We start from the raw sequence: 115,343 nt of genomic DNA, 5'->3' as shown, positions 1-115,343 counted from the left end.
AGCGAGCTCGGCCGCGGCCAGCAGCCCGGCGAGCTCCTCTGGCGCCGGGCCACCGCGCAGCAGGGCGTACAGCGCCAGCGGGCGTTGCCGAAGCTGCGCCAGCACGGCCTCGCGTTGCGACCCGCTTAGCTGCGGCAGCGTGCCTGTGACCGTGAACACGCCGGATGCGGCTGTTCCGGGCTGATCTGCATTAGCGAACTCGGGCAACGTCTCTCCCGAATTCGCCACTGTATTCACCTCTGCTGTCCACACCCCGGGGGACATATGCAGCTCGATGTTCCATTTTTCGCTCATCATCATCCCCCTCTCTTCATTAATCATCCAAGATCATCCAGACTAGGTTTACCAACATCAAGCTGATTTGGCCCTTCATGCCCAAGCATTCCAATGTAGTCAGAATCACCTTTCACTACATATTTCAGTGTTAACCTTACAGCCAGGTTTCCCCTTGAAGCGAGATCAAGCTGCGCAACTCATCATCCGACATCTCGGTTAACCAGTTCTCGCCTGAACCAACAACCTGCTCAGAAAGAGCTTTTTTACTCTCAATCAGTTCATCGATCCGTTCCTCTAATGTCCCCTGACAAATTAACTTGTGGACCTGAACGTTGCGATTTTGTCCGATACGGAATACCCGGTCTGTCGCCTGATTCTCCACCGCCGGATTCCACCAGCGATCATAGTGAATGACATGGCTTGCCCGTGTCAGATTCAGACCTACGCCGCCGGCACGAAGAGATAGAACAAACATGGACGGGCCTTCTCCCTTTTGGAACGTCTCCACCATTTCATCCCGCTGTGCCTTGGAAACACCGCCATGCAAGAAGTAAGGTTCTTCCTCATAACGCCGATTCAATCTGGAAACTAACAAGTCACCCATTGCAACGTACTGGGTAAAGATCAGAGCCGATTCTCCATTATCCCGAATAGCATCCAGCAGTTCCATTAGCCGTTCCATTTTGCCGGATGCTTCGGTCTTACCATGATCCTTCCGGCTACTGTCTGCCAGCACAGGATGATCACAGATCTGCTTCAGCTTGGTCAGAGACGACAATACAATGCCTTTGCGCGCAATGCCGTTACGTCCATCCAGCCCACCCATCAGGTCATCCACTACGCGTTGATACAGAATCGCCTGCTCGGGTGTCAGTGAACAATACGATTTCAGTTCCAGCTTCTCCGGCAGATCTTTGCGAATATCCGGATCACTTTTCAGCCTGCGTAGCATAAACGGTGACACCAAGCGATGCAACTCTCGCAGTGAGGCCGCATTCTCTTCCGAAGGTGCTAACCCTGTATATCGCTGGCGGAACGATGATGATGTACCGAGATATCCCGGATTGAGAAATTGGAAAATAGACCACAGCTCGCTTAGCCGGTTCTCCACCGGTGTTCCTGTCATGGCGATCCGGTGAGAAGTGGACAAACGCATGACACTCTGCGCCTGCTTCGTCCGATAGTTCTTAATATATTGTGCCTCATCCAGCACAACGGTAGACCAGTGCAGTGAAGCCAGATCCAGGCCATCTCTTCCAGCCAGATGATACGTTGTGAGCACAATATCATGCTTTTGCGCTTCCTGTTGAAAAGCCTCCCCATGCAGCCGCTGTCCGCCATGATGAATATAAAGGGACAGGTTTGGAGCAAAACGCTTCAACTCACGTTGCCAGTTGCCCAGCAGAGACGTTGGGCAGACAATAAGCGTAGGCCATTGATTTTCCGGCATATCTGCAGTTGGATCAACACCGGAATCCTGCGCTTCTTGCAGTGAAGCCTGCCGCTCCTCCTCTTTACGATCCAGCAGACAGGTGATAACCTGGACCGTTTTTCCAAGTCCCATATCATCCGCTAGACATACCCCAAAACCCAGCTCACCCATGGCAGATAACCATTGGAATCCTCGTTCCTGATACGGCCTTAGTTCCCCGTGCAGCTCCGATGGTACTGGACGAGGCTCAATGTTGCGAAGCACCTGCCCTTCAAGCAGGAAAGCGAGCATGCCTTCGGATTCAGCGCCGAAGACAGACATCCCTTTCCAAATGGAATCCTCCCCTTCATCTGCAGCGAGATGTAACCATTCGGAAAGCGGCATGTATTGCTCTTCTTCTTTTTTCATATAACGCAGCACTTGGCGAATCTCTTTGGTATCCACTTCGATCCATTCCCCGCGAAACATAACATAGGGAACGGTGGATTCCGCCAGTTCAGCAAGTTCCTCCGCTGTTATCGGCTTACCATCCAGCATCGGCTCTGCTGTAAAGGAAACCAGTTGCTCCATTCCCAGCGAAGATACAGCACCAGGCTGACGCTCCGGGGCTCCGTTCATCATTTGCAAGCGAAGGCCGGCGCGTCGTTTGCCCGCACGACTCCATCTCGAAGGCATCAACACCGTTACGCCTGCCTTCTGCAGCTTCGGAACGGCATGAGTAAGAAATTCAAAAAAACTCTGTTGCTCCAGTTGAACCCCCTCAGGACGTGCATGCAGCAAAGCAGTTTCCAGTTCCGGTGCAAGTTCAGACGCCTGACCGATGGCCATCAGTAACTGTTCTGACACGGATGTGTAGTAAACCTTTCCCCGATCCAGATCACGCTCAGGATGTGCCCAAATGCTTCGTGCAGGCAGCCTGAGGCCTGCTTCCTGGTCACTGTCTACCCAGAAACTGATGCCCCAAGTGGTGTCCTGTTCTCCCAGCGGCGGCTCCAAACGTAACACCAGCTTGAATTGACCCGCGGCAGGCGGCATTTCTTCGACACCAAATGCAGGCATCGTTGTACCACTAGCTTCGTCAATTGTCTCCACAAAAGCTGCCATATCATCTGTTGGCCCTTGTACGGTAACAGGTCGGAACATAGAGATCAGGCTATTCCACCAAAGCTCCGACACTGGTGAAGATCCGCGTCTAAACGCAGTCCGGTAACGGGACAGCTCACCATCCATACCTTCCAGTTCACTCGTTACAACAGCATGAATGATGCCGCTCATAAATGAAAATAACACCGTCCCTGCTGCTTCCTCACGCGTCTCTGGCTCCCTGGAGGCATATGCTCCAGGCGCTGACAGTGCAATCGGTGGCATCGACTCGGCAAGGCTTCTGAAACGCTCCTGATCTTCTTCCAGTTGTAGTCGCGGCCGCCACTCTCCTGTCAATGTTTCCTGTCCGGTTCGCCGCCTCGCGCCGGTCTTGGCCGCAAATGCAGCAGCCGGAGCAATCGCCCCGCGGAGCAACAGTTCCTGTGTGAACTGTGCCACCTTGACCCAGTAACGCATCTCTTCTCCAGCCTGAATTCCAGCTGCATGCAACATCTGGTCGTCCCACTGCAGCAATAGTCTGAAAGCGTCCTTCGGTGAAACTGCCAACCCTTCCAGCGTGCGACCAAGCAACTGCCGCCGTTTCACATTTTTGGCTTCTGCCGCATTACGAAGCGGATTCGGCCAGCGCAGTTCCGCTAGCCGCAGCGCGGCAGGCTGAAACAGACGACCCCCGTCGCCGAATTGCAGCCTTCTCACCACGTGGCTCCATGCATCCACACGCGGTTCCGATGTTTCACCGGAAAAACAAAAAAATACGTCTCCAAGCCATACTCCATACAGCGATTGCATCATTACAGTCTCCCGTCATCCCTTCGCATTGTTACTCTCCATCATATACGAAAATGAACGGATTTAAAAACCTTTACACATAAAAAGTGCTGATTATAATGTTTTCTTGCACAAAAAAATGTCCCTTCTCCAGAAAACGGATGAGGAACATTTTATTAGATCGTGCGACTGACCGAGATGATGTAAATCAGTCAGGCTATCACCTATTTGATCTGATCAAGACCTGACCAGACTGCCAAGCAGTACATCCAGATTCAAAATACCTGCGCGGTGATCTGCACAAAATCCGATTTTATCGAAAACACCAAGCATGAAACGACGGTGTTCTTCTGCCGGCTCTTCAAAACGATCATATGTCACAACAGAATCGACCATATCTACAATCAGAGGTACGAATCCGTTCTTATAAGGGACAACGATAATTCGTGTAGATGAGCTATCTTCCTGCTCCGGCATGCCGAGCAACACACGAAGACTTACGACCGAAACCACCTTACCGTACAATGAAGCGAATCCTCTAATCTCGGGACTTCCAAAAGGAACCGTTGTAACCTCTACCATTCTGATAATTTCATGAACCTGATCAATACGAAGCGCAAAAATCTGATCTCCGACCGAGAAATTAATATATTGCATTACTTCATCCATAATTGTCCCCATACCCTCTCATTCCGTAAAATCAGATCTTCAACACACTTTTGGCTGTAGAACTTTAGACGATGAGTCGTTACATGTTGTATCGGCAATTTTAACGTAAATGTTTAGGCTTTCAACAGAAGAATCACAGTCCACATCCCTTTACTTATCCTCTTTCCAAAAAAGATGCGTCCGCCCCCCATTTCTGTGGACAACTCATTAAAACGATCTTTATTTTTGCTTTTTGTGGTTGAAAATATAAAGTTATACCTCTTTTGTGGATAAGTTGTGCACATATTGCTCACAGTCTGTGGATATATACCTTTATCTATGTGGATATTTATGATTTTAATGTGGACATGTTGTGTATTTGTTTGTAAATCTAACGTAAACTTTGTCGTTTTATGGCTAGTCATTCTTTAATGTGGACACATTGTGGAAAGCCTTTCAATGACAGTATTGGATTTCATGCTTCCATCCTATCGTTATTCACATGGCTGTTTTCAGCCCAGGCCATGAGAATTTTCGCTGTCTGTTCAAACTGGAATACTGGAAAATAGTGACCATAAGGCAGGGTGATTTTGCGGTAACCAACATATAATCCAACAGGATAATGATATTCCTGATCCTTTTCAGCCCAGATAACCAACGGATCTTCAGCATTCTTTGTCTGTTCAAGGTTCCCGTATTGTTCCCAAAAGCTCAACTCCGGCTTGTGACCCAAATGAATCCACCGCAGCAGATCGACATGTGCACCTGCAATGCGAGGAGAACGGAAAGAGGCATATACTCTCTGAGCCAATGTATCCAAGCTGCTATCTTTAACCTCAAGGCCACTGCCTGTACTAAACATCCGTGCCCAACTCCGCTGAGACTTGTTTCGGAGCAGCGTTCTCACAACACGGCGAGGCAGCCGAAGCATCTGTTTCAAACGTCGATTATTCCCCTCATTCACATTGTCCGCAGCAGGCTGGAGCAAGGCCAAACGTATATCTTTACGTCCGCTTTGCTTCAATGCTGCCGCCGCAATGGAAGCACCTATTGAATGACCAATAAGTTTGAGTGGAAACTTCATTTCGGTCAATGCATCTACAAGGGCGTTAACCTGACCTTTGAATGCATCTCGTTCCTGGTGAACAGGTGAGCGGCCAAACCCTGCCAGATCAACGATCCAGACCGGATTCCCGGTAAGTCTCCATAGCTCTAGTCCCAGTGGGAGCAAGTCATCGGCACTTTGTAACAAACCATGCACGATCACCCAGGGCTCTCCCTTACCTTCCCAACCTAACATCACCAGATTTCCTCGCCGTACTCGAATACAATCGGTCGAAACATGTTCCGTTTTGGGCTTTGGCAGAAGGCGGTAGTCCAAATCAGCCGTAATGAAAGGAAGTTGCTCCCGAATATCCGGCCAGGTTTCGCCCATTCGTTTCAACAGCCCTTCGGTCTCCTCTACCTGAAATGTCCGGTCTGTAATAAAAGCAAGGGATTGAGCAGGTATACCGCTGATGCGGGTTCCTCCTATGTTCAAGAGCTTTTGAATCCAGGATAGCGGTAGTGCTCCTGCTGGCTTAGGTACATCCAGTTGCTTCGTAAGTATGTGCAACAATTCCTTCATATTCGGACTATTTTCCTTGCGTGCGAGCAGTGGATACGTCCCTCCGAGCGGAGTAGCGTCTTTTGTCAAAAACACAAGTGTCTCTGCGACCACATCATTCTCGACCAGTGGTAGCCAGTAAGACGAACCACCGGGCACCACAGGCATAAAGCCTTTCTGAACCGCACTAATAAGCAATCCAATGCCACCCGTCTGCTCCGTCTCACCCGTTGGACGAGGCCCGACGACTGTACTGGGATTTACGACAGATAGCGGATATCCGTACCGCTTCGCATGCTCACGAATATAACCATCCGCCTGGAATTTCATCTCTTCATACGCACTCTCTTGGCTGTCCGAATGGTTGATCTTGATCTGTTCCTCTTGCTCGCTCCCCTGTCCATAAGGACTCATAAAACCAACTACATGGATAAAATGACGTAGTCCTCCGTTACGTTGAATATCCTCTGCCAACTGCGCTATTTCTCTCGCCCCGCGCCTGAAGATTTTTTCTGCTATCTCTCGTTCCAGCGTAATGTCCATCGTGCCGCCTGCATGAAGAATGACGTTAGCTTCCCTGATCAGTTCGCGGTCTCCTGGTGTGAGTCCCAAACCTTGCAGAGATAAATCTCCTACAATAAACGTTATCCTTTCAAACCCCTTCACACCGTAACTCTCCAGTACTGTTCTGGCACGCTGCTCGGAGCGAACCAACAGAAGCATATGTATATCTGTTTTCTCCACCAGATGTTTGATCGTTTCCTTTCCTATGAAACCGGTACTACCTGTCATGAAAAGAATGGTTTTCCCAGCGTTTTTCTGATTCATCGAGATGCCTCCACACAATTTTTAGTTTAAGTTTTGTTTTAGTTATTTCCGTTTAATTTATCTTTTTGCCGTTCAGTATCACACCAGTTACTAGTACTATTTAGTACTAATTATTTTCAAAAAAAGAGCTTCGCTTAACGAAGCATCTGACAAAATGTTTGTGCTGACTGTTTAATAATACCCAGATCACGAGAAGTTCCGGCTAGGATCAGCGAACCTTCGAGTGCCGCAACAAATAAGGCAGCAGCTGCTCCTGGCTCAATCGTTTTGCGGAATTCTCCACGTTCTGCCCCTTGCTGGAGCAGCTTTTCCACCATAGGTACAAGCTCCCGGAAAAAGATCGAAATGCTTTCTTTCGCTTGGGAAGCACTTTCCGGTGCCTGCATATAAAGGGTCACAAATGGGCAAGTCCCTTCAAAGTTCCGACTCTCTATGCCTGTCGAGAGCAGGTCCATGAACGAGTTGATTCGTTCCTCCACGCTCCGTTCACGCTGGCTGAGCAGCAGGTACAGTTCTGACTCGTATTGAGCAATCCAGTACTGGACAACAGCCTGAAGCAATTCCTCCTTGTTCTTAAAATGATAATAGATGTTGGATTTGGATACGCCACTAACACGCACCACCTCATCCATGCTGACATAAGCATAACCTTGCCGTAGAAAAAGCTGGGCAGCCACTTCAACCGCTTTGGTACGGTTAACTGGACTAGAACTTCTGGGACTGGAGCTTCTAGGATTGGATCGTTTAGAAGATTCAGCAGTCCCTTGATGTAATGTATGGTTATCGTTATTCATAACTAGAACTATATAGTACTATTTTAACAAAAGCAAGCATGGCTGTTTATAAAAGTAGATCAGAAGATCATTTTTCTGAAAAGTTGTCCACATTTAGATCATATACACACAGGATATCCACATCTAGTATTAAGCCGATGTAAAAGTTGTACTTTAACATTTATAAACGAGCAAAGTTATCCACACTTCAAGGTAAATACTGTACTATAACAGGTAATGCAAAGAAGCCAGTTGCACAAGCTGCAACTGACTTCAAGTAAGCATACTTTACTTATTTTTTCAGACTATCCCAGTTCTGCTGCAATGCATCAAGCAATGCTTTTTTGTCCGATTTACCGGCTACATACGCCTGAATGGTGCTGCCAAACTCTTGTGGAACACCCTCAGGGAAACGGTTGAAGTTCCAGCTTAACGTTTTATTTTCCTGACTATATTTCATGATATCTGTTGCGAGGTCACCGAGTTCCTCCTCGGATGCCTGAATCGAACTGAAGGCCGGAATGAACTTGAACTCTTTAGTTAAATAGTTTTTGCCAATGTCGGAGGTGACGAGCCAATCCAGAAACTCTTTTGCTTCCGCCTTCACTTGAGAGTTTTTATTCACAACCCAGTAGTTAGGCACGCCTACAAACAGCTTATCATTCGGTTCATTCGTAATCGGCATAGGCAGAATACCCAGATTCAGATCCGGATTAATGCCGTCAATCTGTACTTGTGTCCAGTTCCCTTGTTGCATCATAGCCGCTTCGCCACTAGCAAACAGAGTTACCTGTGTGTTGTAGTCTGTAGTGAGCGGATTTTTGTTGCTGTATTTGAGCGTCAGATCAAGCAGGTTGATCCATTCCTCGAAGACTGGGTTACCCGGAATTTTCTCCGTACCCTCGTTCAGACCTTGAATGAATTTTACCGGATCGGCCTGATTCGCAAATGCTACATTGACATTATGATTGCCGAGCACCCACCACTCCTGATACCCGTTGGAGAACGGTGTAATACCTGCGTCCTGAAGTTTCTTTGCCGCTTGATCCAGTTGTTCCAATGTTGTTGGGATTTCAGTGATGCCTGCTTTGGCAAACAAATCTTTATTATAGATGAAACCGTACCCTTCCAGCGCGAGTGGCTGTCCATAAAGCTTGTCGTCCTTAGTCATCGGCTCTTTGGCCACTTCCAGTACATCCTTAGCCCACGGTTCACTAGATAGGTCTTCAAGATATTCGAGCCAGGTATCGAGCTCACGGTATCCACCGACGTTAAAAATGTCCGGTTGTTCACCTGCGGCAAACTTCGCTTTTAACGCAGCCCCGTAATCACTGCCACCGCCGACCGTCTGAATGTCCAGCTTCACGCCTGGATGGGAAGACTCATACTCCGCTTTAAGACGATTAAGTGCTTCGGCAATCTCAACTTTGTATTGGAAAATTTTAATCGTTTTGGTGCCTGCAGCTGCTTCACCACCACCCGTTTGAGCATCTGTATTCACGGGACTACCGCTTTTGTCCCCGTTTCCGCAACCTGCCAGCATGACTGAAAAAGCAATGAGCATCAGCAACGTTAACTTTGTCATTCTTTTCATAGATACACTCTCCCTGTAAGTAGTTTCACTTTTACCGCCTGCATCTCTTGCTTACCCTTTCCCTCTTACCCCGGCTGTACTTCGTTTGTTTAGAATGACCCTGTCCTTGCTTTTAATTCTTTCGCTTACTATATAGATGAACTAACGCAATTCCCACAAATGGTATGCGTAGTTGATCACGGATTAATGGTCAAGCAAGCTCTTGTCGCTATGCCTTTCCCTATCATTATCAGCCTTTTCTGCCTCTGATTCCTTCACGCTGTTTTTCCTAGTCTTTCCCCTATGTTTCCTTTATGTTTCGTTGTCTTTCCCCGCTCTGCTCTGGCGCATCTGCTCAAGCCCTGCGGGCAGATGGGCCTTTTGCCCACCTCTGTGCGAGGCAGGAGCGGAGGCATCATGATGCGCTGGAGGAGCGGAGCGCTCGCCTTTGATACTCGGGGGCTTCCTTAGCCATCATACATTCAGGCCCCCGAGGAGCAACAGCGACCGAAAGCGCACATGATGACGGAGCGGCCAGCCTTGTACTCGACTCTGTCTTTCCCTGTTCTGCTCTGGTCCCTCTGCCCAAGCCCTACGGCAGATGGGCCTTTTGCCCACCTCTGTGCGAGACAGGAGCGGAGGCATCATGATGCGCTGGAGGAGCGGAGCGTTCGCCTTTGATACTCGGGGGCTTCCTTAGCCATCATACATTCAGGCCCCCGAGGAGCAACAGCGACCGAAAGCGCACATGATGCCGGAGCGACCTACCGCGCACCTACCCCTTAACGGACCCGGTAGTAATCCCCTGAATGATATACTTCTGCATCAGCAGAAAGAAAATAATGATCGGCATGATCCCAAGTACCAGAGCAGGCAGCGCCAGATCCCACTGCTTCGTATATTGACCAAACAGCGCGAAGGTTGCAATCGGAATGGTACGCAGATTGGAGCTTTGCAGGATCAAGGATGGCAACAGGTAGTCATTCCAGATCCAGAGCGTATTCAGAATGATGACGGTGACATACATCGGTTTCATCAACGGGAAGACGATGCGGAAGAACACGCCGTAGGCTGAACTGCCGTCCACTCGAGCCGCTTCTTCAATCTCCAACGGAACCGATTTAACGAATCCGTGGAACAAGAAGATGGACATCGGTGCACCGAACCCGAGATAACAGATAATGAGTCCACCCAGACTATCGATCAGCCCCAGATTGCTGGTTACTGTAACAAGCGGGATCATGATAGACTGAAACGGAATCACCATTGCGGCAATAAACAGGCCGAACAATATGCGGTTGAACCGTGTATTGCTACGAACCATGCGGTACGCGGCCATGGAACTGATCAGCACAAGCAACAGATTACTGACAATAGTCACGATCAGCGAGTTCATGAGCGCGGATGGAAAACTAATTTTCTCCCAGGCATTGGCGTAGTTGCCCCACTGGAACACTTCCGGCCAGGCAGCCGAATTGGTAAGCAGGTCACCAAAGGTTTTAACCGAGTTCACAAACAGGAAGTAAAACGGAATCAGGAACAACAATCCGATTAGCACCATCACAATCTCGGTAATTACGGTACCGAAGCGATAATTTTTCGTTGTTTCCATCAGGCTTCAACCTCCTTGCTCTTCGTCAAGCGAACCTGAACCATGGTGATAATGGCAACGATCACGAAGAATATGAATGCTTTGGCGGTTCCAATCCCGTACCGGTTGTTCACGAAGGCCTCATTGTAGATATTGAGTGCAACCGACTCGGTTGAGCCAAACGGACCGCCCTTCGTGAGTGACAAGTTGAGATCAAACATTTTGAACGACCAGGAGATCGCCAGAAACAGACAGATGGTTACACCGGGCATAATGAGTGGTAAAATAATGCTCCGTAGCACTTGTCCGCGGCTGGCTCCGTCAATCTCGGCAGCTTCCAGCAGATCTGGCGATACATTTGTTAAGGAAGAGATATAGATGACCATCAGATATCCGGCGGTCTGCCATACAAACACGATGACGATTCCCCAGAAGGCCGTCGGCTCATCTCCCAGCCACGGGAGGTTGAAGAAGGACCAGCCCGTCACGTCACCTACTGCTGAAAACCCTTTCACAAATATGAATTGCCAGATAAACCCGAGCAGCAATCCACCGATTACGTTAGGCATAAAAAAGATCGTACGCAGAATATTTCTCGTCTTGAGCGGTTTGGTCAGGAAGTAGGCCAAGAAAAAACCGATGACATTGGTGAGGATCACCCCTACAACGGTGAAGCGTACTGTGAACCAGAATGCATTCTGGAACTTGGGATCGTTTGCAAAAATATGCACGAAGTTATCAAGCCCTACCCAGTTAATGCTGGCAGATACTCCGTTCCAATCCGTAAAAGAATACATCATGCCAAGCAGGAAAGGGACCACGATGATGAGAATAAAAAATACAACGGAGGGACCCACGAACACGAGCTGCTGTAACAGCTGTGAAGATTTGCGATGCTTCATATCGTTCTCCCCTTCTATAGATGGATGATATTGGTCTCTTTTTCTATTAAACTCCAAAATCGTGAAGGGAAACACCGACACTCGTGAACAGTTGGGTGTAAAATATTGTCCTCTCTTGACGAGTCACCAGAAGGGGTGTACTGATGTCCAAATACTATAGTATCCGCACCAAGCTCATCGCCTTTATGCTAATCGCAACGACGATTCCGCTACTGGCATCGATCAGCATGACCTTTATTCAGACCAAAACAGCCCTGCGCGAACAGGCGCTGGAAGAGAACAAACGCCTTATTTATCAGGCTTCAACCAATCTCAACAATTACGTCGACAACGTAGCAAGGGCCTCACTCGCCGTATACAATGATCCCAATTTCTTACGGAATCTGGCTAAATTGCCGGGGGATTATCGGGCTGTTGCTGAGGTGTATACAACGTTACAAACGATCAGAGCCGCTGTACCGGATGTATTTCAGCTCTATCTGCATTCTTTTGTATCCAACCAATCCACCTTGATTACGAACCCTTTCCCAAAACGGGAGGAACGCAAGCAAGCTTATTCCGATTCATTGCATGGTAAAACGGGAGACGTAGGATCAGATATCTGGGTTGAATCTGCACATATGAGTCATACCTATGGTTTTAAGGCGGCTTCACCTGACGATTCACCAAGAACCGTGATTACCTTGCATCGGATCATTCGGGATATTCCCTCCCCTGAACGGTTGGGCGTTCTAGCCATCGATCTCAACATGAACAGTATTGCTGCGATCTGTAGCAGGCTGTATGATCCAGCTAAAGAACAAATCTATGTGGTCGATGGACAAAACCGAATCGTTTACCAAGGACGTACCGAGGTACAAGCGGCTCATGAAACCGATCATCTGCAGCCAGTAGCAGGAAATGCAATACAAGACGGACGAAGCCTTGCCGGTACTGCACTTAACGCGGCTGGACATTTTGAACAAGATCACTCGATGTATGTGTATCAGCAGCTTGGGAGCAACTACGCGGACTGGACTATAGTAAAACAAATTCCGAATGAAACGTTATATGCAAGAGCTACTGAACTCACTTGGAATAATGCAATCATTGCCATCTCAGCGTTAATCCTCGTTATCTTAGCAACCTTGTTCATCTCTATACGCATTACAGGTCCGCTTAAGCAACTCATGCGATATATGAACCAAATTCAGGCAGGCCGCCTGCATGTGGATATCCGTCTGTCGAGCCGGGATGAATTCGGGGTGCTTGCGAGGCACTTCAGGGATATGATGGACACCGTGAATAACTTAATCCTTCGGGAGTATCAACTGGAGATTGCCAACAAGACAAATCAACTCAAAGCATTACAAGCTCAGATTCACCCGCATTTTCTATATAACACCCTGCAATCCATCGGTACGCTGGCACTACAACAGCAAGGAAAGCGAGCGTATACTTTACTTTCTTCCCTGTCCAAAATGCTGAGGTACAGCATGCGAGACCAGACTTGTGTAACCCTCCGTGAAGAAGCAGAACATGCTCGGTTATATCTGGAGTTGCAGCAGGAACGGTTTGGTGAACGCCTGGAGGTACATTTGAATTTTGCAGAAGATACACTCTCTATCCAGATGCCTCGCATGACATTGCAGCCTCTGATTGAGAATTATTTCAAACACGGAGCCGATGTACAGCCAGGAAAAGGATATATCTCTGTTACCAGTCGCCGGCTGGACGAACACTGGGTTGTGATTGAATTAATCAATAACGGACCTGTCATCCCTGAAGATAAACTGGTCGAGATTCGGGAATGGCTCCAGCCCCAAACCATAAATTCAGAGATGATATCTCAGGAGTCAGTCCTGTCCGAATCTATCGGCCTTCGCAATGTGGCTAGCAGACTTGCACTTAACTCTCATCCCGGCAAACCTGCCAGGATCGAAATAGACAATATAGAAGCAGGCGGTGTGAAGCTTCAAGTCAAACTATACGCGGGAGAGTGAACAACATGAAAGCACTGCTTGTTGATGATGAACAGCACGTCCGCCATGCCATCCAGCTTCTTGGTCTTTGGGATGATCTGGGGATTGATGTCTTGCTGGAAGCAGCTGACGGAAACGAAGCAATCGAAGCAATTACAGTGCATCAACCCGAGATCATACTGAGTGATATGCGCATGCCTGGCAAGGACGGGATGGCCCTGCTTGAGTGGATCTCGGCTCATGCTCCTCACAGTAAAGTCATTGTCATTAGTGGATATGACGACTTTGAATTGGTAAGGCACGCCATTCGGCATGGTGGCATGGACTACTTGCTAAAACCCGTCGAGGCAGACGAATTAAATACCTCCCTGGTCAAGGCAGTGAAGGCCTGGGAAGATGAGCATACCTTACGCACAGAGTCCACCAAACAATCCATCGTAGTGAATCTCATGCGCCCGCATTATCAGGATCGCCTGCTCACCGAGCTGGCCATTGGCAGAGGCAACACTTCCGCAAATATTCAGCGATTACAGGAAGAATTGGATCTACCCAGCCTCATTCCAATGTGCTGTGTTGCTGTCACCAGTCTGTCCCATCTGGATGCAGATTGTTTGGCTAAATATCGCAGTCAGCCGGATTTGCTTGTATTCTCGGTGCTTAACATATGTGCGGAGATGTTAAGCACGCCAGCCGAAGGTGTCACCTTCCGTCAGCTTAACCAACCGGATGAAATTGTACTGCTTCACTGGGGGTCACCGTCCTCACTGACACGCATCCTGGAAAGCATTAACGATGGGTTGGAGCAGACGATTCAGCGCAGACTTCATTTCGGGATATCTACCTGTGAAAACTATCCTGCTGGTATTTCGGCAGCCTATCTGGATGCCAGCTCCAAATTGTGGAGACGCAACACGATTTATACGCAGCAGCATATCCACTCCACTCTTGAATCTTCGATCCGGAGTAAGGGTAATCGGCTGACTGCTTTTGAAGAGCCTATGCGTATAGCAGCCATGAGTTGCCGTGCTTCGAGTGTATCGGGCACCGTCTCCGAGTGGCTTGAACCACTCACCAAGCTGGAGGTGATTGGCGCAGAGCAGTTGCAACAATGGATGCAAGAACTGGAATGGATGCTAAGCCGCTGGTTAGACGATGCCGAAGGCCCCCTTTCCCCGGAGGAGGACAATATAGAGGATCAGTTTCCCCCTTTTGCAGAGTTACCCTTTGACCACCAAGGTCTACTTTCGTTCCCGATCCTTCGTTCTCTGCTGGAGCAACGATTACTTGCGGCCGGAAAGGCACTCACAGCGCAGCATCACACCGATCCTGATCCAATGCGTGAAATCGCTCGCTACATGGAAGCCCATTATCAAGAGGACTTGTCATTACAACAGATGGCGGCACGCTTTTATCTGAGCAGGGAATACATCTCGCGTAAATTCAAACAGCAGTTCGGGCTGAACTGGTCAGAATATCTAGGCAAGCTACGGATTAACAATGCCAAGCTCCTGCTACAGAATCCATCCCTGCGTATTGCCAAAGTCTCGGAGATGGTCGGTTTCCAGGATGAGAAGTATTTCAGCAAAGTATTTAAAAAGATAGAAGGGTTAACCCCTGCCGAATATCGTAAAACCATCCCACAAACAGGTTCATAACAAATCTGTTTCGATTCCAGAAAAAGAGGACTTCACGACATTGAACTGTCGGAAGTCCTCTCTATGCCTTACGTATACATCAATACAAGTTTAGTCAGATGGCTTACTCGCTCTCTTTTTTCTAAAGTAATATATCATTCGAAAGACTGCTCCTATTACAAAAACGGCCATAAACACATAAGGGAGGTTATCCCCTGTTTTTTGAGCTATGATGGGGAAATAGATAATACTAAACAGCAATATGGCAATATCCAGATAGAACAGCACTTTCCAATACCTATTGATCGTCATACCTCCTTCGATTTACCAAATATGGTTGTATTGAAATTATTATATCATATCAATCCATATTGGACGGGAGCGATGGTTACCGATCTCTCATGATCACACCAGGCACAAGTCGGATATAGATCAACTCTCCTGCAAGCTCCACTATCGTCTGTGTGACGATAACTGCCGCAGCAATGGTTGCCCACTCTGGCGAGAGGGATAATGCCAAAGGTAGAACAACCAGTGAATTACGGGTTGCCGCACTAAAAATCAGCGCCCGGCCAGCACCTGTATCGAGTTGGAAAAGCTTTGCAATAAACCTGGATATGAAGGGCATAATGAGGAGGAATGCAGCATAGATCGGAATGACCTTCACAATACTGTTCAGATCATTGTAGACCTTACCCATCTGGGAAGCTACAACGACAACTAGGGCAAGTGCCATCATCGGAACCGGGAGCCATGCCGTCGCATGAAGCAACCGCTGCGCACCCACACCTTTTTTACACAATACTTGTGTCATCACTGCGAGCAATAGCGGAATAACAATCAGCAGCAAGAAAGCCTCGACAAACGGCCCTGCCTTCATTACTGCAGTTACGTCACTGCCCATGAACAACCACAGATACACGGGAAGTAACAACATTTGAACTACGAACAGCAGCGGAGTTGCTGCCAGCATCAACTTCTCGTTCCCCTTTCCCAGCTGTGTAAACACAATGACGTAATCAATACAAGGAGTTAACAAAACGAGATAGACTCCCATCAACACCCCCGGAGATTGTGGAAAAAGAAGCGCAAGCAGCCAAACCACAATAGGAACAGCGATAAAATTCGCCAAGAGCAGCGCAGCCATAAAACGCAGATTTGTCCAGGATGCCCGAAGCTCCATAAACGGAATTTGCACAAACATACTATAGAGCAGCACAGCGAGAACTGGAGACACTACATAGTGCAGTGCATTGCCCCAAGCCGGAGCAGCTAGCCCGATCCATCCACCTGCAATTAGAGCCATCACATAGAACCAAGTCTGCTGTCTCTCCATTATTTCTCTTGTTAACATCTCTCCCCCTATGTGCCAAACAAACCGATATGGACATATTCCTGTCTACTGCAGCGTACATTGGGACAGAGTACAATTCCATTCCGGTATAGCCAGGTTTTACGTGCAATTTCGGAAGACCAGTGTCTGTCTAATTTACGTATGGATTATTAAAACGAGTCGTTAGTGGGTATATTCATTGTAGACTGACCCGTGGTTCATTACATTGATTAAAAAACAAGGAGGAAACACCATGTCCCGTAACAATCCATATAAGTGGTTAAACGCCATCGGTTTTATTGCTGTGATTATTGTAAACTATCTCTCTAACGCGCTGCCGATTGGCGGCAAGACCAACAAGGAAGTTTCGGATATGTACCCGGTATTACTGACACCTTCGGGTTATGCCTTTGCGATATGGGGTCTGATCTACCTGCTTCTCGCAGGTTTTATCATCTATCAGTTCACCCCTGCCTCCTGGAAAAATAATTCGATTACCCGTCTAGGATACTGGTTTCTCGCCAGCTGCGCCTTCAATGTCGCATGGATTTTTGCTTTCCAAAATCTGAAAACAGGACTCGCCCTGCTGATTATTGTATTACTGCTGCTCACTCTGATTATGCTGTACGTCAAAACACGTGCGATCACCATGCCAACAACGGCTGAAATCTGGCTGGTCAAATTGCCATTTAGCATCTATCTCGGATGGGTCAGTGTTGCAACCATCGTTAACACAGCCGTTTATCTATACAAAATCGGATGGAATGGATTCGGCATCAGTGAAACGGCATGGACCATCATTATGCTGATCGTAGGTATGGTTCTGGCGGTGCTCGTCAGCTTCCGTTATCGCGACAGTGTGTATCCACTCGTATTCACTTGGGCTTATATCGCTATTGCACTCAAACAAAAGGATGTTACTTCTGTCTATTATACGGGAATCATCATTGCCATCGTTCTGGCGGTTTACGCCGTGTGGCTGTTCCTTGCACGCAATCAAGACCGCGATTGATTACCCTTTTCTATCAGTATAACTAAAGATGGTTTACACAGACACTTCGATGCCAGAATAACCTTCCAATCGCTGTTATCCCCAGATTTTTTTGATTCCCTTTTTTAAAGGGAAAATCCGGTGATAAAGGCGAACGCTTCGCTTTTCCAGGTTTTTTCTGTCCTCTCCGTTATCGTGTAAATGAATTGTTCAACTGAAATAGTAAAATATAAACCGAACGCAAAAAGCCGATTTCGGTCAAACTGATATGCTCCCATCATAGTAGACAGTAGAAAAAAACAAAACTTTCTACGTCTACTATGATGGGAGTTTTTTTAATGTCTAAACGAAGCCAGGTGTCCCTTGAAGCGAAACTACGTGCAGTGAAGCAGTGCCTTGGGTTGGGGTCTAGTCCAAACCAGGAAGCCAAGCAATTAGGATGTAGTGCGTATACGATCAGGCAATGGATATGGAAATATAAAGAAGAGGGCTTGTCCGGATTAGTGGAATCAAGAACAAAGCATGCGTACTCCAACGAGCTTAAACAAGCTGCCGTGCAGGATGTATTATCTGGACGTTCCTCCATAGAAAAGGCAATCCAAACCTATCATATTTCAAGCCGAAGCGTTTTATCGAGATGGATTTCCAAGTATACTGGGGAGATCGTATGGAAAAACACCCTTCAAGGTAAAGGACGATCTCACATGAAAAAAGGACGTAAAACCACATTCGAGGAACGAATTGAAATTGTAAAATATATCCTCTCACATGAACTGGACTATCAGAAAGCGGCTGAGAAGTATGACGTGTCTTATTCGCAAGTATATGCATGGGTTCGGAAATATCAAGCAGGTCAAGAAGAGGCTCTCCAAGATCGTCGGGGGCGTAAAAAGCCTGTAGAAGAACTGAGCGAGCAGGAACAACTTAAACTGCGGATCAAGGAACTGGAAGCCCGAAATGAATACCCGGAGATGGAGAATGCCTTCGCAAAAAAGTTGGCAGAGATCGGGCGACGAAAACCACGTTAACCCTGGTCAGGCATGTAGAACGGTATCAAGCGATACAAGAACTACACCGTGAAAAGGGATACGCTATTGCGGCATTATGTGTGTTAGCTGATGTAGCACGATCTTCCTATTACAAATGGTTAAAATGGATACCTTCTGCCAGAGAACGTGAAGTGCGTATGCTGGCTAAAGAAGTGAAGCGTCGTTATGACAAGCGAGATGGAATTTTGGGCTATCGTCAAATGCACACCCAATTAAATCGGAAGCTGAACCAGAAGTACAATAAAAAGCGCTATTACCGAATTATGCGTGCGCTGGAGCTAAAAGCAGTCATTCGTAAAAAACGGCCACATTACGTGAGTGCCACAGCGATCCATGTAGTTGAAAATAAAATGAATCGCAACTTTGATGCCCCTGCTCCAAATGTCAAATGGTCTACCGATGTGACAGAACTGAAGTATGGAAATGGGCGTAAAGCTTATTTAAGTGCCATTATTGATCTATACGATAACTCCATTGTTTCATGGGTACTGGGTTATTCCAACAACAATAAACTCGTGATGGATACGCTGGAAAAAGCATACGTCAAGCATCCAGGTGTGTCCCCTATGATCCAAAGCGACAGAGGCTTTCAGTACACGTCTCATGAGTATAAAAGGCTCCAGTTGAAGTACGGATTTACAAAGAGCATGTCTCGTGTAAGTCGCTGTTTGGATAACCAGCCCATTGAACGATTTTGGGGCACTTACAAGTCAGAAAGTTATTATCTTACGAAGGCTGACACCTATGAAGCTTTGTACTGCGCAGTTCGTCGTTATATGCGTTACTACAACAACTACCGTTACACAGAGTGTCTGGATGGTCTATCTCCGAACGAATACCGAAGAGCAGCATAACAAAGATACCTCAGCACGTCATCCGAGCTAAGGTATCCAAACGAATCATTTTTGTTTTTTTAAGTGTCTACTTGACGGGGAGCAGTTCAAAACGACCTTAATCGGCTTTTTGCTGTAATTGTATACAACACAGGATTCAATCGCTCATCCTGTGACAAGGCTGAAATATGATCCTATTTCAGCGCAATCACTTCAATCTCTACAAGTGCATCCTTTGGCAAACGCGCTACTTCCACAGCACTGCGTGCCGGATAAGGCTGCGTAAAGAAGCTGCTATATACTTCGTTTACAGGAACGAAGTCATTCATATCCTTCAGGAACACCGTTGTTTTCACGACTTTATCCATGCTTGTGCCTGCTGCTTCCAGAATCGCTTTGACATTGCTCAAAGACAGACGAGTCTGTTCCTGTACATCCGCACCAAATTCACCGGTTTGCGGATTAAGGCCGAGCTGACCAGACGTGTAGATGAAATCACCGGCATCTACGGCCTGACTGTATGGACCAATGGCGCCTGGCGCCTGTTCGGTCGAGATTGCTTTTTTCATTCGACAGGTACTCCTTTGTATTCGCTACCCTGCCACGACATGGAGACAAGGATGCTTTTATTTTTAACACCTATTATACCATGCACCTGTTCTGACAAGAAACGCTTATCCTCTATACATCCCGCCGCAAGTTTTAAGCATTCTGCACCCCAAGCGCATGAATCACTTCATTGGCATAAATATGATTGCCCTTTGTCTGAACCATGGCGACATTTATCATCGCTTGAGCAATCGTTGACGCATGAATAGCACGGTACTTGTCTAAACGGCCTTTCATCCAGCGATCCAGAAAAGTCATGACATGCGCAGCGAATTGCTCTCCCGCACGTTTCTCCCCGCGATCGCCCAGAATGAGTGATGGACGGAAAATATGCAAGGCACGGAACCCGATGTTCGAAAGTGCATCCTCCATCTCACCCTTGGTCCGACTATAAAACACACGCGAATCCGCATTCGCTCCCATCGAGGAAATCACTAGCATCTGCTCCACACCATGCTGCTTTGCCAGCGTCGCTGCGCGAACCGGATAGTCATAATCCACTTCACGGAAGCTCTCCTGACTGCCTGCTTTCTTGATCGTCGTACCCAGACAGCAGTACAGGTCATCGATTCCTTCAAACAAGTGTCCTTGATCTTCAAGCTGTTCCCAGTCTACAACGTATTGCTTCAGTTCAGGATGTTCCAGATCAAGTCTGCGTCTGACCAGAATGCGAACTTCGCTGTAAGCCGAGCGCTCCAGCAGGCTGCGAACGAGAAGTCCGCCCACCAGTCCGGTCGCCCCAATCACCATCGCTTTGCGTTCAGGATGATGCATTTCTCCAACCACCCCAATCTATTCATATATAGCTGAGTATCATGTTGTTGGCATCGTGATCAGCTTTTTTTGTTTCTATTTTAAAAGAACCCGACGTCCCAAAGTAAATGTAAGTATCAACATCACTGCACCAACCATCACTTGGAATCCATAGGTGGATATCCAAACCATCGCTTCCGAGAGAGTTTCCATCTTCTCGTACAGCCAGCCGCCAATCAGCGGGCCAATAAACGACGTTACACCCGTCAGAGCCGAATACACCGCTATAAACATCGGCCTTTCACTTTTCGGTGTATCGCCAATCGTGAAATTAAACGCGAGTTGGTTAAAGCCGCCAACGCCGATCCCGAGAAAAATGTGAGACAGGAACAACGCAACTAATACCGGGGCAAAGGACATCAACCCCCACGACAGGCAGGACAAGGCGATGATGGGTAGCGTCCAGAACAACAGCGTTTTGTTGCTGTATCTGGCATTCAGGTTGCCCCAAATATAGAAGCCTCCCATCATTACCAGCGTTTGCACAACTGTGATCAGAGAGACCATCTGGTAGCTGACGTTCAGCAGATCGAGCATCACGTAGGAATAAAGAGGAACAATCAATGTCTGAATCAGTAACCATACTGCCAGAAAAAGGGTCGCCTTCAGGAAAATTCGATCCTGAAACGGTTTGATGAACATCCGTGAGAACGCCTTTTCGGTGGAACGCTCAAACGGCAGATCCGGATAAAAGAAATAAATCACGGTATTGGCAATGGCACAGATCCATACGGGAATGAACAAAATCAGAAAACCGGTCTCTCCCGGATAACGATCCAGCAAAATACCGCCGCCAAATAAACAAACGCTTCCAAGTGCATTCAAAATCGTATTTCGTATCCCGAAATAACGCCCTCTTACCTTGGCAGGTACGATGTCCCCAATCAGGGATGTCCAGATCATACCGCCGATGGTATTACATATGAAAGCGATTGTATATAAGCCAATAAAAACACTGACCCACCATTCCTTAGGGAAAATGAACGGAATTAATCCCGTTGCACTCCACAAAATACGGTGCCCTCCGACGAACAGCAAAAGCGCGCGCTTACGGCTCCGAATGCGTTGCATCCAGTATGCCGCGCCGATCTGCGCGATATTTACAAACGTGGTAATCGCGAGCACAAAGCCGATATGCCTCGACCCGGCCCCAAGGTACAGCAAAAACCCGGTTAGAAATGGGCCACCCAGTAACGTTTGCAAAATAATTGCGGGTACGCCCTCCCATGTTGCAATTGATAAATTCGTGCGTTGTGTCGAACCCTTGCGCCGTGGCTTGCTTATGAACGAAGAGGGGTTCATCTTGACCATCTTCTGTATGGGGATACACTCCTTAGACCGGGTAAAGCTTTGCCGGCCGATGCTAGTTGTCACCCCAAATTCTACTCACGGCACAGAGGTTGTCAACTCATTTTTTCACGTTGAGCGGAAGCCACAGATGGAAGGTACTCCCCTCCCCCGCAGCACTCTCGAGTTTAATTGATCCACCCAGCAATCTTGCCAGATCTCTGCTGATCGAAAGACCAAGTCCGGTTCCTCCAAATTTCCGGCTGATCGAACCATCAGCCTGCTGAAATGCTTCAAATATGGAATGATGCTTGTCCTCCGGAATGCCGATCCCTGTATCCTGAACCGAAAAAACGAGCCAATGGCTTACATTGCCTGCCTGTTTGGTCTGTTTAGTGCTCACATTCAGGGTAACCTTCCCTTTTGAGGTGAATTTGATGGCATTGGACATCAAATTCCGCAAAATTTGTTGCACACGCTGCGGATCAGACCAGAGTGTATCTGGCAATCCATTTTGCTTTTGAAGAACAAGCTCAATTCCTTTCTTGTCTGCAACAAGCCCAAAATGATTCATGGCATCTTCGATCAGTTGGCTCAAGCTGATATCCTCAAGTACAATATCTAACCGGCCAGCTTCGACTTTAGACAAATCCAGAATGTCGTTAATCAGTCTCAGAAGCTCTTGTCCGGATTGATCAATCATGCCTGCAAAACGCACGATCTCCTCCTGATCCATGGTATCCGCATTCTCGCCAATCATCTGAGCAAAGTTAATTACACTGTTGAGCGGTGTACGCAACTCATGAGACATATTCGCCAAGAACTCGGACTTGTACTGTGAGGCAATCGTCAATTGTTTGGCTCGTTCCTCCAGTACAATCTGAGCTTTCTGCAACTCTTCCTTCTGCACGGATAGAAGTCGATTCGTGCTCTGTATTAAGAGAATCCGATTTTGTTCATTCTGAAAATCCCGTAAGATGAATGCAAATATAAGACTAAGTACGATTCCGGTAGGAAGCGTATAAGGCATAATGTGAGAGAAGAAATATGCGGTAGGAATGACGCCCACCAAGGCGATGTTTACACTGTTGGCAACATTAACAATCACTGTAACGATGATGCCTTTGACAATCAGCCTGTAGTTGCTGCGCCGCATCCAGATATTCAAACCCGCGCAGAGCAATCCAAGAAGAGACATATTAATAACCGCGGCGACGGTTGCATCGGTAATACCGAACGTCAGCCTGGACAAGCCAATTCCCACACCTATAATGATGACGCTATAGGGCTGCCTGTACGACAAAACCGCAACAATTAGAGGTACATAACGAAGATCAAACACAACTTCATCATTCAACTGAAATCCAAACACCGTACTGATCCAGCCTGCAAATATAAGCACTAGCACGGAACAGACCTGTTTCACTCGGGAAGAGGTGCGTATAACGATATATTTATAGAAGACACTGGCAAGATAAGCAATCGTAATAAGCATCCCCATATTAAGTACGAACATCTTCGAAAATTGCATGTATTCACTCCTGTTGTTCGACGTTATAACCCAAGTGCTTATATCGGTCGTATTTTTACATCATATCATGCTAGACCCACCTCCGTATGGAAACATCGTCAAAAAGAAACAAAAAAATACACAAAATCAAGATTCAATTTGTGTGTAAGACATAGTAAAATATATTGTTGTTTCATTTTTTATATTTATCGCTAAAATCATGTTTCCTTGAGACATGATGAAAGGAGATTTACAGCTGTGCACTTGTTAAAAGATAAATCCTACTGGCTGTCGCTTAGTCTGATGTTATCCTTGGCTGTCATGGGACTTTTCTATGATATTCTGAACAGTCCGGATCGGGGATATGTTATCCTAAACTCTCCAATTGACCGGATGCTTCCTTTTATACCCGCGATGTCGATTCCCTATCTGGGATGGTACCCGTTTGTATTCGGCGTGCTAGCCTACCTGTGTGCCAAGGATCGACTTATGTATTATCGGGTCTTGTTATCCATGAACATCTGTGTCTGGGTCTGTTACCTGATCTACTTCAACTTCCAAACCATGGTTCCACGGCCGGAATTAACTGGCTCTGGCTTGGGTACAGTCGTCATCGGGTGGCTTTACAGCCAAGATCGTCCTTATAACTGTTTTCCCAGTATTCACGCCCTGCATTCTTATCTGGTGATGCGTGCTGTTCTATCCGTCTCAACCATTCGTAAATCTATCAAGGTGGCGGTAATTACCGGCGCATCCCTGATTATTATATCTACACTGCTCATCAAGCAACATGTCATTTACGACGCACTGAGTGCAATTATTCTTGGTGAGTGTATCTTCACGATCATTACTGGACTATCCCTTTATCGACGTCGCAGAAAAGAGTCCAAATGGACGGAGGGGATCAACTAACCCCCTCTTCAGGCTTTTTACCCAACTGCTTCTGCCGTCGCCATTCATCAATGAACAAACCTGCATAATAGGGGTCCCACTGGGTCCCCTTTCCTTCTTCCAGAATCATAAGCGCTTTCTCATCGCTCATTCCATTCCGGTACGGCCTGTCTGACGTCATGGCATCAAAGGCATCCGCTACCGCAATAATACGTCCGAACAGCGGGATCTCTTCGCCTGCCATGCCATCCGGATAACCTTTGCCATCATACCTCTCATGATGCGATCGCACCCCCGGTAGAAAGTCAGCCATGGCATCCACAGGTTCAATTTGAAGTAAAATACTCTCTCCCAACACGGGATGCGTACGGATGATTGCAAATTCCTCATCACTTAGCTTGCCATCTTTGAGTAATACTTCGTCAGGTATGCCGATTTTCCCAATATCATGGAGCAAAGCTGATTTGTACAACAAGTCGGCCTGTTCGTCATTCATGCCGCTAAGCCTGCCGATCAGAATGGAATATTCCGCGACACGCATAGAATGTCCCGCCGTATATTTATCCCGGGCATCCAGTGCAGCGGCAAGCAGAGAGAAGTAACTTTGCAGCAGTTGCCGATTGCGCTCCTGTCTCATTTCCATCCGACTAATCATCATATTGAATCCCGAGATCAATTGCGAAAATTCATCTGAATACAAATCCGGCGTTCTTCTGCCGAACTCGCCGCCCTGAATCCGGTTCATCTCTTGTGTCAACTCAGACACCGGATCACGGACATCCCGAATTAACAGCCAACTGCCCACCATGGAGAATCCTGCACCCAAGATGACGATGAGTACACCCCATAACGTGTATTCTTTTGCAAACACCGGGTCTATATACTGGAGCCGAATATAGGTAGCCAGAAAAAATAAACATAACGGAAATAAACCGATAAGGGCAGTGCTGGTCTGGAACTTCCGCTGTATCGAGATCAGAATACGTCCGCCAAGCGAAGGTTCCATGCTGTACAGCATCTTGCCTCTACGGCGAACTTCGAGTAGCAGCGGCCTCACCGCCCTCACCGTAAGGTAATATTCAACCAGGGCATGCATAATGGCAATCAGAAATGCACACACCGCCGCAATGATGACATATCCATACGGGATTTCAAGCCAGCCTGTGGAGATCATCCATAATGTAAGTCCAGCCGCGGGTAGAGAGAACCCTAGCATATGTGGTCCAATAATGCGATATATGGTCTGGCCTGGAAAGCGGTGAATTCGTTCATACATCCGATTTAGTTCAGCCATTTCGTGATGCTCGGCAGCGAAAAACTGCCCTATTGGACCCAATTGAGCCCACAATGTGATCAACTCCGCAACCAGCATAAACAGAATCGATATGAGTACAATGATAATCAATCGAACATACTGAATATTGGGTATCTGCAAGGTGGATATCATGACCACGGAACCCACAACGAAGACAGCCGATAATGAACCAATTAGATAATTGCGTAGCAGACGGAAGATAAAGGCACGATATACTTCCAATCCAATCCCTCGCTCTCTATGTCTAACCCGTTCCGCCCTGATAAAAAGGGAGAATAAGGATGTTTTCTCCTATATATTTATCGGTTATTGCCCCTAAAAAAATTAATAAAACCCTGTGAAAAATGCTGTGCCTTCTTCCAGTGCTCACCCTATCTAAACCTGATTCCTTCGGGTTCACATGATAAAAGGCTGCTCCCTTGGGGAACAGCCTTTTATCATTGTTTAGATTTCGGTTATTTCATCGGAACGTTACCCGGCCATTTGGCGTTTAACCCGTTTTGATTTTTGCTGCCAGAATCATCGTGCCGCGAGGTTGATCCCCCAGAGCATCCGGTTCAAGCGTAATCGCAACGGTGTCATAATCGTTCGCGGAATCCAGCGTATAATAGACTGCTCCTGTACCGTCCCTGCTTAGGAACGTCCCCGCGTTCTTAGGGGTGTCTCCCTTAATCAACCATACCTGAAATGCCTGATTGCCTTCCAGCGCAGGCAATTTCTCTGCCTGTACCACGAGATGTGTACCTTTGCTGTCGATCACGATGGTTGCAAGACCCTGTGCGACAATATTCTGCGTGGCCGGGCTCAGCTTGACGGCCTCGCCTGTTTTCATGCCCTGCGCCGGTGCCATAGCTGAGGCGAGCTGCTCTTGCAGCTGTGCATTCTGCGCTTGCGCCAGAGCCAGCTGCTCCTGCGCAGCCGACGTACCATCGACTTGCTGTGTCAGCGAGTCGATGCGGCTCTGCAGCTGCGCCGTGTACACGCCGAGCACCAGCGCAGCTGCCGCGAGGCCCGCACTGGCTGCGCGCCAAGCGCGGCCACCGCGCGCACGCGCGCGCTCTTGTGGCTGCCCCAGCGTTGCCTGGGCAGCCTCTTTGGCCCGGGCCGCAGGCACCGCCGCTGGCGGCAGGCCAGGCCCGGGCTGCGCCGCACGCTCATGCTGCGGCGCAAGGTCTTCCTGAAGCACCGCGGATGCGGGTGCTTCAGGCTGCTGCGCAGGAGCAGCGGCCGGCGCCGCGCCGGTGCTCTCCTGCGCCTGGCCGAGCACGTTGCCCAGCACACGTGCTCGCATGCCTGGCGGCGGTGCCACAGGGTCCGCCGCAAGTGGCAGGAAGCCAGTCACTTCCTGCAATTCCCTTACCTCCTGACGACACGCTTCGCAATTTGACATATGTGCTTCGAATGCCGCCACTTCCTCTGCTTCCAGTCCGCCCAGCACATACATCGGTGCCAGATCAGACCACTCCTCATGTCGTTCTATCATGGATGTATGCCCCCCCTTCCCGCGTCCGGATGCAATTCAGCATCAGCGAGCAGCTTCTGGAGCTGCCGCATGGCAAGCCTGACACGGCTCTTCACCGTACCCAGCGGAATCCCGAATCGGCTGGATACCTCTTGTTGCGTTAAACCTGCATAATATATCGATTCAATCACTTGCTTCTGGTCCTCATTCAATTGGGTCAACGCCTCCTTAATGCGTGTGCCTTCCCATTTGCGCTGGACCTCTTCTTCAGTATTTGTATATTCGTCAGCGTACGCCGCCAGTGTCTCATGCTCAACTGATGTCGTCGCTGCTCCTTTCGATCTCCGCCTCAGCATGTCCACCCCGATGTTGCGCGTAATTGCAAACATCCACGTGGTCAGCTTCCCCTGTGAGGTATCAAATCGTTCCGCATTGTTCCAAATGCGCAGAAAAAGTTCCTGCACGGTCTCCTCTGCCGTCATCGGATCACCGACAATTCGGTAGGCAAAAGAATAAACGGCCCGTTCGTAACGGTCATATAGCAGTTCAAGTGCAGAAGCATCACGTTCTGCAATCCGCTGCATTAACCTGCTGTCCTCTATCGATTCAGTCATCCGAGGGCCCCTTTCTGTATCTTCCCTCATATTATAACCTACGCAGAAACGTTTGAAGAGGATTACCCTTAATAACATTTTTTTTGAGATATTTCTTCTACATAAGATTTCGAGATAACTATTCCAAACATTTCTTCATGTATTTCTTCTGAGCATTTTTTTATGTTATTTCTTCAGAATATACTTTTCCAGTGGTTCCTTCTGATTTTTCTGAAAACATTTCATTTTTCTCTCATAATATAACATGCATCAAAATATCTTAGCCTTACTCGCAATCATCTGCTGAGCAGGAAATCAGGAATCAAATGAAGGCTTAAACCTGCGCTTCAAGGGTTATCCTTCCTTTTTATTGCAATAAATTACAGAGTGTGGTATGCTATAAAAGTTGTATTAACAACCTCATATGATTTTCCGTCTTCTATTTAACCCCGGAATATTTTCTTCATGCTGCGACCGCAGCGAATAAGCTAAACGAACCTATGGAGATTGACGAACCTGAATCAGAATAACCCGGTAGACAGGGTTTACAAGATGTTCCCATTCACACTGGCGCGGTCATCGGAGCCGCAAGGACAAAAGAGAGGTAGGGCTTTTGTTGTTTTGGATATCACTTATTCTTGAGAAGATTGAAAACATACATCAAGCACCCGGAATTGGGTTCCGGGTGCTTTTCTATATCCAATTTTTCTTATCCCTTTCCCTGATCCGTTTCGTTTCTTTGTCTCTTTTCTACTCAACTCCCTTTGTCTCCGGGATTCATCCTTTGTACTCACGACATCCCTTGTCCCTCTCTCCTTCCAAACGAGCAATTCCACATCATACTCGCCAAGCAATCTTTCTCAAAACTTCTCCAAAAATCTAACGATCTCCAGAGAGCTTATTTCGCCGATTATTGCACTTTACAAATTCTAACGATCACCAGAAACCTTATTTATCGATTTCACACCATAATCATCTGTTTTTTCAGAGAAAAATGAGTAATAACGTCCGTACAGATCGTTAGAATTATCAAACCTTTAAAAACCATTAAATAAGGCTTCTCAGGATCGTTACACATGCGTGTGTGTTGCGTGTGAGCTGGCCGTGAATTTTCTATTCTAAATATCGCAGACCATGATTCAGCTATGGTGACCTCCAGTGATTAATGTCTTTTCGGGTATTATTTTGCAAGCCATTGGTGGGTTGAGAGTGTCCTCCTTTTCTAAACTAAACGCTAACCATCGCCCTTTTTATGTAAATCTACAGTGATAAGTTTCATTTGATTTGCTATGTTGCACACCTTTGTTACCGTTAGTTACCCTAACCCCTTGGCGGTTATTGTTCATTGGCTTATGTATGTTGTTTCGCAGAAGGTACCCGTTATATCCGGATTCGGTTTTATACACCAGCTTAATCAATTAGCGAAGTTTAACCAAGTCAAGGTCGGCTCTTGACGTTACTTTCTTTTTTATATTGATACATCATCTCTCAGCCTTCAGCTCGCTTGTATACGAGATAGTGTTCCTATAATCCTATAACATGTGTTCGTTTAGTTGCAGTCCTCATGTGTTCGTTTGTTGCAGTCCTCTAGTTCTTTCAATCCATGTGCCCCGCTCCGCAATAAAACATACCTAAAAAAAGATAACCCCGGCTCTTGGCCGGAGTTAACCTATATAAACAATTTCCTGTTTTCTTCTTTCCAGAGAACAACTCTCATCTGAGAAACGGATCTGTAATCACATGAATCCAGTCAGGCTTTCCGATTGGCCCGATGTTGCAGTCCACGTTTGGACCGCGGCCTCTCAACAGAGGAATTAAATGAACATGGTTTTGGAGATGATCACCAGCAAAATGAATAAAACAAGAATAGTTCCCATGGAGCTCCAGACGCCTCCACCACAGGCAGGTGCACAACCATGTTGGTATCCCTGCACCATCGGTGCTTGATTCGGTTGGTAGCCATAAGGCATTGTTCCGTAATTGTACATGTCTTGACCTGGATATTGGTATCCGTACATATGTTCATGCCCTCCTTGTTGTCCGTAAACTTGACCCTGTCCGTTCGGTGAGTTCGGTTTAACTTCGCTCATCGTCATGCCTCCTTAACATTTGCCTACACCTTAAGCTATGTATTTGCCCTATACGGTGACCGGGCTATGGCCCTCCTGATCTCAAAATAGGCGTTTTAGCCTGACCATTATCTTTATGTACATTTTTCATCATTCCTGATTCCACATCTTCTTGATCTTCTCTATCCCTCATTTTCCTTTTCAGTTCATCACCCTATTTCGACTTTGTTGCTTTCTCACAACTCCCCCCCACTTCATTTCAAATACTATTCTTCTCACCTCTCCTTCTACCGAGCCCCAAAAATAAACTACTCCCTTGCTCCGTTACAACGATTAGGTACTGCACTCTCTTCCATTCCTCAGCGTAGCTTGTCCACTATCATAAAACCCTGCCGGTTACCCGGCAGAGCACGACACATTATACCCAGAAAGACTTCGTGATGATTACGAGCAGAATGAACAACACCAGGATTGCTCCAGTGGAAGTCCAGCCGCCGTATCCCATTCCTCCTACTTCACCCATCTTAAACCCTCCCCTACGTGTGAATTTTTCTAAAACCTTTTATTAGATCAGGAATGCTTTAGAGATGATCACCAGCAAGATAAAGAGAACCAGAATCGCGCCAGTCGATGTCCATGCACCGCCGTATCCACCAACTACTCCACTCATGTAAAACCCTCCTTTGATTTGAGGTACAGTTCACTATATGCATCAGATGCACAACCGACAGGGCGCAGATATAAAATGGGCTAATTTCCAGTTTAGACTAGTTCCTTCACCAAGAAGAATTGTATGGCTAAAACGTATAAATACATCCTATTTTGTCTTTCGCTTACCTTAATTACTACTTAGTGCTATAATTTATTAGATTTGCAGCCTTTATGTTCCTAATATTGGGGTATTTTCTATCCCTTTATTCAGAAGGTTCGCTATTCAAATATCGATTCAGAAGGTTCGCTATTCAAATTCGATATGGAAAGGAGTTATGAAAGGGAGTATTACTACTTGTCTTAAGCAATGTATTCATGTATCACGAAGGTGCATTAGTTTTAGATTGAACCATTCAATATCAATCATTACATGTCTGATTAGATTGAGTAAGTAACCTACAAATGACCAACCTTTATCTTAAAGAATAAAAAAGTGCAAATTTTAGAGTTTGGCATTTCACCTGATGACCGGAGTAAAAAAACCCAACCGATGGGAAGCATACTAGGGGATTAGAAAAATGAAAAAACGGGCTATGATTCTTGCTTTAACTGTATTGCTCAGCGCTTGTGGTAATTCGGAGACAACTAAAACAGCTGACAACAAGCCCTCGGAAACAACGAATGCTACTGAAACGGTCAAAGCTGAGGCTAAAGAAACAAAATATACTACATATAATGGTGAAGGGTTTTCGTTCTCATATCCGGAGTCTTGGAAAAGTGTAGATACAAGTCAAATGCACGCAGCAGTGAAGGGCGCGTTCTCAGACCAATCAGGAACAAAGAAGTTTGCAGATAACATTAATCTAACGATCGAAGCCAACACATCAGGTTCAATCAACCCTGAGGAATTTGCTAATAACACAGCTGATTATTATGTAAAGAATGGCGCATCTATTGGTATATCCGATTATAAGAAGACCAACTTCAGTATTAAGCCTTATAAAGACATAAATGCTGGTGTACTTGAAGGAAGTTACACTAATTCCACAGGTACTGATGTAGTTCTAGTTCAGTATATGATTCCAACAAATACAGACCTGTATACCTTGACGCTAACTTATGGAAAAGATTCGTATCATTCAGATGAAGTCAGTGACATTCTTAATTCCTTGGACATTACTTCTCCTGTGGCGCAAACAGCTGTACCTACATCTGCTGGAGATTCATCGTCCGCAGCAACTGCAGCTGATTTCTTTAACGATCTTACATCATCCGTCTCATCTGAGACAGCCGTAATGGAGCAAGTATCTTATAATTATCTCGCAAAACATACCGACCTGTTCCCGGCAGATACTGCTGAGCTTCGCAAAAAGGTAAAGGGACTTGTTAAAACCGATGTGACCACCCGACATCTCAATAAAAATGTAGCCAACTACTATGAGAATTTTGTACAAATAAGCGGACAGGTTATTCAGGTGGAAGAAGACAATTCACTCGGATCACCCATTTCGATCTTGCTGCTAGAGGACGATTACGCAAATTATATTACAGCCATTTATCCTGCCTCGACCGGAGACTTGCTTGATGGGGACTATGCCACTGTTATTGGTGTGCCTATTGCTTACTACTCCTTCGACAATGTTAGTGGCGGATACACCAATTCGACTATAGTAGGTGCATCTTTAATCGTTGCTGAATAACTAAGACCAGAATAGATACAAACAGGCCGGCTTAATTAAGTTTAAGCTGGCCTTTTGTATTACAATTTTGAGCATGCTACGTTTTCAAAATAACTTGAGCATGCTCTCTCCTATTTTTGATCCCCCGAACGGTCCCGGTAAATGGAGAGACGGTAATGGATGGAAAGAAATTTGAGTTCCGGCAGGCACACCCGTAATGCTCACAGGCTCACTCCAAAGTAGCCCGTCGGGTGACTGACACATAAACACATCCGTATACCCTTTCCGTGCCTCATTTTTTTGTAGTGTTCTTTGGTCATCAGTCTGATCTAGAGCAAATACCACGTACTTTGAGTCATTTGTCAAAAATGCAAAAACGGCAGGCCCCTATTGGGACTTGCCGCGTAAAATGGTTTTTATGCCGTATTTTCAGAAAACCTCGGCCTGTGAGTAGAATGGATCTGCCATAAGTTGCCCACAGTCTATCTTCTTTCCACTTCATCGCCGTTTCTTAATTTGGCCTGTTGTGCAGCGAGATCAACTTATCCTGCACCGACTGCAGCTTCTGCACGCTGGAAGCATCCGGTTTGTCACGCCGATCATCGATTTTCACGGATGTGGAGACACGCTGGGCTCCTGACAGAAACGGAGCTTCATGCAAAGCCGCAATGGCGGTGAAAACTTCGTTCAGCGGACCTTCAATAATGGTGCTCATCGAAGTCAGCTGATATGTAATGCCACGCTGCCTCTCCAATATCTTTTGCATGTCCGCAACATAACTGCTCAGACTGGTGGTTCCTGTTCCAATCGGAATGACGGTCACTTCTGCAATTGCCACTTCGCTCTGCCTCCTCTGGGCACCGTTCGAACCGTTGCCGCTCAAGTTTTAGTCGAGTTTTGACTGATTTTATTTTACCAGTTTAAAGTGCTCCAATTCAAACTGACGTGATGACGTCATTCTAAATCTTTCAAAATTTTTTTCGCAGAATCTTCAAATCTTCCAGTCCTTTTCCTTTGCGGATTCCTAGCTTAGATGGTATACTCGGAATTACGTTTTATGGTTTCCACCCTGTTTACAAACACTATATGTTGGGGTACATTAGTATGACAGCAACAAAATATAGTGAAACGGGCTACCCCACTTCTTATATCCAGCATCTGGAATCTATCGAAAAACAAGATGAAATCACCTCCAAAGTCACGTCCCTGTAGGTGTAAATCGCTTTCTCGAAGACAGGGCTGACATAGAGGTTAACGGGGCTGTTTGGACTGCGTCCGTTACCTTCATTCACAGGTATGAAATGATCAGACAATAGCTTACATACAGCAACTTGTTCTGTCGAAGACATGCATAGATAAGACAGTCAAAAGCCAGAACATGAATGGGCATTTTCAGCCGCAAGGCAAGGGGAATGCTTTTTGTATGAGCAGGTTCTGTCCACTCCTTGTCGCATGATTTCATCCCAAACGTATCTGGTTACCGCCACTGTAGTCCGCACAATCCGTATTTACTCACCGTTGTAGACCTCCAATTCTTATTTTCAAAGAATTGTTTATTTTATTTTTTTAATTTTTTTATCATGTGAAAGCGAGGAATATTCATGCCACAAGTTGTGACCAAGCCGAACAATCGCCAGCTTGCCTTTGACGAGATGCGCATCTCGGTATATGCCGACCGTATCCTGGAAGGACTGGACATGCTCGACAAGGAACGTCTGGTTCGCGGAGTAACGAGCAAACTTCGTCGTGACGAAGTTACCGGAGATGAGATCAGCAATGCTTTTATGATGAGCGCTCTGGAACTGGTAACGAAAGAAGAGCCGAACTGGAAATTTGCAGCAGCGAGATCCCTGCTTACTTCCCTTTACAAAAAAGCAGCAACGAACCGTAGATACAAGTCATACCCAGACGAGCCTTACGGCGCATTCCACCCACTGATTGTTGACCTTGTCAAAAAAGGCATCTATCGCGAAGAACTGCTGGAGTGTTACACCAAGGAACAGATTGACGAGCTTGCGGAGTGCATTGACTATCGCAACGATCTGCTCTTCGATTACATCGGTTTGCTCACACTGGCTGAGCGTTACCTCGCCAACGATTTTGATGGCAAAGTCATGGAATTGCCGCAGGAGCGTTACATGGTTATCGCCATGTACCTGATGCACCAAGAACCTGCCGAGAAGCGTATGGATCTGGTGAAAGAAGCATACTGGGCGATGAGCAACATGTATATGACGGCAGCTACACCGACGATGTCCAATGCAGGTAAAAAGGTAGCCGGACAGCTCTCCAGCTGTTTCATCGACACAGTAGATGACTCGCTCGAAGGGATCTTTGACTCCAATACAGACGTAGCTCGTTTGAGCAAAATGGGCGGCGGCATCGGCGTATACCTCGGCAAAGTCAGAGCACGCGGTTCAGACATCCGCGGTCACAAAAATACGAGTTCAGGCGTTATTCCTTGGATTCGCCAGTTGAACAACACAGCAGTAAGCGTAGACCAGCTTGGCACACGTAAAGGTGCGATTGCGGTTTACCTGGATGTTTTCCATAAAGATATCCTGGCATTCCTCGACCTGAAGCTGAACAACGGCGACGAGCGGATGCGTGCGCATGACGTTTTCCACGGTATCTGTCTGCCTGACCTGTTCATGGAGCGTGTCGAAAGCCGTGGCGAATGGAGCTTGTTCTGCCCGCACGAGACGAAAAAAGTGATGGGCTGGAAAGATGAGAACGGCCGTGCACTGGGTCTGGAAGACTTTTACGATGAAACTAAGGGTCAAGGTGCATTCCGCGAGAAGTATGAAGAAGCCGTGAATCATCCGCTGTTGTCCCGTATTACGGTACAAGCGATCGACATCATGAAACGTGTGATGAAATCACAGCTTGAAACAGGTACACCGTACATGTTCTACCGTGACACGGTGAACCGTTCGAACCCGAACCGGGCACATGGCATGGTATACTCGTCCAACCTGTGTACCGAAATTATGCAGAACCAATCCGCTACCGTAGTGGAAAAAGAAGAACTGGTGACGAAGGATGGTCAGACACGCATCGTGATCTCCAAAGTACCTGGTGACTTCGTGGTCTGCAACCTGAACTCGATCCACTTGGCTCGCGCCGTACCTCATAACGTACTGGAGCGCCTGATTCCGATTCAGGTCCGTATGTTGGACAACGTCATTGACATCAACAATATTGAGGTGCTTCAAGCCCAATACACGAACAGTCAGTATCGCGCTGTTGGTCTGGGAACATTCGGACTGCATCACCTGCTTGCCCTTGAAGGCATTCGTTGGGAATCCGAAGAAGCTGTCACCTATAACGATAATCTGTATGAAAAAATTAACTACTTGCTCGTTCAAGCCAGCATGGAACTGTCCAAAGAAAAAGGACATTATCCGAAGTTCAAAGGCTCCGACTGGGAAAGTGGCCATTACTTCGACCAACGCGAGTATACAACGGGTGAGCGCGTAGGCGAATTCGTAACTACAGATCAATGGAAAGAACTGCAGGCGCAAGTGAAACAAAACGGCGTACGTAACGCTTGGATGTTTGCTATCGCACCAAACGGTTCCACCTCCATCATCGCGGGTTCAACAGCAAGTATTGATCCACTGTATGAGCTGTTGTCCTATGAAGAGAAAACAACATACAAAATTGCCAACCCGGCTCCGGATCTGTCCGAAAAAACGATCTGGTACTACAAAACGGCATTTATGGTGGATCAACATGCTTCCATCAATATGGCCGCTGCCCGTCAGCGTCACGTTGACCAAGGTCAAAGCTTCAACCTGTATGTTCGTCCGGATATCAAGGCGACAGAGTTCCTGGAATTGCATCTTCACGCTTGGAGAGCCGGCATGAAATCGACCTATTATGTTCGTAGCCGTGCATTAACAATCGAAGAATGTGATTCCTGCGCAAGCTGATTCGAATGTTCGAATAGGAGGCAAGGATATGTTCAAAAACTTAATCTATTATAATTCTAAAAAAATAGAAGAATTCACTGCAGTTTTACAGGGCCAAAGGGCTATCAATGTAAAAAGTGTAAAGGTTGCTTCCAACAAGTCGTTAGAAGGTAGCTTCAGTGGAATAAAAGGTTCATATGGAAATAACAATGAATTCACTGGTGAATTAAAAGTAAATGACATTTTAAATTGCAATCTATTCGAATCATTACTGGAAAAAGAGCATAGTGAGTTTTTCTTTGATCTATCCAATAATGATTTTGACCCAGAAACTGTCCCTATCCAGTCAATTATAAAATTATCAGGTAAGCTCAGTATCCCAGAAGAGTTTGATATGATGGAAATAATCAACGATTTCAAACCTATGATGAGTGAGGCTTTAAATATCTCATCTGAAGACAAGGAATTATTCAACAGTATATTCGGCAAAGAGAGCACAAAAATTCCGTGCTATATCTATTCAGATGAGATCACACCCAGAATAGGATTTACAAAGTTGAATACCAAGAATCTTACCATTGAAATGGAAGATTTCGAGGACTATCAAGAAGAGAGTATAACTATACTAGCAAAAATCACTTCTCGTAAAAATTCTTATCCTGGAAAACCATTAATATTATTTGATATTATGAAAGACCTATTCTCAATGAGACGTGGTATGCGAAGAAACATTGGGGATACTAACACAGAAGAAATAAAGAATATTGTTTCAGAAGATAATGTTTTAGTTCTTGAAGTGCTGGCTATTTATCAGTAGAAATACAGAGATTATGTATTATTATATTAGTAGAATTTTAATTTACTAAACTATGCTAAGGAGCTCGTTCTCTTTGTACTAATGCAAAGAAGCACGAGCCCCATTTTATTTATTCTTTTACATCCTAGAAAAATATTTTGGCATTTAAATATGCGCAAAATATTTTTAGTTCAATCTATATAAATTGCAAGGAGTGAACGGATTATGCAAGTACAGAAAATTTTCAATACCGAAGCGCCTAACCAATCGACACGTATTATTGAAGGTGAGTGCTCGGGTATCCTGAACTGGAACGACATTCGTATGCCTCATATGTACAAATTGTACAAAGTATTGTTGCTTAACCACTGGATCGCTGACGAGATTCCAATGTCCAAGGATGCTTCCCAGTTTGCACAATTGGATGAAGAAGAGAAACGTACGTTCAAAATTAACATCTCCCTGCTGGCTGTACTGGATTCCATGCAAACGATGTTTGTTGGTGACGTGAAACGTTATTTTACCGACTCTTCCCTTGAAGCAATCTCGGCCATTATTGGACAGCAGGAAGTCGTGCATAACCAATCCTACTCCTACGTTCTGTCTTCCATCGTTTCCGATCAGGAGCAGAAAGAAATTTTCGAATATTGGAAACATGATCCAGTGTTACTGGACCGCAACCGTTTCATCGCCGATATCTATCAAAGCTTCCGGGACAACCCGTCTCCACAGACGTTCTTCCAAGCGATGGTTGCTGACTTGATTCTCGAAGGTATTTTCTTCTATAGTACGTTTGCGTTCTTCTACAACCTGGCTCGTGACCAGAAAATGATGGCAACCAGCCAAATGATCTCGTACATCCAGCGGGACGAAAACCAGCACTGCTACTTCTTCGCGGAAGTATTCAAACAGTTGCTCGTGGACTTCCCTGAACTGAACACACCAGAAAACATGGACTACGTGTACAAAACGATTGACCGCGCAGTGGAGCTGGAAACGAACTGGGCACATTATACACTCAGCAACGTTCGCGGCATCGACCTGAACGAGCTGGAAGACTACATTAAATACACAGCAAACAAACGCTTGCGTCTAATGGGTATGGAAAAAGCTTATGAAGGCGTTGATGTGAACTGCATGCCTTGGATCAAACCTTTCTCCGACGAAGCGCTGAACGCAACAAAAACGGACTTCTTCGAAGCCAAATCCCGTAACTACGGCAAAGTCGGCGACGACAACGGCTTTGACGATTTGTAAGAACATCGATTCAGACACAGCTCTATATCGGATAGGAAACGACTAATCCAACACCCTATTGGACGCCTCGACGTGTCCTGAAAATCTCGATGATAACGTCTAACACTGTACACTCTCTCATGCCGGGAAGCTTTACGACTACCCGCATGAGAGAGTGTTTTTTTGTCTCTAAACCTTGTAAAATAGTGGGTAGAGTTTCCTATTCTTTCACGATGAAATGAGGTCTAATCATGGATAGAGAGTTGCTGGAACAGATTAATGTTTGGCACGAACAGGAAGACTATGCGCTCATCGTAAAACGTATTGAGGCATTACCCGAATCCGAGCAGGATGCCGAAACAATCGGACAGCTTGCAAGAGCATATAACAATTTGGAAGAGTATCGCACAGCCATTAAACTATTACAAGGCGTTAAGGAACAGGGCCAACTAGACCCGTTATGGCACTTCCGGTTAGGTTATGCCTACTGTTACGTCGCTGAATATAAGCTGGCACAGGCAGCTTTTGAAGAAGCTAATCGACTTGAGCCCAATGATGAGTCTACCCTGGAATATCTGGACTGGATTCGCCCCAAAGCAGCTAAAATGGATCGGGATCGCATCCGCTGGGAGACGGAACAGGCAGAGTGGGAGCAAAGCGGAATACTAAACCAGCTTCAGGTTGCCTCAGGCGCATACGATCCTGCAACGTTCTGGCGGTATAGCGATTATGCGCAAGATAACCATGTGTCAGCTCCTTTTGACGAGGAACTAATCCAATCCATTGAACAGGAACTCGGCTACAAGCTGCCTGCTTCCTATATTCAGCTAATGCAAACGCAAAATGGCGGTTTTCCTGCGCGCACAACGTTCCCGACCCAAGAGGGTACAAGTTGGGCAGAGAATCATATCGCTATTACAAGCATCTTGGGTATTGGACGGGTTAAGATGTATTCCCTTGGTGGAGAGTTCGGCAGTCGCTTTATGATCGAAGACTGGGGATACCCTGACCTCGGGGTTGTCATCTGTGATTGCCCGTCTGCCGGTCATGATGTCGTCATGCTGGACTATCGCTTCTGCGGCCCTCAAGGCGAACCTTGTGTCGTTCATGTGGATCAGGAGAGCGATTATGAAATCACCTATCTGGCACCGAATTTCGAAGTTTTCATTCGGGGTTTGCTGGACGAAGAGGAGTTTAATTTGCTTGACGAGGATGGCTCTGACTCTCTTGATGAAGAACAAGCAATGACTGCCGTGTTCACTGAGAACAAAAGCGTGTCAACATTCACTAAAGAAGCTATCGCCCCTTTTAGGTTCATTGATGCAGGAACCAATTCCTATTCCGTGATTCTGAATGCAGGTACATATCTTCAAGACGTCTTTGACTCACGTGCAGATGAAGGTTTCGAAGGTGGCGGGTACGATTGGGCCTCCCTTGCTTCTGTCTTTCTTGAAGAAAAGATGCCTCATCTGACTTCGGTTATTCGCTTCGATCCGGAAGCAGATATGTTCTGTGCTTATACCGATGACAAAGAAGCTCTCATATCCTTTATTCTGGGATTCAAGCAGGCATGTGAGCAACGTGATCTTATTCTCGACCTGTTTTCAAGAGCGGAGCTGGACTAAACAGAAGATAAGGAGCCCTTTTATGACGACTCGCATTTACTTTGCTTCCAATAGTCTCGGTCATGTCACGGAACACAGTCTGCAGAAGGCACTGGATCACTTCAATCTCGGAGTGTTAGTCCAGTTCCAACGGACAGCTGAAGGCGTGATGGGGCAAACCTTGTATATTCAAACTACGCAAGGTGAGTTTATTCTGAAGGGCAATCCGTTGTACAACGGACAGTTTCAAGAAGAGCAATTTTTCGTGGATCAACTGGCGGAGCGCACTACTATCCCCGTTCCTGTTCCCTATCAGATTCAGGAGGACACGCAGCTACTGGGCTGGAGTTACGTAATCATGCCCAAGTTGCCTGGAAACCATCTATATGATCCTGTTTTTCAAACGACTCTAACTTCACAAGATCATAAAGACATTACAGATGTACTGGCTGAAACGTTAGCCGAGTTGCATCACTGGAAAGTTCCGGATGCCGGAGAATACGATCCTGTGGCAGACAAAATCATGCCTTTTGCCGGCTCGTATCTGGACTGGCTGTACGGAAGCATCCGCCACTGGTTACATGATGCGGAGAAGTACTCTGTGATTACTGACGATGATGTATGCTGGGTGGATGAGCAATTGAGACAGTCCGAGTCTGCTTTTTTAGTCTCGACGGTTCATGAATTTGTCATGGGAGATTTCAAAGTTGAGAACTTTCTTATCCAAAAAACAGATCCGCCTGCATCCTCTTGGAAAATCAGTGGATTATTTGATTTTACGACTGCTTATTTCGGCGATGGCACAGCCGATCTGACGAAAATGACTGCAAGATACCTCCGGGAAGACCGGCCTGATCTGGCTGCGAGATTTCTTCATTCTTATCGGGAAAAGGTCTGTGCAGACGATGTGGAAAAATGTAAACATTTTCGTTCGCGCCTTCTGATTCACCTATTGTATCAACGTATTCTATGGTGGGGTGAGGCGAAGGCGACCGGACAAGTGACCTGGGAAGCTGATCTACCTTTTGCTCCTTGGGCAGAGAAGTATATCGAGAAGGTACTCTCTTTGCTGGACTGAAGCTCTGATCGTAAGACAAGCTTGCGGCTTGCAGGCGCTAAAGTAATCCGTGACTACCAGAAGATTTTATAAATATCGGTTATCACTTCATGTAATTGACTTAAAACGAAAATAACCAATGATCCTTGTGATCACTGGTTATTTTTTGTTGCCCTATAGTAGTCTCCATATCTGTATAAGCTACCTCTGGTCACCCTCATACGAATGATCCACTGAGTGATATAGAAATCCCATTATTCGAATTAAACCTGTGCAACAGGGGTCTCCTGATGTTTTTGCAAAAACTCTACCATTTTGCGATAAACCAAAATTTCATTCGTTTTTCTGGAGAAACCATGGCCCTCATCATCCAATACGATGTACTCGACATCTACGCCTCTCTCCTGAAGTGCAGCTACAATCTGATCCGATTCAGCCTTGACCACCCTTGGATCGTTGGCCCCTTGGATGACCAGCATCGGATTCACCATCTGATCCAGATACGTAATGGGCGAATCTTTGGTCAAGCGTTCACGGTCACGCACCGGATCACCCAGCCATTTATCCATCATCGGCTTCCAGTCCTCCGGTACGGAGTCCAGGAAGGTGAACAGATTACTTGGGCCAAAGATGTCGACTGCTGCACGGAACAGCTCGGGATGACGACCAGCAAGCAATAGAGTCATATAACCTCCGTAACTGCCGCCTACCACAAATAAGCGTTCCGGTGAGCTGATACCTTGATCGAACAACCACTGGATACCTTCAACACAGTCCAGTCTCGGGCCTTCGCCCCAGTCCCGCTCAACCATCTTCACGAATTCAGCACCATATCCCGTGCTCCCCCGGAAATTCGGAGCAAAGATATTATACCCTTGCGCAAGCAACAGCTGGAACATCGGACGGAAAAACTTAGCTTCCGATGCCTGCGGCCCGCCATGTGGCCAAAATACGCTGTATCCGTTCGCCTGCTCTGGCTTGGCTCTGAACAAAAGCGCTTCGATCTCCAGTCCGTCAAAGGAATTGTACCTTACCACATCAGGATATACGAGATCATCCGGGCTTAGACCTGTGACACGGTTGGCTGTTAACGGCTCCCATGACTCAGCGCCTGCGACAAGACGATAAATATTATGCGGTTGCACAGCACCGCGTCCAAGAATGTACACGTTACCGGATTTAGTCACGTTTATCTGTTCAATCGTATCGAGCGGCATGTCCATGCGGCGAGGTTTTTCAGCATCTTTTTCCAGGACATACATGTGATACTCCGGCCCGGTCAGTGTCCATATATATAACGTTTCAGATGCCTCATGCCAGCGAATTTCATCTACATCTTCACCCTCAATGTGGCACAACGCACGGAACTCCCCCGTATCCATTATATATTCAGCTACATAGGCATATGCCGAATTATCGTTGGTAATCAGCAACAAACGGTCATTACCTGCAAACAGAACATACGGAATCTGACTCTGACGCTCGGTAACCGGTACAATAGAATGAGTCTCTCCGTTCCGGTGCAGATGGGCAGTCTGATACGTATTGGAGTACATTTTCAAAATAACGTAGGCTTCTTCATTCGGGCTCACGGCAATCAGGCTGCTGGTTACCTCTTCCCCCTGATACAAAAGCTTATCTTCTCCGGTCTCCAGGTCACGAAGGCGTGCATTCATATAATTCGGATTGCCTGAACTGGTGTTATAATACAACCGTTTCCCATCCTCCGATAAGTGAGCATAATAACAGCGGTCATTCGGCTCTGCTGGTACAACAGGAAGCGGAACCCCACCTTCCGGCGGAAGCGCATAGAGGTGATAGTTCTCATTACCATCGTGATCAAAAGCGGTTAGCAGATGACGCCCCTGCGGATCGGCTTTGATAAATTGACTGCTTTGATTCAAATACGTCAGTGGGTACGGATAACCACCAGGCAAGTCCATCGCCCAAATATTCGGCTGACCATTCAGATTGCTGTCCATATACAGCTTCTTCTCGTCCGCTGATACGGTAAAATGTGAAATACGATAGGTCTGGAAATACTGCTCTACATCCGGTTTCGGAAACTGAATCATCACAAACCTCCTTAAGATTAAACCATGAATTTAACATTGGTAAATTAAGGTGCTATTTGTCCAGTTTATCGTTTATTCCATTGTTTTCACAATAGATATGTGAGATTTAATTCCATTTTTTTTAACGACGACTGTTATACAACGAAAAAGGCGGCATCTTGGTCGATGCCGCCCTTAAGTTCAAGTTTACTATACATGGTAAGTAGCTCATCTTGCAGAGCCTGAATACATCATACTCAGGTAGCTAAAATAAATCACCTTGTGCATTCATGATCTCATGACAATTACCCTTAGTTGCTGATCCATTGCTCAGCTCCGCTGGATAATACATTGTAGCGATGAGAACGTGAGGCCTCCTCAACATCAGCAAAAGCCCAGTGAGTTGAAGAAACATCCTTCCATGTCGGAGTTGTCACACCCGTTAACGGCCCTCTCTTAAGCAGACGGTTCATCATCGTCACGAGTTCTGCTCGGGTAACGCCATCATTGGGACGGAATGTTCCATCCGTGTACCCTTTAACAATCCCTTTTTGCACCAAAACGGCTATGCTCGGCGCTGCCCAATGATTCGTGATATCTGTGAACGAAGTTTCTCCCGAACCATCTGTCGTCAGTTGCTGCCAGCGTACAGCCAGCACAGCGAACTCTGCACGGGTTAGTGCACGATTGGGTGCAAACTGATCTGTCGTGATCCCCAGCAAGATCTGCTTGGAATGTAACTGACGAATGGCCTCGTACGCCCAGTGCGTATGAGGAACATCCGCATAACTTGCCGATACAGATGTATCTGGCTGAACGCCGTTTGCAAGCATAATACCCCACAACATCGATGCAATCTCGGCACGGGTCGTCGTTTGTGAAGGGCGGAATGTACCGTCCGGATAACCTTGAATATAGGCCTCATGCTCACCTGAAACTCCTGACTGCGCTGAATCAGGCTTTTCTCCCGGTGTTGAAGGTTTAGTCTCTGGTGTTGGGGAAGGCGCCGGGGAAGTACCTCCTCCTCCTCCGGTATTTCCAGTCCCACCCGTTCCATTTCCACCAGAAGATGAGTTTGCTGGTTGAACATGCAGAATCGTAAATGTACTGAACTTGTTGATCGTTGTAGCAATCCCTTCGATTTGCCCATTTGCATCATATTGAACGGTTCCACGTTGTAACGCAATCTGTCCGTCACTGTGCTGGATATAAACGTACAACGCAGCAGCATAAGCAGCTTGCTGCGATACACTGCCTGCTGGTAAATTCAGTTTGGATGCCGGGAACAGCACGGTAGTATTGTAGGACTTGTAGTTGGTTTCAATCGTCATCGGTGTACCAATCTGGGATACTGTACCCGTACCTGCAGCCTGTTTTACAAGCGGATCAGCAAGTGCCTTCTCCTTCACTTGTGTCACTTGGCCTGTTTGTCGGATCGGTACAAATCGGAAATTGAGACTTTGACCTGCGTTATTCAATTGTGACAATGTAGACTTGTCCAGCATGATGTGAGCATAATCGGTCTCTAACGTCAGATCAACCACACCAGCCAGCGGATCGTAGGAAGCGGCCGGTACATCGATGGTCATTTCATTAGCCGGATCGGTTGGTATATCCGTAGCTACGACTCGTACATTGCTTTCATTATTCGTAACTGCTGATTGCAATGCGTTAGATAACTGAGATGTTGTAGCGATAACTTTATCAATCTTGCTGCCATCCGACAGCACCTTACGTGTAATCGGTGTCTGCTCGACATCGGTGCTGCTGTCGCCAATCCGAATAGGTACGTTTCGTGTGAACCCTGAGCTGGCGACACTTAACCCCACTGGCTTAACCACAATCAGGAAAGTTCGGCTCATTGATACACCTGCATGTTGAATGCTAGCCGTTAGAATAACAACTGACTCTCTAGTAAGCGGACGCTCCACTTTACCATTACTTTCTACAATATCGGATTTGTTGCTGCTCCATACAACGGGTAACCCCTCTTGAGTCGCCGCTAGCAATAAGTCCCTTGTGACAAACTCCCAAGTATCATCACCTGTGTAACCGATAGTCAGGTTGTTCAGGGCACTCCTTACTTCTTCTTGTACAGAAGCACGAATGACCTCGATGATATAGTTTGCTTCTGTTATGCCATCCTGGGCAGTAACGTTCAGTTGAATTGTATTCGTTCCAACCTGAAGGTTAGTCACATAAGCGTTGGTATTACTATCGTAAACTGCGCCTGTGACCGTCAAGTTCGATAGTTCATTTTCTAATTCTGCCTGTACTTCATACTGTTCCACATGGTTTGCTACATGAACAGTGTACTTGGTAACAGCTGAATCAAATGCAGGCGTCAATGCTTTTGGTAAACCAGATAAAGTCTTCAGACGTGCATCTTTGTTTGGTTCGCGGGTAACAACAACAGTATATGTTTGATGCGTCTTACCATCTGCTGCAAGCACTTCAATCATAATTGTATTATTTCCTGTCACCAGATCAATTGGAGCGGAAGCTAGCCCGCTTTGAACCGCAGTTCCATTGATTCGAATGGTTGCATTGCTATCTGCGGCAGTCGGTGTGAATGCAATTTGGTGTACCTCATCTGGAACAGTAGCAAAATAACTCATATGCAATTGTGAAAACTTAGGAATAAGTTCACCTGCCGATATATCCAACGCACTTAGATAAGCATTGGCAGACAAGAAATTGACGTTCGCAGTCTGACTGAGTGTTACATTCCCATTAACTACATTTGCGGTATACACTACATTTTCAGTCTTCATATTAGTTACAGTGAAGCTGGCTACCCCATCTACATTCGTTGTAGCTTGAGCAGGAGTGATGAGCGAGCCGCCACTTCCTTGTTGTAATGTCACGTTATGGCCAGAGAGCACATTGCCATACATATCTTTCACTGTAACGCTAATGCTGGCAGAATCCGAACCATTTGCTGAAACACTCGCTTTAGATGAAGTGATCTGAGAAATGGTTGCACTCGCAGCACCTGGCGTAAAAGTAACCGGTACGGGATGCAGCGTTAAGGTCAAATTACCAGCAATAGCGGTATATGTTATACTTTCTGCCTTCGTGCTCTTCACAGTGAATGTAGCTACACCGCTTGCATCACTTGTTCCCTGTGTAGCTGTGATCGTAGAGCTGCCACTTCCCTGTGACAGGGTTACTATTTTACCGCTAATTGCGTTGTTTTGATTATCACGTAGGGTAACGGTAATCGTGGCACTGTCGGTATTGTTCGCGGCAACCGTCGTTTTGGATATCGTTACGTTCGATAGCGCCCCGTCTACTGCACCCGGTTCGAACATTACCGTTTTTATTGTAGTGAGTGTTATGTTATCCGCTACCACTTCTGCAGCATAGGTAACCGTCTCGGATTTCATATTGGTTACCGTAAATGAAGACTGACCATTCGCATTGGTCACTACACCGGTAGATGGCGATATGACCGAACTGCCGCTTCCTTGCGACAAGGTTACACTTTTACCACTGATCGGATTATTGTTAGCATCCATCAGCGTCACAGTTACCGTGCTGCTATCCGCTCCGTCTGCCGATACATTGGCTTTGGATACTTGAACCGTGGAGGTAAAATCACTAACGACTCCAGGCTCGAACGTTACACTGGCTGTGTTGGCGATCGTCACACCGCCTGCTGTCGCCGTATAGGTGACCGTCTCTGCTTTAGAGCTTTTCGTCGTAAAGGTGGCGATACCACTTGCATTGGTTGAGCTTGGATTCGTTGTAATCGTCGAGCTTCCTGATTGACTGATCGTCACAGGTCTACTACTAATCGCATTGCCGTTGGCATCTTTCAATGTTACCGTGATGGTGGCGCTATCGGAATTGTCTGCATTTGCAGTTACTTTGGATACACTAATTGATGAGGCTGCTGCATGTACAGCGCCCGCAGTGAAAGTAACTGCGCCCGTTTGTGTAATAGTAATACTGTCATCTGTATCGGTGGCTGTATAGGTTACTGTCTCTGTCTTGGTATTCGTTACTGTAAAGACAGCTTGCCCGCTTCCATTTGTAGTCACTCCGGTGGATGGCGTGATTGTCGAAATTCCACTTCCTTGCGATAGAGTTACATTTTTACCACTAATCGGATTATTGTTATTATCTTTCAGCGTGACGGTCAAGGTACTACTATCCGTTCCATCTGCAAATACGCTATTTTTAGATACACTAACCGTAGATTGAGAAGCGCTGACAGCTCCCGGCTGGAACGTCACGCTTGCCGTTTGAGCGAGAGTCACACTGTCTGATGTTACGGATGCAGTGTAGGTTACACTTTCCGCCTTTGTGCTTTTCACAGTAAATGTAGCTATACCGCTCGCATTCGTTGTACTTGGAGTCGTTGTAATCGTCGAGCTTCCACTTCCCTGCGACAAGGTCACACTTTTATTGCTAGCCGCATTATTGTTGATATCTTTCAAGGTAACCGTGATCATGGCACTGTCGGTATTGTTCGCTATCACATTTGCTTTGGATGCTGTGATCGTTGATAGTCCTGCATTGGTCGTTCCAGCCTGAAAGGTTACGACCGGTTGCTGTGTGATCGTAACGCCACTTGCCGTCGCTGTATAGGTTACGGCTTCTGCCTTGGTACTACTGACCGTAAAAGTAGCTACACCGCTCGCATCGGTCGTTCCCTGCGTGGCCGTGATGGTCGAGCTTCCACTTCCTTGACTTAACGTTACCGCTTGATTGCTAATGACATTATTCTGTGCATCCTTGAGTGTAACTGTAATGGTGGAACTCGCGGCACCATTAGCAGCTAACGTTGTTGGCGTTGCTGTCACTGTAGATTGTCCGGCATTAATCGCGCCTGCTTGGAAAGTTACATTTGCCGTTTGGCTGATCGTTACACTATCCGCTGCGATAGATGCGGTATAGGTTGCAGTCTCCGCTTTGGTGTTGGTGACTGTAAACGTAGCCACACCGCTTGCATTGGTAGCTTGTAAAGCTGGGGAAATGACCGAGTTACTTGATCCTTTGGAGAGCGTCACGGTCTTGCCGCTAAGTAGATTGTTACTTGCGTCTCTGACGGTAACCGTTACTGTAGAGCTGGATGTCCCATTAGCCGTAACCGTTGTTGGAGAAGCAGATACCGTTGATGTGCTCGCGCTAGCTGGAGCGCTTCCGACGATTTCAACTAATTGAGGAGCTTCTGTTACCTCTATTCGATTATCAGTAGAAGGCGTGCTTGAGCTGGCTGGACCTGTAAGCAAAAATTGGACGTTACTTCCTGCTTTTGCTTTCACAGCAGCATCTACGTCAAACTGCAATGTAGCCCCTACTTGTATACTACTTGAATTTATAGTATCCAATAATACATAATTCGGATTACTGGATAATGAAGACATGCTCGAAGGCCAATCATTGCCATAAGGATTAAATGGTGTAGAGCCTACATATTGCCACACTTTTAAAATCGGCGGATAGGTCGCATCATTTGTATTTGTCATACTACTCACTGTCAAGGATAAAACTGCCTTGTTGCCGCTAGCAGGGAATCCACTGGCCGGTATATTATATTTCGCAAAAACATGCATGATCCCAACACCAGTTGAGCTACTTCCACCTATATAAAGCGGTAGTTCTGAAGCAAATGGATAATACGTACCTGATGATGGTCCAAAAAAATCATGCGAACCCAATTCTGTGGCACTAATTGACCCCGCAGCATACGAAGTGTTCACCCCGATGGGGAATGAACTTATGATAAGCAGCGCACACAGTGCTCGTATTATATAACCCTTTAGCCTTTTGTTCATGTCATTACTCCTTTAAATGGATGGTTGCTGTTCATTCCTTGAATCAACAGTAGGTATGGCTAAGAGCGTTTTCAATATATATCTTTGATAACCTATCTATATAGGCTAATCTTTACAGGTCAATCCCTCCTACGGTTTAATCCTTTACTAAGTTAAATTATCGGTTTTTTCGGCATAGTTGTATAGAACTTTAAAGAATTCTTTAGAATTAAAAATAGAAGTTCAAAAGTTTTACTCCAGCCACATCGATCCTACTCTTTTGCGCAACACAAATAGACGGCCATCTTATAGACAACCGCCTCTCCAAAGCCTTGATGTATAGTTAAGTTATTCCGAATAAAAAGTCATATGCGGTTTAGCCTCACGATAATAGTCCAACCTCTGCTTCAAGCTACCTGTGTGTAGTTCAAATAAATGTCCGTCCGGGTCAGTAAAATAAACCGATTTTCCATCCCGCTCATCTCTCGCTCTTCCAGGAATAATATCGGCTCCTGAAGCTCGCAGTTGCTCCACGGATGCGTCAAACTCTTCTTCTTTTACCGTAAACGCGATATGGGTATAGGTTCGTTCCGTATAATTCCGAAGCACATCCTCCTGGTTCAAAGCAATCCAAAGACCAGCTAGTTCGAAGTAGGCCAGCTTGCGTCCTTTCACCTGAATTCGGGCACCAAGAGCCTGTTCAAAGAACGTAATGGATCGCTCCAGACTCGATACGGAAAAGCACAAATGATTAATCCCCTGAATGTTCATAGGGCTCCTGACACCTCCATCAAATTTAAAGAGCTACATCCTTATTATGGTATATATGCCGTGTGAAAAACAAGCATTCTGCTTCGTCTCACTGCACCTTCTTCTGGGCGAACGCATAGGGTAGATTTATCAAGAAACGTTCGAGGAGGATGACAAAACCATGAATCCTGTCTATCCATTTTACGGTGAAAAGACGGTATGCAAACCACAGAAGTTAGCTTTTCCGCCCCAGCATCAGGATCAGCAGCCCGGTCTGGAATCGCTGATGGTGCCCGAACCGATCAGTGAAGATCCTGCTTATATTGGCAGTTGCAAACTTCAAGGTAAAGTTGCGATTATCACAGGCGGCGATAGTGGTATCGGTCGGGCGGCGGCGATTGCTTTTGCCAAAGAAGGTGCAGACGTTGTGATCGCTTATTTATATGAACGAACCGATGCGGAATGGACACGAGATCGGATCAAGGAACTGGGTCAGCGCTGTCTGCTCATCGAGACGGATCTACGGCTAAAACCAAACTGTGAAGCTGTCATTCGCAAAACAATGGAAATGTTCGGGAAGATCGATGTACTGGTCAACAACCACGCCGTGCAGTATGTACAACAGAGCATTGTCGACATCACCGAGGAGCAGCTCTATCATACGTTTCAAACGAATGTGTTCTCGTATTTCTTCCTGATCCAGTCTGCCCTTCCCCATCTGTGCCAAGGGGCATCTATCATCAACACCGCCTCGATTACAGCTTACAAAGGTGATGTGAGACTCATTGATTATTCATCGACCAAAGGGGCTGTCGTCTCCCTCACCCGTGTACTCTCCCAATCGCTGGCTGACAAAGGCATTCGTGTAAACGCCGTGGCTCCGGGGCCCATCTGGACTCCGCTTATTCCAGCCAGTTTCTCGGCTGAAGATGTGCAGGTATTTGGTACCGATACACCTATGGGCCGAGCAGGTCAACCTTATGAGCTAGCTGCAGCCTATGTCTATCTGGCGTCACGCGATTCCTCCTATGTCACGGGCGAATGTATCCATGTCAATGGCGGCGATATGGTGACAACGTAAGGGATACTGGCCTGAGTATGTGTACATTATATTTTATGATCTTGCTCCTTGATGTCAGATTGGATTTGGATGGTTTGGCAGGAGATTGGTTGTCCGGTTGCGAAGAGGGTTAGAAGCTATACTCCAGTTAAAACGAAATCTGACATCTCGCGACAAGGAGCTGACTGACAAATGAACTTCGATCCTCTCTACCAACCTTATCCCTCGTACCGTGTGCCGGTATACGCCAAGCAAGGCATGGTTGCTACGTCGCAGCCACTTGCTGCGCAGGCTGGTCTGGATGTGTTGAAACAAGGCGGCAATGCGATTGATGCCGCCATCGCCACGGCAGCAGCACTCACCGTGCTGGAGCCGACCTCCAATGGCATTGGTGGCGATGCCTTTGCCCTCGTCTGGACGGAGGGCAAGCTGCATGGCCTGAATGCCAGTGGCCCCGCGCCTCAGAGCATTTCGATTGAGGCGCTACAGGCGGCAGGCTATACGGAGATGCCGAAGCTGGGGGTTGTGCCGGTGACGGTGCCTGGCGCACCGGCGGGTTGGGCAGAGCTGAGCCGTCGATTCGGACGGCTCACGCTGGCGCAAGTGCTGGAACCGGCCATCCGCTATGCGGAGGAAGGGTATCCGATTGCGCCGGGGCTGGCCCGCCACTGGGCACGGGCAGCCGAGGTCTATGCACGCCAGGGAGATGCGGAAGCAGGGCGTGCATGGTTTGAGACGTTTGCCCCTGGCGGGCGTGCACCCGCGGCGGGGGAACTATGGCGCTCGCCGGGCCATGCGGCCACGTTGCGCCGGATTGGCGAGAGCGAAGCACGAGACTTTTACGAAGGAGAACTGGCGGAACGCATTCATGCTTTTATGGCCGAGCACGGCGGTTACCTGACACGAGATGACCTGAAGGCTTTTCAGCCGGAATGGGTTGATCCGATCTCTGTTTCCTACCGGGGTTATGATGTATGGGAGATTCCGCCGAACGGGCAAGGACTCATCGCCCTCTCCGCGCTCAATCTGCTGAAGGGCTTCGACTTCGCCGAGAAGGAATCCGTTCTGGGTTATCACCGGCAGCTGGAAACGATGAAGCTGGCTTTTGCCGATGGAGAAAAATACATTACGGAAGAACGAAAAATGGGCGTATCCGTGGAAGAATTACTGTCTGAAGCCTACGCCGCAGAACGGCGCAAGCTGATTGGGGATACCGCACGTGCACCCGAGGCAGGTGATCCACGCGGAAGCGGAACCGTTTATCTGGCTGCGGCAGACGGTGAAGGCAATATGATTTCTTTTATTCAGAGTAACTATATGGGCTTTGGTTCAGGGCTGGTTGTGCCAGGTACAGGCATCGCACTTCAGAACCGCGGACATAACTTCTCGCTTGACCCGCAACATGCCAACGCACTGGAGCCGGGCAAACGCACCTATCATACGATTATCCCCGGATTCCTTACACAAGGTGATGAAGCAGTTGGACCATTCGGGGTTATGGGCGGTTTCATGCAACCTCAGGGTCACGTACAGGTCATTATGAATACGATTGATCATCATCTGAATCCGCAGGCTGCACTCGATTCACCGCGCTGGCAGTGGATTAAAGACAAAACGATACTGGTCGAGCAAGGCTTTCCTCCCCACATTGCACAAGCCCTGGCTCGCAAAGGTCATGACATCCAAACCGAGCTTGATTCGTCCCAATTCGGACGTGGGCAGATCATTTGGCGTAACGCCGATACAGGTGTGTTATGCGGAGGGACGGAAAGCCGAACGGACGGCTCAATTGCGGCGTGGTAGATGAAAAGACTTAAAAAAAAGAAACCTAAACACTATTAGTAGTTCTAAAGTGTTTAGGTTTCTTTTTAAGGGATGAGGTATTACTGTATAGAATTCATGTATTATCTGTCTCATTTGTTCTTTATTTTTTTCACAATCTTCAAGATTAGCACTAATCCCCAGTCGATAATATGATAAAAAACCGCTATGGAAAGTGCAGACCAGTAATCAGATATATATATACCATTAAAACTAGAAGCTAAACTGTAAATAATTATGCTATCTATGACAAGTGTAATCGCATTACGAGTATATATAGAAACCTGTGTCTTGAATCCATAATTTAAGATAGTCATAATTACTGGATGAACCAAAGTCTCGAAAAGAAGAAATCCAATCATAATAAGCACTGAAAAAACAATAATATCTCCAACTTGATCAAAATGAATAAAATGACTAACCTTTTCGAAGCTATAAAAAAATATGCTGTACAATGTTATAAAAATTATCATAGGCAAGATGATCAAAGAAGCTAGTACAGGAATAAGCCAGATCTTAACCTTAAGAGAAGGCAGGGGTTCCTTCTCTTTAACACTCATGTAATTGATTATCCAGTTTAGAGCAAGTAACAGAATTAAAAGTATTATGATGATGATGAGCCAGTGTGTTAAATTCATAATTTCTCCAATTATAAATCCATTTTTTGAATTAAATACCTTATTCAAATAAAAACTACTTTCTCGGCTATTCGCGAGAGTGTGGAGCGCATCAGTTCAGGAATTCAGCAGCTTGCTGAAGACATGACAAAATCGAGCAAACTTAGCTCACAGGTGCAGTAGGCGATTGAGAATATCAGCGCGATTTCCGAGCAGTCGGCCGCTAGCAGTGAAGAGATCACCGCTTCCACCGCGGAACAACAACGCTCTTTCTCCCAGGCGAGTATTAAGGTCAAGTCACTTCGTGATATTAGTGCCGAGATGCATCAGGAACTCCAGCGTTTCCGTCTGTAAGAGCAGCACACGAGATATGCGACCAATACAGTAGAGCGGATATGTGATAGTTAGGCTAAATTAAGGGGCTCTCTCCCCCTGCTCTCCTTCTGTAATTGCCAAGTGTGGTGGATTAACGTCTAACTCAGCGTTACGATCAGCTAGACAGGCTTTTCGAGGGGACTAGCAGATATTCATTCATGGCCATGGCGGAGTGTGCGCGTGAATTTTAGCGTAATATAATCGTAATTGAACGTAAATTTGATCGTAACGATCTCAGATGACCCTATTTGAATGATTTTGAGTCGTTTGAAATTCTAACGATCCCCATGGACCTATGTCAAGAAAGTAGACACTCACGCGACGGATTTGTCCGTAAATTTCTTCGCAAAACGAGCAGGGGAAAGATAACCTAGCGCACCATGCATTCGCTTGCGGTTGTAATAGAACTCAATGTACTGGTAAATGGCGTTATAAGCCTCTTCTGGATTCTTAAAACGAGGGTTACAGTAAATGAGTTCCTTCTTCAAAATACTGTGCCAAGACTCGATACATGCGTTATCGTAACAGTTTCCTCGGCGGCTCATACTGAGTTCCATACCATACGATTTCAGTTGCTCTACGTATTCTTTTGACGTGTACTGCGAGCCACGGTCCGAGTGATGGAGCAGTCCTGGAGCGGGGCGTTTGGCCCGGTAAGCATCATTCAATGCATCTAACACCAGACTCGTTTCCATATGGTTGTACAGACGCCAGCCTACAATTTCACGCGTACACAAGTCCAAAACACTGGCGAGATATAACCGGCCTCCTCGGCAGGGAATGTAGGTGATATCGGTGACCCATGCGGTGTTCGGTTTGGACGTTTGAAATTGCTGGTTCAGCGTATTTGCTGCAATGGGATGATGATGGTTAGAATTCGTTGTTTGGACACGATACCGTGGACTGTGCACGGAACGAAGATTCATTTGACGCATGTATATACTGACGGTACGGGAAGAGATTTTGTATCCTTCCAGATGGAGCGCATACGTAATTTTCGGACTTCCACACCGCTTCTGGTGGTCGTAGAAATGAAACCGAATACGTTTCATGATCTCAGCTCTCCGGTGCTGCTGCTTACTTGTTCGATCCATCCGCCATTTGTAATATCCGCTCCGTGACACATGTAACAGGGTGCACATCTTCTCCAAAGAAAACAGGGAGCGATGGTTTTCCACAAACTGAAACCTTAGCTCTTTGGTTTGCTGAAGATGTGCACTGCTTTTTTTACAATAGCCAGTTCCTCTTGCGTGTCCGCAAGCGTATGCTCTTTCTCTTGAAGCAAAAGGCGCATTTCTTTAAGCTCTGCTTCCAGTTCTTTCACTCGATCTACACTAGCTACGGGCTCATGTTTAAGTTCGCGATACTTGCCCATCCACTGGTGTAATGTACTTTTTGGAATGTTGAGTTCTTCTGCCAAGTCTCCAAGTGTCTTGGTCTGTTCTTGAATAAATTTTACCGTTTGCTTCTTGAATTCTTCATTGTATCGTTGCCGTTGTTCTCCCATATAGACACACCTCCGTTAGCCTTATTATCCTTCTGTCCGTTAACGGGTGTCCACTTTTTATTCTAGTTCCACCAGAGAGCTTATTTGGGTCAAAATCGAGGAAAATGGCCGCTTTTCATAGTAAATGATTGAAATAAGGTTCCCTGAGATCGTTAGAAAATAAAATGGGTGAATAAGTGCCAAATAAGGTTTCTCATGATCGTTAGAAATTTTCCACTCTGAACAACTGGGGATTAACGCTGAATAACGCTGCTTCGTCAAAACCGGAGTAGATCGTCGATTGGTTTGGTGGAATTGTGCAATGGTTGCGGGGATGAGATCGACTGATGGCTTGTACGACGGTTGTGTTGATGAGTTCGGTTGATCACTTGTGCGATGTTCGCGGCGATGAGTTGAGTTGGTCGAATTGTTCAACAGTGGCGGGGATGAGTTAGACTGATGACTTGTGCGATGGACGCATCGATGAGTCAAGCTGGTGGAATTGTTCAACGGTGGTGGGATGAGTTAGACTGATGGCTTGTACGACGGTTGTGTTGATGAGTTCGGTTGATCGCTTGTGAGATGGTCGCGGCGATAAGTTGAGTTGACTGAATTGTGCAATGGTTACGGGGATGAGATCGTCTGATGGCTTGTGCGACGGTTGTGTTGATGACTATGGTTAATACTGCTGTGACGTTTCCAGGTTGGTGCTGTGTACCAAAGATGTAACGATGTTTCTAGTAATATTAAGTTAGCTTCATATCAAAAAAAGGAGCCTACCATGATCTGGATAGGGCTCCTTTTTGATATGTTTATACTTGAACATGATACGTATTAAAACGTTAATGCCTTCGTATGATCATATACGCTGGTTAACGTGTTTACATCTATCTCACAGTGCATCGATGATATCTCCAGCGAGCAGAGAAGATGGATTGCCTCGCCGCAATGCTGCCCGTTCGGCGGCCTGCCCATGCAGGTATACACCGAACGCGGCAGCTTGCTCCGCGCTGAGGCCTTGGGCGAGCAGACCGGCGATGATACCGGTCAACACGTCCCCAGCGCCGCCCGTTGCCATGCCGGCGTGGCCGGTGGTGTTGATGTACGCCTCGCCGGAAGGCGTTGCGATGACCGTTCGTGCCCCTTTGAGCACAAGGGTCACGCCCTGCTCGCGGGCGTAACGTGCAGCGTGTCCAATTCGGTCACGCTGCACTTCGGGGGTGGACATGCGCAGCAGTCGGCCCATCTCGCCAGGGTGCGGCGTCAGTATGGTCGCCGCACTGCGCTGGCCCCAGGTGCGTGGCCCATCTGGGCCTGCATCTGCCAGCATGTTGAGGGCGTCCGCGTCGATGACGAGCGGACGATCCGCCTGTTGCCACAGACGGCGCAGCCAGTCGGTGTCGCCCTTGAAGCGACCGAGGCCCGGGCCGGTCGCAAGCACGTCGCGGCTCTCCGCAAGGCGCAGCACCGCTGCGGCGGAAGCCGCGTTCCATTCGCCGCTGTCGCCATCGGCTGCAGCAGCAAGCATGAGCTCGGGCACGGTGCCGATGACATGCGGCAGCAGTGCAGCGGGCAACGCCCATGTGGCGAGCCCGCAACCTGCGCGCAGCGCGGCTTTGGCCGAGAGCAAGCCTGCGCCGCTCATCGGCATGCTTCCTGCGGCCAGCAATACATGGCCGTAGGTGCCCTTGTGGCCGTCCGGTGCCCGGCGACGGCCTGTGTCCACGCGCAGCGCACCCCGCAGCACCTCGTCCGTCAGCAGACGGACCGAGGGGCCATGCTCGGGCGCAAACCGCGCGGGAATGCCGATGGCGCGCACCACGATGCGCCCAGCGGCAGATGCGCCCGGGTACTGCACCAGCCCGCGCTTAAGCAGCGCAAGGCATACGGTTACCCGGGCTTCAATGCACGGCTCGTGCACCTCCCCGGTGTCGGCGTTCAGCCCGCTGGGCACATCGGCGGACACGATCGGCTTGCCGCTGCCGTTCGCCTCCCGAATCAGCGCCGCGTACGCTCCGCGCGGCGCACCCCGCGAGCCGGTGCCCAACAGCGCATCTACGATGCCTGAGCACCGGCTAAAGTCCACGGCTTCGCGCCCGTGGACAACGGCCGGGATGCCGAGCTTCGCAGCGGCATCCCGTTGCACCGCGGCTTCCCCCCGCAGTGCCTCCGGGGCATCGGCGTAGACTAACGTCACGCCCAGCCCCGCTTCAAGCAAATGGCGCGCCGCAACCAGCCCGTCGCCGCCATTATTGCCCTTGCCGATCAGCATGTACCAATGCTGATCACCGGGATGCGCCATCACCAGCGCCGGATCGGCGATGATGTCGCCCCCGTAACCTAAGCGATCGCCGGGCCCGGTATGTGCCCGCCACGCTTCTAGCGGCTGGCCGCGGTCAGGCCAGCCATAAGCCCCATCACCGCCCTCAACCTGACCATTTCTACGCTGAGCTTTATCAACTTCTCCGCAATTGCCTCCACCACGATCATGATCAAGCATTCCTTCCCGGCACAGCTTGATGACTTCCTCGGCAATGGCTCTGCCTGCATTCTCCATCAGACTGACCGCAGGAATACCAAGCTGCTGAATCGTATACTCGTCCACAGCTCGCATCTGATCAGCGGTTACGATAAACAACACTCATCCCTCCCCGGTTGCATTATGCATAGCACTGCTTACAGCATCACACTCATGGGTCTTCCATTCTGATAAGTTTTCCATTGCCACTAATTTCCCAATCTATCTTGTGTTACACGTTTTCCAACCATTCGTGCCTTGTGAGTTTTCAACCCATTCATGTCTCATTGGTTCTCCGCTCGCTCATGGTTTGTCCATTCCAGTGTCCTGCCTTTAGCAAGGCACCATCATACTCACTTTGCGCCAAGAGCTTATCTGTTACATCTATAATTGTCCCATTTACCTATCTATCCTCAGTTAGTACCCTACCGTAAACCGCGCTTGAATAAACTGCGGATCATCCAATTCATCCACCAATGCTGCGGCAAAATCACCTACAGAAATGCTGCTTTCGCCCAGATCATCTGTAATGACACGAGTCATGCCAATCCGAAATTGACCTGTTCTCCGCCCTGTCGTAATCGTTGCTGCAGGACTCATATACGTCCAGTGAATGTTCGATTCTTCAAGAAGCCCATAAGCATCCGCATGAGCCTGTGCAAGAGGTTTGATTTCCTCAGGGAAACCAGGTGTATTCATCAGCATCTCGCCTGAATCGGTCATCAGACTGCCTGCTCCGCCAACAACAACCAGACGTCCGGCATTCGCACGGCGTACTCCCTCAATCAGTGAACGTGTTACTTCAAGCAATTCTTCTTCCTCGCCAAACTTCGGCCCGTAAGCACTTACGACCGCTTCTTGTCCCGCTGCAAAATCAGCAACCTGATCCGGGTTAAGCACATCTCCCTGCTCCACACGCAAGCGCTCGTGCACCATCTCCACCTTGGACGGTTCACGTACGACCGCTGTCACTTCATGCCCACGATCCATCAATTCCCACAAAATCGTCTTGCCAATCGCTCCGGTCGCTCCAAAAATCGCTACTTTCATATCTGAATCCCTCTTTTCTATCGATGTCATCTAATCAGCTATACCGTTATTTTAATACTTAATCCTGTTGTTATATACCTTAAACGGCTCACGCCATCTTAAACCGGATAGACATACTTGTAAACTCGAATCTCCATTAAAGCTACCAACACCTAGCCGAGAACGCTACCAACACCTCAGCCGAGCATTCCTATTTCGTCCACACATGGTTAATTTATAATTTTTTTCTTCCACCTCCCTAACCCTCTCTATCTCAGATCTCTTCCTGACCCCTTCTCCACCTGCTCTCCATCATCCCTCTACGCCCCTCTTCTCTCATTTAAATAATTCCATGTACGCAAAAAAAGCCGCACGAGCGGCTTCCACAATTCAAATTGTTTATCTGATCGACGCTTCTTCATCTGGGCTTAGTTGCTTATCTTATCCTGTCGCTTGTCCTATCCTGCTTGTTTACTCATATTCATCTTAACTTCGTTGCTTCCCCTGGCTCGATTGTTATCCTGGCTGAGTTACACCGTTGCGGGTTAAAAAACGAACCGCCTTCTCCGCCCAGATTCGCTCCGCATACACCTCATGCTGAAGATCATCTATGATATGCATCTCAAGTTGCCTATCGGCCGCCTCTACAGGCTCTTTCCGCTTCAATATCTCCCGATATAAGCACTCCGTCTGCTCTACCGGGCAGAGCTGATCATTCCGGCCGTGCACAAGCTGTAGATCTACTTCACACAACCTAGACGCATAGGTTAAAGGACTTCTATCCCTCAGTATGGATTCATTCTGTAACAATGCTCCAATTTCCGTTTGCAAAAATGATCTTAGCTTCGCACCACCACCCGCATATAAGCTGCTTAAGTCCGTGAACGGTGCACAAGCCACAACGGCGCTCCACAGCTCTGGGTTTCTGCCTGCAGCTAACAGCGCTAGGTAAGCCCCATAACTGACGCCGTACAGCGAGACTGCCGAATAGGAGCCTAGAACCTGCTCCCGAATCAACCGAATAACATCCGCATCCACACCGCCCCAATCATCCTGAATACGATGCTTGTAATCAGAACCAAATCCTGAACTACCGGGATAATTCAGCCCAATGACCCTTACTCCAACCTCACATAAACGCGCAATAACCGGGCTGTAACTGTCCAAAAGACAATTATGTGGCCCGCCGTGCAGGTAGATGACGGCCTGATCTCCACCTTCTGAATGGATATCCATATAAGGAATGAACTCATCCCCGTAACGCAAGTGTTTGTACTGAATCTCTGGCCGCTTTACAAAATTACTCACTGACACATCTCCATGCCTTACCGCAAGTAGAGTGATATCCCCAAACGACTCAAATATCCTACACCTGGCGGGCACCGGGGCAGTCGTAATGGACTCGAATTTCCCAATGAGGCTACGCTTGTCCCTGCTGTGAACCGCTTGTGTTAACGTTCCCGGATAATCACACAATTCAAATGTTTTTTCTCCATCCAGCGTGTACTGGACATATTGCCACTTCCCACGCAATATTCCCTCGCATAAGATATGCTGTTGATCGACATCCAGCTGGATACGAATCAGCTCAGAGAACGGCTCACAGTGCTCCAGACTGCCATGAACCACACGATCATGAACACTCATCCAACCAGGACAAAAGCCATCTTCCACCGGGAGGCAGACAGCAATCCGATCACCCTGCTTGTCCATCACCGGATAAGCATACTCCTGATAAGGAATTTTCCGAGATGATCCAGTATCTTTCCCGTAAAAATAAATTCTGCCGACTCCGCCCACATTAACACCGATCTCTCGCTCGGACTTGGCCCAGAACACAAATTGCGGGTTATCCAGCTCGGGAGTAACCCACTCGGCTTTTTCTTTTACCGGATCATACAGCCCGATCTGCACAGCCCCTGAACGATGCCTAACCGCAAAAAGCAGCTGGAGTTGTCCATCTTGCCAAGCAACCTGTATCACCGGAAACGGTAACTTTAGAGAGAGCGTTTGAATCAGTCTTATGTGCTCCCGCTCTTTTTGGAATACAACAATCCATCTCTCCGTCTTCTCCTGGGTGATTACTGCCGCTCGGCCTATTCCCATGAATTGAACATGTTGCACAATCTGGCCCCGGTCAGTCCAATGGTCGGAAAGACGATGCATAGCTCGGACATGGCCGGCATCGTCAAGCTCATACCATTCACATGTTTGGTCGTCATCACACAAGATCATGCTTGTGCGCTCGCGGTTCACACTCATTCGGTTCAGGAATGGATTGCCCAACCAGATTCCCTCCCCTCATGCCAATGCTTGAATTGCTCCCAGGAATCGAGCTGTAGTTCCAGCTTGAGCGTAACCTGCTTCTGTGTCGCCGCTGTTGCAGGACTCTCTGTTCCCAAACCACTTAACGCTTGCCGGATCATACGAATTTGCTGCAGATTAGATGCTGGCAATCCCGCGATCAGAAGACGATACACCTCTGCTGCACGTTCCTCTTCTCCTTGCTGGATCAGCACTCCAGCCAGTTCAATTGAACGTTGCAGCAATTTGGAAGGAATTGAACCCGTCTTCATCCTCAGCACCTGAATTAACATCTTGTATTCTAACTTCTGCTCGCCGAGCTGCTGATATACCGACATTTTTAATTGAAGTATATGCCCCAGCCAACCCGAGTACACACCTGTACATAGCTTCTCTGCAGCTATTAATGTCGTTTCCGCATCCATGAGAAGCCCTGCCCGAATCTGTAACCCTGCAATGTTTAGAGCCGTTTGAATCTGAAACACATGCCGATCCGGCCCTGGAGGAAGCTCCCGAATACGCATCCCGGCTCGCTTCTCCAGTTCAATTGCACGTGAGATATGGCCTTCCTGCATCTCAATTAATGCTTCACCGTTGTCTAGCGCAGCTTCTTTTCCAATGCGATAGACTTCATTTAATTCCTCATGCTCCAGAACGGCGCGAGCGTGGGCATAACATTCTCTTGCCGCGGCATAATCATCCCCGGTTTTGGTTAATAGCTGACCCAGTTCAAACCATAGAATAGCCTGCTGCGCTGCCGATAACTGTTGGAATATGGAGTTTTGACTAAAAAACCGAAAACAAGCTCTGTACCGCAAGCGATTATCTGACTTGCACAACAAAACCCAGGCCAGCCTGTTATAGAGAGCCAGTGCTTTACGCTGAACTTTACGTTGAAATTTGGCTTCGCTTTTATTGTGGAGTGTAGCCTCCGTCTGCGCTTTCCCCTGGCTGTTCTCTTCTTCCGCCTCATCGTGTCTACCAGCGATTCGCAACTGTTCATTTAACAAACGCCGGGTCTGTTCCGGAGTATCTCTCACCAGAGAAATAGCCAGCCTCGGAGCATGTCGGGGAAGGTTAACTCTCACGGGATATTGATGAAAAAATAATAAAACACTTACGTCCTTTAGTTTCTGACGATAGAGCAGATAATGAATGGCTCCAAGATCTGCCGGGTGCAGACCGGAGACCACCTCAACCAAGATCCATTTCCGTGGCCCCGGTGCCCAGCCAGCTCGATGGAATCGGAGCAATACATTTTTGCACGCCACCAAATCATCTATCGGGTGAACCGGGTTCAACTGAAATATGAGTGGCAATGTATGATACGCATCATCAAGCACAAGGCGAATCGCCTGATCCTGCCAATGCATACTTAACTTTTGCAACTCATGTTGTACGATATCCGAACGCCCTTCAACCACAAATAAACCTGGCTCGTGGCTTGCACGAAACCATGTACTTCTCAGGTCATGATAGTCCGTACTTTCCAGCAAAACAGGTTTCATGATTACTCCCTCTCTTTCCTGATCCGGCATACGTGTATAAGTTCAGGCACCTGCTGTAATGGCAGTGTACTCATCAAACGATAGCTCCCTTGATTGTTTGCATCGAGAGAAGCTTTGATCTGCTGTTCCGGGTCGGAACCGCACTGATGGAGAGCATAGGCAACCAGCCACCTGGCCCAGCCCTTGCGTTTTGCAGCGGGTACCGTGAAAATATGTGAGAGGAGTATACTGCCAAACTCATCGCTTAACAGACAGCCTCCGATCTTCGTTCTTTCTAGCGCCACAATTCCCGATCCTTCCAGTAAACGTCCATACACCCCCTCATAGATATCTTCCACTGCCTTGCGAGCAGCTTGGATTCCAGGGCACGTCGGATCACTGCTATCAAGCAAATGAGCCATAGCTTCGGCTTGACCTTCAGCGGGTTGCCACATCCCAGCCTGATCCGGCATTACCGGAACAGAAATATGCTTCCGTTTACCGTAAAACCGGTATCGTTGAGCCAGCACATCAGCCTTATACCCCAGCCTTTCCCATGGAAACGAGGCAGGCGCAGAACCATATATTGAGGTGTAGGATAAATTGTCCAATAAGGATGTGATCTGTCCTTCCCAATATGCATGAGATGAAGCTTCACTCCACAGATCCATCATATATTGACCTTCCCCTTGATCTATCAACAGCATGGAAGAGATCGTTTCTCTTTTCCCAGGCTCACTTGCATAGTATCGTCCCCCGACCTTTCCGGGTTCATACTGACATTGCGGCAGGATATCAGATATGGATGTTTGCATCATATACCTGTACCTCCCTGATCTGTTCGAAGCCTGAATATACCATGGGTTCATAAGAGACCTCAGGATAAAATCGACGAAGCAGAAAAGAGTAAATTCCCATGTATCCTGTCATATAATCCGGGGAGAATGATTCCATATCTTCCAGTGGCCACATCCACAGGTCTTCCTGTTCATCTTTACGAAGCACGTATAGATTCTGTGTATACTCTTTTAATTTGGCTTCATATCTGGCAGGAAAAATCCGATTCGCCATGATCAAAAAGTCCCCGTTACCCGCGATGCCATGACACTGGCCGAAAGAAGCAAAAATGGTTGATCGGGCTACCGCATCTGCGGCCTGCTGACCAAGTCTGTAACATACCGGATCTTGCAGAACCTCGGCCGCAGTGAGTAAAAATCGTCCTATACCCGCTGAACCATTACACCAATGAACCCAGAGAGCGTCCGGCTTTTCGGGAGAAGCGGGCCATAACCTCACCCCATTCTTTCCTTCGTAACTCACACGTTCCAGCGTATCCACAATGCGCTTCACCGCCGAATAATACTCGCCCTTCCCCGTCTGCTTCGCTAAGGCAAGCAAGAAATAACCGATCCCTGCAATGCCATGCGAAAACCCATACGAGTGATGGCTTTTTTTATCCGACTTGTCCTTCACTTCCCACATGCTCAGTCCGTTTTCTGTCCGCTTTTCCTGCTGTAAGATCATTTCACCGAGTTCGTCAGCTCTTGTTACAAGCTCGGCACACCCTCCAAGATGGTGTACCTCCATTAGCATTAATCCTAAACCTGCCGCTCCATGACTGATATTGGTTTGTACCGGGTCATGTCTCGTCATCTCCAAGGCCAGATTTTCAGCAACGCGAAGTAACGGTTTATCATCCAGCGCATCCGCTGTCTGTGCCAGTGCCCAAGGAACAGCCCCATAACCGAAATACAGGCTTTCTGGCGTTTCTCCGGGAACATAAGGCGTATGATTCACTATCCACTCCAATACTTCACGTGCATACTGATGATACTTTCTGTTCTGCGTAATCTTCCCAAGCTGATGAAAACCATAGGCCATGCCCGTCCATCCAAAGTTGAAATTAGCCGGGTGAAACATCTTGCTCATCCTATTTTCGGGATACAACTGATGAGGATGATTAAAATCAAGAGATTGAACCAACTTCGCAGCCATAAGCTCGGCTTGATGGAGCACTTCTTCTGCCTTCATGCCAGCTTCATTGGTGCCCAAAAATCGCTCGTTCCCCGTTAAATCAGCCTTCTCTTGTTCATGCATACGCATTAGCTGTTCACGTATTGCGGTTAAATCGTTATATCGTCCAGACATAATCTCGATCCCCAGACTTCCCAGCCCCAGAAGCTGGCTATCATTGAGATTGTCCAAATAGGCTTGTCCAGCAGACAGATGAGACTGTCTGTATTTCAGATAAGGGTCCATGGAGGTTGCCATGTAATAATAAACGGCTCCCAGCGCGTAGAGATCATCGGAGTATTCCGAGCGCTGACTATGCTCTCTTCCTCGAAGCACATAACCAGGCGTGTGCCCTGTTAACGGTTTTACCTGATTATTGCTATGTTTCACATAGGCTAACTCCAGATCGATTAATCGTACACTTCCGTCAAGCAATACCACAATATTGTTGGGCGTGAGATCATTGATGACAATTCCTCTATCGTGAAACTCTTTCACGATATCCAGAATATCTAAGCCGATACGGTAAAATTCTATCTGATGAATGCCATCGGCAGCTACATGTCTGCGGTGGACATGCTCGCGCAAGCTGATGCTCTCGAAGTATTCCAGAATCAGATATCGATTCCGTTCAGCACTGAATAGATCGAATGGTCGCGGAGTATACCCCGTATCCTTCATCAGATCAAGCACATGATACTCGTTATCCAGATAATCATGGGCAGAACGTCCGGCGCCATCCACGCGCATGAGATGAACCGCTTCTTTCATCACTGCTTGCTCATTCCGGGACGTGGAGACAAGAAATACGCCTCCTTTACCTGACTTTTTGAGCGCCCGTCTCACACGAATTTCCCGTGTCCCAAACTCATTGTTACTGGAATCAGATGCATTACTCATTGCTAAATTTTCATTCTTCCATCCGGTCTGTATGTGCACCAGTTCTTCCGGCTCATCTACCCAGTCAGGTTTGTATCTGCCAGGTGTCCTTCGATCTTCCTCCAGTTTACCTTCCGGGTTCTGGATGGCATACACTTTTGCACCAGAGAAACGGTCATAATAGAATCTGTCTACAAAGGCTCCATAGCGATAAAATACACATGAACTTCCCCTGTAAGCCCGATCTGTAGGGATCGCGGGTCCTTTCAGATCCCCCGTACATGTATACATCTCCTCAAGCAATTGTATAAATTGTTCATCACTGCGTGCATAGATCGTCACACACTTCCCTGTCTGGGGCAGCGGTGTAGAACCATTGGATGTTTCAATTAACTTCATCCCACTATTTACGACTTTCCACATCACACCATACGTTGTCAGAATCGGTGTAATCCTTCGTAGCAGCTCCGCTCCCTCTACAGGCACAATCGATAAATGAATCTTCCATCCCTGCCGGGGAAGTGTTAATCGGTCCGGCTTAAAACAAATCCAATGGCCGTCATTCGACCATTGGATGGATTCGGGTAGATCCCGGATTATATGTTGCAAAGCGTTCTCATAGGAGTCCTTCTTTTCAGTCAGGCTTGCTGATTTCAATGAGAATCACTCCTTTTTAGAAGTAGAGTAAGAGGGGGAGGTACAATTATTTTAGTTTAGTAATACGAAATCAAAGACTTATCTTACGAATCATTCAGTGGTTCGAGACGATGAAGAGTTCTAAGACTCTACAACGATCGTTTGTGAGCTTGTCCAGCTGCACACTGTACACAAGCTAGTTTCCTCGAACATGTTGTTATCCTCTTCAACCTCCAGAGCCATCAAATCCTGTACAGATAAAATTTCCTTGTTTTCCATGATAAATTACCTCCCATTTGTCTCCCCCTCTTATAAACCAAATTCTACATAAAATTTTAAATTCCTTCTTTTTAATTGAATTTTTTTACATAAATTATTTATTAAATCCATATATAGTTGTAATACCTGTCATAACCTTTGCTTTTTCCTCAAAAAAAGGAGTAATCTAACATCAAACACCAGCCGAAACGGACGATTTCCTGTGTGAGGTGTGTCCTGCTCGATCTTCTCGAAAAGGTCTGACAAACAGGCTCGCCGTGCCCATAAAAATAACAAATATGCCGATTCCCATGTACACCCAGGATGGACTGTAGGCTTCAATTAACCATCCTCCGAGTAACAAACCGAGCGGATTGCTCACCCCGCTCATAAGCACTCCCATACTATTCATAACACGTCCTCTTTTTTCTTCCGGTGTGGATAGCAGAATGGAAGTGACTAACGGTACATTTACAAGAGCAAGCCCTAGCATTAACAAGAAAGAACAGGCAATGGCAAAGTACAAGTTAGGATACATCGGCATCAACAGCAAGCTTGCGCCCGAGATCAGATAACTGATTAGGAACCAATGGGCCAGCGACAGACGTTTGGCATATTTTCCACTGAGCAAAGAACCAACGATACTGCCAGCGGCAAAAGCAGATTGAAGCAACCCGTATCCTTGTGGTCCGGCTTCAAGCACCATATTGGCAAAAATCGGGGTGAAGATATGTAGCGGGGCTCCTGCAAAATTGATAATGGCACCAAAGATAATACAGCAAGCCAAAACTTTGTTTGAAAATAAAAAGGTGATGCCTTGCATGCTATCTCTGACAAAACCTGAAAATCCTTTTTGTTTGACCACTTTGGTCACAGGGATACGAATAAAGGCAATCGCAAGTGCGGATAACAGAAAAGTGATCGCATAGATGAACAGGATGGACTGTACGGAGATGAAGGCAATTAAAATTCCCCCTAAGGCATAACCGAGCAGTTCTATCGTTTTGGAGGAAGAGTTTAATAGGGCATTGGCAGGAGCGAGTTGCTCTGCCGGTTTGGGCAGAATTGCCGGAATGACCGTCTGAGTGGCAGGGTTGAACATGAAACCGAGAATCGCAATGAGCAGATTGGCCGCATAGATATGCCACGGAAGCATGCTATCCGTCAAAAATAACATCGCCAGGATACAAGCAATAACTGCTCTCCATATATCGGTCCAGATCAGTAACTTTTTCTTCGGCAGGCGGTCACTAATCGTGGCAAGTGGAATACCCAGGAAAGCATAGATCAAATAGGGAAGCATCGGAATTAATGCCGCAGCAAGTGCGGATTCAGTTAGCTGCAAGATATACCACATCGTGGCCATGGAAAATAAAATCTGACCTGCACCTGAGACAAGCCTGCCTACCAGTAACACTGTAAAGGAAGGTATTCGTAACACGGCAAGGTAGCCGGCTTCGCCAGTCTTATTCGTTGTTTTCTGGTTCATTCCCATCGCCTCCAATCGGAATTTCTTCATGCTCATCCGCTTGTTTTAATTGAGCAACCAGACCCGAATCTTGTATTCTGCGCTGCATTTTGGCTTTGACTTGTTCCAGTTCTGCGGTGTATTCCTGCAACTCGTGAAACAGCGTCTGGTGCGTGCGAATTCCTTCCCGAATCAGCATTGCAGTCGCATCCGAGCGATTTTTGGCGAGTTCCAGAAATACCATTTGGTCGATTACATCAATCTCATCCTGACTTAATCGAACGGAAACTACCCCCTTGGTACCGGAAAGATTTTTAGCAGCCTGTTCCATCGATCGCTCAACCATTTGATTGAACTGTATTTTTTGATTTTTGTTCAACATTTTCCCTCCATATTTTATAATCTGTAATTTGTAAATCGTAAATTGTATTTATTTTACATTATCATGTAAAAATATGGTTGTAAAGCAAAAAACCTTTGGTTTCCCAAAGGTTTGCGGTAACTATTTTTGTTGAACCTGCTGTATTGGCGGTTTCCGGTTTATACTTTATTCCCCCTGCCTCCACCACATGCCTTCCGATTTCGGGCTTGTATATTCAAAGCCAAATTGAGCATACAGGCGATCCGCAGGAACATCAGCCAGTAGACTGACCAACCCCCGCGCAGGCACAGCTTCACGCAAATAGTTCATAATTTCGATCATGATCAGTTTTCCATACCCCTTCCCCTGAAGATCAGGATGCACTGCAATATCGACCACTTGAAAAAAACAACCACCATCCCCAATGACACGTCCCATCCCGATGAGAACATCGGCTTCTCGCAAACACACCGCAAATAAACTGCGAGGCAGCCCTATCTCAGCCCCCTCCCGGCTCATCGGACTCAGCCCCGCAATCTGCCGCAGTGCCAAATATTCAACTGCAGCCGGCGGTGCATGTTCAATGTTCACCTCGTTCATCTGTTACTCCCCTCTCCTGTTAGAAACTCTATAACCAGAATAAACTCTACATCTTAGCTTTTAATTCCTCCATAACCTATGACATTTTTTCTGATGACTTGGCCTCATGCCAGGATTCCAATAACAAGACTGGTGGAATATACATTGGCATCATCCATTGATAAGACAAATCTTTCAGCAACTCACCCAGCCAAAATTGCCCTTGATCATCCAACTTCATTTTCCATCGCCCGCTAATCATCGTTTTCCCCTGATCTACAAGTTCACGGGCATCCTCATAGGCAAACTCTTTTCCTTTGTTTTGTTCGATCGATTCGAGTGTTTGCTCATACAATCGTTGTTGCTCCGCTTCCATTTCCTCTGTAAAGTCAGAGTCATACACTTGAGAAAAGTTAAGCCCTTTGAATTTATGTTCCTCAACCCATTGTTTAAACTTTTCAGTAACAAAAACCTGTACACCTGGAGTTTCTTTAATCTTAAACATACACGTTCCATGGGGTATTTTTGAAGGATCAAATACAAGCTTGTTAAAACGGGCCCATGATCCGTCTTTAAATCTCCCAATCTCAGAACGGTTATAATCAACACAATCCAAAACATTAACGACATTGAGCATAAACAATTCTTCATTATCATTTGTTAAAGGTAGAAACTCCACTTCACCTTCTAATAATCGATCTTTGTCCATCGCCTCTTTCACTCTTTTTGAGATTACAGGCTTACCAATAACATAATCAGGAAAATCAATATACGTTCTTTTGTAGAGAGTTTCTAAATTTATACTGGTCCATTCCGTTAACTTAGATTCACCATGAAAATCACTATTAATTGGGTGATCATCATTATCCACTGCTGCTAATAATTTCGATTTTGGATTATTTTTAAATGCATAAACTTTTATATTGTCCACCTCGCTAATAAATTACCTAAGCCCCAATTCTAATCTTCCTTCTAGTAACCCTTACGCACACACTCAATTCTATAGGGCAGGAGCATAGAAGTAGGTTAATTTCACATGTTCATTGTTCCAGAAGATCAGACTCATGCCAGGATTCCAATAACAAGACTGGTGGAATATACATTGGCATCATCCATTGATAGGACAAATCTTTCAGCAACTCACCCAGCCATAACCTCCCCTGATCATCCAACTTCATTTTCCATCGCCCGCTGATCATCGTTTTCCCCTGATCCACAAGTTCACGGGCATCTTCATAGGTATACTCTTTTCCTTTGTTTTGTTCGATCGATTCAAGTGTTTGCTCATACAATCGTTGTTGCTCCGCTTCCTTCTCTTGAGTAAATTCGGAGTCAAACACCAGCGTAAAATCAAGCCCTTTAAACTTGTGCTGCTCCACTACCTCTTTAAATTCTTCTGTTACATAGATTTGGTGAGATGCTGTCTCCTTCACCTTAAAAATCACCGTCCCAGGTGGTATTTTAGATACGTCGAAGAATATTGTATTGAATCTGGAGAAACGCCCCTTAAAACTATACATCACATCTGAACGTTTCCAATCCACACAATCAAGGATAGTGACCACATTAACAGCGTATAGATCCAAGCTGTCATGTAGCAATTCAAGAAACTCTACATGTGACTGTAACAAAGAAACCAATGCATCTCTTACTTCACCTGTCACAATGAGTTTTCCTAGCGTAAAATCCGGGAAGTCATGATAAACTCTTTTTTTTAACGTGACTACCTTAACTGGCTCCCAAAGCTCTTTTAACGGGCTACCATTAAAATCAGAATTAAGCAGGTGCTCTGAATTTTCTAAATTTATATCCATACTATTCTGATGGCCACTCAGTTTGTAGACTTTCAGTATCCTCATCTTCTTTCTAACATTTCTATAGGGTAGGGGCATAGTAATAGGTTAATTTCACGTGCTTATTGTTCCAGAAGATTGGCCTCATGCCAGGATTCCAATAACAAGACTGGTGGAATATACATTGGCATTATCCACTGATAAGACAAATCTTTCAGCAACTCACCCAGCCATAATTGCCTTTGATCATCCAGCTTCATTTTCCATCGCCCGCTGATCATCGTTTTTCCCTGATCCACAAGTTCACGGGCATCCTCATAGGCATACTCTTTTCCTTTGTTTTGTTCGATCAATTCAAGTGCAGCATCATACAATCGCTGCTGCTCCGCTTCCTTCTCTTGGGTAAATTTGGAGTCATATACTACGTTGAAATTCAAACCTTTGAATTTATGTTCTTCCACCACTTGTTTGAATAGATCGGTAACGAACACTTCTACGGTGGCGGTCTCTTTTATTTTAAACATATATGTATCCACCGGAATTTTAGAAAAATCAAACACCAGTTTGTTAAAGTCAGCCCAAGAACCATCACTATATGTCCTGATATCTGAGCGATTCCAATCTACACAATCCAGTACATTAATAACATTTACTACGTATAGCTTTAGTTCTTCATGCATTAAAGGGAGAAATTCTGCCTGACGGAAAATACGAGGTTCGAGTACCGTTCTAACGTTTTCTTTCATAATGGGTACCCCTGGTAACAATCTAGGAAAGTCACTATATCTTTTTTTACACGATGTTTTCACTACAGTTGGAGTCCAGATCCCACCTTTTATAACCCCTTTAAAATCTGAACCCAGTTCATGTTGCCGATCAATATAATTTATTTCCATACAACTATCTTTATGTCTTAGTGCGTATACCCTCAAAAAATCCCCTCCTTATTTCTTCTTGATCTAATGATTCAACTGCTTGAATTCATCTACTTCCTGTGTAATAGTGAGAGAAGGCTTGCGTAAAAGCGTGTTTAGATACGTCAAGTTGGCTGTAAAGGAGGAACTATTGTGTTTCAACGTTGGTTGGATAACCTGTCATCACATCCCGATGCTGCGTTCATACTACTGGGTGTGATTGCCTTGCTTCTGGCCGTTTATCTGTGGTCCGCCACAGAAATTCGTCGCAGCCATGAAAGGCGTATGCAAAAGATACGAGATACACTATACATAAGTACGAGACTTTTGGGACAACTCAGCACCGAGGAACAACGAAAATATGCAACAAATGAACACGAACATCACGAACTGTTAAAAGCAATGCACACCTGCAAAGCGGCCTCATGTCTCTCCCCGCAGCTTCAGGATCAGATTCGTGACTGTGTTAAAAATGAGGATTCAGCCAGACTCGCCCTGATGCATAAAGCACTCGAAAGGGAATGCACCGCACTATCGGACGAACTCAGTCATAATACGCATTCCGTACACTGGGGCCGTGCCATCTGGACAATTATTCGACCCGCTGCTGAACCTGTTGCACTCGCAGCCACCGCCATTTTGATCGGAAATCTGTTCTACACTCAGCGGATCGCAGGTACATCTATAAATACCTGGAACAGCCTGTTGCCTTGGATTCAGGCCATTTCCCTTATGCTTACGATACTTTATGGTTATTTGCTATGGGCCAGTCCAAAGCGTGGCACTTCAGGAACGTTGGTCAAATGGCTTGCACTCCTGATTGCACTGTGCTCTCTGCTTCACCTGATCGGGCTGGCAGCAGCTCCATATGCGCTTGCCTTGCAACTCATCCTGTTTGCTTCAGGCTTCAGAATCACCGGATCACGTTCCCGAAGCGAACGTCCCTACGCCGGGCACACTGAAGTGGATAAGGACGCCAGCAATATGGCTATGCCGGTAAATGAGCCTAGTGAAGAGGATATCCCTTCCCCTGTTACACCCCGCAGATCGGGTTCGGCATCTGATAAATAACAAGTTTAAAGGCAATTGCCAAAATTTCCACACTTCAGAGTTACAACATTTTTTCTGCTAATACCCGGACGCATACAAAAACGGCTGTCCCTAAGTCATCATGACGAAAGGGACAGCCTGTTTATTTTTAGAAGTAGCCATATAAGACAGAGATAAAACTGAACTATCCCTTGGCACTCGCGTTTGATCCACGAACGGAACGGGCAGAGCTGCTTCTAGCGGTATTGCCGGATTTGGAGGCACTGCCTGAGGGGGTATTTTCAAAACGTTTGCGCTCGGTTCGCTCCATCTGTACAATCTGTCCCTCATGCACCACGATATGCAATGAACCAAACTCCATGTCATCCAGCTGCCCGGCAATTCGGTTTAACCATACCTCATCCACTTTTAACGGCTTAGCCACTTGAGCCGCCTCCTCTTCTCGGGTTACCACCCGTTATAATCCTGTGCGAAGCTGTATTTCATCCTTTTAATTATAATTCATTCTTATCCAACCTATATACTTGGTTTATACAATATCAGGGCTTCCAGCAGCTGTCAATTGATATTTTAGTCCCCAACAGCGGGTTTCTTCTGGAGTTTGTTTTCTTATGCTTTCGATTCACGCTATGCCTTTTCCAAAACAGCTTTATGCCCAAGCCAGCTCTTGATTAGCAACGTAGCCAAGGCCAGAATCAGTAGTAGTGAAGCCACCGCAAAAGAAGCCGAAAACTGATATTCGTTATACAAAATCTCGACGTGCAGTGGCAGGGTATTCGTTTCTCCGCGAATGTGCCCTGACACCACAGACACTGCTCCGAACTCACCCATAGCACGTGCATTACAGAGAATGATACCGTACAAGAGGCCCCATTTAATATTAGGCAATGTTACACTCCAGAAGATACGCCAACCGGAGGCCCCAAGCGTTACAGCCGCTTCTTCTTCCCGGGTGCCTTGATCTTCCATCAGCGGAATCAGTTCTCTCGCCACAAAAGGAAAGGTAATAAATAACGTCGCTATCACAATTCCCGGCAGTGCAAAAATGATTTTGATATCATGCTCGGCCAGCCACGGGCCAAACCATCCGTTTGAGCCAAACACCAAAACAAAGATCAAACCGCCAACGACAGGCGAGATGGAAAAGGGAAGATCAATCAGTGTGATGAGCAGTCCTTTACCTTTGAATTGGAACTTAGTGATGACCCAAGCCGCCGCCACGCCAAAGATCGTATTTAGCGGAACGGTTATTGCGGCAACCAGCAGTGTCAGCTTCAGTGCAGACCAGGCATCCGGTTCCGTCAGCGCAGCGATGTAGACCCCCCAGCCTTGCTTCAACGCTTCCATCAGCACGATGGCCAGCGGCAGGATCAGCAGCCAGATCAGGACGAGACTCGCAAGTCCGATCAGTAGCCATTTTACCCAAGGGGCTTCTGTTGTGGCACGATTCGTACTGCGGCCGGTTTTTACAGGTGGAACAGAACTAAGGGGGACAGAACCCGCCATAGATACACCTCCTTCGGTTTGGGTGAGTGTGCCACAGAGTGGCTGTGTATTCCGCCCGGGCCACCACGAATGGGCAAGCCGCACAGACAGAATGTGAAGTTAAAATGAGTAGTTAGCGACTGATCTTGTGGCATTACATGCCGCTGAATCACACCCTTCCTGCCTTACGACTCCAGCGTTGCAGGGAATTAATGATCAGCAGCAGGACAAACGAGATCAATAAGAGCAGCAAGGCTACGGCTGTAGCTCCTGCATAATCAAACTGTTCCAGCTTCGCCATTATGAGCAGCGGCGCGATTTCTGTTTTCATCGGCATATTGCCCGAAATAAATACAACCGAACCATACTCACCAATACCTCTCGCAAAAGCTAACGCGAAACCCGTCAGCAGCGGTGGAATTAGATCCGGCAGCAAAATGGTACGGAATATCCGCCATCGCCCTGCACCCAGCGTCGCTGCTGCTTCTTCCACCTCAGCCTCCAGCTCCTCCAGCACCGGCTGTACGGTACGTACGACAAAAGGGATGCCGATAAACATAAGTGCAAGTGTAATCCCGACCTGAGAATATGCCAGCTTGATGCCGAGCGGCTCTACAAATTGTCCGATCCATCCATTCCCGGCATAGATCGCTGTCAGAGCCACCCCGGCTACGGCTGTGGGCAGCGCAAAAGGAAGATCAATGACGGCGTCGAACAATCGTTTGCCGGGAAATTCATACCGGACCAGCACCCAGGCCAAAAGCAGGCCCAGGAACAGATCGATCAAAGCCGCTGCACCTGCTGTAAGGAAACTGACCCGGAACGAAGCCAGCACCCTTGGATTGGTAGCCACCTCGACCATCGTTGCCCAGGTCAATCCCGTGGAGTTGAATAACAGTGCCGTCAGCGGAATCAGCACTACCAGACTCAGATATAACACGCTGTAACCCATCGTTAACCCGAATCCCGGCAATGTTCGCCTTGCCCGGATCGCGATTCCCTTACTCATGCCTATTCATCCTCTCCGCCGTCAGCCGGTCAGGCTGGTTGGCCGCGTACAGCCCGATATGTTTACTTTGGTTTTTTGCTTTGATTGATTGGTTTGCCTTGATTGGTTTCTTTTGCTCGCTTTTGATGCTATCATCCTTTTATTCTCAGTTGCCCGGCACGTAGATCTGGTCGAAAATGCCGCCATCTTTGAAATGTTTGGCCTGGGTATCCCGCCAAGTACCAAAGACATCTTTTAACGTGAACAGCTCAAGCTTCGGAAACTGATCCTTGAATTTCTCCTTTACGCTATCCAGCGTAGGTCGGTAGTAGTTTTCGGCAGCAATCGTCTGGCCTTCTTCGCTATAAAGATATTTGAGATACGCATCTGCCACGTCGCGAGTGCCTTTTTTATCCGCATTTTTATCCACGATCGCTACAGGAGGTTCAGCCAAAATGCTGATAGAAGGCACGACGATGTCAAATTTGTCTGGCCCTAACTCTTTGACGGAAAGGAATGCCTCATTCTCCCAAGCCAGCAATACATCGCCAATGCCGCGTTCCACAAATGTCGTTGTCGCTCCACGAGCACCCGAGTCAAGTACAGGGGCATGTTTGAACAACTCTGCTACGAACTGCTTTGCCTTCTCTTCGTCGTTGTTGTTATGCTTCAGCGCGTAACCCCAGGCCGCTAAATAGTTCCACCGTGCTCCCCCTGAAGTTTTCGGATTCGGAGTAATAACCTGTGTATCTCCCTTGATCAGATCATCCCAGTCCTTGATGCCTTTCGGATTGCCTTTGCGCACCAGAAATACAATCGTGGACGTGTACGGAGAACTGTTGTGCTCGTATTTTTCCTGCCAGCCTGCGTTAATCAGACCTTTATCTTCAATCGCATCGATATCATAGCCCAGTGCCAACGTCACCACATCTGCATCCAGTCCGTCAATGACAGAACGGCTCTGTTTACCCGAACCTCCATGAGATTGTTTGATAGTCACTTCCTGGCCTTTCTCTTTCAGCCAATGGGCGGCGAATGCTTTGTTATATTCCTCATAAAGTTCCCTTGTCGGGTCATAGGAGACATTGAGCAGTTCAACTGATTTGCTGCTTTCCTTATTCCCGTCTGTCCCCGTTCCTGTTGCTGCGCCCGCTGCACTTGACCCGTCGTTATTTGATCCGCAAGCTGCCAGCACCCCCGTTAACACCAATGCCAGCCCAATCAGAATTCCTTTGTGAACTCTCTTTTTCATCATCTTACACTCCCCCCGATATAAACTTGCATGATCAACTCCAGGTCGGCAGAACAGCGATACGCATCCGAAAAGAACAAAAAGACGGAGGAACCCCCTGTGCACTCTTCCCTTCATCAAGTCATACCGACCCCTAAAGTCGTGTATGCTTCATCGGTAAAATGCACTGCGGTGTTCCTCCGTCTATACGGTGAGAACGTTATGCTGTTCACGTGATTGCATTCATGTGTCTGTCATGACCAATTCCGCAAAACAATCAGTCATTTTTATTATTCCTACCTGTTTAGTGAGTTATATACGTATAATAAAGGCAGTCTATAGGACTGTCAAACGTTTTTTCCGTTTTTTACCGAAAATCTGCAACTTTTACTCCTCTTGCTGCTCTCACCATAATTATGAACGATGAGACCCATACACAGAGCACCCCAGTTACGTAATCAGATAGATTCCGGCAGCAAAATTAATCATGTTACCTGAATCTCTGCTACTGGAAGCCTCGGCTTCTCCGGTTACATGGAGATTAATGATATGTTGAAGCAACCTTTTGGACAAAAGGGTCGTCTATAGGGGCAAATCACTTTAAAACAAAGGGATATGAACTCCCCGGAAAAGCGAGGCGACACCGAAATGAAGAAAAATATGATTGCTGCTCTCACCGCAGGAGCTCTGCTTACACTCTCATTAAGTGCAGGCCCACTCCATGCTGCACCGTCTAAATTTATGGATATTCAAGGCGTTCCAGGCGCGGACAAAATTGAATCTCTGCATCAAGAGGGATTGATCAAGGGGGTTAGTGACAACTTGTTCAAACCAGAAGAACAGCTGAATACAGCACAGGGTGTTCAACTGATTGTGGACGGACTGGATTTAAACCTGAACGCCATTCGTTTTATCAAAATGCCTGTGCCGAGTGATTATTTCTCTGCTGTAAAAGATGGCGTCTGGTACAGCGATGCTTTCATCCGTGCGCAGTACAACAGCATCAAGTTGCCACAAAATATCGATCCGTCCAAACCGCTTACCCGTGAACAGTACACCCTGTTCCTGATGCAAGCTATCGAGGCAAAAGGTGGTCTGCCTATGATCAAAATCCAGCCGGTAGACATCGCGGACGAGAATGAACTTACACCAGAGTACCAAGGTGCGGTACAGCGTTCCTTGGTGCTGAAAATCAGCACATTGGATGCGAATGGACAGTTTAATCCGAAACAAGCAGTAACTCGCGCTGAGGCTGCTGTGATGATGTACAATGCCCTGGAGCACATGGAATCCTTCTTTACACCGCAAATCCCGGAGACACCGGAGAAGTAGAGCTGTTCTTTGGGCAAAAGTGTAACATCGCGAAAACCCGCACCTTTCTTCCCTAGGGAGGGTGCGGGTTTTTAATATTCAGTCTTGATGTGGCTTGGGTCAGTTGGCAATGGGGTATTGTAAACCTTTTATCGGCCCATGATAACGCAGCCTGAATTATTAAATAGCAAAAAAGCGAGCAAGACCCCTCCATAAAAGGGTCGTACTCGCTTAGAATATCACTGCTTATAATCCATGTTTTGATGGCTTAGAAAGAACCTTTTACAACCACTTCGGACAATGGGAAGCGACCTGATGGACGAGCTGGCTCAGCAGCTTTACCTACAGTGATCAGCAATGTTGGTACAAAGCGTGCAGGAATGTTAAACGCTTCGATCAATTGTTGCGGGTTGTATCCGCCCATTGGGCAAGTGTCGTAACCCAGGGAACGTGCTGCCAGCATAATGTTTTGGGAAGCAAAGGAAGCATTGCGGATCGCTTCATCACGAGCGATTTGCGGGCTTTGGTAAGCACCGTTAATCTGACCCACCAACGCGTCACGAACTTCAGCAGGCAGTGCGCCAGCTTCAACCGCTTGATCGTAGATGAATGTATTGCGGTTCGCTTCCAGATCACCAAGAACGGCAATTGTAACGGAGCTGTCCACTACTTGTGTTTGTCCGTAGGCGATAGGCAACAATTTTGCTTTGTCTGCTTCGGATTCAATCACGAGGAATCTCCAGTGTTGAAGGTTCCAGGAAGACGGCGCTTCGGAAGCTGCAGTCAAGATTGCGTTCAGGTCTGCCTCTGGCAATACAAAACCTTTTTCATACTTTTTAACCGCGTGGCGTTCGCTGATGACGCTCAGTGTTTCATTTTTTTCAGTAACGGACATGTGTTCCACTCCTTAGTTCTGTTTGGAATATTATATTTTTACGTTCGCAAAGCACGCCTTGAAAGCCATTCCGCCCCAAGCACAGGCCTTCCGAAAATAACATCAGCGCAGACGAACGCTCCCCATCTGTGTTCACGTTATGCCCGGAATTACCTCAACTTTCAAACCACTTCACACCGGAGCATACGCCTGTTTACACTTCTCCCCCACGCCTGGCTAAGCCAGATCATGTTGCACTTCGTGCATAACATTCACAATACCAATCAGGACTTCTCTTTGGCAGATAAACCTTCTATCGGAAACGGGCCTTCTCCACGCTCAATGCTTTGCTGCACATCATGAATGGATATGCGATCGAAATAAGCACTTAGCGCCTCTTCTCCTCCATCGTATATAGCTCCCATCACACCCTGCATATTAGAGGAAACTTTACACGGTGAACCCGATTCACCTGAACACCAGCTTGGCCCCAGTGAACCTCCAGCGACAAGCCTGTATACTTCTCCCAGCTTAATCTCTTCACTCGGACGGCTAAGCAAGTAACCGCCATGAGCACCTTCCTTCGTCGTCAGGTAACCATGTTTACGCAGAACACTCAGAACCTTGCGGACTCTGGCCGGGTGTGTACCCACACTTTGGGACAGGTCTTCACTGTTGGCCATACACTCGTTTCTCATGGATAGAAAAACAAGACAATGCACCGCAATGGTAAATTCGCTGTTCATAACTTACTCCCTTCCCGGCATATAGCACCGATGAACTTCAATCCAAGGTAAGTATAACTGTCATTATATGAATAACAGTTATGTTTGTCAACTTTTGCTTTGATCGTAATCAAAGAGCCGATTTCCTTGTTATATCAATACTTACACTCTCTCGATGTTCCGCTGAAAGCTGAATCAAAATCTGATATTTGAATATGTTCTATGCATAAAAAAGTGAGCCTTTCGCTTCGCGAAGGGCTCCAATAAGATAGACATATGAAAGGGCTTACGTGATTATTATAATCGGTAATCCCCATTTTGAAAACGCTTTTTTTGTAAAGTTTTATTTTATTCCGAATAGGGAGTCATCAGGTTATTTTTACAAAGACTATTGCTAAAACTAATCTCATTAGTTATATTACTAACATCATTAGTTTTTGGAGGTTTTCCGATGCGTATTGTCCGTGAATTCGATGTTCACCAAGTCTCATTTCTTCCCCGTCTCTTTCCTGTAAATGTCTATCTTGTTGAAGAGGAACAAGGCTTGACTCTGATTGATGCAGGCATGCCATTTAGTCTCAAAGGTATTCTGGAGACAGCCGCTTCCTTGGGGAAACCCATCACCACCATCATCCTGACCCATGCCCATGCGGATCACGTTGGGGCGCTTGATGGTCTCAAGGATGCGCTCCCCGATGCCGAGGTATGCATCTCTAGCCGAGATGCCAAGCTGTTAACCGGGGACACAACGCTGTTGCCGCACGAGCCGCAGACCCCGGTACGCGGCAGTGTGCCCAAAGGCGTCCGTACGCAGCCGGATCGCCTGCTCGAAGATGGCGACCAGATCGGTTCGCTGGTCGCCATTGCTTCTCCAGGCCATACGCCTGGGCATATGGCCTTCATGGATAAACGCAGCCGAGTATTGATCGTCGGCGATGCGTATCAGGTGCGCGGAGGCCTCGCCGTGTCCGGCCGCGTTCGCCCGCTCTTCCCGTTCCCTGCGCTGGCCACGTGGAGTCGCGAAGCGGCACTAGCCAGCGCGAAGCGCCTGGCGGAGCTGGAACCGTCCGTGCTGGCCGTTGGCCACGGACGGATGCTTCGCCAGCCCGCGGCGGCCATGCGCGCGGCAGTCGCTGATGCTCAGCAGCGACTGCAACCAGCCGGGGTGCAGCAATGAGCCCCCGGCAAGGTCTGGATCGTGGCGCGCTGCTAGGCGCCGCGGCCCAGATCGTGGACAGCGACGGCTTTGAGGCGCTGACCCTTGCCGCTCTAGCGAAGCGGCTGGATGTGCGCTCGCCGTCGCTCTATAACCACATCAGCGGGCTTCCCGGGCTTCGCCAGGAATTAGCGCTGATGTCAGTGCAACAGCTTGCCCTCGCCGTAAACGCGGCTACGGCGGACCGCACAGGCGACGAGGCCATTCAGGCCATCGCCGCTGCTTATATAGGCTTCGTTCGCCAGCATCCCGGGCTCTACGAAGCCTCATACCATGCACCCGACCTGAATGAACCACAGCTCGTGGCATGCAAAACAGATCTGCTGAACATGCTGCTGCATACCTTCCAGCCATATCCCCTCACCGAAGCACAAGCATTGCATGCTGTTCGGGGGTTGCGCAGCCTCTGCCATGGTTTTGCCTCCATTGAGGCACAAGGCGGCTTCGGCATCGATTTCAGTCCGGACGATAGCCTGCGTCTGACCGTGTCCGCCTTTCTCCACGGGCTGCGCCACCTGTCCGAAGACGTATAAACAAGGGCAAAGCTCACTCTGTCGGGGCATACTCCCGCATGTTTAGATTATCGTTCCTATGCACAGGAGGTAAACGTTTCTGGAGAACACTAACGCTAGGTAATCAAACAAGAGAAAACAACCGCTACACTCGAAAGCAACCGAAAAAAGGCAGATACTCTCGGGAACTGAGCTATACCAAGTAACCAAACGAAGGAAAACACTCTCAGGAACTGAGCTATACCAAGTAACCGAAGTCTGTGTACCAAACGAACGAAGTTTCCGCACCGCTTGTAGCTCCTAGCACAAGCGGTGCCACACTTTATGGCAAGAGTGAACTCAGCGTGATCAGTCTTATGTACATGCGGTGAGGGAACACGCCGAGACCAGCCTAAGTATCCAAGCAAAAAAGAACAGTTGGGACACGAGCAAGTAACCAAACAAGGACAGAGGATCCGAAACCTGCTACACCCAATAACCGAAGCCCGTCCAATCAAACGAACAAGCTTTTCGTAACGTTAAAATTTCCCGCACCGCTTGTAGCTCCTAGCACAAGCGGTGCCACACTTCATGGCAACCATGCCTACAACTAAGCTAACCTCTGCCGCCTGATCCGTTGAATCTGACCATTCTACTATAATCCCCCTCGACAAAGTTGAGGCTTCATACGTTCAATTATAATTCTAACGATCACCACAGACCTTATATGCTCGATAAACAGCCTTTTAAAATTCTAACGATCACCAGAGACGCTATTCTCTCAAAATCGGGCTAGAAATCGTGATAAAGACCGAAAATTCACAAAATAAGGTTTCTCCTGATCGTTAGATTTAAAATGAGCCGAAAATGCGGCAAATAAGCTTCCTGGTGATCGTTAGCCTATAGAGCTTGTGCGCAGGAACACGAGCAGGAGGTTAATGAGTTTAGATACACCACCCCACGCCTGTACATCTGTTCCAGTAATGCCTTCTTAATGCGGCCGTTAGTACATCTACATCTGTTAGTACAGCCGGTCCATTTCCTCTTATTCGAATAAACGATAACTCAGCGGGAACAATACTAGAGCGTGTCTTGAAACCTACTGAAGTGCACATTCCCCTTTTCGCCCCCTGCTAAGTCACTTTCCCTTGACGTGACCCGGCACGCCTGCGGGAAACTCCCTTGCACGAAACGAAAATTCGGCAAAATCTGCTTTCTTCAGATTTTCCAGACACTCCCTACATATTTTCCAAATGTAAACGATCATCATCGACTTCGGTTTTAAAATATATGCCTTCTATCGAACCGCTGCGTTTGTGCTATAATAGGAACTGAAAAATCAGGTCAATTTGTATCTTATCCGATTTAGCGGATTACATATCATTGTAGAAAGAGGGCGTTTACGTGGCTCAAATCTCTCCGTACTATCTTCAAATCGGGGCGACTGTTGGCATGCTTGTCATGGCCTTACTTGCCATCTTCATTCGTATGAAAGCCAGCCACCGGCCGGTCACCATCCGTAAAATTATTATTCCGCCGCTCGGCATGAGTACAGGCTTTTTTATGTTTGTTGTTCCGGAGACCCATGTTCCATGGTTGTGGGCATTCATCGCTCTGCTGGTCGGCTGGTTTATTTTCTCGTATCCTCTCATTCGCAGCACCAAGTTTGAACGCGTAGGAGAAGAGATTTTTGCCACACGTTCCCGCAGCTTTGCCTTCATTTTACTAGGACTTCTGGCTGTACGCCTGATTCTGCATGAAGTTATCCAGCGATATGTCAGCATTCCGCAAACAGGCGGCCTGTTCTTCCTACTGGCGTTCGGTATGATTGTGCGTTGGCGTGTATATATGTACAAACACTACAAGGAAGTGCTCGCTGTTCAGAACTAAACGGTAGCTAAAATCCCCCGGCACTACCCTGATTTTTTTAGGTCTAAAGCAATTAGAATTTAACAATTTAACAATCAAGGCATTGAGCATCTATCAATCATCTCGATCACATCAACATCATTTTAAAAAGACACGTTCAACACACCATTAAAAGGTGCCAAGAACGTGTCTTTTGCTTTTGCTCTACTTTTTCTCTACAATTGTTCTGCTTTTGCTCTACTTTTGCTTTTGCTCTACTATTGTTATAGTTTGTTCCAGCCTTTGTTTAGCGCCTTTGGTTTCACTTTTGCTTTTGTTCCAGCCTTTGCTCTTATAACCCTATTCATGCTTTTGTCTTTCGACATCAGAATAGGAGAATCGCAGGCTGCAACGACTTGATCAGAACTGTCATGCGGAAATCGTTTTTGATCGTTGGAATGGAGGGATTAATTCATCCTTCAACTCAAATGATCTAACTCCACTCCATCTATTCAGGGTCGGCAACCTTCACCAGCTGTTTGCCCAGATTATCTCCCGAGAAAAGACCCATAAACGCTTCCGGCGTCCGTTCGAAACCTTCCACAATATTCTCTTCATATTGCAGCTTGCCTTCCTTGATCCATTTTGCCAACTTGGCACGGCCTTCCTTGAAAGACTTCGTGTAGTCGCCCAGCAGGAAACCCTTCATCAGCGCCGTGTTCGTTAACAACAACGTCTGTGGGCGCATACCGATGTCCGGCTTCTCCAGATTATAAGACGAGATCTGCCCGCACAGCGGAATACGTGCATTCCGGTTGATATGACGCAGCACCGCATCCGAAATGTCGCCGCCGACATTGTCGAAATATACGTCGACCCCGTTTGGACAAGCCTTTTCAATCGCTGCCGACATATCTTGCTCTGTCTTGTAGTTGAGTACGACGTCGAAGCCAAGCTTTTCTTTCAGATAAGCGCATTTATCTTCTGAACCTGCGATCCCTACCACACGAGCCCCTACAATTTTACCGATCTGGCCTGCAATCATACCTACAGCCCCTGCCGCTCCAGAGACCACAACGGTCTCTCCATCTTTGGGTTTGCCGATATCCTCCATGCCGAAATACGCGGTCAAACCTGTCAGGCCCAAAGCACCGAGATAAGCTGTAATTGGAGCCTCGTCCGAATCAATCAGCGAAAGATCTGTCGTATTGACCGCAGCATATTGCTGCCATCCCCACATCCCCGTAACCAGATCACCTTTGCGCAAATTCGGCTCGGATGATTCCACGACCTGCCCAATTGCGCCCCCCTTAATAACTTCGTTCAAGGCGTACGGCGCTGCATATGATTTCGTATCTTTCATTCGCCCCCGCATGTACGGGTCAACCGACAAATATAATGTACGAACCAGCACTTGCCCAGCCTCCGGTTCAGGTAACGGTGCCTCAACAAATTCAAAATTCTCTTTGGAAGGAGCCCCTTCAGGACGGGACGCCAGTACGATCTGTTTGTTTACACTCATCAAAATAACCTCCTGATTCCCAGTGGCTTCAAGGTCAGCCCTTGTCATCTGCAGTAACGCAGGTTACCACTGGCTCTATGTTGATCTTTCATAATAGTTTAAACCGAAACAGGCGGATCACAAACGTGGGCCGCCCGGAAATATATTAATATCTTCACATGATTGCTCTAAACCATGCGTAGTATCGTTTTTTCAAACATCCTTATTAGGAATCTCAGTCACCCAGCCTTATAGCTTTTCTGAACTAACTTTACCTAGCAACCACCTTATTGTTCAGTCAAAATGACCGGGCCATCGGCTGTAATCGCAATCGTATGTTCATACTGGGCGGACAGGCTTCCATCCAATGTACGTGCAGTCCAACCATCTGAATCCAGCTTACTGCGGAATGTTCCGATATTCAACATCGGTTCGATGGTGATCACCATGCCTTCCTTGAGACGTGGGCCACGATGCGGTGGGCCATAGTGAGGCACCTGAGGTTCTTCGTGCATCTTTTCCCCAATGCCGTGCCCAATAAATTCACGAACGACAGCAAGACCTTCTCCTTCAGCATACTGCTGAATCGCATTGGAGATGTCTCCGATCCGGTTGCCAACAACCGCGAGCTCAATGCCTTTGTACAGGGAATTTTTCGTCACGTCCAGCAGATGCTGCGCCTTCGGACTTACATTCCCCACTGCATAAGACCAGGCCGAGTCCGCCAGCCAGCCATCCAAATTCACGACCATGTCGATGGTAACGATATCGCCGTCTTTCAGCGCATATTTTCCCGGAAAGCCGTGACAGATCACGTCATTAACCGACGCGCATGTCGCATAAGGATACCCGTTGTATCCTTTTTGCTCCGGTACAGCGCCATTTTTCTTCATAAACGCCTCTGCAAACTGGTCAATTTCCTGTGTAGTGATTCCCGGACGAATCAGTTTTGCGATCTCTCTATGGCACGCCGCCAGGATTTCGCCCGCTTTTTTCATATATTCAATCTGTTCTTTGGTCTTTATCGTGATCATGCCAACTACTCCTTGTCCGTTATGATCTTATCCTGTCTTCTATTGTAACGCGAAACGCTCAAAATAAAAAACTCCCTTAACTTAACCAACATCCTATTATACGCCAAGCTATGAATGGAGGAGTACCTTTTTTCGCAAAAACACGAAACCCGTCTTGGATAAGCCACGTATTAGCATAAAATAACTGAAAACGAAAGGATGAACGACTCATGTTTAAGAAGCTCATAGGCAAACTTATCGACTCCAAGTCCTCATCTCACCACAAACGTTACAGTTCCTCCAATAGACGATCCTATAAAAAATACAGCAGTTCCTCCGGCAAACGCGGCTACAAGCGCTATTCCTCATCCGACATGAAGTACAGGGATCAGCGCCAGGGATCAGGTTATTACAAAAACAGAAAACACAGCTCCAGCTAAACGTAACAATGGATCTTGCCGGAACGGAACACCTTGGCTTGATTTTGACTTGACCTAGCTTGAGCCTGACTCTCAGACTCCAACTATAATAAAGGGATGTTCGCCGATACCGTACTCACGGTCAGCAGAACACCCCTGTTTTTTTATAAATACGCGCTAAGCCTCGTCCGCTTGCACACTTAGATCTTAAAGCAATAATAGCTTCAAAGATTGCATCTCTCGCTGAAGCTCTCCTGCCCCGCCCTCATAACCCGGACGAAGCCCGAGGAGCCGCTCCAGCATCTCATGCAGTTCAGGCGTAAGCTTAAGCTCTTCCTGCCAGCTGGCAGGCATGCTGCCTTTCTCCGGCTTGTAGGCGGAGTACAACATGAAAAGTAGAAAATGACCGATATCCTGCAGATCCTGATCCGGAATAGCCGGTTCATCTTCAGGCTCAGGCACATCTTTCATTCGGCGTTTTAACTCTGGCAACAACGGCTCCCCCAAGCGCCTTGCCAGGCCAAAATCAATCAAATGTACGCGTCCCTCTCGTACAATGACGTTAGGTATTCGCACGTCGCCATGAATGAATCCCTGCTGATGTACATGAGCTACCGGAGCCAGTAGCTGACAAGCGAGCTCCACGCATTCACGCTCTGTATATTGCTGACCTTCTTCGAAGATCAATTGTTCCAGCGTCTGTCCCCGGACATACTCTGTCACCATATAATTCCGTCTTCGCACGTTAAAGGTATCCAGAAGCTTAGGAATCGCCGGATGAAGCAAATGCTGTAACACATCCGCTTCCCTGCTCAGAAGCCTCGCAGCAAGCCTGCCCTTACTCGGCTTCGATTCCTTTAACGCGACTTCCCCTCCCGTCTGCTGATCCACGCACAGATAGGTCAATCCGTAACTCCCCATACCTAGAAGCTCCCGTATCACATAACGATCCCCTATGATCGTCCCTTGCCGCCCAGGGCGGTCTGTAAATAATCCGAGCAATCTTTGCCAGCTACGCTCCAGCTCCACGTTGCCTCCCACGCCAGCTTTCTGGTGTCTGATCAAGTTTCTCTACCCTGTCATGAGAAACGCCTGATCAGCGGCTGGACTTCATGTTGTATTGGAGCTAATTATAGCAGGCTGTATATGTGAAATCACAGTCATCCATAATGCAGAATCATTTAAGCCTCTTTATGTTTCTTCGGCATCAGGCCAAACAACATGCGAAGCGAAGTGATTTTGGACTTCCGTTTGCGGCCCTGATAACTGCGCAGATTAGTCACGAGTTCGCGATCTCGTTCTTCCTCCAGTTTTTCGTTCATCCACTGACGTTGCTTCTCCATCTGTTCCTGGAGCGCAAGATGAGTCTCCGCCAGGTGCTGGAGTGTCAGTTCCAGTTCATCCACCCGGTGCTGTAACACCTGCACGCGATCGTCCTCTTCCGGCTTAGGTTCAACCGCACCGTAAGTGACCTCACTTACAAGCTGGCCGAGTCCTTCATAGGACCTCAATTGCCCGTACTGATCCACTTCCAGCGGCGGTAATGGATTATTAGATCCAGATAAGACGGTACTGGCTGCAGCACACTCTTGCTCTGTTTGCTCACGAATGGCTTGGATAGACTGCTGCTCTGTTTTCCCTTCTGCTGGGGATAGCACCGTAACCACTGCATCAGCCAGCGGCAGGTTATGCTCTCTAAGCTCAGTCATTAGACGTTCAATGCACTCGATATCATCGGATTTGAACAATCTGGATTTATTCGCAGAACGTTCGAAACGATATCCCTGCTCCTCAAGTGCTGCCGCATATTTACGAAGAGTACTGGCACCTATCCCCAGGCTCTTGGCCGTTTCCGTCGTTGCTCCTACTTCTTCAATCATCATGAATTCCCTCCCGGTATGAAGTCTTTTGGGCTTGCAAAATAACGACTTTAGGCGCTCCTGCAACGAACTGTCATCGGATCGGGTGACCTATCTCTTGGCACAACATTGGACTGTGAACATGAAACTTAAACAACTCCCAAACAACCTTCCTCAAGGTAACCCATCCAGTTTCTCTTGCATGTCGGTAAGTATTCGTCAGTTTACTCGCAGAACCCTTTGACGGTTTAGTTCTGTTTCTGAGGATTCATAAGAAGTTTTGTCAGGTACATATTTCGTATAAAATCCTCGTCATCCGACAAGTTACAGGAATGCTGTCGTGTCGAAAACCGGTTATGCAAATGCCGTCTAAATTTCGTGGTGAAACGAATTGATGTCAATTTTGTTAACTCCATTACTCCAATACGCTCCCGCGACAGAGAGAATCATTGCTGTATAGCTTTTCCATGTGTTATCTTATGTAACGTAGAATTGAATGCCAGCATAAAATAAAGCACTATACTTAACATAACAATAATCAAGTAACGGATAAATCCAATGTAAACGGAGGCTGAAGGCAGTGTTAGGCAAATCAGGGAAAGTGGCGGTCATCGGGGCGGGTCTTGTAGGTTCAAGTTGTGCATATTCGATGATCAATCAATCGATATGCAGGGAGATTATGATGGTCGATCGGACGTATGACCGTGCGGTAGCACAGGCACTCGATTTTTCCCATTGCATGGATTTTACACACAACCGAACGAAAGTATACGCAGGAACGTATGCCGATTGCGGCAGTATGGATGTCATCATTTTGACCGCAGGAGCCAATCCGAAGCCTGGGCAGACCAGACTGGATGTTCTGGAAGAAGCAGAATCCATTGCCAAAGATATCGTGGTTCCGATCATGAACAGTGGTTTTAACGGCATCTTTGTTGTCGCTGCCAACCCCGTGGACATTGTTACGTATATGATATGGAAATTGTCCGGTTTGCCGCGTGAGCGTGTCATCGGGACGGGAACTTCGATCGACTCTTCACGGCTCAAAACACTGCTCTCCGAGGTATTCTCCATCGACCCGCGCAGCGTACACGGCTATGCACTCGGTGAGCACGGCGAGTCCCAATTTGTGGCTTGGTCCCATGTTACCATTGGCGGCAAGCCTATTCTGCACATTTTGGATCAACACAAGGAACGGTTCAAACATCTGGATCTGGACGATATCGCCAAAAAAACGAAGGATGCGGGCTGGGAAATTTTCACTCGCAAGGGGTCGACCCAGTTTGGCATCGGGAATGCACTTGCCCATATTACTCGCTCCATCCTGAATGACGAGCATAAAATCATTGCCGTATCCGCGATTCTTGATGGCGAATATGGACAGCAAAATGTTTGTGTAGGAGTCCCTGCAATCATTGGGGAGGGCGGTATTCAAGAGATTATCGAATTAAATCTCGATCAAGCGGAGGTTGAGAAATTCGAGCGTTCCTGTGAAATTTTGTCCGGTAATATTAACCGCCTGACCATCGCCTAAGCCTCTGTAAATTCTGAGTAGCAATAGGTCTACACTCCGAGCTTCTTGCAAAATAGAATACAAAAAACAACCTTCATCTCACCGTATCGTGGAAATGAAGGTTGTTCTGCTACACCTATCTTTTTTAATCCGTTGGACTCAATCCAATTATTTATACAAGCATCTGGTATTAGTTAGATCCAATTCGTGGCTCATCAGCAGGCCCCCATTGCTGGAGGACACGCTTCAGCTCGCTTAGCATAACGGGTTTGCTGATGAAATCCCTCATGCCGATCTCCAGACAAGCCTCTTTGTCTTCCCGCTTAGAATTGCCTGTTACGGCAATAATCGGAGGAATCCGATCCTCAGGAATCAGCCGGTGTAACAGATTTGTGGCTTTGAGCCCGTCCATCACAGGCATGTGAATATCCATAAGCACAATATCATAGGCATTCTGCGAGATGGCGTCAATTGCCTCGACACCGTTGGTACACACATCTGCCTGATAACCCAGTTTCTCCAAATATTCCTGCAAAATCTTCCGGTTAACCGGATGATCTTCCGCCACAAGAATCCGCATGGCCACCTTGTCACTTTGACGTGTACGGTCGTGCTGGAACTCACTTGCCGACTTTTCCCCTGATGCTTCAACACGGGTCGTCGGAATCGCAAACCGGAAAATGGAACCTTTCCCTTCAGTACTTTCCACACTGATACTGCCGCCCATAATCTCAACAAGTCTCTTGGAGATCACAAGCCCAAGTCCTGTTCCGCCATATTTGCGGTTGATTACCGGGTGCAGCTGGGAAAACGACTGGAACAGTTGATCCAGCTTGTCGGCAGGAATCCCTATCCCTGTATCCTCCACGGCAAAATCCAGCACACTGTCCTCAGGTCTGCTTCCCTTGATAATATCGACGGTAACATCAATGCTTCCCTGATCTGTGAACTTCAGCGCATTGCCAACAAGGTTGACCAGAATCTGACGGATTCGCATCGAATCCCCTGCCATATAGTCAGGGATACTTGGATTCAGACGGAAACGAATATCCAGATGTTTCTCGTCCGCTCGCGGCTTGAACAACTCCGCGACCTGCTCCAGCATTTTGCGGAGCGAGAAAGGCTCGTAGGCCAGGGCCATTTTACCAGACTCCAGCTTGCTGAAGTCCAGAATATCATTCAAGATGTTCAGCAGTGCATCGCCGCTTTCTTGAATGATCTGAGCATACTCTCGCTGCTCCTCTGACAAGTCTGTACCCACCAATAGCTCGGTCATTCCTACAATGCCGTTCATCGGTGTCCGGATTTCGTGACTGACGAGGGACAGGAACTCGGACTTGGCTTGTGCAGCCAGCTCGGCTGTCTCTTTGGCGCGAACAATTTCACGTTCACCGGTAACGTCATTAAAGACAACTACCGCACCACGAATCTGACCCTCATCAATAATCGGAGTTACTTGATACTGTACGAGGAAGCTACTGCCGTCTTTTCGCCAGAACACATCCTCCGTCACTGAACGCGCATGTCCATCGAGCACCGTCATATGAATCGGACATTCTTCTTTTGGAAAATAACTTCCGTCTGCACGGGTGTGATGGATAATTGGGTGTGAACTTTTACCAATGAATTCATGAGCGTCATAACCAAACATGGATGCCGCAGCCGGATTCATGAACATCGTAATGCCATCCGCATCGAGACCGTAGATTCCTTCGGTAACGGTATTGAGAATCAACTCATGCTGCTTGCTTAACTCCTGAATACGCTCCGTGTACTCCTTACGCTCCGTTATATCGGATACAATGCCGTAGGCACCCACCATTTCGTTATCTACAATAATGGGCACATTGGTTACTGAAACTTCGATCTTTCGGCCGCTAGAACTCACAACACGTGTCTCGTAGTACTGAGGCTGTCCCTGCTTCACAAGCTCGAAGGAAACTTCGCCTTTATGCACTTCTCTCTTGTCAAGATTAGACAAGAAGGACTGTCCAATCAGCTTGCTACGCGGGATATCGAGCATCTGCACCATATTGCTGTTCACCGCGCTATACTTGCCTTCCAGATCCAGGGAATAGGCCGCCGCCGGATTATATTCAAACAAGGATTTGTAACGCTCACGACTTTCCCGAAGACGTCTGTCCGCATCCATTTGCTGAGTAATATCCCTGCTTATACTGACAATTTGCACTATCTTACCATGTTCGCCAGCTACGGGCTTCGCCAATGTCTCCATCCAGATATAATGTCCATCCTTGTGTAACACTCTCATCTTACATCCATTACCAATATGCGAAATGAGCAAAGGCTCCGGATAATCCCCTGGATAACAGTAAGATTTAAACGATTTTCCCGTGACTTCCTCCGGCTCATAACCCAAAAGTGTACGGACAGATGGTGAAACATATAAAAGCTCGCCATCCATGGTACAGGTTGTAATCAGATCTTGTGCATGTTCTGCAAGCACCTGATACTTCTCCTGTGTCTCCTGTAGTTCTTGTTCGATGATCACCTTGTCTGTCACATCCTTGGCAATGCCGTAGATGCCAACGACTTCGTCACCTTCTGTAATCGGTATATAGGTCACCTGTGCATGCTTCACAGAACCATCTTTATGATAGAAAGCCATCGATTCACTGACTGAATGTCCAGCCACGACATCTTCGATGAATTGTATTCGTCTCTTCTCGCTTTCAGGCGGGCTGATGCGATCCCGACTCACCCCTGCAAGCTCTTCAATCTTGTAGCCGGATAACCGTTCAAAGGAAGGGTTCGCATCGATATGATTCCCTTCAATGTCCATGACATAGATGGCATCCGGGTGATTAAAAAACAATGATCGGTAAGAGCTACCCTCAGAAATAATTCGTTTCAGGGTTTCCGTTTTATTACGATCCAAAGGCCTACCCCTCTTTTCTCAGCCAAATCTTCTTTTCACAATGAGTTTGCGCCACTTTTGGCTGTAAACAGGCTTACCCTCGAATAACCATGTTCGCCTAACTAGAAACAGCTTTTTTTATTTTACCAGATTCTCGTCTAATTTTGCTTATATTAGAGGATAAAATTCACTTAAATCTGGATGAAAAAATTGGGATATTCATTCTAAGCGTAAACACAAAAAAACTGAGGCTGCGGGCACGCCAGTTCATTGGATGCCCAGCCTCAGGGGAGATTTATTGATTATTCTCATTGCACAACTACTTTATACTTCCTTCTTGGAAAAATAGATCAGACCGATCGCAATAAACAGCACGGCACTGCCACCAACTACGGTTAAAAGTGTACCCAGGGGAACATTGAACGCACCGAACCCTGTTCCCTCAATGGGAAGCATAAGAATCATCGGCTGTGCCCATGGATAATATGGGCCGTATGTTGCGGAGTTTGCAACCAGAATGTTAGGTATCGTGAGCGCGAAGTTCAAGGCAAGCGGCGCGGCGAAGCTGCTCCAGACCAGGGACACAAACATCTGTAATGCCGCCAGCGGGATACATGCCAGAAGTCCAAGCAGCATTTTGCTCACAAGGAATTCCCAAGGCACCGGTGATGCCATCCCATGAATCAACCCTGTCAATACGATGCTTCCCAATAAAAGCAACTGTGTAAATGCCAAGAGCAGTAACACAATTGTGAATTTACCTAAATACACACCTGTACGTGTAAGTGGCAGAACCAAGAGCTGTTTCCATCCACCTCCCGCATGTTCAAAGCGACATACAAATGAGGTGAACACACCTGTCAGCATTGGCAACAAAAGCATACCGTGAATCATCACCATCGCTGACATCAATGCAATCCAATCACCCGATGGGGAAGAGAGCAGACCGATGAGCAGTGCGATTAAAGGACTGATCAGGACCAAAAGCGAGATTGGCGATTTGGCCATTTTCAAACGTTCCGCTGATAAGATACGAAGATAGGTTGTCGCAAAATTCATATCAGGCCACATCCTTCCGGCTGAAGTGCATCATGCCTGTCAGCAGAATGATGATGCCTAAACCTGCACCCATTCCTGCGTACAGATACGCGTTAGGGGCACTCCACGCCATCTGTGCCCAAGCCAGTGGGAATTGGGGAGAGATGCTGAGAGAGAACATACCGGTGATGGCAAGAATAATACCAAATGTAACCGGTAGCGCCTGATTTTTGGATACCAGCGTAAACCATAACTCAATAGATAACACCGGCAGTGCACCAGCAAGCGGCATAAGCCCCAGCTTCAGTGCCTGTGTCCAAGGAATTTCTTTGGCATCGAAACCAAGCACAAGCCCAAGTCCAACAACACCCACGGTTAACAATAAACATGAGATCATTAGCAGCACACAAGCCAGCAGAAACTTTGCAAGATAGACAGCTGGTCTTTGAATCGGCATGGCCAGAAGTTGCTTCCACGACCCCTGTTCATGCTCTATTCCGGCGATCATCGAACTTAAAATGGTTGCGCCCAGCATTAAAGCGAGCGGCACAAAAACAACCACGTTACCCAGCAGACCTCCCCACAAATTGTCCGCATACTGCTCTTTCAGATAATCCAGTCGCAATCCGAAATTTAGTGCCTGCATTGCTGTTAATCCAATCGGGGCCAAAAACACCAGAAACCAGATGCCTTTGCCACGAATTTTAAGCCAGTCGGCCGATAATGCACGTCCTGTCATAGGGAAGCCCCCTCGCCAATGACACGCATGAAGAGATCCTCCAAAGACTGTCTCTGTTCTTCAACCCGGTATACATCATGATCCTGTTCAATCAAACGGCGTACCAGTAGCGCCACTGCGCTGTTATCCATATAGGGAAAGGTAAGCTCCGCACCCTGTCTCTGACCAAATTGTCCCTGCTCACGAGCAAGCTTCATGGCTGCCTCCGGTTCCGATACCGTGAGCCTGATCGAGCTGCCTGTCTGACTGTGCAGACTCGCCATCGTATCCTGCATCACCATTTTGCCATCTCGTATGATGCCGACACGGCTCGCCATCTGCTCCACTTCACTCAGCAAGTGACTGGATACAAGAACGGTAATGCCATGCTCCAGCGGCATGCGTTTGATGAGCTCTCGAATCTCCTGAATACCTGCCGGGTCGAGTCCGTTTGTTGGCTCATCCAGAATAAGTAGCTCCGGGTCGCCTAATAGTGCACTGGCAATACCCAGACGCTGTTTCATCCCGAGAGAGTATCCTTTTACGGCGCGTTTAGCATCTTTCGTCAGATCAACAATGGATAGCACTTCGGCAATTCTTGATTTCGGCACATTGATAATACGACGCAACACTTCAAGATTCTCTACCGCATTCAGATGTCCATAATAGGAAGGGTACTCCACTAGAGAACCTACGCGACGTAAAATATCCATGCGTTCCTTCCGAATATCTTTGTCGAAAACCCGGATGACACCTTTGGTCGGTTTGATCAATCCAAGAAGCATACGGATCGTTGTTGTTTTGCCGGCCCCGTTGGGACCAAGGAAGCCGTAGATATCTCCCTTTTTAATATGAAGGTCAAGTTCACGAACCGCAGCACGGTCCTTGTATGTTTTCCATAAATTCGCTGTTTGAATAATATTTTCACTCACCATTAATCACCTCGGAACTATCGTAACCCTCCAAGGTTAAAGCAAGCGTACGTCCAAGTTTAAGTTTAGTTTAAAAAGAGAAATCTCTGCTGCCTGCGGCTTAAAGTTCCTTAAAGCTCCAGTTCGTCATCTTTTCCGCTGTACAGATAGGTTCGGACACCGCTATCCGAGCTATCCACTCGCTTCCGTAGCCCCATCTCCCGAATCAACAGATCTACAATAGACAAGCCAAGTCCTGTGCCTTTGGTACCTGAATCCGGCTGAATCCCTGGCCCGTGATCCTCGATCACTATGGCAGTTTGGCCTTGTATCTGCTCGGTGGATATGCGAATAAACTTGCCGCTCGCCGCATGACGAACTACATTTTGGAACAGATTATCCAGCACACGTCTTAAGCCTTGCTCATCTACATCCCAAATTAACGGGGTTTCCGGCAGATCGATATCGATATCGAACTCCTCTTTCTCCCACACCGGGTACCAGGAGGCTGCAGCTTCTCTAATCATCCGCAGCACATCTCTCCGCTCCAGCTTTAATGTATACCTTCCACTAGCCAGCAGATTAAAAGAGAGCATGTTATCAATCAATTCCCCGAGATCTTGCATTTTGCCTTCCATACGGCTCAGCGCATGAACACCTTGTTCGCTGAGGATTTCTTTGTTCAGTGCATGCATATGTCCTCGAATTACTGTGAGTGGTGTTCTCAGGTCATGAGACAATCCGGCAACCAACCGTTTACGTAGCTGCTCTTCTTCCCGCTCACGCCGGCGGCTGCCCGTTAACTGCTGAACCATCTGGTTAAAAGATTCCTCCAAATGTCCAATCTCATCCGACCTCCGAACATCTACAGGAAGCGGTATACCCTCCTTACTCGGAGTGACCATTGCTGACTGCAAATGAATCAGCCTTTTGCGGATTTTAGCGAAGAATAGAACGGACATAATGATAAAGATCATAAATACAATCAGCATAACCGCCCCAAAATAGACGAACTCGAGTAGCCCGTTACTGGAGGAATTCTGGAGCATGTTACGAGGGATTTCAATGACCATAAACCCTTGCCCCTTATTTACATTCCCTCCACCAATAAAAGCAACAACGGTTAGAGGATCGCGAAAATTTGCTTTTTTCATGAACTCCACCGTGTGATTGGCGGTCCATATTGCAGGAATCCGGGTCTCTTCCGTCTTGCCGGTTGGCAAAAGCCATTTCAACAAAACATCTGTACTTGGAGCCTCCGGCTCCCCCGATGTGGTGTCCAGAGGTTTGGATGACCTCGACTTCGACATTTCCGTCTCTTCTCCACCAAGCACCATTGTCGTTCGGCCTGTTGCATCTACACGATACATGGCAGATTTGGGGTACTTCTTCTGTAGCTCTTTCATTCGGGCTTTAATCATTGAATCAGATGCTCCATCCAGCTTTTTAGACTCAATGGCCCACAGGCTGGTGATTTGATCAGAGTTACCATACGGCGCATCTTCAACAGGATTTACATGATTGATAATTACAACGAAAACCGTAGCTACCACAGGAACCACAACAGGTACAAACAGTACAGCAGCCAATATCAGAAGCATATATCTGGACATCAGAGATCGTCCAAACTTTATTTTGGGCCGCATAGGCCGCCCCTTGTTGCTTTCTCTGTTTTGTTCAGACTTTCTGGCCTTCCGTTCTTTCACCCACTTGATCATGGCTTCTTCACGCGATAACCCACACCGCGCACGGTCTGAATAATAACCGGATTCGCTGGATCAAGCTCAAGCTTCTCGCGCAAATGCCGGATATGCACCATTAACGTTTTGTCTCCGTCCAGATATGGCTCGTTCCAGACCGCTTCATAAATCTGTTCTTTGGTACGGATCATGCCCATATGCCGGAGCAAATAAGCGAAGATGTGGAACTGTTTGCCTGATAGTATAATCTCTTCTCCCGTCTGCTCATTAACGATCCGGTTATCTTGCTCATAGATCGACAGATGATCAAGTGTAAGAACAGCTTCACTGGATACCACCGTGCCTGCCTTCCGCAGCTGAACCTCGATCCGCGCAGCAAGCTCGTCCGGATGGAACGGTTTGGTCACATAATCATCGGCAAAATCAAGCCCATGCAACTTGTCATCAATGGATGTTCTGGCCGAGAGCATGACGATGGGCACAGCAGGATGTTCTTTTTTCAAACGTTGCCCTACCGTAAAACCGTCAAGTCCCGGCAACATAACATCTAATATGACCAGAGAACAGTCTAACGCAGCCTCAGCGGCGCCTTCACCACTCCCAAGCCAGACGACCTCATAGCCACGCTCCTCCAGATCCTCCCTCACCCATGTTGCAATTTCCGTATCATCCTCAATGTATAACAGTTTAGTTTTCATCTATGTACTCGTTTCCTTTCCATCCTCTTGGGTTAATGATATATCTGGGCAAAGTTGCTTATCTGTATTGATTTTAATTTTGATATTGTGACTTTAATTTCGAAGTAGAGACGCTTCCTCGCCAGATTAAATGTAAGCCCAGCTGCACAAGCTACAATGTCTGAATGTCCGTTAACTTGGCTCGATAGACATCTCAAATTGACTCGTTTGGAGCCAGCCCTCTCTTTTTATACCATTATTATAACGCAATTTTTATACCTTCATTATAACGCAATCTGCAGTCACGTAGTATGAGGCCACATGTTTCAATAGTTACGATCTACATATTCTACGCACTTCCTGAATGTCTGATATTTTTAACTTTTCATACTTCACTTACATCTGATGGGAGGAATTTCACATGCTGCTCGAAGCTATATTTCATCAACCCAAACGGAACTGGGCTTACGCCTATGATCAGGATACCATCCGCCTGCGTCTGCGTGCCAAAAAGAATGATCTCACCGAGGTGTATGCTCTGACAGGAGACAAATATGCATGGGAAGAAACCCGAGATATGGTTCCTTTGTCCAAACTCACGTCAGACTCTATGTTTGACTACTACGAAGGGGAAGTGAAACCGCCGTATCATCGATTGAAGTATGCCTTTTTGCTCAAAAGTGGCAATGAACAGATCTGGATGACCGAGACGGACTTCCAGGAAGAAGAGCCGGGTGATCCGGGCCGCATGTTCCAGTTCCCTTATATTCATGCCGGAGCTGTTTTTACACCCCCAGCGTGGGTAAAAGATGCCGTGTTTTATCAGATTTTTCCCGAGCGATTCGCAAATGGCGACGCTTCAATTAATCCCAAGGAAATCGAACCTTGGGGCGGCGAACCTACGCCTTTCAACTTCTTTGGCGGTGATCTACAAGGTGTGATCAATCATCTCGATTACCTCAGTGAACTAGGTATCAACGCAATCTACTTTACTCCGATCTTCGAGGCTACAACCAATCATAAATATGATACCGAAGACTATCTTCGTGTAGACCGTCATTTCGGTGATGCAGATACAGTGAAACGTTTGGTGAAGCTTTGTCATGAGCGTGGCATTCGTGTACTGCTCGATGCGGTGTTCAATCATTCAGGCAAAACGTTCGCCCCATTCCTCGACGTGCAAAAATATGGTTCCGATTCCAAATACAAAGACTGGTTCCATGTGCATGAATTCCCGCTGGACGTGAAGGATGGCATTCCGACCTATGAGACATTCGGCTTTGAAGCCCATATGCCTAAGCTGAATACGGAGAATCCCGATGTGAAGGCATACTTGCTGGAGGTAGCCGAATATTGGATTAAAGAAGTAGGCACCGACGGCTGGCGCCTCGATGTAGCCGATGAAGTGGATGATGCCTTCTGGCGGGATTTCAGACGTGTCGTCAAGGCAGCCAACCCGGACGCCTACATTCTGGGCGAGATATGGAACGAATCTTCTGCCTGGTTGCAGGGTGATCAGTTCGATGCCGCGATGAACTACCCCTTTACCGCAGCCGTAAATTCTTTCTTTGTGGAAGACAAGATGCACGCCGAACAATTTGCCCATGCCATTGGTCGCCAGTTATCCCGCTATCCGCTCCAGGCAAGCGAGGTGGCGTTTAACCTACTGGATAGTCACGATACACCTCGCCTGCTTACGCTATGCGAAGGGGATCAACGCAAGATGAGACTTGCTGCCTTGTTCCAATTCACTTACATGGGGACACCCTGCATCTATTATGGTGACGAGATTGGCCTCGACGGTGAACATGATCCGGGATGCCGTAAATGCATGGAATGGGATGAAACGAAGCAAGATCGGGAGTTACTCGGCTTTTATCAGAAGTTGATTGCTCTACGTCATGCCCATCCTGCACTGCGTGCAGAAGGCACGGTTCGTTTCCTGCAAGCTCAGGCAGGTGGCAGTCAGATTGTGATGGAACGCCAAAGTGCAGATGAGCGCGTTCTGGTTCTGTTCAACCGTTCGGAGGAAACCGCCATCGTTGAACTGGATGCAGGAAGCCAGCCTTGGACTGAGCTGTTTGAAGGTAATCATCGCACAGCTCTAGACAATGGCGTGCTTGCAATCGAACTGCCTGCCTACGGCTATGCAGTTATGTGCACCGAAGTAGAGTAGAGCAAGGTGCATTGCAAAGGTCTGAAATAAAAACGTCTACCTCGCCTTTTGGACTGTTGATAGAAGATAAATAGCTTGGCTCATCTTTGATCCCAAACCAAACTAAATTAAAACAAGCGTTCTGCGAACCTGAGCTATTCAGGTTGAAGGACGCTTGTATATTGTAATTTATTCGTGTTATATGGTGTAACGACCCCATTATCTACTTTCACTAGTCGATAAACACCCCGAATCAATGCCTGATCCCATGATCCGGCAAGCTCTTATTACTTCTCATCCATTTCTGGTTGTACTCCTGATGCTGCTGAATGTGTTTCTGATGTCTCTTCCGGCTCCGCCCGCTTCGCCTTAGGTTTGGCCAGCTTCTCCATCATCTTGCGGCCTGTAGGTGTCTGGGCCAGCCCTCCTTGCGCTGTCTCGCGGTGGCGGCTTGGCATGGCACTGCCCACCTCTAGCATAACGTCGATAACTTCGTCCGACGGAATGGCACTGCGCACCCCAGCGAGCGCCATATCAGCCGCAGCCAGTGCAGTAACGGCTCCGAGTCCGTTGCGCACGATACAAGGAATCTCTACAAGGCCGGCAACTGGATCGCAGATAAGGCCTAATGTATTTTTCAAAGCCAATCCCACTGCATGCACGACCTGCTCCGGTGTTCCTCCACGAAGTTCGACCATCGCACCGGCAGCCATGCCAATCGCAGACCCGACTTCTGCCTGGCAACCACCCTCGGCACCAGAGATAAACGAATTGTTGGCAATCACGTATCCGATGGCTCCGGCGCAGAACAATCCATTCACCAAATGTTCATCCGTCCAACCGAAGCGTTCCTGTGAGCTAATAAACACCCCCGGAATGATGCCACAAGATCCTGCCGTCGGCGTAGCCACAATACGTCCCATGGAGGCATTCACTTCCGATACACACAGTGCATAGGCCATAGCAAGGGCAGAAGCATCACCAGAGCATGTCTCGCCTTGGCGAATGTATTCGGCCATCTTTTTCCCGTCTCCGCCTGTCAGTCCGCTACGTGAGGTTGTATCTTCTGTAAGTCCTTTATGAACGGCTTCCTTCATCACCTGATAGTACTCCGACATCTGCTTCACCACGTCAGCTTCCGGTGTATTCGTCTCCTGTACCTGCTCTTCAATCATCAGCTGTGCAATTGTTTTGGACTCCGCAGTACAGATGGTATTCAATTCATGCAAATGTTTAAATCGCATTCGGATCCCCCCCTCGCTTTAGATCAATCACACGAATGTTCAGCACATGATCCAGTGAACGCAATTTATTCAAAATCTCTTCACTTGGAGGAGCATCCATCTCCATTGCAGTAAGAGCTTCACCGTCACGAGCTTTCCTATCTACTTGCATATACCCGATGTTCACTCCAGAGGAGCTGATTGCCGAGGTTACGGATGCCAGAACACCTGCTTTATCCGCATGACGCAAAACAAGTGTTGGAAACTCCCCGCTGATCTGTACACGAAAATCATTCAGTGCATGGACAGACACGCTACCGCCACCGATAGACGCGCCTATTAATGAGCATTCCCGTTCGCCGTGCCACAATTCAATCTTAACTGTGTTTGGGTGAGGAGCTGGCAGACCACTGGTGTAAAATTCAACTTCCATACCTGCTTCAACTGCAAACTGTTCTGCATCTGGTATACGCGGATCATCCGTAACGTAGCCCAGCAAACCTCCGATTAGAGCCAGATCGGTGCCGTGTCCCTGATAGGTATCTGCAAATGAGCCGTATAATGTAAGCCGAGCTCGTTCCGGAGTGCATCCCAGCCACTGCCGCGCAATTCGGCCCAGTCTTGCAGCCCCTGCTGTATGTGAACTGGATGGCCCCGTCATAGAAGGACCAATAATTGAAAAAACATCTTTAAATCGCACCTTATAACCCTCCAATTGGTTTCGTCATCGTTCTCCAGACAAGAAGACCACCATTATGTTCCTGATTTACTGAATGATGACATGAAAAAAGGACAGAAGAAGGCCACTCGCCCTCTCTCTGTCCTTGATACCTGAGAGTTTCATGATCGCAGCACCGGGCAGAACAAGATCAAGTACATTCACATACGAGTCTGTTCAGCGTGCTAACCCATCATATTCCCCTTGGGTGGCGCTTCTTTCGCGCACTCTCCAGAGTTGCGTCCAACGACGGTACGTTTACCTGAGAGATTAACAGTTATGCCGGGTGCATAACCACTTGCTCCTTCGGTGCCTTAAGCGGACCTACTAAAGTACGTTTTCGCAGCATCTCTACAATGCAACATACTGATCTGTACCGTACTTATTCAGCCCACTTAGGTCTCTCCCGCTCGTTATCATTCGCTGTATTCTGTTCATTCATTATAAAAGTTAATCATTCTGGCATGTATTCAATCATATACAGCGTAATATGCCGCACTGTATATGTCAACAAAAGTGACGTAATCATACGGACCTGTATTGTAAGATCTCTGGATAGCGGAAAATAACGATTCAACAGGATTGCCAAGGCAGGTTATACCTGGGAAATAAAGATTTATATTTTCTACATCTATCTCTATAATTTCTATATTTATATGCATCCTCTGATCGTAATGTTCAGCGTTCCCGCACTCGCATATTAGTCACCTTACTTCGAAAACTGTAGAGATTCAGCCCACGACTGTAGTTTTTCTTCTGTCCATGTTTCATTCTCTCCCATGACCGAATAACGAAGACCATCCTCACTCCACGACAAGTTCCGAATTATAGACATGTATGAACCTTCTGTATCACGAATGTTAACTTTCTTTTCCTCTGGAAGCAGCTTTTCATCTACGTTTTCCTCTGGTGCTTTAAATATGGTCATGCTGAGTTCTGGTTTGTTATCCTTCACATAGTATAACGTTACCTCATCCCGGCTATGTTCACCCATGGAAGAAGTCATCTCGATTCTCGATAATTGCAGATCTTCCTCCGCGTATTGTAAGAATGGCTTTCCTAGGGCCTTCTCGGCTTCTTCCATTGTAATCACTTTGTTATTCATTACATCATTCATTTTTTTCACTTCAACGTCTGCGGGAATGTCCAATGTAAATGTCTGATCCGTGAACTCAGGATTATAATCAATTACGTCATACAGAATCTCGGATTTGGTATCGCCATACGTACTGGTCGCTTTAACGACCGTCCATTTCTTGGGATCTATCCAATACTGGGATGACATCAACAATGAATTTCCCTCCTTAGGAGTCAATTCGATATGCATTACTTCACGATTTTGAAGTTTTTCTTGCCCCAGCATCTTCACGTTGTGAGTATCACGCATTCGTTCCAGTTGATCTAGCAGCATTTGCTTCTGCGTTGGGTTAGGTTCTTGCTGGAGCGCTGATGAGTCCATCGAAAATGCAGTTTTTGCCTCTTTTTCATAGAGCAGAATCTCAGGCCCGCTGTGAACCGCATAGCTTACATTCCCACCGTCCTCTGTTTCAATCCGCTTTTGTCCTGTTTTTCCGTCCACCCATTCTTTCACTTGTATCGTGTTTGTAATCTGCTCATCTGTCCACATCTTCAATACACCTTCTGCGTAGTAGGATGCTTGCTCCGACTCGGCAGTAATAATTTTATCAATCATGTCGTCTCCTGACATGCCAAGCAGTTCCTTTTCGGAACAACCCGCAAACAGTGAACCTGCGATCAAGGCTACTCCTAGTACTTTCCATCCACTTTTAATCACAATCCTTCATCCTCCTTCGTTAATATCTCTGAAAAATCATCGTTTCCTAGTTCCGGCAATCGGCATACTGCTACAGTTCCATAATGTTCCGAGGACCACATTCGCATATCTCCCCCATGCTTCAAAGCAATCCTTCTCGCTATGCTCAGTCCTAATCCAGAGCCCCCTGCATAGCCTTGTCTCTCCTGATTGTGATATTGAACGTAAGGCTCAAAAATCCGTTCCAGCTGTTCTGGCGGAATTGCCGGACCTTCATTTTGCACCAAAATTATAGTTGCCCCGATTCTATACGTATTAAGCTCCGTTCTTTGTGACAGATTGATCCACTCAGGTAACTCCTTTGATGAATCAATGATTGCAAGCCCAATTCTGCCGCTCGGTGGAGTATAACGAAGTGCGTTATGCACTAGATTATCGGTCAGACGCATCAATGATTCAGGGTGAATTCGGTAGAAGCGATTGGTACGTACAGACATCTGTATGGTGTGGTTTTTACGTTCCGCAAGTTCACCATAACTGCCAAGCAGCATTTCGAAAAACTCTTCCCCTTCTACCTCCACCATAGCCAGCTCCGAATCATCGGAGCCTAACGCTGTGTACATCTCGAGCTCTCCAATCATCTGTTTCATACGGCCAACATTCCTGGCAATCACCTCTTTGTACTCCTGTCTTTCCAATTGTTCAGAACGTACATCCATACTAAGCGCTTCTGCATAGGCACTGATGGACATCAGCGGTGTCTTTAAGTCGTGAGACAGAGATGCCACAATCATCTCTTTTTCCTTTTGTTGCTTCTCCACTTCCATTTGCGTTTGTCTTATGGTTTGTTGCATTGCATCAAACTGCTTTAACAACATCCCCATCTCATCATGACGTGTGTGACCACTTGTACCTTCTGGTTCCTCTCCACGGGCAAAGGTATGCATTCGATTCATCAACATCTTCATGGGATAGAAAAGCTTGCGTGATAATAACCACAGCACCGTGCCGTACAACAAAACAAAGAATAATACTGCTCCGCTAACGACCCATGTTGTTCGAATCGAGATACCATCCAGCCAATCTTGCCGCAGCATCGTTATTTCATAAATACCAACCAGTTCACCTTGATGCCATACCGGCTTTTTCAGCGAAAACGTGCGGTGACGAATCTGCAGATTGTACAGGTTTCGGTATAGTTCGGAAGTTCTCACAGTGTATCCGCTCGTTGTCCACGCATCCCCTCCAGAAGTAAACACACGAATACCTGAAGGCAAATAAAGATTAAAACTTATTTGTTTATTCGCAAGCTTAGGGAGGTTATGATGACGCTCGGGATCCTGTAATTCGTAAAGGGTTGGATCATTCAACACCTGCTCGATGGGGGAGAGACGTTCGGATAATTCTACATATTCCTTTACAGATCGCTGGTTCTCGTAATAGTTATATAGGGAAAATAATGCCCAGCCTGCTGCAATGGGCAACAACATGACAATCAAAAACGCAAGCATCAGCCAGTATTTCAGCTTCATTTGACCTGTTCTCCGATAAAGCGATAACCGCTCCCCCACACAGTTTCTATCCAGCGCGGCTGATGCGGCTCGTCACTCAACTTGGCTCGTAAGCTTTTTATATGCACGGTAACTGTGCCAGAATTCTCCTCTGCTGGCTGACCCCAGACATGTTCATAAATCTCAGTTTTGGTGAACACCCTGCCTTGATTTGAAGCCAGCAGCATGAGCAGCGCCCTTTCTTTTCCTGTTAATTGCAGATCGGTATCATTCAACCTCACCTGCTGATTCACTGGATGTATGGACAACCCGTCATTGTACAGCTGAAGAACCGAAGGCAATGGGCTGCCTAGATACCTGCGGTATCTGCTCAGATGAGCTTCAACTCGCGCTGTGAGTTCTGCCAGACTGAAGGGTTTCGTGATATAATCATCCGCACCCAAACCAAGTCCTTTGAGTTTGCTTTCCTCCTGTGTACGTGCGCTCATGATTAACACCGGAACATCACTGATTAACCTGACATGTTTACAGACCGTAAATCCATCCATCTCCGGCAGCATCAGATCGAGCAGGACAAGCTGATATTCTCCATTTCTAAAATCTTCCCAGCTCTCCAGTCCGCTTGATGCCCAAGTCACTGCATACCCTTCACGACGCAGATGGTCTAATAGTATACGGGCAATTTCCGGATCATCCTCCACGAGCAGTATGTTATCCGTATCTGTCATTGCGCTTTCATCCTCCCATGACTAAAGTGTAGCGAAAAATACATATGATTCTGCAAAGTTTATACTTTCTTTATAATTATGGATACACTATGTGCACGCGTTCCCAAGTTCTTACTAAGAACAAAAAGAGCTTCCTGAACCTCAGGACGCCCGGCAGTCTATGTTTAATTCATGAACAAGTCCTACTCCGCCTCCAGACCAGCGACATTGGTAAGTCAGCACCATATCACTGATTTGATTTACCCACCTTGAGATATACTTCTTTATTAATCGATGAGTTTTCATTATCAAACATGCCCCTTACTATCTGGAAAATCCCCCCTTCCTTATACGTGGTCCCCAATCGATAAAGCACCAATTGGTTAATTAACACTCCGTTACGTCTCAGGTTAACGTTTAAAGCCAATGCTCCAGAGTGTCGATACAACCAAGCATTGATACTCCTCTCTTTTTATTTTTTTGAAATCACGGCTGCCATGCTTAGTGAGAACACAAACAAAAGTAGGTACAACCAGACATGTCTGATTTCCAGTACCTCTTTCCCTAAAAGTGTGAGAACGGCCAGAGCAATTACACCCAGAGAGCCAAAGACACTCGAAATACTTAAAGAAGTTTTAAAAAATCTTAGCTTAACTCGTTCATCCGCATAAGGTATTCCCGTCTTTACTTGCTTCCTACGCTTGATAATATAAGGCATAGCTGCTGCAATGACAAAAGCAATTACCATTAAGACGTACTCCATTTTCATAACTCATCATCCCCTCTAAAAAATATTTCCTCAATCGACTTCTCAAAATAATCAGCAATTCTGAATGATAATTCTAAACTTGGATTGAATTTGTTGTTTTCAATTGCGATGATGGTCTGCCTAGTTACATGAAGGATTTTGGCTAATTCTTCTTGAGTAAGGCCGCTTTCTTTTCTTAATTTTTGTACATTGTTCAAAATCACCGGTAACAATCATCCTTATAAAGTAAAGTTTTGTATACATTAACATTAATCTACATCATCCAAAATGTAAAGTTTTATATACTTTTTTTTATCGTATATGGTTTTTACCTCAAAAGCTAAGCTGTAAACACACGAAAAATAGTGAATAGTTGACGGTAATAAATATCCGTAGGCGTTCTAATAAAAATCCACGAAAAGAGTCAAAATCATAGATGCTGGAGTGGGAACTCCTCACCGAACTGGTGAAATTCGTACAACGAAAAAAAGCATGATCCCTGAACACTTTCGTGCCCAAAATCATGCTCTAATTGAATATATCGCTGTAGTTGTTCCACTTTAACCGAAACGACCCATAATATATTCCTGCGTCAGACGATTGTCCGGGTTGGTAAAAATGTGTTCCGTCTCACCGTGTTCAATCAGACTACCGAGATAAAAATAAGCCGTATAATCCGAGATGCGCGCTGCCTGCTGCATGTTATGGGTAACAATAACGATGCGTAGCTCCTGCTTCAACTCCGAAATCAATTCCTCGACCTTACCCGTAGATACCGGATCAAGGGCAGATGCCGGCTCATCGAGCAATAGAATCTGCGGGTCAACGGACAATGCTCGCGCGATACAAAGACGCTGCTGCTGACCACCTGATAGTGCCAGGGCCGATTCATGCAGTCTGTCCTTTACTTCATCCCAAAGTGCTGCGCGGCGTAAGCTTTTTTCCACAATCTCATCCAGTGCTTTCTTACTCTTCGTACCGCGGTAGCGGGGGCCAAATGCGATATTGTTGTAGATGGACTTATGAAAAGGGTTTGGCTTCTGCCACACCATGCCGATTTTCTGACGAAGTTTAATTACATCCGTACCCGGTTCGTTGAGGTCATTGCCATCCATCCAGATGTGTCCCTGTGTACGTGAGCCCGCAATCTCATCATTCATCCGGTTCAACGAACGGAGAAACGTGGATTTACCGCAACCGGACGGCCCAATCAGGGCCGTTACACTGGCTTCGGGGAAAGTCAGACTGATCTGTTTCACAGCCTGAAAATGTCCATAATATATGCTTAACTGTTCCGTACCAAAAGGTATGGCCATGTGGATTTCCTCCTTATTTCGAAGCTGTCATACGTCGGTACACAACCCGGCCGATCCAGCGTGCGCTCAGATTGAATGCCAGTACCAGAATAACTAGCACGGCAGAAGCACCTGCTGCAATTTCTTTGGAATCTGGTCCGATGCCTTCACTGTTGACTTTCCAGATGTGCACGGCCAGTGTTTCCGCAGGACGAAGCGGATTAATCGGTGATCTTGGACTTGTCGGATTCCAGTCCGTAAAGTCCAGCGGTGGACTACTCATACCCGCAGTGAACATCAGGGCCGCAGCTTCACCGAAAATCCGGCCGGAGGCCAGAATCGTACCTGTGATCAAGCTTGGCAGTGCCACAGGCAGCAAAATCGACGTGATGATCTTCCATTTGGACAAACCAAGAGCGAGTCCAGCTTCCTTCTGCTCTTTGGGAACAGCCCGGAAAGCTTGCTCCGTCGTCCGAACCATCAGCGGCAGGTTGAATATTGCCAGTGCCATCGCACCCGATAAGAGAGAGAATCCAAGGCCGAACGTATTGACGATCAGCAATAGTCCGAACAAACCGATAACGATGGAAGGGAATGATGACAACACTTCGACAACCAGACGGATAAAACTTGTAATTCGACCTGGCTTGGCGTATTCCGCCATATAGATACCTCCGCCCCAACCGAGCGGGATCGTAATGATCAACGTTAGTACAAGCAAAAAGATAGAGTTAAAGAGCTGCGGCCCTATACCGCCGCCGCCTTTGAGCAATTGCGGTGCACTTGTCAGGAAGTTCCAGTTAATCTGACCGATCCCCCGGAACAGAATAAATCCGAGTAGACCGAGCAAAAGCACAACAATGAATAAAGCCAGAATTACAATGACTACTGTTGCAATTTTATCTGCTGTTTTTGGCTTCATTCTCATACCCGGTTCCTCCTTTCAAGCAGGCGAACCAGAATGACGAAGACAAAGGTCATTACCAGCAGGACAAGCGCCATGCTCCACAATGCATTATTATGAACAGAACCCATCGTGGTATTACCCATACTCAGGGTGATTACACTTGTTAATGTTGAAGCTGATTCGAGCAGGGATGTCGGTACATGCGGTGCATTACCGATAACCATCTGCACAGCGAGTGCTTCACCAAATGCGCGAGCCATACCGAGAACAATACCTGTAAGCAATGCAGGCAGAACAGTCGGAATGATTACCCGATAGATCGTCTGCCAACGTGTCGCACCAAGCGCATAAGATGATTCACGCAAGCCTTTAGGCAAAGCAGATAGTGCATCTGCCATAATACTCGTTACAGTAGGCAATATCATGACGGACAAGACGAGACATCCGGCTGCAATCCCGATACCAGCCCCTCCGAAGATACTGCGCAACATGGGAACAATTACGCTTAGGCCGATAAATCCATAAACAACAGATGGAATACCGGAGAGCAATTCAATCGCAGGCTGTAAAATCTTTTTACCTTTACCCGGTACAATCTCGGTCATAAAGAGCGCTGCACACAGACTAAGCGGACTCGCAATCAATGCTGCAAGCAAGGTGGTTGTAAAGGAACCCGTAATAAACGGTAATGCACCATAAACGCCAGGCTCACCTGTAGGATTCCACGTTTTCCCGAAAATGAACTCTCGCAGGCTGACACCATCCTGGAAAAAGGTTGACAATCCTTTGGATGCGACAAAATATACGATGGAAAACATGACAACGATCAGGAAAACGACACATATCGACGTGTAAATCCGTCCCGTCCACTCTTCCCAGTAATGTTTCTCTCTCAAGGGCCGGCGTGGTTTCAGTTTATTGTTCATTACCGTTCCCCCTTCGGTCTGTTCCATAACAACCATCCTTCTATAGTAGAATTAGTGCAAAATATGGGATAATTCCTGAGCAAACCGCGCAAAGAGGCAGGACCTGGGTCCGCCTCTTTCGCTGTATGCGCAAGTTTCAAAGAATGTTACTGAGTCACATTACCTGCTGCATCGCGTTTTACTTTCATGCCGGATACCGGAATGTAGCCCAGTTCCTTAACGTCATTTTGTTGAACTTCCTCGCTCAGCATGTAGTCGAGGAATGCTTTAGTTGCTGCATCCGGCTCACCTTTTGTATACATGTGTTGGTAAGCCCATACTGGATATGTTCCTGCTTCCACGTTCTCAACCGTAGCTTCAACACCGCCATATTTCAGAACTTGCAATTTGTCATCCAGGTAAGACAGCGCCAGGTAACCAATTGCGCCTGGAGTTTCAGATACCAGTTTCTTAACTGTACCTGAGGAATCTTCTTGGATGGAACCTTGAATATCTTCTACTTTTGTTCCCAGAGCAAAGTTCTCGAAAGTTGCACGCGTACCGGAGCTACTTGGACGGTTAACGATAACGATGGCTTGATCTTTACCGCCAACATCTTTCCAGTTCGTGATTTTACCGGAGAAAATATCAACCAGTTGTTCCTTCGTCAAATCCGTTACACCTGCATCTTTGTTACTTACTGGAGCAATCGCTACGACTGCTACTTGGTGGTCAACCAGTTCTTTTGCTTTTGCTTCGTCTTTCAACTTCTCTTCAGCAAATACGTCAGAGTTACCGATGGTTGCTTGTCCTTCGGAAACTTGTGTCAGGCCCGTACCACTACCGCCACCTTGCACTTGTACCATTACGTTCTTATATTCATCAACTGCCATAAATTTTTGTCCAGCTTGCTCTACCAGAGGCTGCAGTGCTGTTGATCCAACAGCCAGAATGTTACCGCTGAGTTCAGCAGCAGTATTTTCTCCTGATCCATTACTTGCGGCACCATTTGTAGTACCTGCGTCATTTTTCGATCCGCATGCTGCAAGCACCAGTACGAACGTTAAGGTCATCAAAATAAACGGCAACTTTTTAAACATTTTTTGTTTTCCTCCCCCAATGTAGTGATGGCGTTTTGTAAATTTGTTTGATCACCATCAACTCTTTAATCATTGTAGTTTCGGTATGTCATCTGAAAATCAATGTTTTGTAAACGCAATGTTAAAAATATAGGCTAGGGATTAAATAGTTGGAACGTACTTAGGTGCGCTGGTAGCCGCTTCGGGAACGGACGTTGTTTCAATCGCTGTTACCCCCGGATATATTTGATTGTATTTGTAAGAGGAATATATCCGGGGATAAAGGTGAACGCTCCGCTTTTCCACAATCGTTCCGTTCCCTCCGCTGAATCAGCGCTCATCTGTTTCTAAAACATTTGATTCCCCATCCAAAAGGGAGGGGCAGGGGAAGGAGTACTCCGTGCTGGTCGTTCCGGTTACGGATCATTCTTCCGATCGCTGTTGTCTCCAAATCGTTATGGATTTTATTTTTCATATGTAAACATTCCGAGACAAAGGCGAGCGCTTCGCTTCTTCTGAATTGATTCCGTTCCCTTCACTTGATCACTTCGTAGACAAAAACAAAAAAGGCCGTCTCAACGGATGTGTTTAACACATCTGATGAGAACAGCCTTTTTAACTCATAACTATTATAAAAATGTTAAGCTCGATGCTTATAATTATCCTAAAATCCACAGCCATAATGCTAAACCGGCCAATGTAATCAACAACGTTGGAAGGGTTAGAATAATGCCTGCTTTGAAATAATATCCCCATGTAATCTTAACACCCTTACGGGACAGTACATGCAGCCATAACAAGGTTGCCAGTGATCCGATTGGCGTCATCTTCGGACCTAAATCAGAGCCAATGACATTGGCATAGATCATTGCCTCTCGTACAATCCCATCGGTGTGTGCTCCCTTAATGGCTAGCAAATTAATTAATACGGTTGGCAGATTGTTCATCACGGATGATAATACCGCAGCGATCAGCCCCATACCCAGCGATGCTGCGAACAGACCATAATTCGCTATAGCATCAAGCCAGCTGCTCAGATGATCCGTTAATCCAGCATTACGTAAACCATAAACAACAATGTACATCCCTACCGAAAAAACAACGATAGACCAAGGTGCCTCTTTGACCACCCGTTTCAAATCCACCGCTTCGCTCTTGCGTGCTAGTATACCGAAAAGCAGTGCCACTGCACCTACAATCACGGAGACAGGAATCGGAAGAAATTCACTGGAAGCGTACGCTACCAGCAGCAGTCCCAACATAAACCAGGCAATCTTGAACACCCGTGGATCACGGATTGCTTCCTTCGGGTCACGAGCAGCGGAGACATCATACGTCTGCGGAATGCTTTTGCGATAAAACAAAAACAGCATCGCCGTACTCGCTGCAATGGAGAACAGATTCGGTACGATCATACGCACCGCATATTCTACAAATGTAATACCGAAGAAATCAGCAGACACAATGTTCACCAGATTGCTGACCACGAGTGGCAACGAGGTTGTATCCGCAACGAATCCACTCGCCATGACAAAAGCCAGCACCATGCGTTCATCAAACTTTAAAGCACGCACCATTGCCAGAACAATGGGTGTTAAAATAAGTGCCGCACCATCATTTGCAAACAAGGCAGACACTGCCGCCCCTAGCAAAATTGAATAAAGAAATAGTCTTCGTCCGTTACCCCCAGCCAGACGCGCCATATGAAGGGCAGCCCACTCGAAGAACCCGGTCTCGTCCAAAATCAATGAAATCATAATAATGCCGACAAAGGCCAGCGTAGCATTCCATACAATAGCGGCTACATCGGAAGCATCATTCAGGCTGACTACCCCTGCTGCTAACGCAAGGATCGCCCCTCCTGAAGCACTCCAGCCAATGCCGATACCGCGAGGCTGCCAGATAACCATCGTGATCGTCAAAACAAATATTAATATTGCTACATATACCATAGTTCCTCCTGCTGTCCTGACTCAATATGCTTATTGATCATTACCTAATTAAAATACATCGCACACTTGCTCGTAAGAACCAGACGATATATTTATACAGGGCTACAGGAGGAATGTCTATATTTATTTTCTTCTATATTATGAAAAAGAAAGTTTCGCCTGAAATGATCAGGATTTGCTGCTGTCTTTGGAAGGGTCATCCATCATTTTGAACATACCCAGCAACCCTTGTAACTGTTCAGCCATACTATTCAAATGTGCGGAGGACGACGCAATTTCCTCAACTGAAGCCAGTTGTTCTTGCGATGAAGCCGATACAGATTCGGTACTCGCCGCAGATTCCTGAGTGACGTTCGAAATATCTGTCATCGTTTGAGCCACATGGGAGGCGCCATTCTCCAACTGTTTCGTCGTTTCGGACAGCTCATCCAGCGTATGAACAGCATCCTCCACCGCTTCACGGATTTGAGCGAAGGATTGTCCAGACGTGTTTACAGCGTGTATCCCCTCACCAACGCGGCTTTGGGCGGCGTTCATCGCTGTCAGGGCAGAGTCCATGTCCTGACGAATATTATGCACGAGTTCACCAATCTGAGCTGCGGAACTACCTGATTCTTCAGCCAGCTTACGCACCTCTCCAGCTACGACTGCAAATCCGCGTCCTGCATCCCCTGCTCTTGCTGCTTCAATCGAAGCATTCAATGCCAGCAGGTTGGTCTGTTTAGATATAGAAGCAATGACATCAACCATACTACCAATCTCTACCGAACGGGCGTTAAGGGACTGCACAACCTCTCCTAACTGTTCTACCGTTTCCTGGATGATATTCATCTGTTCAACAGCTTCTCCCGCTGCCTCATTCCCTAAAGATGCTGCCCCGGATGTACTTCTCATCGTTGTCGTGATGGATTGTACACGCTCTGACATCTGACGCACATCTTCTGCCATACGGCTCATCTGTTCAGAACCATCCTTCACACTATTCACTTGTTGCTCTGCACCCTCGGCTAGTTCTTGGATCGCCATAGTCGAGTGTTCAATCGCTTTAGTTGTTTGGTCTGCACTCGCAGACAACTCTTGTGAAGAAGCGGATACTTGTTCTGCCGTTTCCTGTACACCTAGAATCATCATCCGCAAGTTATCGACCATACGTTCAAAGTACTTCGCGAGTTCACCCACCTCATCCTTACGCTTACTATCCATCTTCACGGTGAGGTCGCCCTTACTTACAGCTCTTGCATTTTCTTGCAACCGTTTAATCGGACTCACTAACGAACGAGTGAACCAGATGATAAAGATAACGGCCAGGAACACAGAAGCCAGAAGCACGATGAGTGTAGCAAGCCTTATTTCCTTGCTTGCATCGGTAACTTCGCTCTTGAACATCGTACCTGCAATTTTCCAACCCGTTGCTTCGTTGGTAGAGAAAATCATGGTTTTGGAGCGGCCTTCGTAATCATAGTCAAATTGACCTTCCTTGCCATTATACATTTGATCTAACACACCGCTTTTTTCTTGTGTACCTACTTCTTGCACAGGAGAAACAACAACATGTTTATCTTTATCCAGAATAATAACGTATCCTTCTTTACCAACCTTAATCGCAGCCTGATCCCGTAGATTGGTCAAATCAAGTGACAAGCCAATTACAGCGGATTGATCCTTAAGCGTTTTGGAGATAAAAACAACCGCGACGCCTTCTGTATTTTTGGTGACAGGTGAAACAGCAACCGTACCTGGGTTAGCCATGGCCAGCTTATACCACTCGCGCTCTCTTGGATCAAAAGCTTCTCCTCGCTGGCTACTCGCTGTTGGCTTGCCGCGAACGATGACTCCTTCTGTCGATCCTACAAAAATATTCAAAGCATCCGGATGTAGTCCCAGATACTGAGCAAGCTTATTCTGAAGCTCCGTACTATCATTTTCTCCTTTGATCAGGGCTGGGTCGAGTGAATCCGAGAAGAAATTGATGTCAAAAATTTTGTTGTTGACCTGACTCTCCACAATCTTATTGGCTGTACTTACACTCTGCAGGGCACTGTCATTCAACTGCCCTTGTACCGTATCTTCCGCGATATACAAAGACACCAAGCCGATTGCCAAACTCGGTACCAAGAGAACGATCAGAAATGAAACGAGCAATTTATTTCTGATGTTCCAGACAAAGGCTTTCTTTTTATTTTTCTTTTTATTTTTATTCTCTTTTGTTTTGACAGGTTTGACGGACTTCTCCGTTTTTTCAGGCTTGTACTCCTTATTCTCGTTCATTCGCTTCTCCCCCTTGTATTTATGAAGCCATTCTCCCAGCTATGTATGAACTTCTATAGGTCTATACTATATATCGGCTAATGACGAGGTTTTATTGAATACATACGCAGTTCAAAACAAACAAGCCACTTCAAGGGGAAAGTGACTTGTGCTGTAATGTTCATGTAAAAGTAATAGGCAGCTATCTCGCAGCCCTGTATGACGGCCCTGAGTACGGACCATCCGGGGGATGTGCTACAGGTTTACCAAAATAATATCCTTGTGCAAGTTCGATGCCAACCGAGCGACAGAAGTCAAATTCCTCAACTCGTTCGATCCCCTCGGCTAGCACCTTGCCCCCGAATCTACTGGATACCTGAACAATATTTAGAATCTTCTCCTGTTTCATTCGATCCTGATCACAATGATCAATCAGGCTGCGATCAATTTTGATAAAATCCGGCTCTAACCGGTTCATTAACTCAATTGTTGAATACCCGGCACCTACATCATCCAAAGCTACCGACATACCATGAGAACGATAAACCTCAAAAATATGTTGTAATGTAGACAGTTGTTGAATCTGTTCAGTCTCCACAACCTCAAAAACGAAGTCCTTTGGATCCAGCGCGAGACGTTCAATCGCCTCAAATGTATGTGTCAGACAATATTCGGGGTTATAAATAGAGGAAGGCAGGAAATTCACAAAGCGCTTCACACCGCGAGGTAGGTATCTGGCGCTTGTTTCAATGGCCGTAATACGAGCGGTGCGATCCAAAAATGAATGCAGTCCCGTTTCGCGGGCTACTTCAAACAACTCGTAGGGGCTAAATCCTCTCCCATGTTCAGCCGGACGAAGCAAAAACTCAAATCCGATAATGCACTCAGAGGCATCTACAATCGGCTGCATATAACTGCTAAACTGGCCTTCCAAAATAGTGGAAACAATATCAGCATATTTGATTCTGGCGTGCTGCATAGACAGACTAATCCACTCACCCTTAAGATCATCCACCAGCTTATCCGCAGCAGATTTCAACTGAACGGTCAGGGAAATCGATAATATCTTCTCCATCTGTATAATTTCTTCAATCCGATCCTGTAACTCCTGTACATCTGAAAAATCGAACCAGAGCATCTCTTCTGAATATGCAAGATGCCTTCCCTTGGTTTGCAGCGCTTCCAGCAAAGCAGGGGAGACGGGACGCAGGTACAACGTACCTTTACCCTCTATCGGATAGATTGGACTGCAGCCACTGCAATTCATGTAGAACCCCCTTGCCAGTTTATCGAGCTACATCATTAATGTTACCACGTTTATACCCAAAGTTTGTAAATAGTATATCATGGGTCTAGAAATTAATCTCTATTGTTTTGATGACTTCCTATATGACGTATAAAGAAACAGTTGTATTCCATTTTGTCAAAAAAAAGACTGGCAGTCTGTTGACTGTCAGTCTTTTCACCTGCATCTTTATTAGACTTTATGAAGCAGGAATAATAATTTGTTGTCCGACTTTCAGATTATACACATTGGTGATTTGGTTTGTTTTTGCAAGCAAACGCCAGTCCACACCATATTTCAAGCCGATGCGGTACAGGTTGTCCCCTTTTTTCACCACATGTATGACTTTATGGTTCGGAGTTGGTTTCTCCGGCTGCGGTTTAGGTGCCGGTGTTGGCTTCGGCGCTGGCGCAGGTGATGGTTCTGGTTTAGGTGT

General features: G+C 47.0%; 92 protein-coding genes, 1 pseudogene and 2 riboswitches (2 of these 95 running past the window's edge). Of the genes and pseudogenes, 21 read left to right on the top strand and 72 right to left on the bottom strand.

Features of this window, described 5'->3' with window-relative positions; genetic code table 11:
* From AC1VYS_RS02940 to AC1VYS_RS02905, 8 genes are all read right to left on the bottom strand, one after another.
* Nucleotides 1–294: the 5' end (the start) of a hypothetical protein gene (locus tag AC1VYS_RS02940; protein WP_482912931.1), read on the bottom strand. The gene continues 522 nt to the left of window position 1, outside the view; the window shows 294 of its 816 coding nt (coding positions 1–294); it begins with the start codon at nucleotides 292–294; its stop codon lies beyond the left edge, outside the window.
* A 136-nt stretch (nucleotides 295–430) separates the two neighbouring features.
* Nucleotides 431–3,604 carry a DEAD/DEAH box helicase gene (locus tag AC1VYS_RS02935; protein ID WP_482912930.1) on the bottom strand — a complete coding sequence of 1,058 codons (3,174 nt, stop codon included), beginning with the start codon at nucleotides 3,602–3,604 and terminating at the stop codon, nucleotides 431–433.
* A 213-nt stretch (nucleotides 3,605–3,817) separates the two neighbouring features.
* Nucleotides 3,818–4,249, bottom strand: a complete 432-nt coding sequence (locus tag AC1VYS_RS02930; RefSeq protein ID WP_482912929.1) for a chemotaxis protein CheW — start codon at nucleotides 4,247–4,249, stop codon at nucleotides 3,818–3,820.
* 454 nt (nucleotides 4,250–4,703) lie between these two features.
* Entirely contained in the window at nucleotides 4,704–6,662 is a 1,959-nt protein-coding gene (locus AC1VYS_RS02925; protein WP_482912928.1) for an alpha/beta fold hydrolase, read from the bottom strand.
* Between the two features lie 134 nt (nucleotides 6,663–6,796).
* Complete coding sequence (locus AC1VYS_RS02920) at nucleotides 6,797–7,456, bottom strand: TetR/AcrR family transcriptional regulator (RefSeq protein ID WP_482912927.1); 660 nt, start codon at nucleotides 7,454–7,456, stop codon at nucleotides 6,797–6,799.
* 271 nt (nucleotides 7,457–7,727) lie between these two features.
* Nucleotides 7,728–9,029 carry an ABC transporter substrate-binding protein gene (locus tag AC1VYS_RS02915; protein WP_482912926.1) on the bottom strand — a complete coding sequence of 434 codons (1,302 nt, stop codon included), beginning with the start codon at nucleotides 9,027–9,029 and terminating at the stop codon, nucleotides 7,728–7,730.
* A gap of 754 nt (nucleotides 9,030–9,783) precedes the next feature.
* Nucleotides 9,784–10,620 (bottom strand): carbohydrate ABC transporter permease, encoded by an 837-nt coding sequence (locus tag AC1VYS_RS02910; RefSeq protein WP_482912925.1) that lies wholly within the window; start codon nucleotides 10,618–10,620, stop codon nucleotides 9,784–9,786.
* Nucleotides 10,620–11,501, bottom strand: coding sequence for a carbohydrate ABC transporter permease (locus AC1VYS_RS02905; protein WP_090918610.1), 882 nt, complete (start codon nucleotides 11,499–11,501; stop codon nucleotides 10,620–10,622). Before AC1VYS_RS02905 ends, AC1VYS_RS02910 begins: the two co-directional genes overlap by 1 nt.
* A 143-nt stretch (nucleotides 11,502–11,644) precedes the next feature.
* Between AC1VYS_RS02905 and AC1VYS_RS02900 the strand changes: the two genes are divergently transcribed.
* The gene (locus AC1VYS_RS02900) at nucleotides 11,645–13,483 is read left to right on the top strand and encodes a cache domain-containing sensor histidine kinase (protein WP_482912924.1); all 1,839 of its coding nucleotides are present in this window, start codon (nucleotides 11,645–11,647) and stop codon (nucleotides 13,481–13,483) included.
* A gap of 5 nt (nucleotides 13,484–13,488) precedes the next feature.
* Nucleotides 13,489–15,117 (top strand): response regulator transcription factor, encoded by a 1,629-nt coding sequence (locus AC1VYS_RS02895; RefSeq protein WP_482912923.1) that lies wholly within the window; start codon nucleotides 13,489–13,491, stop codon nucleotides 15,115–15,117.
* Nucleotides 15,118–15,484: 367 nt separating this feature from the next.
* On the opposite strand, the gene AC1VYS_RS02890 is transcribed toward AC1VYS_RS02895, so the two are convergent.
* Nucleotides 15,485–16,450 (bottom strand): arsenic resistance protein, encoded by a 966-nt coding sequence (locus AC1VYS_RS02890; RefSeq protein ID WP_482912922.1) that lies wholly within the window; start codon nucleotides 16,448–16,450, stop codon nucleotides 15,485–15,487.
* 232 nt (nucleotides 16,451–16,682) lie between these two features.
* On the opposite strand from AC1VYS_RS02890, the gene AC1VYS_RS02885 reads away from it, so the two are divergent.
* The 3 genes from AC1VYS_RS02885 (at nucleotide 16,683) to AC1VYS_RS02875 (ending at nucleotide 19,323) form a co-directional block, all read left to right on the top strand.
* Entirely contained in the window at nucleotides 16,683–17,441 is a 759-nt protein-coding gene (locus tag AC1VYS_RS02885; protein WP_482912921.1) for a tryptophan-rich sensory protein, read from the top strand.
* Between the two features lie 317 nt (nucleotides 17,442–17,758).
* On the top strand, nucleotides 17,759–18,448 hold the full coding sequence (locus AC1VYS_RS02880) for a transposase (protein ID WP_482912920.1): 690 nt from the start codon (nucleotides 17,759–17,761) through the stop codon (nucleotides 18,446–18,448).
* Nucleotides 18,382–19,323, top strand: a complete 942-nt coding sequence (locus AC1VYS_RS02875) for an IS3 family transposase (protein WP_482914892.1) — start codon at nucleotides 18,382–18,384, stop codon at nucleotides 19,321–19,323. The genes AC1VYS_RS02880 and AC1VYS_RS02875 overlap by 67 nt, the downstream gene beginning before the upstream one ends.
* A gap of 173 nt (nucleotides 19,324–19,496) precedes the next feature.
* On the opposite strand, the gene AC1VYS_RS02870 is transcribed toward AC1VYS_RS02875, so the two are convergent.
* The 4 genes from AC1VYS_RS02870 to AC1VYS_RS02855 all read right to left on the bottom strand — a co-directional run bounded on the left by AC1VYS_RS02870 (nucleotide 19,497) and on the right by AC1VYS_RS02855 (nucleotide 23,542).
* Nucleotides 19,497–19,871, bottom strand: coding sequence for a RidA family protein (locus AC1VYS_RS02870; RefSeq protein ID WP_090918620.1), 375 nt, complete (start codon nucleotides 19,869–19,871; stop codon nucleotides 19,497–19,499).
* Between the two features lie 133 nt (nucleotides 19,872–20,004).
* On the bottom strand, nucleotides 20,005–20,685 hold the full coding sequence (locus tag AC1VYS_RS02865) for an oxidoreductase (protein WP_482912919.1): 681 nt from the start codon (nucleotides 20,683–20,685) through the stop codon (nucleotides 20,005–20,007).
* Between the two features lie 75 nt (nucleotides 20,686–20,760).
* Nucleotides 20,761–22,026 carry an MFS transporter gene (locus AC1VYS_RS02860; protein ID WP_482912918.1) on the bottom strand — a complete coding sequence of 422 codons (1,266 nt, stop codon included), beginning with the start codon at nucleotides 22,024–22,026 and terminating at the stop codon, nucleotides 20,761–20,763.
* Nucleotides 22,027–22,132: 106 nt separating this feature from the next.
* A complete protein-coding gene (locus AC1VYS_RS02855) occupies nucleotides 22,133–23,542 on the bottom strand; it encodes a sensor histidine kinase (protein WP_482912917.1) in 1,410 nt (469 codons plus the stop codon).
* A gap of 237 nt (nucleotides 23,543–23,779) precedes the next feature.
* Here AC1VYS_RS02855 and AC1VYS_RS02850 point away from each other — a divergent pair, with 237 nt between their 5' ends.
* Entirely contained in the window at nucleotides 23,780–24,433 is a 654-nt protein-coding gene (locus tag AC1VYS_RS02850) for a phosphatase PAP2 family protein (protein WP_482912916.1), read from the top strand.
* Here AC1VYS_RS02850 and AC1VYS_RS02845 read toward each other — a convergent pair.
* The 7 genes and pseudogenes from AC1VYS_RS02845 to AC1VYS_RS02815 all read right to left on the bottom strand — a co-directional run bounded on the left by AC1VYS_RS02845 (nucleotide 24,426) and on the right by AC1VYS_RS02815 (nucleotide 30,521).
* Nucleotides 24,426–25,949 carry an HD-GYP domain-containing protein gene (locus tag AC1VYS_RS02845; protein WP_482912915.1) on the bottom strand — a complete coding sequence of 508 codons (1,524 nt, stop codon included), beginning with the start codon at nucleotides 25,947–25,949 and terminating at the stop codon, nucleotides 24,426–24,428. The genes AC1VYS_RS02850 and AC1VYS_RS02845 overlap by 8 nt on opposite strands.
* A 268-nt stretch (nucleotides 25,950–26,217) precedes the next feature.
* On the bottom strand, nucleotides 26,218–26,841 hold the full coding sequence (locus tag AC1VYS_RS02840; RefSeq protein ID WP_482914891.1) for an anti-sigma factor: 624 nt from the start codon (nucleotides 26,839–26,841) through the stop codon (nucleotides 26,218–26,220).
* Between the two features lie 264 nt (nucleotides 26,842–27,105).
* A pseudogene (locus AC1VYS_RS02835) lies at nucleotides 27,106–27,210 on the bottom strand (zf-HC2 domain-containing protein); the annotation flags it as partial.
* Complete coding sequence (locus AC1VYS_RS02830; RefSeq protein ID WP_482912914.1) at nucleotides 27,207–27,803, bottom strand: RNA polymerase sigma factor; 597 nt, start codon at nucleotides 27,801–27,803, stop codon at nucleotides 27,207–27,209. The gene AC1VYS_RS02830 and the pseudogene AC1VYS_RS02835, both read right to left, overlap by 4 nt.
* Before the next feature lie 1,793 nt (nucleotides 27,804–29,596).
* On the bottom strand, nucleotides 29,597–29,719 hold the full coding sequence (locus AC1VYS_RS02825) for a sporulation protein YjcZ (RefSeq protein WP_482914890.1): 123 nt from the start codon (nucleotides 29,717–29,719) through the stop codon (nucleotides 29,597–29,599).
* Between the two features lie 550 nt (nucleotides 29,720–30,269).
* On the bottom strand, nucleotides 30,270–30,374 hold the full coding sequence (locus tag AC1VYS_RS02820; RefSeq protein ID WP_222592193.1) for a YjcZ family sporulation protein: 105 nt from the start codon (nucleotides 30,372–30,374) through the stop codon (nucleotides 30,270–30,272).
* Between the two features lie 42 nt (nucleotides 30,375–30,416).
* The gene (locus tag AC1VYS_RS02815; protein WP_017690880.1) at nucleotides 30,417–30,521 is read right to left on the bottom strand and encodes a hypothetical protein; all 105 of its coding nucleotides are present in this window, start codon (nucleotides 30,519–30,521) and stop codon (nucleotides 30,417–30,419) included.
* Between the two features lie 559 nt (nucleotides 30,522–31,080).
* On the opposite strand from AC1VYS_RS02815, the gene AC1VYS_RS02810 reads away from it, so the two are divergent.
* Entirely contained in the window at nucleotides 31,081–32,202 is a 1,122-nt protein-coding gene (locus AC1VYS_RS02810; RefSeq protein WP_482912913.1) for a hypothetical protein, read from the top strand.
* A gap of 490 nt (nucleotides 32,203–32,692) precedes the next feature.
* Here the strand turns inward: AC1VYS_RS02810 and AC1VYS_RS02805 are convergent, their stop codons facing one another.
* Nucleotides 32,693–33,019, bottom strand: a complete 327-nt coding sequence (locus tag AC1VYS_RS02805; protein WP_090918642.1) for an MTH1187 family thiamine-binding protein — start codon at nucleotides 33,017–33,019, stop codon at nucleotides 32,693–32,695.
* Between the two features lie 763 nt (nucleotides 33,020–33,782).
* Here AC1VYS_RS02805 and AC1VYS_RS02800 point away from each other — a divergent pair.
* The 5 genes from AC1VYS_RS02800 (at nucleotide 33,783) to AC1VYS_RS02780 (ending at nucleotide 40,809) form a co-directional block, all read left to right on the top strand.
* Complete coding sequence (locus AC1VYS_RS02800; protein ID WP_482912912.1) at nucleotides 33,783–36,116, top strand: ribonucleoside-diphosphate reductase subunit alpha; 2,334 nt, start codon at nucleotides 33,783–33,785, stop codon at nucleotides 36,114–36,116.
* Between the two features lie 28 nt (nucleotides 36,117–36,144).
* Complete coding sequence (locus AC1VYS_RS02795; protein ID WP_482912911.1) at nucleotides 36,145–36,912, top strand: DUF6414 family protein; 768 nt, start codon at nucleotides 36,145–36,147, stop codon at nucleotides 36,910–36,912.
* A gap of 204 nt (nucleotides 36,913–37,116) precedes the next feature.
* Nucleotides 37,117–38,148 carry a ribonucleotide-diphosphate reductase subunit beta gene (locus AC1VYS_RS02790; protein WP_090918646.1) on the top strand — a complete coding sequence of 344 codons (1,032 nt, stop codon included), beginning with the start codon at nucleotides 37,117–37,119 and terminating at the stop codon, nucleotides 38,146–38,148.
* 230 nt (nucleotides 38,149–38,378) lie between these two features.
* Nucleotides 38,379–39,752 carry an Imm51 family immunity protein gene (locus AC1VYS_RS02785; RefSeq protein WP_482912910.1) on the top strand — a complete coding sequence of 458 codons (1,374 nt, stop codon included), beginning with the start codon at nucleotides 38,379–38,381 and terminating at the stop codon, nucleotides 39,750–39,752.
* 22 nt (nucleotides 39,753–39,774) lie between these two features.
* A complete protein-coding gene (locus AC1VYS_RS02780; RefSeq protein ID WP_482912909.1) occupies nucleotides 39,775–40,809 on the top strand; it encodes a phosphotransferase family protein in 1,035 nt (344 codons plus the stop codon).
* 242 nt (nucleotides 40,810–41,051) lie between these two features.
* Here AC1VYS_RS02780 and AC1VYS_RS02775 read toward each other — a convergent pair whose 3' ends face one another.
* From AC1VYS_RS02775 to fosB, 3 genes are all read right to left on the bottom strand, one after another.
* A complete protein-coding gene (locus AC1VYS_RS02775; protein ID WP_482912908.1) occupies nucleotides 41,052–42,863 on the bottom strand; it encodes a S9 family peptidase in 1,812 nt (603 codons plus the stop codon).
* A gap of 290 nt (nucleotides 42,864–43,153) precedes the next feature.
* On the bottom strand, nucleotides 43,154–48,319 hold the full coding sequence (locus AC1VYS_RS02770; RefSeq protein ID WP_482912907.1) for an Ig-like domain-containing protein: 5,166 nt from the start codon (nucleotides 48,317–48,319) through the stop codon (nucleotides 43,154–43,156).
* A 636-nt stretch (nucleotides 48,320–48,955) separates the two neighbouring features.
* Nucleotides 48,956–49,378: a metallothiol transferase FosB gene (fosB, locus tag AC1VYS_RS02765; protein WP_482912906.1), complete on the bottom strand. Its 423-nt coding sequence runs from the start codon at nucleotides 49,376–49,378 to the stop codon at nucleotides 48,956–48,958.
* Nucleotides 49,379–49,538: 160 nt separating this feature from the next.
* Here fosB and AC1VYS_RS02760 point away from each other — a divergent pair, with 160 nt between their 5' ends.
* Both AC1VYS_RS02760 and AC1VYS_RS02755 read left to right on the top strand, forming a co-directional pair.
* Complete coding sequence (locus AC1VYS_RS02760) at nucleotides 49,539–50,438, top strand: SDR family oxidoreductase (RefSeq protein WP_482912905.1); 900 nt, start codon at nucleotides 49,539–49,541, stop codon at nucleotides 50,436–50,438.
* A 171-nt stretch (nucleotides 50,439–50,609) separates the two neighbouring features.
* Nucleotides 50,610–52,220, top strand: a complete 1,611-nt coding sequence (locus tag AC1VYS_RS02755; protein ID WP_482912904.1) for a gamma-glutamyltransferase family protein — start codon at nucleotides 50,610–50,612, stop codon at nucleotides 52,218–52,220.
* A 110-nt stretch (nucleotides 52,221–52,330) separates the two neighbouring features.
* On the opposite strand, the gene AC1VYS_RS02750 is transcribed toward AC1VYS_RS02755, so the two are convergent.
* The 16 genes from AC1VYS_RS02750 to AC1VYS_RS02675 form a co-directional block, all read right to left on the bottom strand.
* Nucleotides 52,331–52,798, bottom strand: a complete 468-nt coding sequence (locus AC1VYS_RS02750) for a hypothetical protein (RefSeq protein ID WP_482934467.1) — start codon at nucleotides 52,796–52,798, stop codon at nucleotides 52,331–52,333.
* A gap of 746 nt (nucleotides 52,799–53,544) precedes the next feature.
* A complete protein-coding gene (locus AC1VYS_RS02745; RefSeq protein ID WP_482912902.1) occupies nucleotides 53,545–54,408 on the bottom strand; it encodes an IS3 family transposase in 864 nt (287 codons plus the stop codon).
* Between the two features lie 11 nt (nucleotides 54,409–54,419).
* Nucleotides 54,420–54,737 carry a transposase gene (locus AC1VYS_RS02740; RefSeq protein WP_482912901.1) on the bottom strand — a complete coding sequence of 106 codons (318 nt, stop codon included), beginning with the start codon at nucleotides 54,735–54,737 and terminating at the stop codon, nucleotides 54,420–54,422.
* 871 nt (nucleotides 54,738–55,608) lie between these two features.
* The gene (locus AC1VYS_RS02735; protein WP_482912900.1) at nucleotides 55,609–57,354 is read right to left on the bottom strand and encodes an NAD(P)H-hydrate dehydratase; all 1,746 of its coding nucleotides are present in this window, start codon (nucleotides 57,352–57,354) and stop codon (nucleotides 55,609–55,611) included.
* Nucleotides 57,355–57,651: 297 nt separating this feature from the next.
* Nucleotides 57,652–58,284 (bottom strand): NAD(P)-dependent oxidoreductase, encoded by a 633-nt coding sequence (locus AC1VYS_RS02730; protein ID WP_482912899.1) that lies wholly within the window; start codon nucleotides 58,282–58,284, stop codon nucleotides 57,652–57,654.
* Nucleotides 58,285–58,779: 495 nt separating this feature from the next.
* A complete protein-coding gene (locus AC1VYS_RS02725) occupies nucleotides 58,780–60,549 on the bottom strand; it encodes an alpha/beta hydrolase family protein (RefSeq protein ID WP_482912898.1) in 1,770 nt (589 codons plus the stop codon).
* Nucleotides 60,531–62,105 (bottom strand): hypothetical protein, encoded by a 1,575-nt coding sequence (locus AC1VYS_RS02720; protein WP_482934466.1) that lies wholly within the window; start codon nucleotides 62,103–62,105, stop codon nucleotides 60,531–60,533. The genes AC1VYS_RS02725 and AC1VYS_RS02720 overlap by 19 nt, the downstream gene beginning before the upstream one ends.
* Complete coding sequence (locus tag AC1VYS_RS02715; protein ID WP_482912896.1) at nucleotides 62,078–62,872, bottom strand: hypothetical protein; 795 nt, start codon at nucleotides 62,870–62,872, stop codon at nucleotides 62,078–62,080. Before AC1VYS_RS02715 ends, AC1VYS_RS02720 begins: the two co-directional genes overlap by 28 nt.
* Complete coding sequence (locus AC1VYS_RS02710) at nucleotides 62,850–65,603, bottom strand: lanthionine synthetase LanC family protein (protein WP_482912895.1); 2,754 nt, start codon at nucleotides 65,601–65,603, stop codon at nucleotides 62,850–62,852. Before AC1VYS_RS02710 ends, AC1VYS_RS02715 begins: the two co-directional genes overlap by 23 nt.
* Nucleotides 65,604–65,723: 120 nt before the next feature.
* Nucleotides 65,724–65,861, bottom strand: a complete 138-nt coding sequence (locus AC1VYS_RS02705) for a hypothetical protein (protein WP_161799395.1) — start codon at nucleotides 65,859–65,861, stop codon at nucleotides 65,724–65,726.
* Nucleotides 65,862–66,033: 172 nt separating this feature from the next.
* Nucleotides 66,034–67,329, bottom strand: coding sequence for an MFS transporter (locus AC1VYS_RS02700; RefSeq protein WP_482912894.1), 1,296 nt, complete (start codon nucleotides 67,327–67,329; stop codon nucleotides 66,034–66,036).
* Entirely contained in the window at nucleotides 67,307–67,687 is a 381-nt protein-coding gene (locus AC1VYS_RS02695) for a ribbon-helix-helix domain-containing protein (RefSeq protein WP_482912893.1), read from the bottom strand. Before AC1VYS_RS02695 ends, AC1VYS_RS02700 begins: the two co-directional genes overlap by 23 nt.
* Nucleotides 67,688–67,855: 168 nt before the next feature.
* On the bottom strand, nucleotides 67,856–68,269 hold the full coding sequence (locus AC1VYS_RS02690; protein WP_154891398.1) for a GNAT family N-acetyltransferase: 414 nt from the start codon (nucleotides 68,267–68,269) through the stop codon (nucleotides 67,856–67,858).
* A 76-nt stretch (nucleotides 68,270–68,345) separates the two neighbouring features.
* Entirely contained in the window at nucleotides 68,346–69,179 is an 834-nt protein-coding gene (locus tag AC1VYS_RS02685; protein WP_482912892.1) for an imm11 family protein, read from the bottom strand.
* 109 nt (nucleotides 69,180–69,288) lie between these two features.
* On the bottom strand, nucleotides 69,289–70,062 hold the full coding sequence (locus AC1VYS_RS02680) for an imm11 family protein (RefSeq protein ID WP_482934465.1): 774 nt from the start codon (nucleotides 70,060–70,062) through the stop codon (nucleotides 69,289–69,291).
* A gap of 101 nt (nucleotides 70,063–70,163) precedes the next feature.
* The gene (locus AC1VYS_RS02675) at nucleotides 70,164–70,787 is read right to left on the bottom strand and encodes an imm11 family protein (protein ID WP_482912890.1); all 624 of its coding nucleotides are present in this window, start codon (nucleotides 70,785–70,787) and stop codon (nucleotides 70,164–70,166) included.
* 321 nt (nucleotides 70,788–71,108) lie between these two features.
* On the opposite strand from AC1VYS_RS02675, the gene AC1VYS_RS02670 reads away from it, so the two are divergent.
* Nucleotides 71,109–72,026 (top strand): hypothetical protein, encoded by a 918-nt coding sequence (locus AC1VYS_RS02670; RefSeq protein WP_482912889.1) that lies wholly within the window; start codon nucleotides 71,109–71,111, stop codon nucleotides 72,024–72,026.
* Nucleotides 72,027–72,189: 163 nt separating this feature from the next.
* On the opposite strand, the gene AC1VYS_RS02665 is transcribed toward AC1VYS_RS02670, so the two are convergent.
* The 5 genes from AC1VYS_RS02665 to AC1VYS_RS02645 all read right to left on the bottom strand — a co-directional run bounded on the left by AC1VYS_RS02665 (nucleotide 72,190) and on the right by AC1VYS_RS02645 (nucleotide 76,282).
* Entirely contained in the window at nucleotides 72,190–72,429 is a 240-nt protein-coding gene (locus AC1VYS_RS02665) for a YezD family protein (RefSeq protein ID WP_482912888.1), read from the bottom strand.
* Between the two features lie 203 nt (nucleotides 72,430–72,632).
* Entirely contained in the window at nucleotides 72,633–73,511 is an 879-nt protein-coding gene (gene cysW / locus AC1VYS_RS02660; RefSeq protein WP_482912887.1) for a sulfate ABC transporter permease subunit CysW, read from the bottom strand.
* A gap of 148 nt (nucleotides 73,512–73,659) precedes the next feature.
* The gene (gene cysT / locus AC1VYS_RS02655) at nucleotides 73,660–74,499 is read right to left on the bottom strand and encodes a sulfate ABC transporter permease subunit CysT (protein WP_482912886.1); all 840 of its coding nucleotides are present in this window, start codon (nucleotides 74,497–74,499) and stop codon (nucleotides 73,660–73,662) included.
* Between the two features lie 145 nt (nucleotides 74,500–74,644).
* Nucleotides 74,645–75,730: a sulfate ABC transporter substrate-binding protein gene (locus tag AC1VYS_RS02650; RefSeq protein WP_482914889.1), complete on the bottom strand. Its 1,086-nt coding sequence runs from the start codon at nucleotides 75,728–75,730 to the stop codon at nucleotides 74,645–74,647.
* A 429-nt stretch (nucleotides 75,731–76,159) separates the two neighbouring features.
* Nucleotides 76,160–76,282, bottom strand: coding sequence for a hypothetical protein (locus AC1VYS_RS02645; RefSeq protein ID WP_482912885.1), 123 nt, complete (start codon nucleotides 76,280–76,282; stop codon nucleotides 76,160–76,162).
* Between the two features lie 75 nt (nucleotides 76,283–76,357).
* Here AC1VYS_RS02645 and AC1VYS_RS02640 point away from each other — a divergent pair, with 75 nt between their 5' ends.
* Nucleotides 76,358–77,041, top strand: a complete 684-nt coding sequence (locus AC1VYS_RS02640; protein ID WP_482912884.1) for an S-layer homology domain-containing protein — start codon at nucleotides 76,358–76,360, stop codon at nucleotides 77,039–77,041.
* Nucleotides 77,042–77,288: 247 nt separating this feature from the next.
* Here the strand turns inward: AC1VYS_RS02640 and AC1VYS_RS02635 are convergent, their stop codons facing one another.
* Both AC1VYS_RS02635 and AC1VYS_RS02630 read right to left on the bottom strand, forming a co-directional pair.
* Nucleotides 77,289–77,915, bottom strand: coding sequence for a nitroreductase family protein (locus AC1VYS_RS02635; RefSeq protein ID WP_090918698.1), 627 nt, complete (start codon nucleotides 77,913–77,915; stop codon nucleotides 77,289–77,291).
* 263 nt (nucleotides 77,916–78,178) lie between these two features.
* Nucleotides 78,179–78,640, bottom strand: coding sequence for an RrF2 family transcriptional regulator (locus AC1VYS_RS02630; RefSeq protein WP_482912883.1), 462 nt, complete (start codon nucleotides 78,638–78,640; stop codon nucleotides 78,179–78,181).
* Nucleotides 78,641–79,070: 430 nt separating this feature from the next.
* On the opposite strand from AC1VYS_RS02630, the gene AC1VYS_RS02625 reads away from it, so the two are divergent.
* The 3 genes from AC1VYS_RS02625 to AC1VYS_RS02615 all read left to right on the top strand — a co-directional run bounded on the left by AC1VYS_RS02625 (nucleotide 79,071) and on the right by AC1VYS_RS02615 (nucleotide 82,216).
* Nucleotides 79,071–79,796, top strand: coding sequence for an MBL fold metallo-hydrolase (locus AC1VYS_RS02625; protein ID WP_482912882.1), 726 nt, complete (start codon nucleotides 79,071–79,073; stop codon nucleotides 79,794–79,796).
* Nucleotides 79,793–80,368 (top strand): TetR/AcrR family transcriptional regulator, encoded by a 576-nt coding sequence (locus AC1VYS_RS02620; RefSeq protein WP_482934464.1) that lies wholly within the window; start codon nucleotides 79,793–79,795, stop codon nucleotides 80,366–80,368. Before AC1VYS_RS02625 ends, AC1VYS_RS02620 begins: the two co-directional genes overlap by 4 nt.
* 1,362 nt (nucleotides 80,369–81,730) lie before the next feature.
* The gene (locus AC1VYS_RS02615) at nucleotides 81,731–82,216 is read left to right on the top strand and encodes a CcdC family protein (protein ID WP_186809802.1); all 486 of its coding nucleotides are present in this window, start codon (nucleotides 81,731–81,733) and stop codon (nucleotides 82,214–82,216) included.
* Nucleotides 82,217–82,682: 466 nt separating this feature from the next.
* On the opposite strand, the gene AC1VYS_RS02610 is transcribed toward AC1VYS_RS02615, so the two are convergent.
* The 4 genes from AC1VYS_RS02610 to AC1VYS_RS02595 all read right to left on the bottom strand — a co-directional run bounded on the left by AC1VYS_RS02610 (nucleotide 82,683) and on the right by AC1VYS_RS02595 (nucleotide 86,987).
* Complete coding sequence (locus tag AC1VYS_RS02610) at nucleotides 82,683–83,696, bottom strand: NADP-dependent oxidoreductase (protein ID WP_482912880.1); 1,014 nt, start codon at nucleotides 83,694–83,696, stop codon at nucleotides 82,683–82,685.
* Nucleotides 83,697–83,962: 266 nt separating this feature from the next.
* Nucleotides 83,963–84,709 (bottom strand): type I methionyl aminopeptidase, encoded by a 747-nt coding sequence (gene map, locus AC1VYS_RS02605; protein WP_482912879.1) that lies wholly within the window; start codon nucleotides 84,707–84,709, stop codon nucleotides 83,963–83,965.
* A 605-nt stretch (nucleotides 84,710–85,314) separates the two neighbouring features.
* Complete coding sequence (locus AC1VYS_RS02600; protein WP_482912878.1) at nucleotides 85,315–86,172, bottom strand: serine/threonine protein kinase; 858 nt, start codon at nucleotides 86,170–86,172, stop codon at nucleotides 85,315–85,317.
* Between the two features lie 116 nt (nucleotides 86,173–86,288).
* The gene (locus tag AC1VYS_RS02595) at nucleotides 86,289–86,987 is read right to left on the bottom strand and encodes a hypothetical protein (RefSeq protein WP_482912877.1); all 699 of its coding nucleotides are present in this window, start codon (nucleotides 86,985–86,987) and stop codon (nucleotides 86,289–86,291) included.
* Nucleotides 86,988–87,546: 559 nt separating this feature from the next.
* Here AC1VYS_RS02595 and AC1VYS_RS02590 point away from each other — a divergent pair.
* On the top strand, nucleotides 87,547–88,500 hold the full coding sequence (locus AC1VYS_RS02590) for an L-lactate dehydrogenase (protein WP_482912876.1): 954 nt from the start codon (nucleotides 87,547–87,549) through the stop codon (nucleotides 88,498–88,500).
* Nucleotides 88,501–88,669: 169 nt separating this feature from the next.
* Here the strand turns inward: AC1VYS_RS02590 and AC1VYS_RS02585 are convergent, their stop codons facing one another.
* The 6 genes from AC1VYS_RS02585 to AC1VYS_RS02560 form a co-directional block, all read right to left on the bottom strand.
* Nucleotides 88,670–91,378, bottom strand: a complete 2,709-nt coding sequence (locus AC1VYS_RS02585; RefSeq protein WP_482912875.1) for a PAS domain-containing hybrid sensor histidine kinase/response regulator — start codon at nucleotides 91,376–91,378, stop codon at nucleotides 88,670–88,672.
* 303 nt (nucleotides 91,379–91,681) lie between these two features.
* Nucleotides 91,682–92,416, bottom strand: coding sequence for an ABC transporter permease (locus tag AC1VYS_RS02580; protein ID WP_482912874.1), 735 nt, complete (start codon nucleotides 92,414–92,416; stop codon nucleotides 91,682–91,684).
* A gap of 1 nt (nucleotide 92,417) precedes the next feature.
* Nucleotides 92,418–93,134: an ABC transporter permease gene (locus tag AC1VYS_RS02575; RefSeq protein ID WP_482912873.1), complete on the bottom strand. Its 717-nt coding sequence runs from the start codon at nucleotides 93,132–93,134 to the stop codon at nucleotides 92,418–92,420.
* On the bottom strand, nucleotides 93,131–94,045 hold the full coding sequence (locus AC1VYS_RS02570) for an ABC transporter ATP-binding protein (RefSeq protein WP_482912872.1): 915 nt from the start codon (nucleotides 94,043–94,045) through the stop codon (nucleotides 93,131–93,133). Before AC1VYS_RS02570 ends, AC1VYS_RS02575 begins: the two co-directional genes overlap by 4 nt.
* Nucleotides 94,046–94,155: 110 nt before the next feature.
* Nucleotides 94,156–95,637: a HAMP domain-containing sensor histidine kinase gene (locus tag AC1VYS_RS02565; RefSeq protein ID WP_482934463.1), complete on the bottom strand. Its 1,482-nt coding sequence runs from the start codon at nucleotides 95,635–95,637 to the stop codon at nucleotides 94,156–94,158.
* Between the two features lie 101 nt (nucleotides 95,638–95,738).
* A complete protein-coding gene (locus tag AC1VYS_RS02560; RefSeq protein WP_441926946.1) occupies nucleotides 95,739–96,422 on the bottom strand; it encodes a response regulator transcription factor in 684 nt (227 codons plus the stop codon).
* A gap of 400 nt (nucleotides 96,423–96,822) precedes the next feature.
* Here AC1VYS_RS02560 and AC1VYS_RS02555 point away from each other — a divergent pair, with 400 nt between their 5' ends.
* Nucleotides 96,823–98,577, top strand: coding sequence for an alpha-glycosidase (locus AC1VYS_RS02555; RefSeq protein ID WP_482912870.1), 1,755 nt, complete (start codon nucleotides 96,823–96,825; stop codon nucleotides 98,575–98,577).
* Nucleotides 98,578–98,843: 266 nt separating this feature from the next.
* On the opposite strand, the gene sdaAA is transcribed toward AC1VYS_RS02555, so the two are convergent.
* The 15 genes from sdaAA to AC1VYS_RS02480 form a co-directional block, all read right to left on the bottom strand.
* Nucleotides 98,844–99,800: an L-serine ammonia-lyase, iron-sulfur-dependent, subunit alpha gene (gene sdaAA, locus AC1VYS_RS02550; RefSeq protein WP_482912869.1), complete on the bottom strand. Its 957-nt coding sequence runs from the start codon at nucleotides 99,798–99,800 to the stop codon at nucleotides 98,844–98,846.
* Complete coding sequence (gene sdaAB, locus AC1VYS_RS02545; protein ID WP_482912868.1) at nucleotides 99,790–100,479, bottom strand: L-serine ammonia-lyase, iron-sulfur-dependent subunit beta; 690 nt, start codon at nucleotides 100,477–100,479, stop codon at nucleotides 99,790–99,792. The genes sdaAA and sdaAB overlap by 11 nt, the downstream gene beginning before the upstream one ends.
* Nucleotides 100,480–100,595: 116 nt before the next feature.
* A riboswitch (glycine riboswitch) is annotated at nucleotides 100,596–100,734 on the bottom strand.
* Nucleotides 100,735–100,738: 4 nt separating this feature from the next.
* Nucleotides 100,739–100,916: riboswitch (glycine riboswitch) on the bottom strand.
* A gap of 290 nt (nucleotides 100,917–101,206) precedes the next feature.
* A complete protein-coding gene (locus AC1VYS_RS02540) occupies nucleotides 101,207–102,292 on the bottom strand; it encodes a LolA family protein (RefSeq protein WP_482912867.1) in 1,086 nt (361 codons plus the stop codon).
* Nucleotides 102,289–103,803: a sensor histidine kinase gene (locus AC1VYS_RS02535; protein ID WP_482912866.1), complete on the bottom strand. Its 1,515-nt coding sequence runs from the start codon at nucleotides 103,801–103,803 to the stop codon at nucleotides 102,289–102,291. Before AC1VYS_RS02535 ends, AC1VYS_RS02540 begins: the two co-directional genes overlap by 4 nt.
* Nucleotides 103,800–104,510 (bottom strand): response regulator transcription factor, encoded by a 711-nt coding sequence (locus AC1VYS_RS02530; RefSeq protein WP_482912865.1) that lies wholly within the window; start codon nucleotides 104,508–104,510, stop codon nucleotides 103,800–103,802. Before AC1VYS_RS02530 ends, AC1VYS_RS02535 begins: the two co-directional genes overlap by 4 nt.
* Nucleotides 104,511–104,961: 451 nt before the next feature.
* Nucleotides 104,962–105,258: a hypothetical protein gene (locus AC1VYS_RS02525; RefSeq protein WP_482912864.1), complete on the bottom strand. Its 297-nt coding sequence runs from the start codon at nucleotides 105,256–105,258 to the stop codon at nucleotides 104,962–104,964.
* Nucleotides 105,255–105,461 carry a helix-turn-helix transcriptional regulator gene (locus tag AC1VYS_RS02520; RefSeq protein WP_482912863.1) on the bottom strand — a complete coding sequence of 69 codons (207 nt, stop codon included), beginning with the start codon at nucleotides 105,459–105,461 and terminating at the stop codon, nucleotides 105,255–105,257. The genes AC1VYS_RS02525 and AC1VYS_RS02520 overlap by 4 nt, the downstream gene beginning before the upstream one ends.
* Nucleotides 105,462–105,797: 336 nt before the next feature.
* Nucleotides 105,798–106,553 carry a phosphate ABC transporter ATP-binding protein PstB gene (pstB, locus tag AC1VYS_RS02515; RefSeq protein ID WP_482912862.1) on the bottom strand — a complete coding sequence of 252 codons (756 nt, stop codon included), beginning with the start codon at nucleotides 106,551–106,553 and terminating at the stop codon, nucleotides 105,798–105,800.
* Between the two features lie 13 nt (nucleotides 106,554–106,566).
* A complete protein-coding gene (gene pstA, locus AC1VYS_RS02510) occupies nucleotides 106,567–107,454 on the bottom strand; it encodes a phosphate ABC transporter permease PstA (RefSeq protein ID WP_482914888.1) in 888 nt (295 codons plus the stop codon).
* A 2-nt stretch (nucleotides 107,455–107,456) separates the two neighbouring features.
* Nucleotides 107,457–108,365 (bottom strand): phosphate ABC transporter permease subunit PstC, encoded by a 909-nt coding sequence (gene pstC / locus AC1VYS_RS02505; RefSeq protein ID WP_482912861.1) that lies wholly within the window; start codon nucleotides 108,363–108,365, stop codon nucleotides 107,457–107,459.
* Between the two features lie 146 nt (nucleotides 108,366–108,511).
* The gene (locus tag AC1VYS_RS02500) at nucleotides 108,512–109,444 is read right to left on the bottom strand and encodes a phosphate ABC transporter substrate-binding protein (RefSeq protein ID WP_482912860.1); all 933 of its coding nucleotides are present in this window, start codon (nucleotides 109,442–109,444) and stop codon (nucleotides 108,512–108,514) included.
* A 638-nt stretch (nucleotides 109,445–110,082) separates the two neighbouring features.
* The gene (locus tag AC1VYS_RS02495; protein WP_482912859.1) at nucleotides 110,083–111,375 is read right to left on the bottom strand and encodes an arsenic transporter; all 1,293 of its coding nucleotides are present in this window, start codon (nucleotides 111,373–111,375) and stop codon (nucleotides 110,083–110,085) included.
* Between the two features lie 168 nt (nucleotides 111,376–111,543).
* On the bottom strand, nucleotides 111,544–113,643 hold the full coding sequence (locus AC1VYS_RS02490) for a methyl-accepting chemotaxis protein (RefSeq protein ID WP_482912858.1): 2,100 nt from the start codon (nucleotides 113,641–113,643) through the stop codon (nucleotides 111,544–111,546).
* Nucleotides 113,644–113,824: 181 nt separating this feature from the next.
* On the bottom strand, nucleotides 113,825–114,889 hold the full coding sequence (locus AC1VYS_RS02485) for an EAL domain-containing protein (protein WP_482912857.1): 1,065 nt from the start codon (nucleotides 114,887–114,889) through the stop codon (nucleotides 113,825–113,827).
* A 217-nt stretch (nucleotides 114,890–115,106) separates the two neighbouring features.
* On the bottom strand, nucleotides 115,107–115,343 hold the 3' portion of the coding sequence (locus AC1VYS_RS02480) for a bifunctional 2',3'-cyclic-nucleotide 2'-phosphodiesterase/3'-nucleotidase (protein WP_482912856.1). The gene runs 2,037 nt beyond the window's last position; 237 of the gene's 2,274 nt are visible here — the last part of the coding sequence; its start codon lies off the right edge, out of view — the gene reads right to left on this strand; it ends in the stop codon at nucleotides 115,107–115,109.

The sequence above is a fragment of the Paenibacillus sp. G34 genome (assembly GCF_056856875.1).
This window is presented reverse-complemented; position numbering and strand designations above follow the sequence as displayed.

Bases quoted from the DNA above. Each gene is read 5' to 3' on its own strand.
- AC1VYS_RS02935 (WP_482912930.1), bottom strand. From the start codon at position 3,604: ATGATGCAATCGCTGTATGGAGTATGGCTTGGAGACGTATTTTTTTGT.
- AC1VYS_RS02930 (WP_482912929.1), bottom strand. From the start codon at position 4,249: ATGGATGAAGTAATGCAATATATTAATTTCTCGGTCGGAGATCAGATT.
- AC1VYS_RS02925 (WP_482912928.1), bottom strand. From the start codon at position 6,662: ATGAATCAGAAAAACGCTGGGAAAACCATTCTTTTCATGACAGGTAGT.
- AC1VYS_RS02920 (WP_482912927.1), bottom strand. From the start codon at position 7,456: ATGAATAACGATAACCATACATTACATCAAGGGACTGCTGAATCTTCT.
- AC1VYS_RS02915 (WP_482912926.1), bottom strand. From the start codon at position 9,029: ATGAAAAGAATGACAAAGTTAACGTTGCTGATGCTCATTGCTTTTTCA.
- AC1VYS_RS02910 (WP_482912925.1), bottom strand. From the start codon at position 10,620: ATGGAAACAACGAAAAATTATCGCTTCGGTACCGTAATTACCGAGATT.
- AC1VYS_RS02905 (WP_090918610.1), bottom strand. From the start codon at position 11,501: ATGAAGCATCGCAAATCTTCACAGCTGTTACAGCAGCTCGTGTTCGTG.
- AC1VYS_RS02900 (WP_482912924.1), top strand. From the start codon at position 11,645: ATGTCCAAATACTATAGTATCCGCACCAAGCTCATCGCCTTTATGCTA.
- AC1VYS_RS02895 (WP_482912923.1), top strand. From the start codon at position 13,489: ATGAAAGCACTGCTTGTTGATGATGAACAGCACGTCCGCCATGCCATC.
- AC1VYS_RS02890 (WP_482912922.1), bottom strand. From the start codon at position 16,450: ATGTTAACAAGAGAAATAATGGAGAGACAGCAGACTTGGTTCTATGTG.
- AC1VYS_RS02885 (WP_482912921.1), top strand. From the start codon at position 16,683: ATGTCCCGTAACAATCCATATAAGTGGTTAAACGCCATCGGTTTTATT.
- AC1VYS_RS02880 (WP_482912920.1), top strand. From the start codon at position 17,759: ATGTCTAAACGAAGCCAGGTGTCCCTTGAAGCGAAACTACGTGCAGTG.
- AC1VYS_RS02870 (WP_090918620.1), bottom strand. From the start codon at position 19,871: ATGAAAAAAGCAATCTCGACCGAACAGGCGCCAGGCGCCATTGGTCCA.
- AC1VYS_RS02865 (WP_482912919.1), bottom strand. From the start codon at position 20,685: ATGCATCATCCTGAACGCAAAGCGATGGTGATTGGGGCGACCGGACTG.
- AC1VYS_RS02860 (WP_482912918.1), bottom strand. From the start codon at position 22,026: ATGAACCCCTCTTCGTTCATAAGCAAGCCACGGCGCAAGGGTTCGACA.
- AC1VYS_RS02855 (WP_482912917.1), bottom strand. From the start codon at position 23,542: ATGCAATTTTCGAAGATGTTCGTACTTAATATGGGGATGCTTATTACG.
- AC1VYS_RS02830 (WP_482912914.1), bottom strand. From the start codon at position 27,803: ATGACTGAATCGATAGAGGACAGCAGGTTAATGCAGCGGATTGCAGAA.
- AC1VYS_RS02825 (WP_482914890.1), bottom strand. From the start codon at position 29,719: ATGGTGCAGGGATACCAACATGGTTGTGCACCTGCCTGTGGTGGAGGC.
- AC1VYS_RS02820 (WP_222592193.1), bottom strand. From the start codon at position 30,374: ATGGGTGAAGTAGGAGGAATGGGATACGGCGGCTGGACTTCCACTGGA.
- AC1VYS_RS02815 (WP_017690880.1), bottom strand. From the start codon at position 30,521: ATGAGTGGAGTAGTTGGTGGATACGGCGGTGCATGGACATCGACTGGC.
- AC1VYS_RS02810 (WP_482912913.1), top strand. From the start codon at position 31,081: ATGAAAAAACGGGCTATGATTCTTGCTTTAACTGTATTGCTCAGCGCT.
- AC1VYS_RS02800 (WP_482912912.1), top strand. From the start codon at position 33,783: ATGCCACAAGTTGTGACCAAGCCGAACAATCGCCAGCTTGCCTTTGAC.
- AC1VYS_RS02795 (WP_482912911.1), top strand. From the start codon at position 36,145: ATGTTCAAAAACTTAATCTATTATAATTCTAAAAAAATAGAAGAATTC.
- AC1VYS_RS02790 (WP_090918646.1), top strand. From the start codon at position 37,117: ATGCAAGTACAGAAAATTTTCAATACCGAAGCGCCTAACCAATCGACA.
- AC1VYS_RS02785 (WP_482912910.1), top strand. From the start codon at position 38,379: ATGGATAGAGAGTTGCTGGAACAGATTAATGTTTGGCACGAACAGGAA.
- AC1VYS_RS02780 (WP_482912909.1), top strand. From the start codon at position 39,775: ATGACGACTCGCATTTACTTTGCTTCCAATAGTCTCGGTCATGTCACG.
- AC1VYS_RS02775 (WP_482912908.1), bottom strand. From the start codon at position 42,863: ATGATTCAGTTTCCGAAACCGGATGTAGAGCAGTATTTCCAGACCTAT.
- AC1VYS_RS02770 (WP_482912907.1), bottom strand. From the start codon at position 48,319: ATGACAAATACAAATGATGCGACCTATCCGCCGATTTTAAAAGTGTGG.
- fosB (WP_482912906.1), bottom strand. From the start codon at position 49,378: ATGAACATTCAGGGGATTAATCATTTGTGCTTTTCCGTATCGAGTCTG.
- AC1VYS_RS02760 (WP_482912905.1), top strand. From the start codon at position 49,539: ATGAATCCTGTCTATCCATTTTACGGTGAAAAGACGGTATGCAAACCA.
- AC1VYS_RS02755 (WP_482912904.1), top strand. From the start codon at position 50,610: ATGAACTTCGATCCTCTCTACCAACCTTATCCCTCGTACCGTGTGCCG.
- AC1VYS_RS02750 (WP_482934467.1), bottom strand. From the start codon at position 52,798: ATGAGTGTTAAAGAGAAGGAACCCCTGCCTTCTCTTAAGGTTAAGATC.
- AC1VYS_RS02740 (WP_482912901.1), bottom strand. From the start codon at position 54,737: ATGGGAGAACAACGGCAACGATACAATGAAGAATTCAAGAAGCAAACG.
- AC1VYS_RS02730 (WP_482912899.1), bottom strand. From the start codon at position 58,284: ATGAAAGTAGCGATTTTTGGAGCGACCGGAGCGATTGGCAAGACGATT.
- AC1VYS_RS02720 (WP_482934466.1), bottom strand. From the start codon at position 62,105: ATGCCGGATCAGGAAAGAGAGGGAGTAATCATGAAACCTGTTTTGCTG.
- AC1VYS_RS02715 (WP_482912896.1), bottom strand. From the start codon at position 62,872: ATGATGCAAACATCCATATCTGATATCCTGCCGCAATGTCAGTATGAA.
- AC1VYS_RS02705 (WP_161799395.1), bottom strand. From the start codon at position 65,861: ATGGAAAACAAGGAAATTTTATCTGTACAGGATTTGATGGCTCTGGAG.
- AC1VYS_RS02700 (WP_482912894.1), bottom strand. From the start codon at position 67,329: ATGAACCAGAAAACAACGAATAAGACTGGCGAAGCCGGCTACCTTGCC.
- AC1VYS_RS02690 (WP_154891398.1), bottom strand. From the start codon at position 68,269: ATGAACGAGGTGAACATTGAACATGCACCGCCGGCTGCAGTTGAATAT.
- AC1VYS_RS02680 (WP_482934465.1), bottom strand. From the start codon at position 70,062: ATGGATATAAATTTAGAAAATTCAGAGCACCTGCTTAATTCTGATTTT.
- AC1VYS_RS02675 (WP_482912890.1), bottom strand. From the start codon at position 70,787: ATGAAAGAAAACGTTAGAACGGTACTCGAACCTCGTATTTTCCGTCAG.
- cysW (WP_482912887.1), bottom strand. From the start codon at position 73,511: ATGGCGGGTTCTGTCCCCCTTAGTTCTGTTCCACCTGTAAAAACCGGC.
- cysT (WP_482912886.1), bottom strand. From the start codon at position 74,499: ATGAGTAAGGGAATCGCGATCCGGGCAAGGCGAACATTGCCGGGATTC.
- AC1VYS_RS02650 (WP_482914889.1), bottom strand. From the start codon at position 75,730: ATGAAAAAGAGAGTTCACAAAGGAATTCTGATTGGGCTGGCATTGGTG.
- AC1VYS_RS02640 (WP_482912884.1), top strand. From the start codon at position 76,358: ATGAAGAAAAATATGATTGCTGCTCTCACCGCAGGAGCTCTGCTTACA.
- AC1VYS_RS02635 (WP_090918698.1), bottom strand. From the start codon at position 77,915: ATGTCCGTTACTGAAAAAAATGAAACACTGAGCGTCATCAGCGAACGC.
- AC1VYS_RS02630 (WP_482912883.1), bottom strand. From the start codon at position 78,640: ATGAACAGCGAATTTACCATTGCGGTGCATTGTCTTGTTTTTCTATCC.
- AC1VYS_RS02625 (WP_482912882.1), top strand. From the start codon at position 79,071: ATGCGTATTGTCCGTGAATTCGATGTTCACCAAGTCTCATTTCTTCCC.
- AC1VYS_RS02620 (WP_482934464.1), top strand. From the start codon at position 79,793: ATGAGCCCCCGGCAAGGTCTGGATCGTGGCGCGCTGCTAGGCGCCGCG.
- AC1VYS_RS02610 (WP_482912880.1), bottom strand. From the start codon at position 83,696: ATGAGTGTAAACAAACAGATCGTACTGGCGTCCCGTCCTGAAGGGGCT.
- map (WP_482912879.1), bottom strand. From the start codon at position 84,709: ATGATCACGATAAAGACCAAAGAACAGATTGAATATATGAAAAAAGCG.
- AC1VYS_RS02595 (WP_482912877.1), bottom strand. From the start codon at position 86,987: ATGATTGAAGAAGTAGGAGCAACGACGGAAACGGCCAAGAGCCTGGGG.
- AC1VYS_RS02580 (WP_482912874.1), bottom strand. From the start codon at position 92,416: ATGAATTTTGCGACAACCTATCTTCGTATCTTATCAGCGGAACGTTTG.
- AC1VYS_RS02575 (WP_482912873.1), bottom strand. From the start codon at position 93,134: ATGACAGGACGTGCATTATCGGCCGACTGGCTTAAAATTCGTGGCAAA.
- AC1VYS_RS02565 (WP_482934463.1), bottom strand. From the start codon at position 95,637: ATGTCCAGATATATGCTTCTGATATTGGCTGCTGTACTGTTTGTACCT.
- AC1VYS_RS02560 (WP_441926946.1), bottom strand. From the start codon at position 96,422: ATGAAAACTAAACTGTTATACATTGAGGATGATACGGAAATTGCAACA.
- AC1VYS_RS02555 (WP_482912870.1), top strand. From the start codon at position 96,823: ATGCTGCTCGAAGCTATATTTCATCAACCCAAACGGAACTGGGCTTAC.
- sdaAA (WP_482912869.1), bottom strand. From the start codon at position 99,800: ATGCGATTTAAACATTTGCATGAATTGAATACCATCTGTACTGCGGAG.
- AC1VYS_RS02535 (WP_482912866.1), bottom strand. From the start codon at position 103,803: ATGAAGCTGAAATACTGGCTGATGCTTGCGTTTTTGATTGTCATGTTG.
- AC1VYS_RS02530 (WP_482912865.1), bottom strand. From the start codon at position 104,510: ATGACAGATACGGATAACATACTGCTCGTGGAGGATGATCCGGAAATT.
- AC1VYS_RS02525 (WP_482912864.1), bottom strand. From the start codon at position 105,258: ATGAAAATGGAGTACGTCTTAATGGTAATTGCTTTTGTCATTGCAGCA.
- pstB (WP_482912862.1), bottom strand. From the start codon at position 106,553: ATGGCCATACCTTTTGGTACGGAACAGTTAAGCATATATTATGGACAT.
- pstA (WP_482914888.1), bottom strand. From the start codon at position 107,454: ATGAAGCCAAAAACAGCAGATAAAATTGCAACAGTAGTCATTGTAATT.
- pstC (WP_482912861.1), bottom strand. From the start codon at position 108,365: ATGAACAATAAACTGAAACCACGCCGGCCCTTGAGAGAGAAACATTAC.
- AC1VYS_RS02500 (WP_482912860.1), bottom strand. From the start codon at position 109,444: ATGTTTAAAAAGTTGCCGTTTATTTTGATGACCTTAACGTTCGTACTG.
- AC1VYS_RS02495 (WP_482912859.1), bottom strand. From the start codon at position 111,375: ATGGTATATGTAGCAATATTAATATTTGTTTTGACGATCACGATGGTT.
- AC1VYS_RS02490 (WP_482912858.1), bottom strand. From the start codon at position 113,643: ATGAACGAGAATAAGGAGTACAAGCCTGAAAAAACGGAGAAGTCCGTC.
- AC1VYS_RS02485 (WP_482912857.1), bottom strand. From the start codon at position 114,889: ATGAATTGCAGTGGCTGCAGTCCAATCTATCCGATAGAGGGTAAAGGT.